Origin of the sequence: Streptomyces sp. NBC_00876, assembly GCF_045207435.1 — a bacterium.
In the GTDB taxonomy this organism is placed as follows: Bacteria; Actinomycetota; Actinomycetes; order Streptomycetales; family Streptomycetaceae; genus Streptomyces.
In genome coordinates this window covers 3,561,966-3,677,308 of record NZ_CP108800.1, presented here as the reverse complement: position 1 = coordinate 3,677,308, position 115,343 = coordinate 3,561,966, and the positions used below count along the sequence as shown (strand labels likewise).

Here is a 115,343-nt window from a genome sequence, read left to right as displayed (position 1 = left end):
GGCGCGGGGAGGCCGACCACCCGGCGAGGTCGACTCCGGGGGTGGAGCTACCTCCACCCCGAGGACTCCCTCTCGCTGTGATGTGCCGCGGGAGCGGCGCCGGTTGAGTGGTGTCCATGAATCAAGCAGCTGTCCGGCTCCGTTCGGTCACCCGGTCCTACGGCAGGAACGCCGGCGCGGTCACCGCGCTGGACGGGGTCAGCCTGGACATCCCGCGAGGTACGTTCACCGCCGTCATGGGCCCGTCCGGCTCCGGCAAGTCGACCTTGCTCCAGTGCACCGCCGGCCTCGACCGGCCCACCGGCGGCCAGGTGTTCCTCGGTGACACCGAACTGACCCGGCTCAGTGAGCGGAAGCTGACCCTGCTGCGCCGTACCCGTATCGGATTCGTCTTCCAGGCGTTCAACCTGCTTCCCTCGCTCACCGCCGAGCAGAACGTCGCCCTGCCGCTCCGGCTGGCGGGCCGGCGCCCGAAGAGGGCCGAGGTCCTCGGCGTACTGGAGAGGGTGGGGCTGCGGGAACGCGCCGGCCACCGGCCCAGTGAGCTGTCCGGCGGCCAGCAGCAGCGCGTGGCCCTGGCCCGCGCCCTGGTCACCCGGCCCGATGTGCTGTTCGGCGACGAACCCACCGGCGCACTGGACTCCACCACCGGAAGGGAGGTGCTGACGCTGCTGCGCACCATGGTCGACGACGGCCAGACGGTGATCATGGTGACGCACGACCCGGTCGCCGCCGCCTGCGCGGACCGGGTGCTGTTCCTGGCCGACGGCCGGGTCCGGGACGAGCTGTCGTCCCCCTCCGCCGAGCAGGTCGCCGCGCGCATGACGCGGATGGCGGCGGTCCCGTGCTGAATCTCGTACTCCAGGGCATCCGGACCCGCTGGGTCACCTTCGTCGGCTCCTTCCTCGCGCTCGCCCTCGGCGTGGGCATCGTCGCCGCCACCGGGCTGGCCCTCGCGGCCACGTTCGACGCTCCCCGCCAGGGGCCCGAGCGGTTCGCCGCCGCCCCGGTCGTGGTCAGGGGCGCGGACCTGCTGCGGGTGAAGACTCCGATCGGCGTCCGGACGCGGGAGCTGACCGCGCCCCGGCCCGTCCCGGCGGCCCTCGTGGCCTCCCTGGCCCGGCTCGGCCGGACGGTCGAGGACCGCACGTTCCCCGTCTCCGCCGGGAACACGCACCTCGGCGGGGCCGCCGTCGGGCATCCGTGGCCGGTCGCCGCCGCGGCCCCCTACCGGCTGACCTCCGGCAGGGCCCCCGCAGCCGCCGGAGAGGTGGTCGTGACCGAGGGTGCGGGCTCCGGCGTGGGTACGGGGGACCGGATCACGCTCACCACCCCGTCGGGGACCGGGACCAGGACCGTCGTCGGTACGGTGCGCCCCGCGGGCGTCGAGACGGCCGGCTTCGAGACCGCCGTGTTCTTCACCGCCGCCGAGGCCGCCAGGATCTCCCCCGCCGTCGACGCCGTGGTGGTGCACGCTGACCCGGCGGCGGTGCACACGGTCGTGGACGAGGAGGACCGCATGGCGGTCCTCACCGGCGACGAGCGCCGCCGCGCCGACCCCGACCCGGACCGCGACGCCGAGGCCCTGGTCTCCGTGAACGCCCTGCTGGGCACCGCCGCGGGCATCACCGCCTTCGTCTCAGTCTTCGTGGTCGCCTCGACCTTCTCCTTCGCCGTCGCCCAGCGCCGCCGCGAGTTCGGTCTGCTGCGCACGGCGGGTGCGACCCCCGGCCAGGTGCGGCTGATGGTGTACGCCGAAGCGGTCGTCATCGGCGTACTGGCGTCGGCGGCGGGCTGCCGGCTGGGCGTCACCGGCGCACCCCGGCTGGCCTCCTGGATGGTGGGTGAGTCCATCGCGCCCCGCTGGTTCACCATCGGTGAGCAGGCCTGGCCGCTGCACGCCGCCTTCTGGACCGGACTGGCCGTGGCGCTGGCCGGAGCGGTCGCCGCCTCGCACCGGGCCGGAAAGGTGCGGCCGGCCGAGGCGCTGCGCGAATCCGCGGTCGACAGCGGGTCGATGCCGCTGAGCCGGGTGCTGCTGGGCGCGGCCGTACTGCTGACCGGGACCGTGCTCGTGGTCCTCGCCCTCGTCCAGGACCCCGGCAGTCTCCTCAAGCGCAAGACGTACATCACCCAGCCGATGCTCTTGATCGTCGGGTTCGCCCTCTTCGCGCCCGTACTCGTACGGCCCGTCACGCGCCTCATCGCCTGGCTTCCCGCTCAACTGCCCGGTGCCACGGGCGTCCTGGCGCGCGAGAACGCCTGCGCCGGGCTGCGCAGGACGGCCGCCGTCGCCGCTCCCGTGATCGTCACCGTCGCCCTGGCCGCGTCGCTGATGGGCACGACGGCGACCATCGAGGAGGCCAGGGCGTCCGAGGCGCGCAGCCGGACGGCCGCGGACTTCGTGGTCACGGCGGACGGCACGGGCGCCGCGCTCCCCCCGCAGTTCGTCGAGCGGGCCCGGCGCATCCCGGGGGCCACGGTCAGCGCCTCGCGGTCCACCTCCGTGACCGTGCTCGAGGAGGGCACGGCGCTGGTCGGTTCCGAGGCACGGGCCGTGGACCCGGCCGACGCCGCTGCCGTGTCCCGACTGCCGGTGGTGGCGGGCCGGTTCGCCGACCTCGACGACGGCTCCATCGTCGTCAACGAGGAGTGGATGACCACGACGATCGGCGAACGCGTCGGTGTCTGGCTGGCCGACGGCCGAAAGGTCACCCTGCGGGTGGTGGCGGTGATGGGCGTCGGCACCGGGAACAACGGCGTCTATCTCACCGCGCGCAACGCCGCCGGTGGCGGGACCGACCGGGTCGACGTCAAGGTCCGTGACGGCGCCGACCGTTCGGCCGTCGCGGCGAAGCTGTACGCGGCCGGACGGGCGACGGGCGCCGAGGTGGCGACCAGGGCCGGCCTGCTGGCGGAGGACCAGCGGCGGACCGGGCGCAACACCCGTACCGGACTGCTGATGATCCTGCTCATCGCCCTGGTGTACACGGGAATCGCCCTGGCCAACACACAGGTGATGGCCACCTCCGACCGGGTGCGCGACCTGGCGGTGATCAGGCTCGCCGGGGCGACGAAGGCGCAGGTGCTGCGGCTGGTCGGGGCGGAGGCGCTGCTCGTGGTCGCGGTGGGCGCGGTGCTCGGCGGGGCGGTGGCCGCGCTGAACCTGCTCGGCGTACGGACCGCCCTCGGGCTCCTCGACGTCCGTCCCGCGGTCGTGGTCCCGTGGGGAGCGCTCGGCCTCGTGGTGGCGGTGAGTTCCGTACTGGCCGTGGTCTTCGCCGTGCTTCCCGCCATGCTGGCCCTGCGCACCCGGCCGGTCGAACTCGCGGGCACGCGGGCGTAGTCATGGTGCCGCCCTGCCGGTGAGGGGCGGGACCCGCCTCAGCGGGAGAGTGCGGTGACCAGGGCCGACGCCTCGCCGATGCGCGCCACCTCGGCCGGGCTCATCGTCGGGTTGACGGCACGGCGGGCGGCCGCGTCGGCGAGATGGCGGGCGGGGATGCCGTCGTCCGCGGCGAGACGCGGCGCCAGGGCGGCCAGCAGTACCCGGGCGCCCTCCGCCGCCGGGATGTCCGGATCGACCGCCACCTGGGCCAGGATCAGGGCCGACATGGCCCGGTCCAGGGCCGGCGGGCCCTCCTCGGTGTTGCTCCAGTCGATCACCACGGGGCCGTCGGCCGTCAGCATCACATTGTCCGGATGCAGGTCGAGATGGAGGATCCGGTCCTCGGGATCCTGCGAGAGCCTGGACGGGATGGCGTGCAGATCGGCGAGCAGGCCGGCCAGCAACGCGGATCCCTCGTCCTCGTCGATCGTGCCGGCGACCAGGCACTCCAGCATCGTCGGACCGGTCAGGCGCTGGAGGACCAGGTCGCCGGGGCCGGCCGACGGCGGCTGCGGGCCGAGCCGGGGGACCGGATAGCCCGAGGCCGACAGATAGGACATGACGGGCAGTTCGTGGGTGGCGTCCATCCCGTCGCGATAGCGCCGCAGGACCCATGAATCGTCCAGTTCGTATACGTCGGCGTCGCGTCCGCTGCCCAGCAGTTGGCCTATTCGCATGGGTGGAACCTACTCGTGACATCAGCGCACGGGGAGATCGTTCGCGCGTGTCTCCGCGCGCCGCCGCCGGTCGAAGAGGCCCCATAACGTGATGCGATGGGGCGGACGGGATCTCCTGGAGCCGGCGTGCACGCGGTTACGTTGTCGTCAGTTCCCCCGAAGCCAAGGAGAGTTCCGTGGAGAGATCCAGGCTCCGCAGACGCGCACTCGCCGCGTGCACCGCCACCGTCGCCGTCGGTGTGCTCGCGCTCGCCGGGCTGACCGACTCCGCGTCCGCCGCCCCCTCGCCCCGCCTCCCGGCCCCCGCCGCGGGGACGGCGCAGGCCCTGTAGCGCCGACGGACCCGGTCGAGCCCCTCAGCGTCCCCCGGAGTCCGGGGAACGGGGGCCGGGCGCCGGGCGCCGAGCCCCGACCTCGGCCCCGCCCCCACGCACCCGGCCCCGCACCCCGGCCCCGCACCCGCACCCCGGCCCCGCACCCGCACCCCACGCACCCGGCCCCTCACATGCACCCGGCCCCGCACACGCACACGCACACGCACACGCACCCGGCCCCGCACCCGCCCGCACGCGCCCTCCGCCCCACCCGAGGAGTGAGCCATGACCCCCGACCCGACCGACCGTTTCTCCGCCGACCGGCCGATCAGCCGCAAGTCCCTCCTGAAAGCAGCCCTGGTGGCCACCGCCGTGCCGCTGTTCGCGGGTGGCGGGGTCGCCCTGGCGCGCGACGCGGGCTCCACCGGCCGGCCGCTCGCCCCGACCCCGGACTGCGACGACGGCGACGGCCCGACCCACGACCAGATCGAGGGCCCGTACTTCAAGCCCGACTCCCCGCTCCGCACCAGCCTGGTGACCGCGGGCACCCCCGGGGTCCGGCTGACGGTGAGCGGCTATGTCTTCGGGCGGGCGTGCAAGCCCGTCCCCGGGGTGCTGCTCGACTTCTGGCAGGCCGACGCCGACGGCGCGTACGACATGAGCGGATTCGCCTTCCGCGGCCACCAGTTCACCGATCAGTCCGGCGCCTTCACCCTCACCACGGTCGTGGCGGGGCTGTATCCCGGGCGTACCCGGCACATCCATGTGAAGGCCCAGGCGCCCGGCTCGGGGATCCTCACCACTCAGCTGTACTTCCCGAACGAACCGCGCAACAGCACCGACTCCCTCTACGACCCGGCGCTCCTGATGAACGTCCGGGACGCCGGTTCCGCGAAGGAGGGGACCTTCGACTTCGTCCTCGACCTCGCGCAGGATCCGACGGACCCGACCGATCAGCCGACCGGCCCGACCGAACAGGGCGGCAGCTGGGCGGCCGGAACGCTCTACAACGCGGGAGACCGCGTCACCTACGGCGGGGGCGGGTACCGCTGTCTGCAGGCTCACACCGCCCTGACCGGCTGGGAGCCGCCGAACGTCCCCGCGTTGTGGGAACGCGGGTAGACGGGCAGACCGGCGGGCCGCCACCGCCGCGCGCGTGCCCCGGGCTCTCTCCCCGGGGCACGCGCCGCACCCCCGGACCCGGTCGCGGGCCCCTCACTTCGCGTCCGAGTAACGCTCCACCACCGCCGTGGTGAACGGGAAGCGCACCGGCGTCTCACCGAAGGCGGTCCGCCCGGCCAGTTCACCGGCCGCCCGGATCGCCTCCACGACGGTCCCGGCCTCCTCCCGGGGGCAGTGCACGATCACCTCGTCGTGCTGGAAGAAGACCAGTTCGGCCCGGAGCCCGGCCGCGGCGATCGACTGGCGCAGCGCGGCCAGGAGCAGCAGCGCCCAGTCGGCGGCGCTGCCCTGCACCACGAAGTTACGGGTGAAGCGGCCGCGGGCACGGGCGTTTGACGAGGCGTAACCGGGCGTGAAGCCGCCGCCGTCGCCGGTCTCGGAGCCGTCCGCCGGCGACTCGTCGCCCTCCTGCGGGATTCCGGCCTCCCCGTCGTCCCCGCTGCCGGCCGCGGGCGGGCTGGTCCGGCCCAGCCAGGTCCGTACGAGACGGCCTTCCTCGCCCGCCTTCGCGGCATCGTCGACATAGGCCACCGCGCGCGGGAACCTCCGGCGCAGGGCGGCGAGATTCTTCAGACCGTCCCCCGAGGTCTGGCCGTAGACCGCGCCGAGCAGAGCGATCTTGGCGTGGTCGCGGTCGCCGTGGAAGGCGCGGTCGGACAGCGCCGTATAGAGGTCGCCGTCATGACCGGCCACCTCCATGAGGCCCGGATCGCGGGAGATCGCGGCGAGCACCCTCGGCTCCATCTGGTCGGCGTCCGCGACGACCAGCCGCCAGCCCTCGTCGGCGACGACGGCCCGCCGGATCACCTTGGGGATCTGGAGCGCCCCGCCGCCGTTGGTCGTCCAGCGGCCGCTGACCGAGCCGCCCGGCTGGTACCCGGGGCGGAACCGGCCGTCGCGGACCCAGTCCTGGAGCCAGCCCCAGCCGTGTGCCGTCCAGATCCGGTAGAGCTTCTTGTACTGGATGAGCGGCCGCACCGCCGGATGGTCCAGCTCCTCCAGCTCCCAGCGGCGGGTCGAGCGCACCTTGATGCCGGCCTGCGCGAAGGCCTTCACCACATCGGCGGGCAGGTCCGGGCGGACCCGGCGGCCGAAGGCGGCGGACACCTCGTCCGCGAGCTCGGCCAGCTTGCGGGGCTCGCCGCCGCCCGCGTACCGCTCGCCCAGGAGCTCGTGCAGCACCTCCCGGTGGACATCGGCCCGCCAGGGCAGGCCCGAGCGGTCCATCTCGGCGGCGACCAGCATGCCCGCGGACTCGGCGGCCGTCAGCAGACGCATCGGGCCCGGCCGGTCCGTGGTGTCGTGGCGGGCGAGCTGATCCGCGTACACCGCGAGCAGCGCGTCGAACGCGAGCTCCGTCCCCGACTGCGGTTCGAACAGGGAGGACTGGGAGCCGGGCACCGCCGAACGCGGCGGCGGGTCGGGCGGTACCGGGCCGCCCAGCAGCCGGGCGTGGGCGGCCGCGGCGGAACGGGGCTCGCCGTGCCGTCCCTCGTGCCCCAGCAGGAGGGACTCGGCCACCTCGATGTCGTAGCAGCGTGCGACCGGAATTCCGGCGGCGAGCAGCCGTGGGTAGATCTCGGCGGTCGAACGCCACACCCAGCGGGTGACGGCGGGCCGGGACCGGACCGCCTCGGCCAGGTCCGGTTCGGTCACGACCGGGGCGGTGGGCAGGCCGGTGCGGTCCAGCGGGGCGAGGTGCGCGCCACCGCTCTCCGTGACGGCCAGCGCCCAGCGTTCGGTCATGTGGCCGAGTCTGGCACCCGGCACTGACATCGGCCGGGGTCCGCGGGTCCCGGTGGCCCGGCTCCGGTTCAGCGAGGCGCCGGGCGCGTGGCGGCGCGGGCTGAAAGGATCGGAACCGGCTCATTCCACCGAGGAGGCAGACGACACGATGGAAGCGATCGTTTTCGAGGAGTTCGGCGGACCCGAGGTGCTGCACCCGGCCCGCGTGGAGGACCCGCATCCCGGTCCCGGGCAGGTCCGGGTGAAGGTCAGGGCCGCCGCGGTCAACCCGATGGACTACAAGATCCGGCGCGGCTGGATGGAGGACGTCTTCCCGACCTCGCTCCCGGCCGTCCCCGGTGTCGAGTTCGCCGGGGTGGTCGACGTGACCGGCGCGGGGGTCACCGATGTCGCGGTGGGCGACGAGGTGCTGGGCTGGAGCGCCACCGGGTCCTACGCCGAGTACGTCCTGGCCGACGCGACCCTCGTCGCTCCGAAGCCCGAGGGCCTGAGCTGGCCCGACGCGGCAGCCCTGACCATCGCGTCGAACACCGCCCAGCGCGTTCTCGACGAGCTCGCCGTGGGCGAGGGGGACACCCTGCTGCTGCACGGGGCGGCCGGAGCGGTCGGATCGGCCGCGGTCCAGCTGGCGGCGGCCCGCGGCGCGACCGTGATCGGCACGGCCTCGCCCGGCAACCACGACTATCTGCGGGTGATCGGCGCGACCCCGGTGGCGTACGGGAAGGGGCTGGTCGGCCGGGTGCGCGAGCTCGCTCCACAGGGTGTGGACGCGGTCTTCGACGCGGCGGGGCGCGGCGCCCTGCCGGACTCCATCGAGCTGCGCGGCGGCACCACCGACCGGATCGTCACCATCGCCGACCCCGACGCGGCCAAGCACGGCGTGGCCTTCTCCGGCGGCGGCGCCCGGTCCAGGGAGAAGCTGGCCGAGCACGCCCGGCTCGCAGCCGACGGCGGGCTGCGGGTGCCCGTCGCCGAGACCCTTCCGCTCACCGAGGCGGCCAGGGCGCAGGAACTGAGCGAGGCGGGGCACGTACGCGGCAAGCTCGTCCTCCTGCCGTGACCGGATGACGGTCGCGCGTCCCGGCCCGGCCGGATGACGGTCGCGCGCCCCGGCCCGGCCGGGTGACGGTCGCGCGTCCCGGCCGGGCGTCCGATATCCACAGGGTGTGGATGAACTCGGCGCACCCCGCCACGCCTACCCTGACCTCATGGAACCGGTGATCGACCAGGCGTTCGCGGCAGCCCTCTACTCGGAGGGCGATGCCGGCCTCGACACCGGCGCCTCCCTCCTGGCGGCCGACCCGGCGGCCGACGCGGAGCTGCTGCGCCGGGGCGAGGAATTCGTCCGGCGGGCCTGGGACCGGGGCTGGCAGCCCGCCGATCTCGTACGGATCGTCCGCCGCGAACTCGACGAGCACGGGGCCGCCCTGGCCGCCGGACTCATCGGCTCGGAGGTCCGCCGGTACGCGCGGCTGCCGCCCCGCTGGCAGTCCCAGCTGGACGAGCTCCCCGCGCCGCCGCCGCCGGGCCGGCCCGACCGGTTCTCGTACGCCTCGGCGCTTCTGGCGCTCTACCGGGTGCTGCTCCGGCTCCCCTCCATCGAACCCGTCGGCCCGCCGCCGGGCGCGGGGCCGGCCGCCCTGCACCTGCCGCCGGTGCACGGCGAGCCCCGCATGCTGACCCGGATCCGCGCGCTGCTGGCGAAGGCGGAGGCGACCGGGTTCCCCGAGGAGGCGGAGGCGCTCACCACCAAGGCGCAGGAGCTGATGGCCCGGCACAGCATCGACGAGGCCCTCCTCGCCGCCCGTACGCACAGCAGCCGCACGCCGGGCGCCTGCCGGATCGGCGTGGACGCCCCGTACGAGACGGCGAAGGCGATCCTGCTGGACGCCGTCGCCTCCGCGAACCGCTGCCGTGCCGTGTGGAACAGCGACCTCGGCTTCACGACCGTCGTGGGATTCGAAGCGGACCTGGAGGCCGTGGAACTGCTCCACACCTCGCTGCTGGTGCAGGGCACCGCGGCGATGACCCGGGCCGAGGCGGGCCAGCGAGCCGGCGGGCGCAAGCGGACCAAGACCTTCCGGCAGTCCTTCCTGATGGCGTACGCCCAGCGGCTGGGCAGCCGGCTGGCCGACGGCACCGCGCGGGCCACCGCGGAGGCCGGAGCCGATGCGGCCGCCGCCGGTCCGGCCGGCGCCGCGGACCCCGGCCTGCTGCCGGTGCTGGCGGCCCGGGACATGGCGGTCACGGACACCGCCGAGAAGATGTTCCCCCGGACCACGACCACCCGGGTCCGGGGCGCGACGGACCTGGACGGCTGGACCCACGGGACGCAGGCCGCGGACCGGGCCAGGATGGGCGGGGCCGCGCCGGAGATCCCCGGCTGAGATCCCCGGCCCAGGCCTGCGGCGGTCCCGGTTCCGCGGGCGCCTCGGGGTCCCGGGCGGTCCAGGGTTTCGCGCGAGCTTCCGGGTCCCGGGCGGTCCCGGGTTCCGCGGGCGCCTCCGGGTCCCCGGGCGGTCTCCTGGTTCCTGCGCGGCTTCGGGTCCCCGGGCGCCTCCTGGTCCCCCGGGCGGTCCCGGGTTCCGCGGGCGCTTCCCGGTCCCCGGCACCCTCCCGCCGAGGGCGCACCCCACGGCCCGACAAGTCGGGCATATCGGTAAATCCGGTTAGGCTCTGGGCATGAGCTGGCTCCGGGCGCTGAAGGAGACCGCCCGCTCGGGGCTCTCGATCGAGCGGCGGCGCCTCGAACCGCTGATCGCCCTGCGCGGCGCGGCCGGTCTGGCCCTGGTGATCGGGGTGAGCCTCGCGCTCTTCGGGCCGGTGGTCGCCGCCAGCTCGGCGTTCGGTGCCTTCCAGGCGGCGATCGCCACCTTCCAGCGCAGCTGGCGCCCCCGGCCCGTGCTCGCCCTGGTCTCCGGTGTGAGCCTCGGCGTCTCCACGTTCCTCGGCTATGTGGCGGGACCGCACCTCCCGCTGTTCCTGGCCCTGCTGGTGCTCTGGACCTTCGTGGCCGGCATGGCCTGGGCGGCGGGCCCGACGGGCGGCATCATCGCCGCGTCCAACGTCGCGATCATGCTGGTGACGATCACGCTGCCCACCTCCGTCGCGCAGGCCGCCCTGCACGGCGTGATGATCACGTTCGGCGGAGTGGTCCAGGCGGCGCTGATCGTGCTCCTCCCGGTCCGCAGATGGGGGGTCCAGCGCGACGCCCTCGCCGACGCGCTGGCCGCCGAGGCCGACTACGCCCGCCGGCTGCGGCACGACCCGGTCGCCCACTTCGACCCTGTGCCGCTGATGGAGGCCCGCGACGCCGCCGCCGTCACCCCGCGCCAGGCCCGGCGCCGCCCGGCCGAGCTGCACGGCTCGCGCGGCGTCGCCGAACGGATCAGGCCGGTGCTCGCCTCGCTCGCCGACCCGGCGATGGGCGTGCCGTCAGAGGGCCCGGAGCGCGACCGGGTCCGTGAGCTGCTCGGCGCCGCCGGATTGCTGCTCGACGCGGCCGCGCGGGCGATCCGCCAAGGCGATCCGGTGCGGCTCCCCGCCCCCGCCGTCGCCGTGCTGAAGACCCCCGACACCGGCGCGCTGCTCACCGGCCCGCCGCTGCGCGCCGCCGACCGGCTGGCGGCCCTGCTCTCCGATGTCATCGAGGCGGCCGAGGGCGAGGGCACGAAGGACGAGCGGGCCGGGGCCGAGGAAGCCGTCGACGCGATCAAGGCCGGCCGGGGCCGGCGGATGCCCGCGGAGCACCACAGGCGCCCCACCCTGCTGCGGCTGGTTCCCGTCGTGCTCGGGTCGATGCGCCGCGAGCTGCACCACGGTTCCCCGATCCTGCGCCACGCCGTCCGGATCTCCGTCGTCGCCGCGCTCGGCTACCTCCTGGGCCTGGAGCTGCCGTACGGACACGGCTACTGGGTGCCGATGGCGGCCGTGATGGTGATGCGGCCGGAGTTCTCCCAGACGTACGAACGCTCCGTGGCCCGCTTCGGCGGCACCGTCGTCGGGGTCTTCCTCGCCGGTGTGATCGTCCAGGTCGCCCACCCGGGCACGGGTCCGTCCGCCGTGCTCTCCGTGGTCTGCGCCCTGCTGATGTATCTGCTGATGCGCACCGGCTACGCGGTCAGCCAGGCCTGCGTCGCCGCCTATGTGGTCTTCCTGCTCGGCATGGCCGGCGACGACTGGTCCCAGACCGTGCTCGAACGGGTCGTCCTCACCCTGCTCGGCGGGCTGCTCGCGATGGTCTCGTACGCCGTCTACCCGGCCTGGGAGACCCCGCGGCTGCGCAGCAGGCTCGGCGACTGGCTGAAGGAGGACGGCCGCTACGCCGCCGCGGTCGTCGACCAGTACGCCGATCCGGCCGACCGCGGCCACGACGACGTCCGCGAGGCGCTGCTCGCCACCCGCCGGGCCCGCGTCGCGTGGCAGGAGGCGGTCGCCACCGCCGAGCACGAGCCGGTGCGCCACCGCGGTCTCTCGCACGCCGCCGCCGACGACACCCAGCACGCGCTCGCGCAGCTCGGCCGGGTCGCGATGCTGATGGAGGCGCACCTTCCGGAGGGCGGGGCCACCCCCGTACCGGAGGCCGCCCCGCTCGCCGAGGCGCTGCGCCGGGCCACCGAGCAGGGTGCCAAGGCGGTGCGGGAGCGGCGCGAACCGGACTGGACGCCGGTACGGGAGGCGCTGGACCGGTGGGCCGAGGAGGAGCGGACGCGCGAGGCGGGAACGGACCCGGTCGTACGCAACGGGGCCGGCCTCCTCCTGGAGGCCCTGGAGGACTTCTCCCGGGGCCTGGACGACGGCCCGCGCTCCAAGCCGTCCGACACGGATTAGGAGCTGTTCCGGGTACGGGTCACGGGGTCGGCAGCGGCAGGTCGGGCAGCCCCTCGAGCGAATCGGCATCGGTCTTGGCGAGGGTGTCCTCGGCGCCGCCGTCCCAGGAGACGACGAGCTTCTTGCCGTCGTTGGACTCGACGGCCCCCATGGTCCGTGCGGTGTCGCCGTCGGCGCACTTGAGATCCAGCATCGGCTTGCCGCCCATGTCCTTGGCCGTGCCCGAGCAGACATGCGAGTCGGCGACGACCACGGCCTTCCCGGATGCGACGGACAGCACCACCGCCTTGCCGCCGGTCTGCCCGGCCCAGGCGCCCTCGAGCGCCTTCAGGCCGCCCGCTGAGCCGTCGTCGCCGCCCGATCCGGAGCCCGAGGGGCTGCTGGTGCCGGCCGAAGGGGCCGCGGAGGAGCCGGAGTCCTTGTCCGTACCGCCCTTGTCGCCGTCGCTGCCGCACCCGGTGAGTGCGAGCGCGGTCAGCAGGCCGGTGGCGACGACTGCACCGGTACGTGCGATTTTGTACATGTGGATTTCCCCCTGGAAGACGAATGACCGTCCAAGCTACCAGTGGGTCTCAACCGGGCCGGGACGGTCAACTCCGTGAAACGGGAGCCGGACCGGCCTTTCGTCCGTCTCTCTCCGGAGAAGCTGTAATCGTAGGAACACCCCGCGTGCACGTGCATCTGCCCATGCATCCGCTCATGCACTAGAAATTGAACACAGCTATGATCCGAGACAGTTGACACTTGCACCTTGCAACTCGGGGAGCGTCCTGTGCACCACGTGTACAACGGCATGGCGGCCACAGAGCTTCGCGGAGTCGCCTGGCAGAAGAGCAGACACAGCAACTCCCAGGGATCCTGCGTGGAGTTCGCGAAGCTGCCGGACGGGGATGTGGCGATGCGTAATTCGCGCCATCCCGACGGGCCGGCGCTCGTCTACACGCCGGCCGAGATAGAGGCGTTGCTTCTCGGCGTGAAGGACGGGGAGTTCGACCATCTCATAGCCGAGGACTGACCGCCGCCGCAGCCTCCTGCCACCGCCGCGTCACACCGGGCCGGGAATGCCGGCGGTGCGCCACGCCGGGCCGGACGGCCGCCCGCGCGTCACGCCGGGCCGGAGATCCGGCGAAGCGGTCGAGCCGGGCCGGAGATCCGACGAGGCGTCACGCCGTGTCGGACAGCCGGAAGAGCGCCCAGACGACCTTGCCGCGCGGAGCCGCCGCCGGCGACGTGCTCTCCGTACCCAGTACGGGTGAAGGGTGCCAGCCCCAGCAGTCGCTGAAGGACTCCACCAGGAACAGGCCCCGGCCCGACTCCGCGGAGTCCGCCGCCGCCGACGCGACCGGGCTCGCGTGGCTGGGGTCGCGCACCGCGCACACCAGCCGTGAGGTCCACTGCATCAGGTGCAGCCGTACGGGCGGGTCCTGGGGTTCGCGCGGGATGTCGCAGGGCAGCGCGTGCCGCAGTGCGTTGGTGACCAGTTCGGAGACGACCAGTGCGACGTCGTCGAAGCGCTCGCTCAGACCCCAGCCGCTCAGGGTCGCCCGGGTGAACTGCCGTGCTCCGCGGACCGCTTCGTAGCGGGCGGGCAGTGTGCAGGTGGCTGATCCGGAGACGGCGGAAGGATCGATGGGGGGAAGCCCCTGCCGTAACGGCTCGAGCATCGTCGATCCATTCGTCCCCATGCGAGGCACTCCCGGGATTCGCGGCTGTATCGGTACTGCGGGTACACGGGTACAGCGGCACAACACGAACGAGCACGCAGGTGCGCGAGCTCCATGGTTCCGAATGCGCAGGGCAGATGCAAGGGCAGATGCACGTGCACGCGCCTGACCTGTCCGACCCCGTGCCGGTTCTTGCTCATTTCTTCCTGCCGGTAGTTTTGCGGTCTTCCGGAAGTCTTCTCATTTCCGTAATCGAATGAGTACGGGCTGAAGCGTTTTGGTGGCAGAATCCGGCTCTTGGGGTTCAGGGGGAGCCCCGATGACCGGGAAGCGATGGGGAGGGTTGGACCAGTGGCGGCAGGCGAATCGAGTGGATCCGTGGTGCGGCGCATCCTGCTGGGCTCACAGCTCAGACGACTGCGCGACTCACGCGGGATCACCCGTGAGGCGGCCGGCTACTCCATCCGGGCCTCCGAATCGAAGATCAGCCGCATGGAGTTGGGACGGGTGAGCTTCAAGGCCAGGGACGTCGAGGATCTGCTCACGCTCTACGGAGTCACGGACGAGGCGGAGCGCGACTCCCTGCTCGGCCTGGCCCGTGAGGCCAACGTGGCGGGCTGGTGGCACAGTTACGGAGACGTGCTGCCCGGCTGGTTCCAGACGTACATCGGTCTGGAAGGAGCGGCCTCGCTCATCAGGATCTACGAAGTCCAGTTCGTCCACGGTCTGTTGCAGACCGAGGAATACGCCCATGCGGTCGTCTCCCGGGGCATGCGCGGCGCCCCCGCCGCCGAGATCGACCGCCGGGTCGCGCTGCGGCTGGAGCGGCAGAAGGCCCTCGTGTCCGAACGGGCGCCCCGCCTCCACGCCGTCCTGGACGAGGCGGCGCTGCGCCGCCCGTACGGCGGACGCGAAGTGATGCGCACACAATTGCGGCATCTGATCGAAATGTCGGAACAGCCGAACATCACGCTTCAGGTGATGCCCTTCAGTTTTGGCGGGCATGCGGGCGAGAGCGGCTCCTTTACGATGCTGCGATTCCCGGAATCCGATCTGTCGGACATTGTCTATTTGGAGCAGCTGACAAGTGCGCTCTATCTGGACAAGACCGAAGAAGTGGCTCAGTACGAAAAGGCGATGACGCGGCTCCACGAGGACAGTCCGGGCCCGGAGGAGAGCCGTGACCTGCTTCGCGGACTTCTCCAACTCTCCTGATATTTCAGTACGATGACACTCCTACAGGAGTCTGCACCTGCAGTAAGGGATCGCATGTCCTTCTTCCACGAGCTGGCCGGCCAGTACATCGACGGTGAATGGCGGACGGGTACCGGCTCCTGGGACATCATCGATTTCAATCCCTACAACGGCGAGAAGCTCGCCGCGATCACCATCGCCACCGTCGACGAGGTCGACAGCGCCTACCGCGCCGCCGCGCGCGCCCAGGGGGACTGGGCCACCACGAGTCCGTACGAGCGCCGCCGTGTTCTGGAGCGGGCGCTGCGGATCACCGAGGAGCTGTCGCAGGACATCGTCGAGGCGATCATCGACGAACTGGGCGGCACCTGGGCCAAGGCGCGGTACGAAATGGCCGCCGCCCAGGCCTTCCTGCGCGAGGCCGCACATCAGGCGCTGCACCCCGAGGGCCGGATCCTGCCCGCGGCGGTGGACGGCAAGGAGAACCGCCTCTACCGGCTGCCCGTCGGTGTCATCGGCGTCATCAGCCCCTTCAACTTCCCGTTCCTGGTGACGATGAAGGCGGTCGCACCGGCCCTGGCGCTCGGCAACGCGGTCGTCATCAAGCCCAATCAGAGCGCCCCGGTGGTCGGCGGCGGACTGATCGCCAGGATCTTCGAGGAGGCCGGACTGCCGGCCGGGCTGCTCAACGTGGTCGTCACCGACATCGCCGAGATAGGGGACGCGTTCATCGAGCACCCCGTCCCCAAGGTGATCTCCTTCGCCGGATCGGACCGGGTGGGCCGCCATGTCGCCGCGACGGCGGGCGGGCTCTTCAAGCGCACCATTCTCGAACTCAGCGGCAACAGCGCCCTGGTGGTCCTCAAGGACGCGGACATCGACTACGCGGTCGACGCCGCGGTCTTCAGCCGCTTCGTCTACCAGGGGCAGGTCTGCATGGCCGCCAACCGGATCCTGGTGGACCGCGCCGTGGCCGCGGAGTTCACCGAGAAGTTCACCGCGCGGGTGGCCGCGCTCAGGGCCGGTGACCCGCGCGACCCGGCGACCCAGATCGGCCCGGTCATCAGCGCCTTCCAGGCCGAGGCGCTGACCGCACTGGTCGACCAGGCGCTCGCCGAGGGGGCCACCGCGCTGGTCCGGGGCCGTACCCGCGGCAATGTCGTCGAGCCCACCGTGCTCACCGGGCTCCCCGACACCTCCCCGCTGCTCACCCAGGAGATCTTCGGCCCGGTGGCGCTGCTGATCACGTTCGACGGCGAGGAGGAGGCCGTACGGATGGTCAACGACAGCCCGTACGGACTCAGCGGCGCCGTGCACACCGCCGACGCCGAGCGCGGGGTGCGGTTCGCCCACCGGATCGACAGCGGGATGTTCCATGTGAACGACGCCACCGTCCAGGACGATCCGCTGGCCGCCTTCGGCGGCGAGAAGAACTCCGGGAACGGCCGGCTGAACGGCGAGGCGACGGTGGAGGCGTTCACCACGCAGAAGTGGATATCGGTCCAGTACGGACGGAGCGTCTTCCCGCTCTGAAACACCCACCGCTACTCTAATCAAAGTTGATTAGAAAGGTGGGTGGTATGTCCGCGATCCGGTTGCTGGTCCTCTGCGCCGTGCGGCAGCACGGCCGGGCGCACGGCTATCAGATCCGCAACGACCTGGAGTACTGGGGCGCCCACGAGTGGTCCAACGCCAAGCCCGGGTCGATCTACCACGCACTGAAGCAGATGGCGAAGCAGGGCGTGCTGCTCGCCCATGAGGTCGCCCCGAGCACGGCGGGCGGCCCGCCGCGTACCGAGTACGAGATCACCGCGCAGGGCGACGAGGAGTACTTCACCCTGCTGCGCGCGGCGCTGACCTCGTACGACCAGAAACTGGACGTGCTCTCGGCGGGCCTGGGCGGCATCGTCGACCTGGAGCGGTCCGAGGCGGTGGCGCTGCTCAGGGAACGGGTGGCGGGGCTGGCCCGGTGGCGCACCTCGGTCACCGAGTACTACACGCCCGAGGCGGGCCCCGAGTCCATCGGCCATATCGGCGAGATCATGAACATGTGGGTCCACTCGGCGGATGCCGGGGCCGAGTGGACGCGCGGGCTGATCGCCCGCATCGAGGGCGGGGCGTACACCTTCGCGGGCGAGGGCGCACCGTTCGTCGGCGTGCTCGGTGAGGGCGAGCGGAACCCGTACGCGAGCGACGCCGACGACGACGCCGGCTGACCTGCGGGAGCCCTCAGTGGTGGAACGAGGTCGCCGGGGCGTGTTCGCTGCTCAGCGGGTGCGCCTGGCTGCGCAGTTCGGGCAGGAGCAGCCGCAGGTCCTCCAGCAGCAGTTCCGCCAGGTCCGAGGAGAAGCCGTTGCGGCACACGATCCGGAGCACCGACAGGTCCTCCCGGTCGGCGGGGAAGGTGTACGCGGGGACCAGCCAGCCCCGTTCGCGCAGCCGCCGCGACACGTCGAAGACGTCGTACGCCGTCACCTCCGGCTTGGTCGTCACCGCGAAGACGGGCAGCTGGTCGCCCAGGGTGAGCAGGCGGAAGTCGCCCAGCTCCTCGATCCTCTTCGCCAGCCCCATGGCGATGTCCCGGGAGGCCTGCTGCACGGCCCGGTAGCCCTCGCGGCCCAGTCGCAGGAAGGTGTAGTACTGCGCCACGACCTGCGCGCCGGGCCGGGAGAAGTTCAGCGCGAAGGTCGGCATGTCGCCGCCCAGGTAGTTGACCCGGAAGACCAGCTCCTCGGGCAGCTCGGCCGGTGAGCGCCACAGCGCCCAGCCGACGCCCGGGTAGACCAGGCCGTACTTGTGCCCGGACGTGTTGATCGAGGAGACCCGGGGGAGCCGGAAGTCCCACACCAGGTCCTCGTCCAGGAACGGCGCCACCATCGCGCCTGAGGCGCCGTCCACATGGACGGGGATGTCGAGGCCGGTGCGCTCCTGGAGGGCGTCGAGGGCCGCGCAGAGCTCCGCGATGGGCTCGTAGCTGCCGTCGAAGGTGGAGCCGAGGATGCCGACGACGCCGATGGTGTTCTCGTCGCAGAGGTCGGCGGCGGCCTGCGGGTCGAGGTGGAAGCGGTCACCCTCCATCGGGACGAGACGCGGCTCGACCTCCCAGAACGTGCAGAACTTGTCCCAGCAGACCTGCACATTGACGCCCATGACCAGATTGGGCCGGGCCGTCGCCGGATAGCGGTCGGCGTTCCTGGCCGCCCAGCGGCGCTTGAGCGCCATCGCGGCCAGCATGCAGGCCTCGCTGGACCCGGTCGTCGAACAGCCCACGGCCGTGGCGGGATCGGGGGCGTTCCACAGGTCGGCGAGCATCGCCACGCAGCGGCGTTCCAGTTCGGCGGTGCGCGGGTACTCGTCCTTGTCGATCATGTTCTTGTCGCGGCACTCAGCCATCAGCACACCGGCCTGGGGCTCCATCCAGGTGGTGACGAAGGTGGCGAGGTTGAGCCGCGAGTTCCCGTCGAGCATCAGCTCGTCATGGACCAGGCCGTACGCGGTGGCGGGCGGCAGCGGCCCGTCCGGCAGCCGGTGCCGGGGCGGCGCCGACTCCATTCCGGCGGTCGGATTGGCCTCACCGAAGAACGGGTTGAGCGCGAGCCTGCGCCGCTCGTCGGACGGTTCGGTGCTGTGCGAGGAGCCCTTGTGGAGCGGCATCGCGGACCTGCCCTTCTCGGCACTCGGTGGCGAGGCCGGACGAATCCGACCATACGGACAGTACGGGCGTCCGGCGCGTCGGACCGCTGCCCGCCGCGCGCCGTCCGGGCCGGCGCGGACGCGTGCCGGCCCGGTTCAGCGCAGCGGCGTACCGTCCTCGCGCAGCTGCATCTGCGGCCGTCCCGTCACCAGCAGCCAGGCGGGCAGCGTGGCGACGCACAGCACCGGCAGCAGCGCCATGTCGGAGGCCATCACCGCCGCGGTGAACAGGCTCAGCCAGCCCTGCCGGGTGATGGCCAGCAGGACGCCGAGCACCCCGCACGTCACGGCGAGTGCGATCGGTACGCCGTCGACCAGGGCGTGGGCGCACAGGCCGAGCGCGACGCCGGCGAACACGGCGGGGAAGATCCGGCCGCCCCGGAAGCCGCAGGACGCGGCGACGAGCAGGGCCGCGGTCTTCACCACCGCCATGACCGCGAATTCACCGGCCGACCAGCCGTCCGGGTCGGCGGCGAGCTCCTTCACCTCCTCCAGCCCCTTGAACAGGGTCAGGTGCCCGCCCAGGGCGCCGAGCAGGCCGAGCAGCAGTCCGCCGAGGGTCAGGGCGAGAACCGGGTGCCGAAGGGCGCGGAAGGCGCGGTGCACGTGGGGGAAGGCGTACACCGCCGCCAGCCCGAGCACCGCCGCCGCCGAGGCGATCACGGATGCGGAGAGCAGGTCGCCCCAGTGGGCGTGGGTGTAGTCCGGCAGCGACAGGTCGAAGCTGGGGTGGGCGGTCAGCGTCATGGTGAGCGCCCCCGCGGCCCCTGCCGCGAGCGGGCCGAAGAGCCGGTCCCACAGCGCCCCCGGTTCGGCCCGCGAGGCGAAGGTCTCGGAGAGGATCAGTGCGGCGGCGACCGGTGTGCCGAAGAGCGCGCCGATGGTGCCCGCCGCGGCGAGGGAGACCCACAGCGCGGCCGGGGCGCCGGGCGCGAACCGGCGGCCCGCCCAGTAGGCCAGCGCGATGTTGGCCGCGGTGATCGGGTTCTCCGGGCCCAGGCTGACCCCGCCCGCCAGGGCCAGGACGGTCACCAGCAGCAGCCCCGGTACGACGCCCGGCGGCAGCGGCGGATCGACCAGCCCCATGGTGGCCGGATCGGGTCCGGCGCGGCCGGGCACCGCGCGGATGGCCAGACCGGTCACCAGCCCCGTCGCGGTGAGCATCACGATCATCCACAGTGACGAGTAGCGGCCGATCGACAGTGCGTCGGGCAGCGTCTGCCACAGCACGTCCTGGAGGCGGTCGGCGAGCAGGCTGACGCCGAGCAGGACGAGGGCCGATGCCACGCCGACGGCCAGGGCGGGCACGATGAGCGGCAGCAGCCGGCGCGCGGGGGACGGTTCGGCGGATACAGCGGAATCGATGGCCATCGGCTCACCATAGCGATCCAAAAGGCCTATAACCGCTCAAATGGGGCAGTGCTCGCGGAATTTCGGACGTGTACCTCACGCCGCGTCAGGGCGGGCCCTGACGCGTACCCGCCGGGAACATGCGGGACGGACGGGGCCGGGCGGGACAGGCGGGACGGGCGGTCACGGGGGCGGGCGACCCGTCCCCGTGACGCCGCACTCAGCTCCGGCTGATCACCGCGGCCGTTCCGTACGCACAGACCTCCGTGCCCACGTCGGCGGCCTCGGTCACATCGAAGCGCATCATCAGCACCGCGTTGGCGCCGCGCGCCTTCGCCTGCTCGACCAGCCGTTCCATGGCCTGGTTGCGGGTCTCGACGAGCGTCTTGGTCAGCCCCTTCAGCTCGCCGCCGATCATGGACTTCAGCCCGGCGCCGATCTGGCTGCCCAGATGGCGGGAGCGGACGGTGAGGCCGAACACCTCACCGATGATCTGGGTCACCTGGTGGCCCGGTACGTCATTGGTGGTCACGACCAGCACATCGGACTGTGCCGTCTGGCCGCCGCCGTAATCGTCAATGCCCATGGGGTGGCACCTCCTGGTGTCGAGTTTTGCCCCGGTTCACCCCGTGTGCATCTCCACGGGGGCCGGTGGAACCCGGAGGCGCTTCACGGCGTTGATAGCTTTGGGCGGCCACGCAGCCCGCCATCGACCACATCCTGGAGCCCGGACCCTTGAATACGCTTGCGCTCGGACCGAGCTGGCTGGACCCGGACCACCTCATCGGGCAGTTCGGCCTGATCGGCGTGCTGGTCATCGTCTTCGCCGAGTCCGGGCTGCTGATCGGGTTCTTCCTGCCCGGTGACTCCCTGCTGTTCACCACGGGTCTGCTGGTGACGACGGGCAAGCTGGACACCCCGCTGTGGCTGGTCTGCGTGCTGGTCGCGCTGGCGGCGATCATCGGCGACCAGGTGGGCTATCTCTTCGGCCGCAAGGTCGGCCCCTCGCTCTTCAGCCGCCCCGACTCCCGCCTCTTCAAGCAGGAGAACGTCGAGAAGGCCCACGAGTTCTTCGAGAAGTACGGCCCGAAGTCGCTGATCCTGGCCCGCTTCGTGCCCGTCGTGCGGACGTTCACGCCGATCATCGCCGGTGTGAGCCGGATGAACTACCGCTCGTTCATCACGTTCAACATCATCGGCGGGGTCCTCTGGGGCGTCGGTGTGACGCTCCTGGGAGCGGTCCTGGGCAAGATCGAGTTCGTGCACAAGAACATCGAGGCGATGCTCATCCTGATCGTGCTGATCTCGGTCGTGCCGATCGCCATCGAGTTCCTGCGCGCCCGCAGCAAGTCGAAGAAGGAAGCGGCCGCCGGCGGCGGCGAAGCCGCCCAGGACCAGGCCGCCGGCCGCCGCGGCCGGCACGCCAAGCGCTGACACCGTCGCCGGTCGCCGGTCGCGGGCCGTCGGCCCCGCAGACCGCGGGCTGTCGCGTCAGAAGCCGCGCGTCCGCTTGGCCGCGCGGCGGTTCGCGCCGCCGACCGCGCCCGGCACCCGCATGAACAGCCGGGAGATCTCGCTCCCCAGGTTCACCCCGATGGCGATGGCTCCGGCCGTCGCCACCGCGGTCGACAGCGAGGCCAGCCCCCGGTCCAGCTCGTTCTGCGCGATGCCCAGCAGACCGAAGTACGTGGCGGAGCCGGGCAGCAGCGGGCCGATCGCGGCCGTGATGAACGGGAGCGAGGAGGTGTACCGGTACCGCGAGAGCAACTGCCCGAACAGCCCCACAAGACCGGCCGCCACCGCCGTGGCCGCCACCGGCGAGATGCCGCCGGTCCGGGCCATCGCCCCGTAGATCACCCAGGCCACACCGCCGTTGAGGGTCACCGCCAGCACCGTGGACCGTTCCTGCTGGAGCAGGATCGCGAAGGCCAGGCACAGCGCCATCGACGCCAGGATCTGGATCACCGGCCGGTCGTGCGAGACGAAGCGGGCCTCCGGGTTCAGCTCGGCCCCCAGCTGAAGGCCTCCGTACAGCACCAGCAGGACACCGGCGACGATCGCGATGAAGAAGTACATGACTTCGAGCAGCCGCGCCGACGCGGTGATGTAGTAGCCGGTCAGACCGTCCTGCACCCCCGCGACCAGGGCCCGCCCCGGCAGCAGGGCGAACAGCCCACCGGTGATGACCGCCGACGGCCGCACATCACCCCAGTGCGTGAGCGTGAGCGCCACCCCCATCGCGGCGGGCGGCATCGCCGCGGCGACGAACTGGTAGAACTCCGGAAGCCCGCGCCCGGCGCACAGCCAGGCGAGCCGGTCCCCGAGCATCGCGCCGATCGCCGCCACGACGAACACCAGCGGACCACCGCCGACCAGCACCGACGCCGCCCCCGCGAGCCCGCCGCCGGCCAGCGTGAGCACCCAGCCGGGATACGGATGCCGGTTGCGCCGGATCTCCGCGAGGCGCCGGTAGGCCTCCTCCAGCGAGACCTCGGCCTCCTCGGTGGTGATGTCGTCGATGAGCCGGAAGACCGCGGCCAGCCGGGTGTAGTCGGTGCCGCGGCGGCGTACGGTACGGCTCGCCGTCACCGGGTCCTCGACCAGCGACGGCTGGTGGGAGATGGACAGCAGCGTGAAGGTGACGGTCGGTTCGCAGCGGTCGAGCCCGTAGCTGCGGGTCACCGCGAACATCGCCGCCTCGACGTCCTCGGCGCCCTCACCGCCGGCCAGCAGCAGCTCCCCGATACGCAGGGTCAGGTCGAGCACACGCGGTACCGCGGGCCCCGCGTCGTCGGGTTTCTGGACCGGCTCCGGAGCGGGCCGGTCGGCGACCGGCATCCGCAGCATCGTGCGCATCCGGTCCTGCCAGGGGGCTTCCTTGGTCAGCCGGATCATCGGGATGCCGTGCGCGGGCGTGAAGGCGGGCGGGGAGCTGCGGGCGTCGTAGGTGCGCGGCGGGGCGAAGGCGGATCCGAGCGTGTCCGAGCCGGAAGCGGAACCCGTTCCCTGGCCGGACCCGGAACCCTGCGGCTCGGGCGTCAGACCGGACGGCAGAGCGAACTCCGACGTCGGGTGGTCCTCCTCGGACGGCGGCGTCGGCCTGTCCACCCCGGCGGGCTGGGAGAAGGCGCTGTGCGCCTCGTCGGACTGGGGCTTCTGGTCATCGGGACCGCCCGGTTCCGCCACCACTCGACCTCGTTCCTCCTCGGCTGCGCGTCCTCGGCTGCGCTCCTGCCCAGTATGGCCACGGACATGGGAGCTCATGCGAAACGGGCGGCACACCGGTGAAGGTGTACCGCCCGATCCGTCCGCCACAACCGCAAGCGGAACGTCAGTGAGAGCCGCCCTGCGCCTCAAGGCGCTTGTAGGAGTTCTCGATCTCGGCCTCGGCCTCGACACGGCCGACCCAGTCGGCGCCCTCGACGGACTTGCCGGGCTCCAGGTCCTTGTAGACCTCGAAGAAGTGCTGGATCTCCAGGCGGTCGAACTCCGACACGTGGTGGATGTCGCGCAGGTGCTCGACCCGGGGGTCGGACGCCGGCACGCACAGCAGCTTGTCGTCGCCGCCGGCCTCGTCGGTCATCCGGAACATGCCGATCGCGCGGCACTTGATGAGGCAGCCGGGGAAGGTCGGCTCCTCCAGGATGACCAGCGCGTCCAGCGGGTCGCCGTCCTCGCCGAGGGTGTTCTCGACGAAACCGTAGTCCGCCGGGTAGCTGGTCGAGGTGAAGAGTCGACGGTCCAGGCGGATCCGACCGGTCTCGTGGTCCACCTCGTACTTGTTCCGCGAACCCTTCGGGATCTCGATAACGACGTCGAACTCCACGGGTGGCTCCTCCATGATCAACACATACGACTGATGGTTAAGTGTCCCTCACGGAGATGTGTGCTCGCGAAAGGGGCTGGTCAACGGTGGCCGAGCCGGTGAAAAGACCATCGATCAAGCCGTTCGGCAAGCTGAGCAGGACAACCCTCGCGGGCCGCCTGGACATGCGCAACGGACTGAGCAACTGGCAGTTCACGGCCGTTTCCGCCGCCGCAGGCCTGGCGCTCGCAGCCGGCGCCGTCCTTGCCGCCGGTCCCTGGGACTCGGGTCAGCGTAAGGCCGAGCAGGACTGGGCGGCCGCCGGGGACCGTACAGGTGGCGTACATCACGAGCCCGCCGCACCCGACGGACCGGCCCCCGCGCCCAGCGCCCCCGCCGTGCTCGCCGCGCTGGGCACCACCGCCGGCAAGGCGGCACCGGCCGACCCCGGCGCCCCGGACGGCGCGGCGGCCCGGCTCCGTTCCGTCCTGGGCCCGCTGCTGAAGGACCCCGCGCTCGGTACCCGGCGCAGCGCCGTCGTCGTCGACACCGCCACCGGCAAGCGGCTGTACGGGCTGGGCGCCGACACCCCGATGACACCCGCCTCCACGGTCAAGATCGCCACCACGGTCGCGGCCCTGACCGCGCTCGGCCCCGGCCACCGCATCCCCACGACCGTCCGGGCCTCGGCCGACCTGCGCACGGTGACCCTGGTCGGCGGCGGCGACCCCACCCTCGACCGGGCGGCCCTGCGCACGCTGGCCGCCGACACCGCACGTGCCCTGAAGGACGGCAGGACCGGCTCGGTCCGTCTGCGCTACGACACCTCCGGCTACTCAGGACCCGCACTCCACCCGATCGGCCCCAACGAGAACATCGCCCCCGTCAGCGCCCTGATGCTCGACGAGGGAAGGCTCGACGACACCTCCAGCGGGCCCGCCCCGCGCAGCGGCGACCCGGCGCGCGACGCCGCCGACGCCTTCGCCGAACTGCTGGACGAGGCCGGGATCAGCACGGAGTCCGGTCCCGCGCCCGGCCGGGCGGCCGCGAAGTCCCGGCCCGTCGCCAAGCACCTCTCCGCACCCCTGTCCGCGCTCGTCGAGCGGACGCTGACCAACAGCGACAACGACATCGCCGAGGCGCTCGCCCGTCAGACCGCGCTGGCCGCCGGTGAACCGGCCGACTTCAAGGGCTCCCGACGGGCCGTCACCGCCCAGCTGAAGAAGCTCGGCCTGCCCCTCAAGGGCGTGATCACCGCCGACGGCAGCGGGCTGAACCGCCAGGACAAGGTCAGCGCCGCCCTGCTCGCCGGTCTCCTCGCCCGCGCGGCCGACCCGGACCACCCCGAACTGCGCCCCGTCCTCACCGGACTGCCGGTGGCCGGCTTCAGCGGCACGCTCAGAGGCCGCTACACCACCGAATCCGGCGGCACCGGCCTGATCCGCGCCAAGACCGGCACCCTCACCGGCGTCAACACCCTCTCCGGCACGGTCGTCGACGTACACGGACGGCTGCTCGCGTTCGCCTTCATGGCATCGGGCACCTCCTCCCCGTCCGAGGCCCAGTCGGCCCTCGACAAGCTCGCCACCGCACTCGCGGACGGCAAGCGATGAGCCGGTCGACGCCGCCCGCCATTTGCCGGTCGGTCCGGGGGCCGAGCACGTACGGTTGACGCATGACGAGCGTCGGTGGTGCCGGGATGGTCGACTGGAATCTCGCGGTCGCGACCGCGACCCGGCTTGTGCGTCCGGGTCCCGAGATCAGCCGTGAGGAGGCCCGCGAGGTCGTCGCGGAGCTGCGCAGGCATGCCAAGGCCGCGGAGGAGCACGTCCGTTCCTTCACCCGGATGATCCCGGAGGGGACCGAACCGGAGGACACCCCGGTCCTGGTCGTCGACCGGGCGGGCTGGATCAAGGCGAACGTCGCGGGCTTCCGCGAGCTGCTGCGCCCCCTCCTGGACAAGATGCAGGACCGGCGCGGCGGCGGAGCGGGCGGCGCCGTGCTCGGCGCGGTGGGCTCCAAGGTGACCGGGGTGGAGGTGGGGATGCTGCTGTCGTTCCTGGCCTCCCGGGTCCTCGGCCAGTACGAGACGTTCGCCCCCGCCACCCGTGAACTCCCCGCCTCGGCCCAGGGCGGCGGCAGGCTCCTGCTGGTCGCCCCGAACATCGTCCACGTCGAGCGGGAGCTCGAGGTCGACCCGCACGACTTCCGTCTCTGGGTCGCCCTCCACGAGGAGACCCACCGCACCCAGTTCACCGCGGTGCCCTGGCTCCGCGACCATCTGCAGAGCGAGATCCAGTCATTCCTCGACGAGACCGACGTCGACCCGATGACCGTGCTGGAACGGCTCCGCGAGGCCGCCCAGTCGCTGGCCGGCGGCCGGCCCGAGGGCGAGGAGGGCGAGGACGGCGGACGCAGCCTCGTCGAGATCGTCCAGACACCCGCCCAGCGCGAGATCCTGGGCCGGCTCACCGCCGTGATGTCCCTCCTGGAAGGGCACGCCGACTACGTGATGGACGGTGTCGGCCCCGAGGTGGTCTCCTCCGTCGGCGAGATCAGGGAGAAGTTCCAGCAGCGCAGGGCGCGCGGCGCGAGCCGCCTCGACCAGGCGCTGCGCAAGCTCCTGGGGCTCGACGCCAAGCTGCGCCAGTACAAGGACGGCGAGCGGTTCGTGAGCGCCGTGGTCGACGAGGTCGGCATGGACGGCTTCAACCGGGTCTGGACCTCGCCCAACACCCTCCCGACGAAGGCGGAGATCGCCCGGCCGGAGGACTGGATCGCGAGGGTGCACCGTAAGGCAGAGTCATGATCACGGCCCCCGGGAAGGCCCGGGACCCGAAGGCAACGGGCCGGTAATCACCCATCCGAGGGACCGTAGGGGCATGGGAAGGCGTGCAATGCTCGATGAACGGCTTTGCTCTGTCACCATCGACGCACTCTGAGTGACGGCACTCTTTCCGGTTCCGGCACTCCGAGGCACCTCTCCAGAACTTCACGAAGGGCACCGGACATGGGTCCCCATCCTGCGGTCGCGGCGATACGCCTGGCGGTCCGCCGCGTACTCCACGACGTCATCGACGAATTCTCCGAACAGACCGAACGCACCGGCCGCGTCCCGCATCCCGAACTCGCCGAAGCCGGCGCGGGCAGGCGGCGCGCCACACTTCCCGAACGCCCCGATACCCCACTGGTACTCGTGGCATGCTCCGGCGGCGCCGATTCCATGGCGCTCGCCTCGGCCCTCGCCTTCGAGGCCCGCAAACTCGCCGTCCGGGCCGGCGGCATCACCGTCGACCACGGCCTCCAGGACGGCTCCGACACCCGCGCCGCCGAGGTCGCCGCCCGCCTCACCGCCATGGACCTCGGCCCGGTCGAGGCCGTCGCGGTGCGGGTCGGGCACAGCGGCGGCCCCGAGGCCGCCGCCCGCGACGCCCGCTACGCGGCCCTGGACGCCGCCGCCGAACGCCATGGCGCCGCCGCCGTCCTGCTCGGCCACACCCGTGACGACCAGGCGGAGACGGTGCTGCTGGGCCTCGCCCGCGGCTCCGGCATCCGCTCCCTGTCCGGCATGGCCGCCGCGTCCGGCCCGGCCGGCCGCTACCGCCGCCCCTTCCTCCAGCTCGACCGGCAGACCGCCCGCACGGCCTGCCTGGCCCAGTCCCTGCCCGTCTGGGACGACCCGCACAACGTCGACCCCGCCTACACCCGCTCCCGGCTGCGCCACGAAGGGCTGCCCGCCCTGGAGAAGGCGCTCGGCAAAGGAGTGGTCGAGGCCCTGGCCCGTACGGCGCAGCTCTCCCGCGACGACGCCGACGCACTGGACACCTGGGCCGCCGAGGCGGGGCGTGACGTTCGCGACGACGCGGGCCGGCTGGAGTGCGCCAAGCTGCACGCGCTGCCGTCCGCCGTCCGCCGCCGCGTACTGCGCCGGGCGGCCATAGAGGCGGGCTCCCCGGCCGGTTCCCTGTTCGCCCGGCACATCGAGGAAGTGGACCGCCTCATCACCGGCTGGCGCGGTCAGCAGGCCATCAACCTCCCCGGCCGCGTCGAAGCCCGGCGCCAGGGTGGCAGACTGGTCATTCGGCAGAGCTGACGCACAAGCGGCTGACATGCAGGCGAGCGGCCGCGCAGGTCCGGGACACCACCCCGGACCCGGCAGGCAAAGAAAGAGACGCGGGTGAACGAGAAGGACATGGGCACCGACCTTCAGTCGGTGCTCCTCACCAAGGAAGAGATCGACGCGAAGCTCGTCGAACTGGCCGCGAAGATCGACGCGGAGTACGCGGGCAAGGACCTGCTCCTCGTCGGAGTCCTCAAGGGCGCGGTGATGGTCATGGCGGACCTGGCGCGCGCGCTGTCCACCCCCGTCACGATGGACTGGATGGCCGTCTCGTCGTACGGCGCGGGCACCCAGTCCTCCGGTGTCGTCCGGATCCTCAAGGACCTGGACACCGACATCAAGGGCAAGCACGTCCTGATCGTCGAGGACATCATCGACTCGGGTCTGACCCTGTCCTGGCTGATGTCGAACCTGGGCTCGCGCGAGCCCGCCTCGCTGGAGATCTGCACCCTGCTGCGCAAGCCGGACGCGGCGAAGGTCGCGCTCGACTGCAAGTGGGTCGGCTTCGACATCCCCAACGAGTTCGTCGTCGGCTACGGGCTGGACTACGCGGAGAAGTACCGCAACCTGCCCTTCGTCGGCACCCTCGCCCCGCACGTCTACGGCGGCTGACCGCCGCGGGCCGGCCGGGCCGCACCCGCGGCGCACAGCCCGGAGCGAACGCGGCCCAACCCGCACGGAGTCCGGGGAACCCTCACCGATTTCCCGCCGTTGAGCCTTCGAAGGCGGGTTTGACAGACGTCCCCGACGCTCGTCGGTGACAATGCTGAGGTACCGTCCGAAGAACAGTCTTAACTCACAGCAGCATTTACCTACGGGCAGGAGGGACGGGGCGACTTCGCTCCGTATGGATGGACGTGAAGCGATACTTCCGTGGGCCGGTCATGTGGATCGTGCTGGCCGTCCTCGCCGTGGTCGTGTTGATGCAGGTCGTCGGCTCGTCCGGCGGCTACAAGACGGTGGACACCGGCAAGGTGATCCAGGCGATCAGCAAGAACCAGGTGGAGCAGGCCAAGCTGACCACCGGTGACGATCAAATCCTCAAGATTGAGCTGAAGGACGGCCAGAAACTCTCCGGCGAGTCCGGCAGCAAGTTCCAGGCGAGCTACATCGGCAACCAGGGCGTCGAGCTGGCCGACACGCTGCAGAAGAAGTTCGAGAGCGGTGACATCGAGAAGGGTTACACCGTCTCGCCGTCGAAGCAGTCCCCGTTCGTCTCGATCCTCTTCTCGCTGCTGCCCTTCGTCCTCATCGTGGTCGTCTTCCTGTTTCTGATGAACCAGATGCAGGGTGGCGGCTCCAAGGTCATGCAGTTCGGCAAGTCCAAGGCCAAGCTGATCACCAAGGACACCCCCAAGACGACGTTCGCCGACGTGGCGGGCTCGGACGAGGCGGTCGAGGAGCTCCACGAGATCAAGGAGTTCCTCCAGGAGCCGGCGAAGTTCCAGGCCGTCGGCGCCAAGATCCCCAAGGGTGTCCTGCTGTACGGGCCTCCCGGTACGGGCAAGACGCTGCTCGCACGCGCCGTCGCCGGCGAGGCGGGCGTCCCGTTCTACTCGATCTCCGGATCCGACTTCGTCGAGATGTTCGTCGGTGTCGGTGCCTCCCGTGTCCGTGACCTCTTCGAGCAGGCCAAGGCGAACGCCCCGGCGATCGTCTTCGTCGACGAGATCGACGCAGTCGGCCGGCACCGCGGTGCCGGTATGGGCGGCGGGCACGACGAGCGCGAGCAGACCCTCAACCAGCTGCTCGTGGAGATGGACGGCTTCGACGTGAAGGGTGGCGTCATTCTGATCGCCGCCACGAACCGGCCCGACATCCTCGACCCGGCGCTCCTGCGCCCGGGCCGTTTCGACCGGCAGATCGCGGTCGACCGGCCGGACATGCTGGGCCGTCTGGAGATCCTCAAGGTCCACCAGAAGGGCAAGCCGGTCGCACCGGACGTCGATCTCGGCGCCGTCGCCCGTCGTACGCCCGGCTTCACCGGTGCCGACCTGTCGAACGTGCTGAACGAAGCGGCGCTCCTCACGGCGCGCGGCAATCTGAAGCTCATCGACAACAACATGCTCGACGAGGCCATCGACCGCGTCGTGGCGGGTCCGCAGAAGCGGACCCGGATCATGTCCGAGAAGGAGAAGAAGATCACCGCGTACCACGAGGGCGGACACGCCCTGGTCGCGGCGGCCTCACCTCAGTCGGACCCGGTCCACAAGATCACGATCCTCTCCCGCGGCCGCGCCCTCGGTTACACGATGGTGCTCCCGGAGGAGGACAAGTACTCCACGACGCGCAACGAGATGCTCGACCAGCTGGCTTACATGCTGGGCGGGCGCGCGGCCGAGGAGCTGGTCTTCCACGACCCGACCACCGGCGCTGCGAACGACATCGAGAAGGCCACGGCAACGGCCCGCGCGATGGTCACGCAGTACGGCATGACCGAGCGGCTCGGCGCCATCAAGTTCGGTGGCGACAACACCGAGCCCTTCGTGGGCCGCGAGATGGGCCACCAGCGCGACTACTCGGAAGAGGTCGCCGCGCTGGTCGACGAAGAGGTCAAGAAGCTCATCGAGACCGCGCACAACGACGCGTGGGAGATCCTCGTCGAGAACCGCGACGTTCTGGACGCCCTGGTTCTCCAGCTCCTTGAGAAGGAGACCCTCGGCAAGGCGGAGATCGCCGAGATCTTCGCTCCGATCGTCAAGCGTCCGGCCCGTCCGGCGTGGACCGGCTCCGCCCGGCGCACGCCGTCCACCCGGCCGCCGGTGCTCTCCCCGAAGGAGCTCGCCCTCACCAACGGCGCCACCACGGCGAACGGCTCGGTCACGGACATCGTCCCGGCAACCGAGACGATCCCCGAGGAGCGTCCCGAGAGCTAGTCACCGATTCGGATGTGGCCCCTGTCACGGGGGCTGCAACCGGTCCGGAATGGAAGCCGCGCCCCCCAGGTTTTAGCCTGTGGGGGCGCGGCTTTCGTATATCTGCGCGAATGTCCACGCAACTGACAGTTGAAGGAACGAGGCACAGATGACCGACCCGGTGACGCTGGACGGCCAGGGACCGATCGGCGAGTTCGACGAGAAGCGGGCCGAGGCGGCCGTACGCGAGCTCCTCCTCGCCGTCGGGGAGAACCCGGACCGGGAAGGGCTGCGGGAGACGCCGGGGCGGGTGGCGCGGGCGTACAAGGAGATCTTCGCGGGCCTGTACCAGGCGCCGGAGGACGTCCTGACGACCACGTTCGACCTGGGTCACGACGAGATGGTGCTGGTCAAGGACATCGAGGTGTTCAGTACGTGTGAACACCATCTGGTGCCGTTCCACGGGGTGGCGCACGTGGGGTACATCCCGGCGACCAGCGGCAAGATCACCGGGCTGTCGAAGCTGGCCCGGCTGGTGGACGTCTACGCCCGCCGTCCGCAGGTCCAGGAGCGGCTCACCACGCAGATCGCCGAGTCCCTGATGGAGATCCTGGAGCCGCGCGGCGTCGTCGTCGTCGTGGAGTGCGAGCACATGTGCATGTCGATGCGGGGAATCCGCAAGCCCGGAGCGAAGACGCTGACCTCGGCGGTCCGCGGACAGCTCCGCGACCCCGCGACGCGCGCCGAGGCCATGAGCCTGATCATGGCGCGCTGACGCCCCGGCAGGGACGGGAACGGGCGGCCCTCCGGCGGGACGGCTCCTACGCCGCTGCCGCGTTCTTGTTGTCGTCCTCGTCGTCCGGGAGCTTGCAGACGTGCTCCAGGAACAGGGCCGCCGCGATCACCGCGATGCCGGCCAGGACCGCGAAGCCGGCGTAGATGGCCTGATCGCGGCGGGCCGGCATGTCGAGGGAGCCGAGCAGGAACACGCCCGTGCCGCCGTACATCCCGGAGACCAGGGCGACGACGAGAGCGCTGGCCTGGCCGAAGACCACGGCGCGGGCCGCCATCAGCGGTTCGACGCCCTTGGCTCCCGGCCGGCGCTCCCGCTGGGCGCGCAGCCGGGAACGGATGGACAGCGCCGTGGCCAGCAGGACCACGGCGATGACCGCGAGCACGATGGGTGCGGCCAGCGGCACGCCCGGCAGGGTGCCGAGGGAGTCCCAGAGGCGGGCGCCGCCCCAGGACAGCACCCCGGCGGCGGCGAAGAGGCCGGCCAGTACTCCGAGCCGTAGTTGCTTCACCGCGTGAGCCGCCCTTCGCCGCCTGTGGACTGTCCGTCTGTCTGTCTCTGTGAGCCTAACGACTACTCGGGCAGCCGGAGTTCCAGGTCGGCCCGCGGCAGTACGCCTCCGCTGCCGACACCGGCCAGCAGATCGGCGACCGGGCCGATACCGGGCAGCTGGGCCTCGGGATCCACGTCGTGCCACGGGACCAGGACGAACGCCCGCTCACTGGCCCGGGGGTGAGGGAGGGTGAGCACCGGGTCGTCGGAGACCACATCGGCGTACGCCACGATGTCGACGTCGATGGTGCGCGGACCCCAGCGCTCCTCGCGGACCCGGTCGAAGGCCTCCTCGATGGCCTGGCCGCGCTCCAGCAGGGAGGACGGGGGCAGCGTCGTCTTCACGACGATGACCGCGTTGAAGTACGAGGGCTGGGAACCGGGGTCGACGCCCCAGGGCTCCGTCTCGTACACCGGGGAGACCGCCTTGACCCGGAGGCCCGGGGTGTCCTCCAGGGCGTCGATGGCGCCCTGGAGGGTCTCCAGACGGTTTCCGAGGTTGGAGCCCAGGGAGATCACGGCTCGTTTGGGGTTGGAGAGGGTGATGTCCGCGGCGTCCACCTGCTCGACCACGGAGGCGGGCACCGGCTGTACGGTCGGGTCGCTCTGCCCCTCGGTAGAAAATGCAGTCATGCTCGGCTCCGGGTGATGGTGATGGTGACGTCGTCGAACGGGACGGTGATGGGCGCGTCGGGTTTGTGCACCACGACCTCCACCTCCTGGACGCCTTCGTGCTTGAGGCACTGCTGGGCGATGCGCTCCGCGAGCGTCTCGATCAGATCGACCGGTTCGCCCTGGACGACATCGACGACCTCTTCGGCGACCACGCCGTAGTGCACGGTCTTCGCCAGGTCGTCGGCGGCTGCCGCGGGGCGGGTGTCCAGGCCGAGCACCAGGTCCACGATGAACGTCTGTCCCTCTTCCCGTTCCCGGGGAAAGACGCCATGGTGCCCACGGGCCTTGAGGCCGCGCAGCGCGACACGATCCACGCGAATCACTCCTGCTGTTGTTGTCGTAGGGGCACACAACCGCGTGCGGGCGGCCGCCTGCCCGTTTTTGAATCTACCTGCGAGCACCGACAGTCCTCCCCCGCGGGGGCTATGGACACGGCAGCACGGGACTGGTAGCCGCTGATACCCCGATGTGCCCGGTTCCAACCCCACCGGGCTGTCTTTCGGGCCTCTACGGGCCTTGTACCCCCTCAGGCGGAGGAGTCTTCGTCCTCGTCCTCACCGGTTTCGGACAGTACGGGAGAGCCGTGGTGGGACCAGAGCTTCCAGCCGTCCGGAGTGCGGCGGAACACATTGGTCGCGACGACGAGCTGGCCGACGAGCGGCCCCAGCGAGCTGCCCTCCTCGGCCGGGCCGCCGCTGAGGATGTTCTCGGTGCAGGTCACCAGAGCGGTGTCGCCCGTCATGGAGACCCCGACATCCGTCAGGAAGAACTGGATGTACTCGGTGTTCGCCATGATCAGGGCGTAACTGCGCAGCACCTCGCCGCGTCCGCTGAGCACCGGCCAGCCGGGGTGGACGCAGGAGATGGTGAGGTCGTCGCCGGGCAGCCAGATCGCGGTCAGCGCGTCGAGGTCCCCGCGTTCCATCGCTTCGTAGAAGGCGGTGTTGGCCTGCTCGACCGCCTCGATGTCCGCGGCCGCGGCCGCGTGCTCGTCCTGCGGCTCGTTCACGCGGCTCCTTCGATGGCGCGGGCGACCCGTACGGCGTCGGCGGTGGCCCGGACCTCGTGGACCCGGACGGCCCAGGCGCCGGCGCGGGCGGAGAGGGCGGAGACCGCGGCGGTGGCCGCGTCGCGCTCGCGGGCGGGCGGCGGGGCGGCGCCCTCACCGGCCAGCACATGGCCCAGGAACCGCTTGCGGGAGGCCGCGACCAGCAGTGGGCGCCCGAGGGCGTGCAGCGCGTCCAGGCGGGCGATGAGCGACAGGTCGTGGGCGGCGTCCTTGGCGAAGCCCAGGCCCGGGTCGATCACGATCCGTTCGGGGGCGACACCCCCCGCCACCACGGCGTCCATCCGGGTCCGGAGCTCGTCGACGACCTCGGCGACGACGTCCCCGTAGACCGCCCGGCTGTTCATGGACTCGCTGAACCCCCGCCAGTGCATGACGACGAAGGGCACCGCGGCGGCGGCGACGACCGGGACCATGTCCGGGTCGGCCAGCCCGCCGCTCACGTCGTTGACCAGGACCGCGCCCGCGGCGACGGCCTGCTCGGCGACCCGGGCCCGCATGGTGTCCACGGAGACCGTGACCCCTTCCGCGACCAGTCCGCGGACCACCGGGACCACGCGCCGCAGCTCCTCGGACTCGTCCACCCGGCTCGCGCCGGGGCGGGTCGACTCACCGCCGACATCGACCAGGTCGGCGCCCTCGCCGACCAGATCGAGACCGTGCTTGACGGCCGTGGTGGTGTCGAACCAGCGGCCCCCGTCGGAGAAGGAGTCGGGGGTCACGTTGACGACACCCATGACCGCACAGCGGTCCCACTCCGGCAGGCCCTGGACCGTGCCTCGTCCATGCAACGTACTCATACGACCAGCGTAGGCCCGTACGGGGCGGGGTCACGCCGGGTGGGCGCTGTGCTCCCCCGCAGCGGTCCGCACATGGGGACAGGGCCGCCGGCCGCCCCCCGGCAGCCGGCGGGCCAGGGGACGGGGGAGCGCGAAGCTGACGAAGCCCTCGGCCTGCATGGCGGCCAGCGAGATCCGGGGCAGGTCGCGGGCGGTGCGGTAGACCACGAACCGTGGCTCCCAGCGGGGCCGGAACTTGGCGTTGAACTTGTACAGCGACTCGATCTGGAACCAGCGCGAGAGGAAGATCAGCAGACCGCGCCAGACCCGCAGCACCGGTCCGGCGCCCAGTTTCTCGCCGCGGGCCAGGGCGGAGCGGAACATCGCGAAGTTCAGCGAGACCCGGGTGATGCCGAGCCGGGGCGCGGCCTGGAGGGAGGCGACGATCAGGAGTTCGTTCATCCCGGGGTCGGCGGCCCGGTCACGGCGCATGAGGTCGAGGGACATGCCGTCGGTGCCCCAGGGGACGAAGTGGAGCACGGCCTTCAGATCGCCGTACGGGGAATCGTCGCTCCGGTCGTCGGCCTTGTGGGCGGTGGCGACGAAGCAGTCCCCGTCGGCGCCGTCGCCGATCCGGCCGAGCGCCATGGAGAACCCGCGCTCGTTGTCGGTGCCGCGCCAGTCGGCGGCGGCCCGCCGGATGCGGGCCAGCTCCGCCTCGCCGATGTCGGCCACGCGCCGGACCCGGGTCTCGTAGCCGCCGCGCTCAATGCGCTTCACCATCTGGCGTACGTTGCGCATCGCGCGTCCGGCGAGCGAGAAATCCGCGGCATCCACCACCGCCTCGTCGCCGAGCTCCAGGGCGTCGAGGCCGGTCTCACGGGTCCAGACCTCGCCGCCGGTCTCGCTGCAGCCCATCACGGCCGGGGTCCAGGAGTGCGCCCTGGCCTCGTCCATGAAGCGTTCGATGGCGCCGGGCCAGGCCTCCACGTCGCCGATCGGGTCGCCGCTGGCCAGCATCACCCCGGACACCACCCGGTAGCAGACCGCAGCCTTGCCGCTGGGCGAGAAGACCACGCCCTTGTCGCGGCGGAGCGCGAAGTGGCCCAGCGAGTCGCGGCTGCCGTGCCGCTCGAGCAGTGCGCGCAGCCGGGCCTCGTCGTCCTCGGTGAGGCGGGCGGCCGGGTGCTCGGGGCGGAACGCCAGGTAGATGGTGGTGACCGCGGTCAGCAGGCCGAGCGCGCCCAGCGAGTAGGCCACGGTCCAGGAGGTGTCACCGGCGTATTCGACCGGGCCCTCGAAGCCGAACAGCCCGTACAGCACGTGCTGGAGCCGGTCGGCGATGCTGGGGTTCCCGACCAGGCGGCCGGGGTGGACGCTGACGATGACCAGACCGAGGCCGAGCGAACCCGCGCCGAGGAGGACGAAGTTGGCCAGGGCCCTCCAACGGCTGCGTGGGTCGGGAAGCGCGTCGAATTCACTCCGGTGGCGTACCAGGAGATAACACAGCGTCAGCGAGACGATGGTGCCCAGGACCGAGTGCCGGTAGACGAACTGGGCCAGCGCCCCGGCCGGGAGAAGGACGACGGAGGCCCGCCAGGCCCTTCGTTTGTGCCGTTTGAGACCATGGGCCAGGAGCAGCAGCAGGACGCCGGCGCTCAGCGAGAGCGCTGCGGCGAACGGGCCGAGGGCTCCTGGGAGCACCTCGGCGAGGGTGTGCATCCGGCTGTGCCGGAAGCGCGGGAAGACCCCGGCGGCGACGTCGACCAGGCCGACGGCCGCGCAGGCGCTGCCGACGAGCGCCGGCACGGATTCGGGCCGCGGTCCGCGCACGAAAGCGCGTGCGCCAACCGGAACCGATCCCGATTTATCCCCATCTAGCGTGACAGACATCGCTTCCCGTGGTTCCGCGAGAGATTCTTGGAGTCCGTCGGCCGGAGCCCTGCGGACGATGTGCGACCTCTAGGACGAGGCTTCCGGTGCGCGGGTTCACCCAGGGACCGGAAATTTCCTGACAAGAAAGTTCACCCGTCATGGGCCTTACCGGTAACGCCGTGCTGATCCTGGCGATCGCGCTGGCCGTCGTGCTGTTCGCCGTCACGGTCTGGTGGTGGCCCAGGCTGGCCCGGCGCAGTGTCTCCGCCGTGTTCGGCAGGGTGGGACTGTTGCTGTCGACCCAGGTGGCGGTCTTCGTCTCCGTCGGGCTGATGGCCAACAACTCGTTCCTGTTCTACGGCTCCTGGGCCGATCTGTTCGGCCGTAAACAGGAGCTGGGCGTGGTCACCGACCATGCCGCGGGCACGCTGGCCGCGAAGAACATCGTCCGGGTGGGAACGCAGCGCCCGGACGTGCCGGGCGGTTCGCGGCCCGCTGTGGGCGGCCGGATCGACAAGGTCGTCATCGCGGGGCGGCATTCGGGGATCGAGAGTTCGGCGTACGTGTACCTGCCGCCGGAGTACTTCCAGCCGGCGTACGCCCGGCGGAAATTCCCGGCGCTCGTGGTGCTCACCGGCTATCCGGGCACCTCGGAGAACCTCATCAAGGGGCTGCAGTACCCGCAGACGGCACTCGAGCGGGTGAGGGCGGGCCGGGCGCAGCCCATGATCCTGGTGATGATGCGCCCGACGCTGGCGCCGCCCCGCGACACCGAGTGCGTGGACATACAGGGTGGTCCGAAGACCGAGACGTTCTTCGCGGACGATCTGCCCCGGACGGTCTCGGCGGCCTACCGGATCGGCCGGCACTCCCGTAACTGGGGGATCATCGGCAATTCGACCGGCGGCTACTGCGCGCTGAAGATCGGGCTGCACCATCCCTCCCGGTTCACCGCGAGCGCGGGGCTGTCCGCGTACTACAAGGCGGCCGAGGACCCGACGACCGGCGACCTCTTCCACGGCGACGAGGCGGCGCGCAACCGCGCCGACCTGCTGTGGACGCTGGACCACGGGCCGCAGCCGGACTCGTCCTTCCTGGTGACGACCTCCCGCCACGGTGAGGCGAACTACCTGGCCACGCGGCAGTTCGTGGCCAAGGTGCACCGGCCCGCCCAGGTCTCGTCGATCGTGCTCGACAGCGGCGGGCACAACTTCAACACCTGGCGCCGGGAGATCCCCGCGGCCCTGGAGTGGATGAGCAGCCGGCTCAGCGAGAACTGACCGGCGGACGGCGGCCGGGGCCTGTCCGGGGTGGCGCCGCCTCGGCCCCGGCGGGCTGCGGCCGGGCTGTCCGGGTTGGCGCCCGCGTAGGCCGCGGGCGGCGGGCGGCCTCGCCGGGGGCGGCGCCGTCTCGGCACCCGGGGGCCGGGTCCGTCCGTCCGGACGGGGACCCGTCAGCGGCCCGCGGTCTTCGCGACGCCCGCCACGCTCTCGACGGCCACCTCGGCGCGCGGCACGGCCCGGTCGTCCGCGTTGACCGAGCGGCGCAGCGCCTCGTGGAGCCGGGCCGGGGTGAGCACGCCGAGGAACCGGCCCGCGCTCTCCTCGTCGATGACCGCGATCCAGCCGGCGTCGTGCTGGAGCATGGTGGCGAACGCCTGCTTGAGCGGGGCGCCGACGGGCAGCCAGGCCTCCATCCGGCGGGCGTGCTCCCGGACCGTGCCCGTGGCCCCGGTGAGCGTGTCATCGGCCGGGATCCAGCCGTGCAGATGGTCGTCGCCGTCCAGCACCACGGCCCACCGGGCCCCCTCCGCGCGCAGCCGCTTCGTCGCCGCGGCCAGCGGGTCGTCGAGGTGGACGACCGGCGGGCGGTCGAGGTCGCTCTCCTCGATGGGCGTGACCGAGAGGCGCTTGAGCCCGCGGTCCGCACCGACGAAATCCGCGACATATCCGGTGGCGGGGGCGCCGAGCACGGTGGCGGGCGAGTCGAACTGCTCGATCGAGCCCTGCCCGTAGACGGCGATCCGGTCGCCGAGGCGGACGGCTTCCTCGATGTCGTGCGTGACGAAGAGGACGGTTTTGCGGACCTGCTCCTGGAGCTTCAGGAATTCGTTCTGAAGCCGTTCCCTGACCACCGGGTCGACCGCGCCGAAAGGCTCGTCCATCAGCAGGACCGGCGGGTCGGCCGCCAGTGCCCGTGCCACGCCCACGCGTTGGCGCTGACCGCCGGAGAGCTGTTCCGGATACCGGTCGCCATAAACGGAAGGATCAAGTCCGACCAGGTCGAGGAGTTCCGCGGCGCGGGCCCGGCCCTTTCCGCGTTTCCAGCCCAGGAGATGGGGGACGGTCGCGGTGTTCTCCAGAACCGTACGGTGCGGGAACAGGCCCACCTGCTGGATCACATAGCCGATACGGCGGCGCAGCCGGACGGGGTCGATGGCGGATATGTCGTCCCCGTCGAGGAATATCCGGCCCTCGGTCGGCTCGATCAGCCGGTTCACCATCTTCATGGTGGTCGTCTTGCCACAGCCCGACGGTCCGACGAGCGTGACCAGTTCACCCTCGGCGACCTCGAAGGAAAGGTCGTCGACGGCGGTGGTGCCGTCCGCATACCGCTTGGTGACGTGCTCGAAACGGATCATGGTTCCCCATTGTGGCGCGTGTTCTGTGAAGGACATGTTGCTGGAATACAACGGCCTCGGCGATTGTCAGTGGTCGAGGATAGGCTCGCCGGACATCAGTACGAGAAGGTGACCGGGAGGTGGGGGACGGATGGCCGCGCAGAACTGCCTGGTGACGAACGACTGGATCTGCGGGGAGTATCTCCGTTCCCGCAGCCAGGAGTTGACCGATGCGACGGTCCAGCACATCTGGATCACCGCGGTCTCGGTGGCGATCGGTGTCGCCGTGGCATTTCCGCTGGCGCTGCTCGCCCGCCGCGGCCGGCGCTTCGCGGGACCGGTCCTGGGGCTGACGACGGTGCTCTACACGGTGCCTTCGCTCGCGATGTTCTCGCTGCTGCTTCCGCTGTTCGGTCTCTCCGCGGCCCTCGTCGTCACCGGGCTCGTGCTGTATTCGCTGACCATCCTCGTGCGGAACATCCTGGCGGGGCTTCAAGCGGTGCCGCAGGAGGCGAAGGAGGCCGCGCGCGGCATGGGCTACGGGCCGGTCCGCCTGCTGTGGGAGGTCGAACTTCCCCTGGCGATGCCCGCGTTGATGGCCGGCGTCCGGATCGCCACGGTGTCCACGGTCGCGCTGACGACAGTCGGCTCGATCGTCGGACGGGGCGGCCTGGGCAACCTCATCGACGACGCCCTGCCGAGCTTCTTCAAGGCCCAGGTGCTGGCCGCATCGGTGCTCTGTGTGCTGCTCGCGGTGGTCGCCGATCTGCTGCTGCTCGGGGTCCAGCGGCTGCTGACCCCCTGGACCCGGATATCCGGCGCCCGCGACGCCGCGGGCACGGCCGGCACGGTGAAGGCGGTCTGATTCATGGGAGTTCTCGGCGAGGCCTGGACCTGGCTCACCACCGGCGCCAACTGGTCGGGGGAGAGCGGGGTGGCCCACCGGCTCGGCGAGCATCTGTACGTCAGCGGGGTGGCGCTCGCCCTGTCCTGCGCCATCGCGCTGCCCATCGCCCTGTACCTGGGACACATCGGGAAGGGGGGTGCGCTGGCCGTCAACATCTCCAACGTGGGGCGGGCCGTCCCGGTCTTCGCGGTGCTGGCCCTCTTCATGGTCTCGCCGCTGCGCAACGCGGGATATGTGCCGACGATCATCGCCCTGGTGCTGTTCGCCGTGCCGCCGCTGCTGACCAACGCCTACGTCGGGATGACGGAGGTGGACCGTTCGGTGGCGGAGGCCGCGCGCGGGATGGGCATGTCGGGCGGCCAGCTCTTCGTACGCGTAGAGCTCCCGCTGGCCTACCCGATGATCATGACCGGGCTGCGGTCGGCCGCGGTCCAGGTCGTGGCCACGGCGACGATCGCCGCGATGGTCGGCCAGGGCGGCCTCGGCCGGATCATCACCGCCGGATTCAACACGTACAACACCCCGCAGGTGGTGGCGGGGGCACTGCTGGTCGCCGTGCTCGCCCTGCTGGTGGAGGCGGCCCTGGCCGGCCTCGACCGGATCCTGTCGCCGCTGCGCCGGCGCCGGACGGCATGACGCCCGGCCGGCTCACGTAACCGATAACGCTGAACGCATATGGCCTCGTTGCCGTGGACGGAGAACAACATGAGCAGGACCTCGCGCATAGCCGGCGCGGTCATCGGCATCGTCGCGCTCGCGGGCTCGCTCGCCGCCTGCGGCGGCGACAGCCTGGAGAAGGACAAGGGCGGAGCCGCCGGGGACACCGACTCGGGGAAGAAGGGGTCGCTCGTCGTCGGCGCCGCCGCCTTCACCGAGTCCAAGGTGCTCGCCGAGCTGTACGCCCAGATTCTCGGCGACGCCGGATACAGCACCTCGATCACCACGGTGAAGAACCGTGAACTCTACGAACCGTCGCTGGAGAAGGGCGAGATCGACGTCGTACCCGAATACGCGGCGACGATCGCCGAATTCCTCAACGCCAAGGTGAACGGCGCGAAGGCGGCCGAGTCGAAGCCGGTCGCCTCGGGCGACACCGCGGCCACGGTCGCCGCTCTGGAGAAGCTCGCCACTCCGCGCGGGCTGAAGGTGCTGCCGGCCGGCCGGGCGGTCGACCAGAACGCCTTCGCGGTCACGAAGGAATTCGCCGACAAGAACAAGCTCAAGACCCTTTCGGATCTCGGCGCTTCCAAGATCAAGGTGAAGATCGCGGCCGGCGACGAATGCGAGGTGCGGCCCTTCTGCGCACCCGGGCTGAAGAAGACGTACGGCATCGACGTCACCGGCATCGACCCGAAGGGCGTCGGCACCCCGCAGTCCAAGCAGGCGGTCAAGGACGGCAAGGACCAGCTGGTCCTCACCACCACCACGGACGCGGTGCTGGACAGCTTCGGCCTGGTCTTCCTGGACGACGACAAGAAGCTCCAGAACGCGGACAACGTACTGCCCGTCGTCAATGCCGAGGACGCCGGCGCCCAGGACATCGCCGACGCGCTCGGCAAGCTCACCGCCGCACTCACCACACAGGATCTCGCGGAGCTGAACCGCAAGGTCGACGCCGAGCGTGCCAAACCCGCCGATGTGGCCAAGGAATACCTTCGGTCGAAGGATCTGATCAAGAAGTAGAGCAGGACCGGAATGGGTGGTTCGGGGGCCGTCAGGTAACTGGCGGGGAACAGATTGCCGGGCGGCCTCCCAAGCACCCCGTACGCACGGTAAATTTCGGGCCATGCCACGTGGACGCCATCGCCATTCCCCACCTCTGCACAGAATCCTTCCGCCCTCGGCCGTCGCCGGGGCCTCGGTCGTCTGTGCCGCGGGAGCCTGGCTGCTCGCCGAGCCGCTGGTCCTGCGCGGACTGGTCGCCGCCGCGGCGGCCGCCGCCGTCACCGGCGCGTTCCTGATGCGCAGCTGGGACCGCGAGGCGGGCCGTCGCGTCGCGGAGCTGACCCGCGCCCGCGCCAGTGACGAATGGCGCGCCGAGGAGCGCGTGGCGGAGCTGGAAACCGATCTGGAGGAGTCGCGCGAGCTGCGCGCCCGTCTGGAGACCAAGCTGCGCCGCAAGCGGGTCGAGCTCGCGGGCCTGCGCGGTGAGCATGCCGCACTGCTGCGCCGGTACGCCAACGCCGAGACCGAGCGCGCCAGCGTGCTGGAGAGCCGCCGGCAGCTCGCGCTGGAGGCGGCGGCGCCCCGCGAACTGCCCGCCGCACGCAGCACGCCCACGCTGTCCGCGTATCTGCGGGCCGCCCAGGCTCTCGACGACCTCACGCGCAACGGGGCGCTCCAGCAGGCCCGGCGCACCGCCGAGGAGGCCAGGAAGCGCGATCTCGCGGAGCGGGCCCGAGAGCCCGAGGAAGCGCAGGGCAGGCACGCGGCGGCCGGCGGCTCCGGGAAGGGCGCCGAGCAGCACCGCCGTCCGGCGGCCGCCCTGCCCGCGACGCGGCCCGCCCCGGCACTGCCCGCCCCGCGTCCGGTGCCCGCCGCCAGCGCGGTCGTTCCCTACGCCGCGTCCCGTCGCCACCTGGTGCCGCAGGGCAGCTTCGACTTCTTCGGTACGCAGAAGGCGCACGCCGCCATCGAGTCCGTACAGAACGAGGACCTCGCCGACGTGGTGGGCGAGGAGGCGCTGGCCGCGCACCGCACGGGCACGGCCGAGAACCGGGCCGTCGGCAAGGTCATCGACCTGACCGCACACGACGAGACCGAGCAGCTGGACGTGGCGGAGTTGCGCAGCGCGATCTCGTAGGACGGAACAGGCGGCAGCCGGCTACTTGTCGATGTCGCCCACGACGAAGAACAGCGAACCCAGGATCGCCACCATGTCGGCGACGAGCGTGCCCGGCAGCAGTTCGGTGAGTGCCTGGATGTTGTTGAACGACGCGGAGCGGAGCTTCAGCCGGTACGGGGTCTTCTCGCCCTTGGACACCAGGTAGTAGCCGTTGACCCCGAGCGGATTCTCGGTCCAGGCGTAGGTGTGGCCCTCGGGGGCCTTGAGGACCTTGGGCAGCCGCTGGTTGATCGGACCGGGGGCCAGGTCCGCCATCCGGTCCAGGCAGGCGTCCGCCAGGTCCAGGGCGTTGTGCGTCTGGTCCAGCAGGCACTCGAACCGGGCCAGGCAGTCGCCCTCGGTGCGGGTGACGACCTTCAGGGTGTCCTGGAGTTCCCCGTACGCGAGATACGGCTCGTCGCGCCGCAGGTCGAAGTCGACGCCCGAGGCGCGGGCGATCGGCCCGGACACCCCGTAGGCGTGTACGGCCTCGGCCGACAGCACCCCCACTCCGCGGGTACGGCCCCGGAAGATCTCGTTGCCGAGCACCAGCTTGTCGTAGACGTCCATCCGGGACCGGACCGAGGCGACGGCGTCCCGGGCACGGCCGAGCCAGCCCGCCGGCAGGTCCTCCTTCAGCCCGCCGACCCGGTTGAACATGTAGTGCATCCGGCCGCCGGAGACCTCCTCCATCACGGCCTGGAGCTCCTCGCGCTCCCGGAACGCGTAGAACACCGGGGTGATCCCGCCGAGTTCCAGCGGGTACGAACCGAGGAACATCAGATGGTTCAGGACCCGGTTCAGCTCGGCGAGCAGGGTGCGGGTCCAGACCGCGCGCTCCGGGACCTCCATGCCGAGCATGCGCTCGACGGCCATCACGACGCCCAGCTCGTTGGAGAACGCCGAGAGCCAGTCGTGGCGGTTGGCGAGCATCACGATCTGCCGGTAGTCGCGGGCCTCGAAGAGCTTCTCCGCGCCGCGGTGCATATAGCCGATGACCGGTTCGGCCTGCTGGATGCGTTCGCCGTCCAGGACGATCCGCAGACGGAGCACGCCGTGCGTGGAGGGGTGCTGCGGGCCGATGTTGAGCACCATGTCGGTGCTCTCCGCCGCGCCGCCGATGCCGACTGTCGTCTCCGTCATGGGGGACAGTATTGCCTGCGGGCGCGATTGCGGGGGCGCTGCCCCCGGACCCCCGCTCCTCAATCGCCCCAGGGGCTGAGAGGGCCCACTCGTTGCGTCAGCCAGCCGAAGTCGCCCAGGCCGCCGCGGGCGGTCAGCTCCGCCGCTTCGCCCGCGCCGGCCAGTGCCCGCAGGTATCCGGACGGGTCGCTCGACGCCAGGGACAGCGGCGGCCGTTCCCCGTCGACGCCCAGCTCCCGCAGCGCCTCGCGCTGGGTGCTGATCCGCGCGGCCGGGCCGCCCGCCGCCGCGCACGCGTCCAGCGCCACGTGCGAGGTGAGGTCGCAGCTGCCGTCCGGTACCGGCCGCACCTCGCGCCCCGCACGGAAACCGGTCAGCGTGCCGAACGGCGGCCGCTCCTCCCGTACGTGGCAGTAGTCCACCGCCACCGCCAGCCCGCCGGCCAGCGTGGACACCGCACGCGCCCACGCCTCGTCGCGCGGGCGGCCGATCTCCGCCCGGCTGCCCGGCCCCGCCGACGGCCACCAGCGGCGCAGCCACCGCGCGTCCGCCCCGCTCACCGGACCGCCCAGCCGCTCCGCCCCGTCGGCCGTCCGCACCTGGACGTACCGCTCGACGCCGTCCGGGTCCGTCTCGGCGACCGGCACCGGCACATTGTCCAGCCACTCATTGGCGAACAGCAGCCCGCGCACGCCGTGCGGCGGCTCCGCGCACCACTCCACCCGTGGGTCCAGGCCGGGCGGGCGTGCGGCGAGCTCCACGGCGTACGCCCGTACCGCGAGGCCGCCGCCGCCCTCGGCCGGCAGCGCCGCGAGCACCCCCGCCGACAGCTCTCCGCGCCCCGCCCCCAGATCCACCAGGTCCACGGACGAGGTCCCGAGCTCGCCGGCCGTCCTGACCAGCAGCCGGGCGACGGCCGCGGCGAACAGCCCGGAAGCGTGCACGGAGGTACGGAAATGGCCCGCGGGCCCCTCGGGACGCCGGTAGAAACCCCTGTCTCCGTACAAAGCGGTCTCGGCCGCCTCCTGCCACCCACGCCACTCATCCGTCACGTATCCAAGTCTCCACCTTGGGGAGTACGGTCTCCGAAACCGGATCGGCCCTTCGGCTGACCCCGGCACCCCTTGGCTGTCCCTACGCTGGGTTACGTGCAGCTCCTCTACGACTTCATCCGCAGACACCCGACGGGCGTCGACTGCTTCTGGGCGGTCTTCCTCCTCGGGCTCTCCGGCATGACGATCGTGGTGGGCGATGCCGGCCGCGGCGGCGGCGCCGGTGAGCGCATCGCCATCGTGCCGGTCGTCATCGGCCTCTGCGCCGTCGTCGCACTGCGCCGGCGCGCACCCGAGAAGATGCTGCTGCTCGCCATCGCGATGGGCGTCGTCCAGCTGGTGTTCGGGGTCAGACCGACCGTCGCGAACTTCGCCATGCTGGTGATCACCTTCACCGTGGCCACCGTCGGGGAGCGCTGGGCGTCCCGGCTCGCCCTGGTCTGCAGTCTGTGCGCGGCCACGATCTCCCAGCTCCGCTGGCCGGAGACGGAGCAGCCGCGCAGCTGGGCGCAGACGGTGTTCCTCGTCGTCGTGTTGACGGTGCCGTTCGTGCTGGCCTGGGTGCTCGGCGACTCGATGCGGACCCGGCGGGCCTACTTCGACCAGCTGGAGGAGCGCGCCGCCCGGCTGGAGCGGGAGCGCGAGGCCCAGTCGAAGGTCGCGGTGGCCGCCGAGCGGGCCCGTATCGCCCGCGAACTCCACGATGTCGTCGCGCACAACGTCTCGGTGATGGTGGTGCAGGCCGACGGTGCCGCCTATGTCATGGACGCGGCTCCCGATCAGGCCCGGCAGGCGCTGGAGACCATCTCCAGCACCGGCAGGCAGGCGCTCGCGGAGATGCGGCGGCTGCTCGGCGTGCTGCGCACGGGCGACACCCGGGAGAGCGGGGAGTACGTTCCGCAGCCCGACGTGGAGCAGATCGAGGACCTGATCGACCAGGTCAGAACCTCCGGGCTGGCCGTCGACTTCAAGGTCGAGGGCACCCCGCGCCCGCTGCCCAGCGGCGTCGAGCTGACCGCGTACCGCATCGTGCAGGAGGCCCTGACCAACACGCGCAAGCACGGCGGTCCGAACGCCGGGGCCAGCGTGCGGCTGGTCTACTTCGACGACGGGCTCGGCCTGCTGGTGGAGGACGACGGCCGGGGCGCGGCGCACGAGCTGTACGAGGACGGCGGCGCCGACGGCGCGGGCCACGGCATGATCGGAATGCGCGAACGGGTCGGCATGGTCGGTGGCACGCTGGACGCGGGACCGCGGCCCGGCGGCGGATTCCGGATCAGCGCGCTGCTGCCGCTCAAGGCCGCCTGACCGGGAATGTCCGACGTCCGACCGACCGCAGAACGAACAGGAGACAGGGACCCATGGCGATCCGCGTGATGCTCGTCGACGACCAGGTGCTGCTGCGCACCGGCTTCCGGATGGTGCTCGCCGCGCAGCCCGACATGGAGGTCGTCGCCGAGGCGGGCGACGGTGCGGAGGCGATCGAGAATCTCCGCGCCACCGCCGTGGACGTGGTGCTGATGGACGTACGCATGCCCCGGCTGGACGGCGTCGAGGCCACCCGCCGCATCTGTGCGCAGCCCGATGCCCCCAAGGTGCTCATCCTGACGACGTTCGACCTCGACGAGTACGCCTTCTCCGGGCTGAAGGCCGGGGCCAGCGGCTTCATGCTCAAGGATGTGCCGCCGGGCGAACTGCTCGCCGCGATCCGCTCCGTGCACAGCGGCGACGCCGTCGTCGCCCCGTCCACCACCCGCCGGCTCCTGGACCGCTTCTCGCCGTTGCTGCCCAGCGGCACGGCCGAGCCTCAGCACAAGGACGTCGCCAAGCTCACCGAGCGGGAACGCGAGGTGATGCTGCTGGTCGCCCAGGGCCTGTCGAACGGCGAGATCGCGGGGCGCCTGGTGCTCTCCGAGGCGACCGTGAAGACGCATGTCGGCCGCATCCTGACCAAGCTGGGCCTGCGTGACCGGGTGCAGGTCGTCGTCCTCGCGTACGAGACCGGGCTGGTGCGCGCCGGCGGCGGGGCTGGCTGAACGATGGGCGCCCTGGTGTGGGTCAACGGCCCGTTCGGCGGCGGCAAGACCCAGACGGCGTACGAGCTGCAGCGGCGGCTGCCCGGCAGCGTGGTGTGCGACCCGGAGCGCGTCGGCTTCGGGCTGCACCGGATGCTGCCGCCCGCGCTGCGCGGCGACTTCCAGGACCTGCCGGCCTGGCGGCAGGGGGTACGCGACATGCTGGACCTCGCGCTGCGCGAGCATCCGGGCACGGTGATCGCCCCGATGACCCTGGTCGACGCCGGCTACTTCGACGAGGTCGTCGGACGGCTGCGGGAGGACGGGCACCCGGTGCACCACTTCGCCCTGCTCGCCGAGCGCGCCACGGTGCTGCGCCGGCTGAGCGAGCGGGGGCTCGGGCGCGGGCTGAAGCGCGAGAGCTTCGCCGTCGCGAAACTGGACCACTGCCTGGAGCGGCTCGAGTCCCCGGAGTTCGCCGAGCACATCCGTACCGACCGGCTGACGGTCCCGCAGGTCGCCGACCGGATCGCCGGATCGGTGGGTCTTACCCTGCTGCCGGACACCGACAGCGCACTGCGGCACCGGGTGCGGCGGGCCTGGACGGGGATCCGGCACATCCGGTTCGACTGACCCGCCGGCCGCACCGCCCCGGCCTCAGCGCAGGATCCCCTCCAGGAAGTCGCTGCCGAGCCGCGCCACCGCGGTCAGGTCCAGCTGGTGCAGGACGTACCGGCCGCGGCGCCGGGTCGTGACCAGGCCGGCCTTCTTGAGCACGGCGAGATGGCGGGAGACCTCGGGGGCCGTGATCCCGTTCGTGTCGGCTAGCTCCCCTGTCGTGTACGGCGAGCGGCCGATGTTGCGGCACAGCCGCATCCGCATCGGATGGGCCAGCGCCTCCATCCGCAGCCGGAGCAGCTCGACGGAGGCGGGGGAGGGGAGTTCGGGCCGGTGCACCGGGTAGTGGATCACCGGTCGCCAGCCCGGGGCGTGCAGCACCATCAGATGCGGCCAGCCGAAGCTCGTCGGGATGAGCGTGAGCCCGGGGCCGACGGCGGGATCGGTGGCGTCCGTCGCGCCCTCGCTCAGCTTGTCGACGCTGATCCGCTTCCCGCCCTCGTCGACCGAGAGCGCGGCGGACACCGCGCTCAGCGCCTCGTCGAGCCCCTTGTGACGCAGCAGATCCGTCTTGTGCCGCGCGTCGGCGACCAGCTGGACGCGCACCCGCCGCCAGGTGTCCGCGAAGAACGCCTGGTCGCAGTCCTCGAACAGGCGCCGGATCCAGCGGCGTACGGGTGCGGGGTCGGCCAGCAGCCGCTGGGTGAACTCGACCTGCTGCGGGCCGCGTGCCGCCGCCATGTCCAGGGCCCGGGCCCGCATGCCCGCGTCGCGCAGGGGAGAGGCCGCACCGGTCCCGTACAGGTTGGCGCAGGTGAACTCCAGAGCCGCGGAGACGAACCGTTCGTCGTCCAGCCGGTCGAGGATGTCCAGCTCCTCGGCGAGGTCGGCGCCCGTCCTGCCGTCACCGCCGCGGACCCCGGCGAACGGCATGAAGATGTCCGAGAAGGTGTTCCGCCACAGGAACTCGGCCTCGTGCAACCGGTCGGCCAGATCGGGTTCGAGGGCCGTGGTGGTGGCGGTCGTCCAGCCGTGCAGCCCCGGGTGGTGCCCCGGCTCGGACAGGGCGTGCAGAGCCACCCCCAGCTCGACGAGGGGGGAGGTCTCGAAGACGATGTGCCGGGGGTCGAGTCCCGCGATGTCGATGCTCACGCTCACCCCTCCATGGTGAGGGGTCCCCGGTCCGGCCGGGTCGCCGATTGACGGACGGCGTCAATCGGCGACCTGCCGGACACGGCTCACTCCGGCTGAGTCACCCGCTTCAGGAACTCGCCCACCGCGCTGCGCACGTCCGCCGCCGTCCACTCCAGCCCCGCCTCGGAGACCGTGACCTCCGTGAACGACGTCCCGGGCGGGCCGCCGGACGCCGGATGCCACTTACGGAAGAGCGCCACGCCCGTCTCCTCCGCCTGCCGCACCGACGCCTCGGTCAGGACGTCCGCCGCGTACGGCAGCCACACCTGGAACTGGTGAGTGTGCGGCGGCTCCGGATGCACCCGGAACCAGCCCGCACCGGCCTGCGTGAACCCCTCGGCCAGCGCCGCGGCCACCACCTTCGCGTGATCGACGTACGAGGCGAGCTTCGGCAGCTCCCGGTCCAGGCCGATCAGCGCGGAGAGCGCCGCCGGGAACTGCTGGAAGAGCTGACCGCCGTACCGGTGGCGCCAGGTGCGGGCCTCCTCGATCAGCGAGGCGGATCCGGCGAGCGCCGCCCCGGAGATGCCGCCGACGGTCTTGTAGAACGACACATAGACACTGTCCGCGAGCGCCGCGATCTCCGGCAGCCCGCGCCCGAAGCGGGACGCGCACTCCCACAGCCGGGCCCCGTCGAAGTGGACCACCGCGTCGCGTTCGCGGGCGGCCGCCACCACCGCCTCCAGCTCCTGCCACGTGGGCAGTACGAAGCCCGCGTCGCGCAGGGGCAGCTCGAGCATCAGGGTGCCGAACGGCTCCGGGAAGTCGCGGATCTCGTCCGCCGTGGGCAGCCGCGGCTCGGACGTCGGATGGACGGTGCGCAGCCCGCTCACCGAGGACAGCGCACCGCGCTCGTGCATCTCGGGGTGGGCGAGCGGATGCAGTGCCACCGCCGGGTTGCCGGTGCGCCCCGCCCAGCACCGCAGCGCGACCTGCTGCGCCATCGTCCCGGTCGGGAAGAACGCGGCGGCCTCGGTGCCCAGCAGCCCGGCGACCCGCTCCTCCAGCTCGGCGACGACGCCGTCGCCGTAGATGTCCGCGGGCTGTGTGAGACCGGTGACCGTGGCCGCGCCCGCGGTCAGGGAGGCCAGCTGCTCGCCGAGCGTGCGGTCCGTGGGCATCCGGGACAGGATCCGCTCGGCCTGCCGCCAGGCGGTGAGGCGGCGCAGCCGCTCGGGATCGTCGGCCCCGCTCCCGTATCCGCCGGGGTTCTGCGCGCCGCCCGTGGCCTCGTGCGCCACCTGCTCGTCTCTGTCTTCCATGGGACGATCATCACGCAGAACGGAGCCCCTGCCCACACGGTTTCGGTGCCCCGCGCACCCCCCGGGCCGCCGCGGCCCGGAGTTTCCCACAGGCTGTGGACAGCCGGGGGCTCGAGTGAACCGCTGGCGTAGCATGCAGAGATATCGTCCGGTACCCCCCGCGGACTGGAACGGAAGGCCACCGCAGCGTGAATGCAACAGCTCCCCATGAGCCCCTCGACGCAAGGGACCGCCCCGCCCGGCTCACCGTCGGTGTCGTGGGCGCGGGCCGCGTAGGCCCCGCCCTGGCCGCGTCCCTGGCACTCGCCGGGCACCGCCCGGTCGCCGTCTCCGGCGTCTCCGACGCCTCGGTGCGCCGCGCCGCGGCCCTGCTCCCCGACGTCCCCCTCGTGCCGCCCGCCGAGGTCCTCGCACGCGCCGAGCTGGTCCTGCTGACCGTGCCCGACGACGCCCTGCCGGGGCTCGTCGAGGGCCTCGCCGAGACCGGCGCGGTCCGCCCGGGACAGCTCATCGTCCACACCTCGGGGCGGTACGGCACGAAGGTGCTGGACCCCGCGCTGCGGGCCGGCGCCCTGCCGCTCGCGCTGCACCCGGCGATGACGTTCACCGGCACATCCGTGGACGTCCAGCGGCTGGCCGGCTGCTCCTTCGGGGTCACCGCCCCCGAGCAGCTCAGGCTTGCCGCCGAGGCGCTGGTCATCGAGATGGGCGGCGAGCCCGAGTGGATCGCCGAGGAGTCCCGTCCGCTCTACCACGCGGCTCTCGCCCTCGGCGCGAACCACCTGGTCACCCTGGTCGCCCAGTCCATGGAGCTGCTGCGCACGGCGGGGGTCGCCGCCCCCGACCGGATGCTGGGCCCCCTGCTCGGCGCCGCCCTGGACAACGCCCTGCGCTCCGGTGACGCCGCGCTGACCGGCCCCGTCGCCCGCGGCGACGCGGGCACGGTCGCCGCCCACATCGGCGAGCTGCGCACCCACGCCCCGCGGGCCGTGGCCGGATACGTCGCGATGGCCCGCGCCACCGCCGACCGTGCGCTGGCCCACGGCATGCTCAAGCCGGAGCTCGCCGAGGACCTCCTCGGCGTCCTGGCCGACGGCTCGGGAGCCGCGGGCGCCGACGGCAGTACCGGTACCGGACCGGAGGAGTCCCGATGACCGAAACCGCCGCCACCCTGCTGCGCACCGCGGCCGAGCTGGACGCGTACACCCCGGCAGAAGGCCGGGCGGAGCGTGCCGTCGTGATGACGATGGGCGCCCTGCACGAAGGCCACGCCTCCCTGATCCGTACCGCACGCGACCTGGCGGGCCCGGCCGGACAGGTCGTGGTCACGGTCTTCGTCAACCCGCTCCAGTTCGGGGAGGCCGCGGACCTCGACCGCTACCCCCGCACCCTCGACGCCGACCTCGCGGTCGCGGGCGCGGCCGGTGCCGACGTGGTCTTCGCGCCGTCCGTGGACGAGGTCTACCCGGGCGGTGAACCGCAGGTCCGGATCTCCGCGGGCCCCATGGGCGAACGCCTCGAGGGCGCCTCACGACCCGGGCACTTCGACGGCATGCTCACCGTCGTCGCCAAGCTGCTGCACCTCACCCGCCCCGGTCTGGCGTTCTTCGGGCAGAAGGACGCCCAGCAGCTGGCGCTGATCCGCCGCATGGTGCGCGATCTGAACTTCCCCGTGGAGATCGTGGGCGTGGAGACGGCCAGGGAGCCCGACGGCCTCGCGCTCTCCAGCCGCAACCGCTTCCTCGACCCGCACGAGCGCCACACCGCGCTGGCCCTGTCCCGGGCCCTGTTCGCGGCCCGCGACCGGCTCGCCGCCCAGCAGGCACTGCACGCCCGCGCGCAGAGTGCCGGGGCCACGGAGGGCCGGGCCGCCGGACTCACCCGGCTCGGCGAGGCCAGACTGGCCGCCGACGCCCAGGCGGTCGCCCGCGCCCGGCCGGACGCAGGACCCGCCACCGTGCGCGCCGCCGCCCGCGCGGTCCTGGACGACGCGGCGGCCGAACAGCCCCCGCTCGCCCTCGACTACCTGGCGCTCGTGGACCCGGCCGACTTCACCGAGATCCCCGACGACCGCACCGCAGGCGAGGCGGTCCTCGCCGTCGCCGCCCGGGTGGGCGCCACCCGCCTCATCGACAACATCCCGCTGACCTTCGGAGCCCCCGCGTGACCGGAATACGGCTGACCGCCCCCGCCCCCGGCTGGTCCATCGACGCCGATGTCGTGGTGGTCGGCTCCGGCGTGGCCGGACTCACCGCTGCGCTGCGCTGCGCCGCCGCGGGCCTCGCCACCGTCGTCGTCACCAAGGCCCGCCTCGACGACGGCTCGACCCGCTGGGCCCAAGGCGGTGTCGCGGCCGCGCTCGGCGAGGGCGACACCCCCGAACAGCACCTGGACGACACCCTGGTCGCGGGCGCCGGCCTCTGCGACGAGGCGGCGGTCCGGACCCTGGTCACCGAGGGCCCCGACGCCGTACGCCGGCTGATCGGCACCGGCGCCCACTTCGACACCGCGGACGACGGCACCATCGCGCTGGGCCGCGAGGGCGGCCACCACCGCCGCCGCATCGCCCACGCGGGCGGCGACGCGACGGGTGCGGAGATCTCCCGCGCCCTGGTCGAAGCGGTCCGTGAAGCCGCCCTGCACACCGTCGAGAACGCCCTCGTGCTCGACCTGCTCACCGACGCCGAAGGCCGTACCGCGGGCGTCACCCTGCACGTCATGGGCGAGGGCCAGCACGACGGGGTCGGCGCGGTCAACGCGCCCGCGGTCATCCTCGCCACCGGCGGCATCGGCCAGGTCTTCTCCGCCACCACCAACCCGGCGGTCGCCACCGGCGACGGCGTGGCACTCGCGCTGCGGGCCGGCGCGGAGGTCTCGGACCTCGAGTTCGTCCAGTTCCACCCCACGGTCCTCTTCCTCGGTTCCGGTGCCGAGGGCCAGCAGCCGCTCGTCTCGGAAGCGGTACGGGGCGAGGGCGCCCATCTCGTCGACGCGTCCGGTACGCGTTTCATGCTCGGGCAGCACGAGCTGGCGGAGCTGGCCCCGCGCGACATCGTCGCCAAGGCCATCACCCGCCAGATGCAGCTGCACGGCACCGAGCACATGTACCTGGACGCCCGTCACTTCGGCGCCGAGATGTGGGAGCAGCGCTTCCCGACCATCCTGGCGGCCTGCCGCGCCCATGGCATCGACCCGGTCACCGAGCCGGTCCCGATCGCTCCGGCCGCGCACCACGCCTCCGGCGGCATCCGCACCGACCTGCGGGGACGTACGACCGTGCCCGGCCTGTACGCCTGCGGCGAGGTCGCCTGCACCGGGGTGCACGGCGCGAACCGGCTGGCGTCCAACTCGCTCCTCGAAGGCCTCGTCTTCGCCGAGCGCATCGCGGCCGACATCGTCGCCGGCCGGCCCGCGGCCGGCATCGGCACGGGCACCGCAGCCGGAGGCCCCGCGCCCTCCCCGCTGCTGCCCCCCGAGGCCCGGTCCACGATCCAGCGCATCATGACCCGCGGAGCCGGCGTCCTGCGTTCCGCCGACGGCCTCGCCAGGGCCGCCGAGGAACTGGAGGACCTGCACCGCAGCGCGTTCCTGAAGGCAGGGGCGGACGAGCCCAAGGACGCGGTGCCCGGCGTCGACGCCTGGGAGGTCACCAATCTGCTCCTGGTCTCCCGGGCCCTGGTCGCCGCCGCCCGGCAGCGCGAGGAGACCCGCGGCTGCCACTGGCGCGAGGACCGGCCCGACCGCGACGACGAGAACTGGCGCCGCCACCTCGTCGTCCGGCTCACCCCGGACCGGCAGCTCGTCCTCCGTCGGACGGATACCGAGGCATTCGGGCCCGTACGAGCGGCCGGGGCAGCAGACTGCGCAGCAACAGGCACCACCCACCCCACTCCCGAGGAGCCGTAACCGTGAGCACGCCCGAAGAGAATCCGCGCCCCACTCCTGTGGACGTACCGCTGATCCAGATCGGGGCGCCCGCACCTGCCGCGGGCGGCTGCGGGGACGGCTGCGGCTGCGGCGGGGAGGACGGCTACGACCCGGACGCCCTGGAGTGCGGCCTGGACCCCGCGCTCGCCCAGCTCCTCGCCGACGCGGGCCTGGACCCGGTCACCGTCGAGGACGTCGCGCACGTGGCCATCGAGGAGGACCTCGACGGGGGAGCGGACGTCACGACCGTGGCCACCGTCCCCGAGGACGCCGTGACCACCGGTGACTTCACCGCCCGCGAGGCCGGCGTCGTGGCCGGTCTGCGCGTCGCGGAGGCCGTCCTGTCCATCGTCTGTACGGACGAGTTCGAGGTCGAGCGGCACGTCGAGGACGGCGACCGCGTCGCCCCCGGGCAGAAGCTGCTGACCGTCACCACCCGTACCCGCGACCTCCTCACCGGCGAGCGCAGCGCGCTCAACCTGCTCTGCAGGCTCTCCGGCATCGCCACCGCCACCCGCGCCTGGGCCGATGTGCTGGAGGGTACGAAGGCCAGGGTCCGCGACACCCGCAAGACCACTCCGGGCCTGCGCGCCCTGGAGAAGTACGCGGTGCGCTGCGGCGGCGGCGTCAACCACCGGATGTCGCTGTCCGACGCCGCGCTCGTCAAGGACAACCACGTGATCGCCGCGGGCGGGGTGGCCGAGGCGTTCAAGCGGGTCAGGGACGCGTTCCCGGACCTGGCGATCGAGGTCGAGGTCGACACGATGCAGCAGGTCGCCGAGGTCCTGGACGCCGGCGCCGACCTGATCCTGCTGGACAACTTCACGCCGTCGCAGACGGCCGAGGCGGTCGAGCTCGTCGGCGGCCGCGCGGTCCTGGAGTCCTCCGGCCGGCTGACCCTCGACTCCGCCCGCGCCTACGCCGACGCCGGCGTGGACTACCTGGCCGTCGGCGCGCTCACCCACTCCTCCCCGATCCTCGACATCGGCCTGGACTTCCGTGAGACCGACGGGGCCGGTTTCTGATGCTGCTCACCATCGACGTCGGAAACACCCACACCGTCCTCGGCCTGTTCGACGGCGAGGAGATCGTCGAGCACTGGCGGATCTCCACCGACGCCCGCCGCACCGCGGACGAGCTGGCGGTACTGCTCCAGGGCCTGATGGGCATGCACCCGCTGCTGGGCATGGAGCTGGGCGACGGCATCGAGGGCATCGCGATCTGCTCCACCGTCCCGGCCGTCCTGCACGAGCTGCGCGAGGTCACCCGCCGCTACTACGGCGACGTGCCCGCCGTCCTCGTCGAGCCGGGCATCAAGACCGGTGTGCCGATCCTGATGGACAACCCGAAGGAGGTCGGCGCGGACCGCATCATCAACGCGGTCGCCGCCGTGGACCTGTACGGCGGTCCGGCGATCGTCGTCGACTTCGGCACGGCGACCACCTTCGACGCGGTCTCCGCCCGGGGCGAGTACACCGGCGGCGTCATCGCGCCCGGCATCGAGATCTCGGTCGAGGCGCTCGGCGTCAAGGGCGCGCAGCTGCGCAAGATCGAGCTGGCCCGGCCGCGCAGCGTGATCGGCAAGAACACCGTCGAGGCCATGCAGGCGGGCATCATCTACGGCTTCGCCGGCCAGGTCGACGGTGTCGTGGGCCGGATGAAGAAGGAACTGGCGGCCGACCCCGACGACGTCACGGTCATCGCGACGGGCGGCCTCGCCCCGATGGTGCTGGGCGAGTCCTCCGTCATCGACGAGCACGAGCCCTGGCTCACGCTCATCGGACTGCGCCTCGTGTACGAGCGCAATGTGTCGCGCCTGTAGGCGTACGCGGCTCTGACGGCGGCCGGCGGCGCGGCGGCTCTCCGCAACCGCCGCGCCGCCGACGGCCAGTTAAACGGATTGTGTCCATTTAGCGCGTATTGTCGCGTTATGCCCACGCCCTACGGATCACGCGGCGGTATGGCGTTCAGCGCGGACGAGCTGCGAGTGCTCCGACGTGCCCTCGCCATCGCCCTCCACCCCGCGCCCCTGCCCGACGAGGACGTCCAGGACTGCCTGCGGCTAGCGGGCTCCGTCGACGAGGCGGTCGGTGAGGCCGGACGGCTGCGCGCCTTTCTCCTCGCCGACCTCGTCCGCTACCGAAACGCCCTCCCCGGCTCCCTCAGCGGCTATCTGGAGCTCCTCCAGGACGCCCTGGCCGCCGGATACGACCCCCGCCCCGAGGATCTGGCCGCGCTGCGCGCCCTGCGTGGCGGAGCGGTCGCCGCGGCACTCCTGGAGCGCTGCCAGGTGCTCGCCGAACGTTCGGTGCGGGCCCGTCTCGCCGGGCGCGCCGTGCCCGCGACGGCCCCCGCGCCCCGCAGCCGGCTGCTCGCACTGCCCGGCGGCCGGGCGGCGGAACCCGAGAAGCCGGAGACCCCGGTGGCCCCGGCCCGTCCCGCCCAGCCGTCCGGGCGCCCGGCGCCGAAGCCCTCGGAGGTCTTCCCGCCCCGTCGCCGCCCGGTCCCGCCGCCGCAGCAGCGCGCCGCGGGGTAGGGCCTTTCACCGGGCCCTGACGGGCTCGCTACTCTGGACGCCATGGACTACGTATCCGCGCTTGTGCCCCCCGTGGTGATGGCCGCCTTCTTCATCGGCCTGGTCGTGACGATCGTCAAGAGCCAGGGCGGGCCGAACAAGGCCAAGGAGGACGCGGCCGTGGACGCCGCGATCAGCCGCGCGGAATCGGCCCGCCAGGCGCCGCGCACCGACGGGGTCTGACCTCCCGGTCCCGCGCGCAGCGCGCACCACACGTACGAAGGGCGTACGGCTCCCGAGGGCCGTGCGCCCTTTTGCTGTGTAAATAACCAGGCATTTCAGACATCTGGCACTAAGGTGGCGCCGTGCCCCGCCAATTGGGAGAGCTGGAAGACGCCGTGATGACACGGGTCTGGCAATGGAACCGACCGGTAACCGTGCGGGAAGTCCTCGAGGACCTTCAGCAGGAGCGGTCCATCGCCTACACCACCGTCATGACGGTAATGGACAATCTCCATCAGAAGGGCTGGGTGCGCCGGGAAGTGGACGGGCGCGCATATCGATATACGGCGGTCTCCACCCGCGCCGCATACTCGGCCGCCCTGATGAACGAAGCCTGGTCACTGAGTGACAACCCCGCTGCCGCACTGGTCGCCTTCTTCGGCATGATGTCGGCCGAGCAGCGCGAGGCTCTCCAGGGCGCCATGCGGATCGTTCTGCCCACGCTTCCCGGGGGTGCCGTGCCCGAGGCCGGTGAAGAGGCCGGTGAAGCCGTCGGCGAAGCCGTCGATGAAGGTACCGAAGCAGCCGATGAAGCGGAGCCGGAGACCGGGCGATAGCGTCTGCGTATGTCCTCAGAGCTTCCGCAAACGGATTTCCAGACCGAACCGTCGGTTATAAACGTGGCCATCACCGTCCGGCGTGCGAGGACGAGCGATGTGGCCTCCGTCAGGCGGCTCCTCGACGGCTACGTTCAGGAAGGCATCCTGCTCGACAAAGCGACGGTGACTCTTTACGAGGACATCCAGGAGTTCTGGATCGCCGAACGCGACGAGGACGCCCGGGTCATCGGCTGCGGCGCACTGCATGTGATGTGGGAAGACCTCGCCGAAGTCCGTACTCTCGCGGTCGATCACAGCATCAAGGGCGCCGGAGTCGGCCATCAAGTGCTGGACAAGTTGTTGCAGACCGCCCGCTGGCTCGGCGTCCGGCGGGTTTTCTGTCTCACCTTCGAAGTCGACTTCTTCGCGAGACACGGCTTCGTGGAGATCGGTGAGACGCCGGTCGACGGAGATGTCTACAGTGAGCTGCTGCGTTCCTATGACGAGGGTGTCGCGGAGTTCCTCGGTCTCGAACGAGTGAAGCCGAACACCTTGGGTAACAGCCGGATGCTTCTGCACCTGTGACCGCCTGAAGAAGAGCGATCCCTATGTCCGAATCGCGCATGTTTCCCGTGTTCTTGTGCTCCTGAACCTCTCCCGGGGGTTTGTGTTTTCCGGGGAAAAGCGGTTTCCTTTCCGCGTACTCCATTTTCGATGAAAGGAAATCCGGTGGCACAGAAGGTTCAGGTCCTTCTTGTTGACGACCTCGACGGTGGCGAGGCGGACGAGACGGTGACGTTCGCGCTGGATGGCAAGACGTACGAGATTGACCTCACCACCAGCAACGCGGACAAGCTCCGTACGCTTCTTGAGCCCTACGCCAAGAGCGGCCGGCGTACCGGTGGCCGTGCGGCTTCCGGGCGCGGCAAGGGCCGTGCCGTTCCCGGCGGCAACAAGGACACCGCCGAGATCCGTAAGTGGGCGCGCGAGAACGGCCACAATGTGAATGACCGCGGCCGCGTTCCCGCCGAGATCCGTGAGGCTTACGAGAAGGCCAACGGCTGAGCAGTTGAGTCATCGGGGGACAGCCCCGTCCGGGCGCGCATCAGCCGGGCCCGGTGGCATTCCGTCGCCACGGCATCCACGAGCCGGATGAGATCGGGAGTATCCCCACCCCTGCTCCCGAAGCCGGAGAATGCCGGGAACGCCGGCTCTCCGTCCCGCTCACGCAGTGGGCAGGGGGGCCGCAGCCACTTGGCGGCCCCCGGCGGGCCCGCCCGGCCCGGTGACGGCGGTGCGGTGATCCGGCCGCCCGTGCCGAGACCGGTCAGCGCGAGGGCGACCCCGCCCCACTCCAGCCAGTCGAGCAGCCCCGGCAGCTCGTCCGCGCTGCCCGGCGCGACCAGCAGACTCATCCGCCCGCCCAGCAGTGCCACCGGACCTGTCCGGCCCACTCGCCGCAACGCCGCGTGACCGGCGGCAGCGGGAACGACGAGCGCGTCGAACCGCAGCCCGGTCAGCAGCCGTACCGGTGAACCACCGGCCGTCGCCCAGCCGAGCTCCCGCTCGTACCACCGGGCGCACTCGTTCCACGGCTCGTCGCCGGCACCACTGTCCCGCTCGACGGGAAGCGGGGTGCGGGGAGGCGGGACGGGAAGGGCCATGCCGGAAGAACTCCCGATCCGCCCCCCGGGTTACGCACGGTCCCTGACCGAACGCATAGTGTGTCCGGGTTGAGGGCGTACGGGCGCTTTCAGGAGTACGAAGATGTTCGCCCGTAGCGGAGGGAACCCGCGTACCCGGCATGGACTGTCTGTAATTACGGGTAAGACATCCCTAGTGGGGAGGGGCGACACGCGAGCCACCGGACGTCTCACGTTCGCCATCGGCGTACTGGCGATAGGGGTATCTGCCTGGCCTGCGGGAACATCGTCTCGCACCATCGGGTTGGAGCAGTTGTCGGCGTTCGGGGCAGGAGATCCCCCGGGAAGCAGGGCCGGGTGTCGGCAGTTGAAATGAGCGGTCCCCGCTTGCGGGACTAAGCTGCGGAAGGACAGGGAGGGGACCGACCCCTTACTGCCTGACCGCTCTGAGGAGCGATTAACGATGTTCGAGAGGTTCACCGACCGCGCGCGGCGGGTTGTCGTCCTGGCTCAGGAAGAAGCCCGGATGCTCAACCACAACTACATCGGCACCGAGCACATCCTCCTGGGCCTGATCCACGAGGGTGAGGGTGTCGCCGCTAAGGCCCTGGAGAGCCTCGGGATTTCGCTCGAGGCGGTCCGCCAGCAGGTGGAGGAGATCATCGGTCAGGGCCAGCAGGCCCCGTCCGGCCACATCCCCTTCACTCCCCGAGCCAAGAAGGTCCTGGAGCTGTCGCTCCGCGAGGCCCTTCAGCTCGGCCACAACTACATCGGCACCGAGCACATCCTGCTCGGTCTGATCCGCGAGGGCGAGGGCGTCGCAGCCCAGGTCCTCGTGAAGCTGGGCGCCGACCTTAACCGGGTGCGCCAGCAGGTCATCCAGCTGCTCTCCGGATACTCGGGCGGCAAGGAGGCGGCCACCGCGGGCGGCCCCGCGGAGGGCACGCCCTCCACCTCCCTGGTGCTCGACCAGTTCGGCCGGAACCTCACCCAGGCCGCCCGTGAATCCAAGCTCGACCCGGTCATCGGGCGCGAGAAGGAGATCGAGCGGGTCATGCAGGTGCTGTCCCGCCGTACGAAGAACAACCCGGTCCTCATCGGCGAGCCCGGCGTCGGCAAGACGGCGGTCGTCGAGGGCCTGGCGCAGGCCATCGTCAAGGGCGAGGTGCCCGAGACCCTCAAGGACAAGCACCTCTACACCCTCGACCTCGGTGCGCTGGTCGCCGGCTCCCGCTACCGCGGTGACTTCGAGGAGCGCCTCAAGAAGGTGCTCAAGGAGATCCGCACCCGCGGCGACATCATCCTGTTCATCGACGAGCTCCACACCCTGGTGGGTGCGGGTGCCGCCGAGGGCGCGATCGACGCGGCGAGCATCCTCAAGCCCATGCTGGCGCGAGGCGAGCTGCAGACCATCGGTGCCACCACGCTCGACGAGTACCGCAAGCACCTGGAGAAGGACGCCGCTCTCGAGCGCCGCTTCCAGCCCATCCAGGTCGCGGAGCCGTCGCTGCCGCACACCATCGAGATCCTCAAGGGTCTGCGCGACCGCTACGAGGCCCACCACCGCGTGTCCATCACGGACGAGGCGCTGGTCCAGGCCGCGACGCTGGCCGACCGCTACATCTCGGACCGCTTCCTGCCGGACAAGGCGATCGACCTGATCGACGAGGCCGGTTCCCGGATGCGCATCCGCCGGATGACCGCGCCGCCGGACCTCCGTGAGTTCGACGAGAAGATCGCGGGCGTCCGCCGCGACAAGGAGTCGGCCATCGACTCCCAGGACTTCGAGAAGGCGGCCTCTCTCCGCGACAAGGAGAAGCAGCTGCTGGCGGCGAAGGCCAAGCGCGAGAAGGAGTGGAAGGCCGGCGACATGGACGTCGTGGCCGAGGTCGACGGCGAGCTCATCGCCGAGGTCCTCGCCACCGCCACCGGCATCCCGGTCTTCAAGCTGACGGAGGAGGAGTCCTCCCGTCTGCTGCGCATGGAGGACGAGCTCCACAAGCGCGTCATCGGCCAGAAGGACGCCATCAAGGCCCTCTCGCAGGCGATCCGCCGTACGCGAGCCGGTCTGAAGGACCCGAAGCGCCCCGGTGGCTCGTTCATCTTCGCCGGTCCGTCCGGTGTCGGTAAGACCGAGCTCTCCAAGACGCTCGCCGAGTTCCTCTTCGGCGACGAGGACGCGCTGATCGCCCTCGACATGTCGGAGTTCAGCGAGAAGCACACGGTCTCGCGTCTCTTCGGTTCTCCCCCCGGCTACGTGGGATACGAGGAGGGCGGCCAGCTCACCGAGAAGGTGCGCCGCAAGCCGTTCTCCGTCGTCCTCTTCGACGAGGTCGAGAAGGCCCACCCCGACATCTTCAACTCCCTGCTCCAGATCCTGGAGGACGGTCGCCTGACCGACTCCCAGGGCCGGGTCGTGGACTTCAAGAACACGGTCATCATCATGACGACCAACCTCGGGACCCGGGACATCTCCAAGGGCTTCAACCTGGGCTTCGCCGCCCAGGGCGATGTGAAGACGAACTACGAGCGGATGAAGGTCAAGGTCAACGAAGAGCTCAAGCAGCACTTCCGGCCCGAGTTCCTCAACCGTGTCGATGACACCGTCGTCTTCCACCAGCTCACCGAGGAAGACATCATCCAGATCGTCGACCTCATGCTCGCCAAGGTGGACGAGCGGCTGAAGGACCGCGACATGGGCATCGAGCTCAGCGCGGAAGCGAAGTCGCTCCTGGCGAAGAAGGGCTACGACCCCGTGATGGGCGCCCGGCCGCTGCGCCGGACGATCCAGCGCGAGATCGAGGACATCCTCTCCGAGAAGATCCTCTTCGGTGAGCTGCGCCCCGGTCACATCGTGGTCGTCGGTACCGAGGGCGAGGGTGACGAGAAGAAGTTCACCTTCCGCGGCGAGGAGAAGTCGGCTCTGCCCGACGTCCCCCCGATCGAGCAGGCGGCAGGCGGCGCCGGCCCGAACATGACGAAGGAAGCGTGACAGGCGCCTAGCGCCCGAGCGTACGAGGGGCTGCCCCGGACCGGTTTCGACCGTCCGGGGCAGCCCCTTTCGCATGCGCGGGTGAGGGTTCCGGGGGGACGTGCGTGCGTTCCCGGCCCTGCTCCCCGGTGCTTTCCGGGCCCGCGAGCCGTCCGGGAACGCGTGACGACGTGAACGGTGACAGGCGCGTCACAAGGATGTCCCCGTCCCGTCCTGGCCGCTCAGTGGCCGAAATCCGCTGGCTAGTCTGGCCCGGCTCCGGGGCGACCGGTCCGGAGCCCGGACGGACCGAGGGAACGGGGCAGACGATGGGTGCAGGCGCTGTGTCACGCAGACGGGCCATGACGCTGGCGGGGGCCGGGCTGGTGCTGCTGGGAGCCGGGGCCGCGGGCTGCGGTCCCGAGGACGACTCGCTCGGTGGTGGCGGCGCGCAGAGCCCGGGGGCCGGCACGGGGACGGGCAAGCCCGGCGGGGGAAGCAAGGCGCCCGCTCCGGGCGGCAAGCCCCGGGCCGCCTGGCAGGCCGCCTCGCTCAATGACGGACTGACCCCGATCTCCCCGCTCGCCGTGGTCGGCAACGTGGTGGTCGTGACGGGCGACCCGCTGGTGGGGCGCGACATATCCACCGGCAAGGAGCTGTGGTCCCGCAAGGACGTCACCACCCCCGGCGCCAACATGCTCATCGGCGGCAACGGGACGCTCTATCTCGCGAGCGCCGAGTACGACGGAAACGTCGTCGGCCTGAATCCCGCGACGGGCCGGGAGACCTGGCGGAGCCGGCTGGGGGACAAGTACTCCCTGCCCCGGGTCGTCGCCGCGGACGCCGACCACGTCTATGTCGTCGCCGGGGTCCTGGACAAGGAGTTCAGGACGCCGGACAACGTGATCGCGGCGATCGACACCACCTCGGGCAAGGTCGTCTGGCGCGAACAGCGGGACCACGGCACGGAGGAGAACGGCATCACCGCGGTGGTGTCCGGCAACCGGCTCGTCTACACCGACTTCCGGGAGAACCTCACGGTGCGTGACACCGCGACCGGGCGTCAGACCTGGACGAAGAAGATCGGCCGGTCCAACAACCTCGGGTTCGTGGTCCACGAAGGCCTCGTCATCCTCGCCAACGGGGAGCGGATGCGCGCCTACGACCTGGCCGACGGCAAGGAGCGCTGGTCCTTCGGGACCGAGAAGTTCTACCGGTTCAACGACCCGGCGGTCCTGGACGGCGTTCTCTACGTCTCCGACAGCGCCCACGGCCTCTGGGCGGCCGATCCCGTGACCGGGAAGAAGATCTGGCACCAGAAGGACCTCCTGGACATCGCCGTCCCGTGGCAGTTCGCCAAGGTGGGCGGCGTCCTCTACGGGGCGACGGAGTTCGACGAGCACGGCGGCATCCACGCCTTCGACGCCGGCAGCGGGAAGCTGCGCTGGACCTACAACGACGGCAGCGGCGACATCCAGCGCTGGTACCTGGCGGCAGGGGGCAAGCAGCTCGTGGCCCTGCACGCGAAGAAGGTGACCGGCCTGCCCGCCGCCTGACAGCTGTCCCGTGCGCGAGGTCCGGGGGCGGCGATCGGTTGCGGGCCGAAGGTCCCGAAACGGACGGCCCTTGGTCCCACGGCCGGTGACAAGGCGCACAGCCCTTTCGAGGCCTACTAGGCGGCTTAGGAGGAAGGGGCCCGCCCGCGGGAGGGCCCTTCGGCCCTGCGTCCGGCGGGCCCGTGGGGGATGTGGGGTGAAGTGCCCGGATAGCGGGCTCATGTCCGATTGGTTCGGTTTGGAACTGGGGTTAAACCTGTCCGGCCGAAGACTTTCGGCAGGCCGCGCGAGGGGTGCTGCGGGACCTGTGGCGGCGAATTCCCGAGGCTCCGGCTACGGCTTTTGTTCGTAGATGGGGGGTTTGAGTACCGGCGGGGGTGCGGGTTACCAAGGAATGGCCAGCCCGGTCCGAGTGCCCGGGTCCAGTCATCCCCGGAGGTTTTCCGCTTATGTCGAAGCGCGTTACGTTCCAGTCCCGCCGCCCGTCCGCTTCCCGTGTCCGTGGCGCCGTGGTGGCAGCCGGCCTGGGGACGTCGATGGTTCTCGGTGCGGGCGCTGCGTTCGCGGCCGGCACGACGGGCACCACCAATGCCGCGAGCCTGGCGAGTGCGACCACCGCCGACTCGGTCGCCCAGCAGGCGGCCGCGCAGGGCAAGGCGGCCAAGGCCGCCGAGCACGCCGCGGCGAAGAAGGCCGAGGTCGAGAAGAAGGCCGCGAAGAAGGCCGAGGCCAAGAAGAAGGCCGCGAAGAAGGCCGCCGCCAAGAAGGCCGCCAAGCGCGCCTGGGAGACCCCGGTCGACCACTACCAGCTGAGCGCGAGCTTCGGCAACGACGGCAGCCGCTGGGCGCACAAGCACTCCGGCCAGGACTTCGCCGTGCCGATCGGCACCAAGGTCGAGGCCGCGCACAACGGCACCATCGTGAAGGCCGGCCCCAACGGCGGCGGCGACGGTCCCGCGTACGGCAACGCCATTGTGATCAAGCACAGCAACGGCACGTACTCGCAGTACGCGCACCTCTCGAAGATCGACGTGCACATCGGCGAGCACGTGAAGAAGGGCGAGAAGATCGCCCTGTCCGGCAACACCGGCAACTCCAGCGGCCCGCACCTGCACTTCGAGATCCGGACCACGCCGAACTACGGTTCCGCGGTGAACCCGGTCAACTACCTGCACAAGGAGGGCGTCTCGGTCTGATCCGGCCGGGACACCACCCCGCTACTGGGCGGAATCCGGGCCGTGGGCCCGGGTGACCAGTTCGACGGCGACTTCGAGGGCGGCCTTCCGCTTGTCCTCGGGGTCGCCGTCGACGTCTTTCAGCGCGAGCATGCCGGCGTGCAGGGTGAAGAGCGCGCTGAAGCACCTCACCTGGTCGGTGAGCGGTGCGTCGGGATCCTTGATCAGGGCCACGAGTGCCAGGACCCGGTCCTTGATCGTCACGCCGATGCTCAGGTCGCGCACTGTCGCCTGGTTCTCCTGCATGAAGCGGAAGAGCGGGGCGGCGCCCGTCAGTGCCTCGCTGTAGCGGCTGAGGATCTCCTTCTTCGTCTCCAGCGTGCGCGGCTGCGTCCCACCCCAGGTGATCAGCTCCTCGACGGGCCGGTTGAGGTCCTCGAAGATGCTGACCAGGATGTCTTCCTTGGTCTTGAAGTGGTAGTACAGCGCGGCCTTGGTGACATCGAGGTGCTCGGCGATCTCGCGCAGTGAGGTCTTCTCGTAGCCCTGCTCGGCGAAGAGGTTCAGGGCGACGTCCTGAATGCGCTGGCGGGTGTTGCCCCGGCGCGGCTGCGGCGTGCTGCCCATCGTGCTCTCCCAAGAACTTACTTGACGCCCGGCTAGTTACGGGGCTACTTTCCCCTAGTGTAGTCAACTAGCCGGGCGGCAAGTAAGTGTCCGGTGGGCAGCGGTACAGGGGATCAGGGGAGTTGGGGAACATGCCGGACTTGAAGAAGGCGACGGACAGGAAGGCGGACGTCCGTCCGTCCGGGCGGGTGCCGAAACCCGAGCCGCAGCAGCGCAGCGTCCGGGTGGTGGTGCTCGCCCTGATGATCGCCATGCTGCTGGCCATGCTCGACAACCTGATCGTCGGCACCGCGATGCCGACCATCGTCGGTGACCTCGGAGGGCTCGAGCACCTGTCCTGGGTCGTCACCGCCTACACCCTGGTCACCGCGGCCTCGACCCCCATCTGGGGCAAGCTCGGCGACATGTACGGGCGCAAGGGCATCTTCCTCACGTCCATCGTGATCTTCCTGATCGGCTCGGTCCTCAGCGGAATGGCCCAGGACATGGGCCAGCTGATCGGCTTCCGGGCGGTCCAGGGGCTGGGCGCAGGCGGTCTGATGGTCGGCGTCATGGCGATCATCGGTGATCTCGTGCCGCCCCGTGAGCGCGGCAAGTACCAGGGCATGATGGCCGGCGTGATGGCGATCGCGATGATCGGCGGACCGCTCGTCGGCGGCACCATCACCGACCACCTCGGCTGGCGCTGGAGCTTCTACATCAACCTGCCGCTGGGCGCCGTCGCCCTGGCCATGATCACCATCGTGCTGCACCTGCCCAAGCGGGAACGCACCAAGGCCAAGGTCGACTACCTGGGCGCCGGACTCCTGACGGTCGGCATCACCGCGATCGTGCTGGTGACCACCTGGGGCGGTTCGGAGTACGACTGGAACTCCGCCGTCATCATGGAGCTCATCGCCATCGGCGTCGCCTCACTGGCCGGGTTCCTCTTCGTCGAGACCAAGGCCGCCGAGCCGATCATCCCGCTGCACATCTTCCGCAACGCCAACTTCACGCTGATGTCCGTGGTCGGCTTCATGGCGGGCTTCGTGATGTTCGGCGCGGTGCTCTACCTGCCGCTGTTCCAGCAGTCCGTCCAGGGCGCGTCCGCGACCAACTCCGGGCTGCTGCTCCTGCCGATGCTCCTGGCGATGATGATCGTCTCGCTGGTCGCCGGGCGGATCACCACCAGCAGCGGCCGGTACAAGATCTTCCCGATCGTGGGATCGATCCTGATGGTCACCGGACTCTTCCTGCTCTCGACGATGGACACGGACACCACCCGGTTCACCTCCGGCGTCTACATGGCGGTGCTCGGCGCGGGCATGGGCTTCCTGATGCAGATCACGATGCTCGTCGCGCAGAACAGCGTCGAGATGAAGGACATGGGCGTCGCCTCGTCCTCCACCACCCTCTTCCGTACGCTCGGCAGCTCCTTCGGTGTCGCCATCATGGGCGCGCTGTTCACCGGACGGGTGAGCGACGAGATGGCCGCCCGCGGTGGTGCGGGCGCCACCATGCACGGCGCCCAGCTGGACGCGGCGAGCCTGACGAAGCTCCCGGCCCCGGTGCGCGAGGCGTACGAGTACGCGGTGGCGTCCGGCACGCACATCGCCTTCCTGGTCGGCGCATCGGTCGCGCTGATCGCCCTGGTGGCGGCGCTGTTCGTCAAGGAGGTGCCGCTGCGGGGAGCCGGGCCGGAGGCGGCCACGGTCACCACGGACGCCTGACAACCGCGACGGCGGACACGAGGAGGCCCCGGGGTGCGCGCACCCCGGGGCCTCCTCGCTGCCGTGTCCGGCGGCTCAGCCGTCCGGCCGCTCGCCGCGCCGGACGGCGCCGCTGCCGGCGGCCCGCCTGCCGCCCGGTTCCGGGCCGCGCTGTTCGGCGAGCTGGAGCATGGGGAAGCTGCCGGTGTCGGTCGGGGCGTGTTCGGGCAGCCACAGCACGGCGATCGCCCCGCCGGCGCCCTCGGCCGCACCCTCGGGCGCGGCGTTGCGGAACGTCAGCCGGGCGCCGAGCACCCGTGCCTGGCCGGCCGCGATCGTCAGCCCCAGCCCGTGCCCGTGCCCGGCCCGGTCCGAGCTTCCGGTACGGAACCGGCTCGGCCCCTCACGCAGCAGCGCGGCCGGGAACCCCGGACCGTGGTCGCGGATCCGCACCACCCGGCCCTCGACCGTGACCTCCACGGGCGTGGAGCCGTGCTTGGCGGCATTGCCCAGCAGATTGCCCAGGATGCGCTCCAGCCGGCGCGGATCGGTACTGACCCACGACTCGTGGACCACCTGCACCCGCACCTCGGGGTCCAGCAGCGCCACCCGGCGGCTGACGAACTCGCCCAGCGCGACCTCCTGGAGCTCGGCCCGCTCGGAAGCGCTGTCCAGCCGGGCCACCTCCAGCACGTCCTCGACCAGTGTGCGCAACGCCTGGGCCCGGTCCCGTACGAGTTCCGTGGGACGGCCGGGCGGCAGCAGTTCGGCCGCGGTCAGCAGCCCGGTCACCGGGGTGCGCAGCTCGTGCGCGATGTCCGCGGTGACCCGGCGTTCGGCCTCGATCCGCTCGTTCAGCGCGTCCGTCAGGGCGTCCACCGCACCGGCCAGCTCATCGGTCTCGTCCTGGACGACGCCACCGACGGCGTCCCTGACCCGTACCTCCGTATTGCCCTGGGCGACCCGCCCGGCCGCGGCCGCCGCCTTGCGCAGCCGGCGCGAGAGCTGGCCGCCGATCAGCACACCCAGCGCGGAGCCGCCCAGCACCACGGAGACCGAACCGATGATCAGGGCCCGGTCCAGATCGCCCATGATCGTGGTGGAGCGGTCGGCGAAGCGGGTGTGCAGCGAGAGCACGTCGCCGTTGCCCAGCGGCACGGCCGCCCAGACGTCGGGCACTCCGCCGCCGTCCTCGACGTGCGTGGCGCGCCGGTTGCGCCGGGTCTCCTGGCGCAGGCTCTGCGGCATCGTCGGATCGTTGAGCTTCGCGCCGAAGCGCGGGTCGGCCTTCTTGGTCTTCGTCGCCTCGTAGAGCAGCTGCGCGTAGGTCAGCCGCTCCAGCTGGACCTCGCGCGCGTTCTCCAGCATCGAGACCCTGGCCGCGTTGTGCACGACCAGGCTCAGCGCGACCGCGATCAGGGCGCCGACCGCCGCGATCGCGATGCTGATCTTCCAGCGGACGCCCGTCCGCAGGGCCGGGCGCCTCATGCCCTCAGCTTGTAGCCGAAGCCGCGCACCGTCTCGATGCGGTCCTGGCCGATCTTCGTACGCAGCCGCTGCACATGGACGTCCACGACCCGGGTGTCGCCGCCCCAGCCGTAGTCCCAGACCCGCTCCAGCAGTTTGTCGCGGGAGAGCACGGTGCCGGGCGCGGAGGAGAACTCCAGCAGCAGCCGCATCTCGGTCGGGGTCAGGCCCACCTGCTCGCCGGCCTTGCGCACCTCCATGCCCTCGGTGTCGATCTCCAGGTCACCGAAGACCAGTACGCCGCCCTCTGCCTGCGCCCCCGTCTCCCCGCCGCCGGCCGCGCCGCCCGAGGCATGGCCGAAGCGGCGCAGCACGGCGCGGATCCTGGCGACCAGGACCGCGCCGTCGAAGGGCTTGGTGACGTAGTCGTCGGCCCCGGCCTCCAGGCCGAGCACCACATCGATCGAGTCGGCGCGTGCCGACAGCATGATCACGGGAACGGTCGACTCGTCCCGGATGCGCCGGCAGAGGCTCACCCCGTCCAGGCCGGGCACCATCACATCGAGCAGCGCGATGTCGGGCCGGTCGGCCCGGAACGCCTCGAGGCCCCGGAGGCCGTCGGGCATCGCGGTGACCACGAAGCCGTCCCGCTCCAGCGCCAGCTGGGTGGCCTCGCGGATGACGTCGTCGTCCTCGACGAACAGGACATGGGTCTCGGCCATCGGACTGCTCTCAGTTCTTCGTCGGTTCCGTGGGCTCGGGGAAGTCTCCTTCACCCGCGCCGACGGCTCTGTTGAAGTCGTTGTGCACCCGGTCCTGCTCGCTGAACCGGCTGGTCGCCCAGTGGTACGTGATCACTTCCTCGCCCGAGGGATAGGCGACCGCGTCCTTCTTCTCGTACACCTGGGTCGTCACCACCAGATCACCGCGATCGATGGTTCCGTACACGGCGGGCTGCTCGACGGTGAACACGTTCTCGTACGTGCCGTTGCTGCGGGGCCGGTACACATAGGTGCCCACGCCGACCGAGTCGCCGCAGGTCATCACGTTCACCACCACGTCGGCGGACGGGCCGTCGGTCAGCGTGCCGTACGAGGTGTCCACCGGGTACTCGTCACCGGTGCAGGGCTCCAGATCGGTCCGGACCCGCTCGCTCACCTTCGGGTCCGCCTTCAGCAGGGCCACGGCATCGACCCGGGGCGCGGGCTTCGCCGTGGACGGGGGCGTCGCGGTGGGCGTGACCTTCGCGACCGGCTGGGTGCCTGCCGGGCCCTCGTCGCGCGTGCCCGTGCCGCCGGTGGAGCAGCTGACGGCGAACAGGCCGAGGACGGCGAGCCCGGCCAGAGCCGTACTGCTCGCCGCCCAGCCGGTCAGCGGACGTCCCCTCCCGCCGCCGGCTCCGCCCCCCGCGGGTCCTTCGGTGACCGTGCCGCCGCTCCCGCCGCCGCCGTCACCGCTGCCTGTCAGGCCGCGCACCGCTCCCGCCCCCGCTCGTCATGACGCCTGTCCGCCGGCGCCCCTGCCTGTGTCCGCGGCCGCACCGCAGCCCCGGCCGGCGCGGCGTTCCCGGCGGGCCTGTGGTTCCGGTCCTCGCGGATCCTGGCCTCCCGGCTCGCCGCTTCCCTGCTCTCCAGCTCCTGGCGCAGCCGCGCCAGTGCCCGGTGCAGGGTGCTCTTCACCGTACCGGCCGACATGCCGAGCGCGGCGGCCGTCTCCTCCGTGCTCATCTGCTCCCAGTGTCGCAGGACGACGACGCTGCGCTGCTTGGGAGCCAGCACACCCAGGACGTCCATCAGCAGGGCGCGGTCGGCACGCTGTTCGGTGCCGTCCTCGACACTGGCGTCGGGGAGCTGCTCGGTGGGGACCTCGTCCAGCTTGCGGGCCCGCCACCACTCGGTCCGGGTGTTGATCATGACGCGGCGCAGATACGCGTCGGCGAGGGACTTGTCGGCGATGCCGTCCCAGCGGCCGTAGGTGCGGGCCAGTGCCGTCTGCAGCAGGTCCTGCGCGTCCACGGGGTCGGGGACCAGCCGGCGGGCACTGCGCAGCAGCGCCTCCTGCCGGGTACGCACGTACTCCTCGAATCCGAGCACCTCGCCCTGCGCCATCACAACCGCCTCCATCCCCGTGGAACCCCGTAGAACCGCCGCCGGCCCGTGGTCGTCGGGCTGACGTCGGTGACGCTACGGAGCGGTTGTCACGGGGCTGTGCGGAGCAGCCGTAGGGCGGCGCACGGCTGTCCATCGGTTGTGTAACAGCGCAGGAGGACCAGGGACAAAGGGGCCCGCCCGGACACGGAGCGGGCCCGTTCCCCGCCGGGGCGGGAGCACGGGCCCGGTCCGTCAGCTCAGCGGCAGCCGGTACTGACCGCCGGCCAGTGGTTCGACCAGCCCGTCGGCGACGAGCCCGTCCAGCGCACGGGCCCGCTGCACCGGCTCCTCCCACACCACGTCGAGCGCCGACTGCGGCACCGGGGTCACCGACTCGCGCAGCACGGCGAGCAGCCTGCCGCGCACCTGCCGGTCCGTACCGGCGTACGTCTGGCCCCGGCGCGGGGGCCCTTGGTGCGCGGGCTTCCCGGCCAGCCGCCAGGCGCACTGCTGCGCGATCGGGCAGCGCGTGCAGTCCTCGTTCTTCGCGGTGCAGACGAGGGCGCCGAGCTCCATCGTCGCGGCGGCCCACTGCGCCGCCTGCTCGTCCTCGTCAGGCAGCAGTGCGCGGGCGAGCTTGCGTTCGGCGGCGGTGGTCGCGTTCGGCGGGTACTGGATGCCGGTCGCGGCCCGGGCGAACACCCGGCGGACGTTCGTGTCGAGGACGGCGTGCCGCTGCCGGTAGGCGAACGAGGCCACGGCAGCCGCCGTGTACTCGCCGATCCCGGGCAGTGCGAGCAGCTGGGCGTGCTCGCTCGGTACGTCTCCGCCGTGGCGTTCCGTTATTGCCTGAGCGGCCCCGTGCAGGCGCAGGGCCCGCCGCGGGTAGCCGAGCCGGCCCCAGGCGCGGACCGCCTCGCCGGGCGGCTGTGCCGCGAGGTCGGCGGGGCGCGGCCAGCGGGTGAGCCACTGCTCGTACACCGGGAGGACCCGGTTGACGGGGGTCTGCTGCAGCATGAACTCGCTCACCATCACACCCCAGGCGCCCGCTTCGGGGCGGCGCCAGGGCAGATCGCGGGCGTGCTGGTCGAACCACCCGATGACGGGGGTGTGGAGGGAGGCGGGGGGCGTCTGTGTCGCAGTCGTGGCAGTCATCGCACCGCCGATCCTGACACGGAAGGGCAGAGGGAAGTCAGGGGAACGGGGGTGTCACCCCTCATAGGAGCCCTTGGAGTGATAACGCCACCCGTCTTTCCGCACTCCACCGTCCCTCGCGTCCGGCAAGTGGCCCCACGCCCCGCGAGCCGTTGCGGCAACTGGCCCCATGAGCCCGGCCGGCGGTCCGGCCCCATGAGCCCGGCCGGCGGGGAGACACGGGTACGGGCGCCGCGCCGGGACCGCTCACCGCAGCCGCGGCGACGGCCCGGACTCCTCGTCCGGCTGCCGCGTGCGGACCGTCCGCGCCGGACCGTTTCACGTGACACAGGGTAGGCATTCGGCCTTGGTGATCACGGTGGGCGACCGTTGCGGTGGCCGTCGTGCGGAGCGCGGGAACGAGAACAGGCCACCCCGGGATGATGATCCGCAAAACTTGGGGATCGGGGCGGCGGGTGGGGCGGGAGTTGGCGCTGATCTCTCGTACAGTTTGCGCCGTGGGATCTCTGCGTAATCCGATCGGGCCGCTTCCCTCCACCATTTACTGGCGACGGAGGGCCGTAGCGGCGACGCTGGTCGCGCTGCTCGCGTTGTTGGTCGTATGGGCCGTCACTTCCGGTGGCGGCAAGGGGAATCACGACGACTCACGTGCCCCGGGCTCCGGCCCCGTCGACTCGATCACGCCCGGTCCCTCCGGTTCCGGCCCGGCGATCAGTGAACAGCCGGGCGGACGCGACGAGTCGGACGGCTCCGGCGGCAGCGGCACGGCCGGCAGCGGAAGTTCCGGCGGAGCCGACGGCGGTGCGGGAGGCGGCCCGGACGACGGCAACGGCTCGGACCAGGAAGCCGGTTCGGGTTCGGGCGGCGGCCAGGGCGAGGCCCCCGGCACCGGCGGGAACACCGGACAGCGGCTCCCGGCCGGCTCCTCGGTCCCCGACTGCACGCCCGCCGCGCTGCAGTTGACCCTGAAGACCGAACTCGGCTACGGCCCCGGCGAGAAGCCGAAGTTCCGGCTGGTCGCCAAGAACACCTCGGCCACCGACTGCAAGGCCGATTTCGGCCCGAGGGGCACGGTGCTGACCATCACCGAGGCCGGCGGTGACGACGAAGAGGTGTGGTCGTCCAAGGACTGCCCGAGCGACCCCGCCGCCGTGCTGCTGAAGGTGCCGGCCGGCGGGACCGTGGTGCACACCGTGGAGTGGGACCGCGCGAAGAGCTCCGCGAAGTGCCCGACGCCGCCCGTGGGAAGCGCCGGCCCCGGTACCTACCTGGTCGAGGCCAAGGCGCCGGGTGAGCGCGTGCAGCGCGCGTCGTTCGTCCTCGAGAAGGACTGACGGGGCGGGTAAGCCGGACGCCGGACCGGCCGCGCCGAAGGGCGCGGCCGCGGCGGTGCTACACGTACCGTTCGAGAATCGACGACTCGGCCAGCCGGGACAGCCCCTCGCGCACGCTGCGCGCCCGCGCCTCGCCGACCCCGTCCACCGTCTGTAGATCGTCCACGCTCGCCGCGAGCAGCTTCTGCAGACCGCCGAAGTGCTCCACCAGCCGGTCGATGATCGCTCCGGGCAGCCGCGGCACCTTCGCCAGCAGCCGGAAGCCGCGCGGCGACACCGCCGAGTCGAGGGTCTCCGGGGAACCGCTGTACCCCAGCGCCCGTGCCACGACGGGGAGTTCGAGCAGCTCGGTGTGGGACAGCCCGTCCAGCTCGGTGAGCGCCTCCGCCACCGTGCGCGAGCGCTTCGCGGTCGGCTCCGGCACGTAGTCGCGCACGACCAGCTCGCGCTCCGGCTCCACGCCCGCGATCAACTCGTCCAGCTGGAGCGAGAGAAGCCGGCCGTCGGTCCCGAGCTCCACCACGTACTCGGCGATCTCGGTCGCGATCCGGCGGACCATCTCCAGACGCTGGGCGACCGCGGTCACGTCCCGGACCGTCACCAGGTCCTCGATCTCCAGCGCGGACAGGGTGCCCGCGACCTCGTCGAGACGCAGCTTGTAGCGCTCCAGGGTGGCCAGGGCCTGATTGGCGCGGGAGAGGATCGCCGCGGACTCCTCCAGGACCCGGCGCTCCCCGTCCACGTACAGCGCGATGAGGTGCATCGACTGCGAGACCGAGACGACCGGGAAATTGCACTGCTTGGAGACCCGGTCCGCCGTGCGGTGGCGGGTGCCCGTCTCCTCGGTGGGGATGGAGGCGTCCGGGACCAGCTGGACGCCGGCCCGCAGGATCTTGGTCATGTCCTTGTCGAGGATCAGCGCCCCGTCGAGCTTGGCCAGCTCACGCAGCCGGGTCGCGGTGAATTCCACGTCCAGCACGAAGCCGCCGGTGCACATCGACTCGACGGTCCTGTCCATGCCGAGCACGATCAGACCCCCGGTGTTGCCACGGAGGATGCGCTCCAGGCCGTCCCGCAGGGCCATTCCGGGCGCGACGGCGGTCAACGAGGCGCGCATCAGCGCCTCGATACCGGTGCCTTGGCCGGACTTTCCGGGCGATGCTGCCCGGTCGCTGGCTGCCACTGCACTCCTCCGGTCACAGGTTTGGGTGCCCTCAGGGGCCCTCGTCCGGATCAGGCCTGATCCAGACGAAAGACCCTACGTCCCTCATACCGTTCGTACGGACGGGCGAGACCAGGGCAAAGTCTACCGGCGTGCGCTGTCCTCCTGGGGGGCCTGTGTACGAGACCGGCGCGGGAGCACCCTCAGGGCGTCGCCCATGTTGGCCACTTCCGTGACCTTCATACCGGCCGGAACCTTCCCCGGATCGGTCGGAACCAGCGCGTGGGTGAAGCCCAGGCGGTGCGCCTCGGCCAGCCGGCGCTGAACGCCCGTGACCCTTCTGACCTCGCCCGCGAGCCCCACCTCGCCGATCGCCACCAGGTTCTTGGGCAGCGGTGTGTCGCTCGCCGCGCTGGCCAGCGCCAGTGCGATCGCGAGGTCCGCGGCCGGTTCGGAGAGCTTCACGCCGCCGACCGTGGCGCTGTAGATGTCCCGCTTGCCGAGCGAGCTGATCCGGCCGCGCTGTTCCAGGACGGCCAGCATCATCGACACCCGGGACGTCTCGAGCCCCGAGGTGGTGCGCCGGGGCGAGGGGATCTGGGAGTCGACCGTGAGCGCCTGCACCTCGGCGACCAGCGGGCGCTTGCCCTCCAGGGTGACGGTCAGACAGGTGCCGGGCACGGGTTCGTCGCGGCGGGTGAGGAAGAGTCCGGACGGATCGGCGAGGCCGGTGATGCCCTCGTCGTGGAGCTCGAAGCAGCCGACCTCGTCGGTCGCCCCGTACCGGTTCTTGACGCCGCGCACGAGCCGCAGCCGGGCATGGCGGTCGCCCTCGAAGGAGAGCACCACATCGACGAGGTGCTCCAGCAGCCGCGGCCCGGCGATCGCCCCGTCCTTGGTGACGTGGCCGACCAGCAGGGTCGCCATGCCGCGCTCCTTGGAGGCGCGGATGAGCGCTCCCGCGACCTCGCGGACCTGCGCCATGCCGCCGGGCGCGCCCTCGATCTCGGGGGAGGCCACGGTCTGCACGGAGTCCAGGACGAGCAGCGACGGCTTGACCGCGTCCAGATGGCCCAGGACCGCGGACAGGTCGGTCTCGGCGGCCAGGTACAGATGGTCGTTGATCGCCCGGATCCGGTCGGCGCGCATGCGGACCTGGCTGGCGGACTCCTCGGCGGTGACGTAGAGCGTGCGGTGCTCCTCGCTCGCGGCCTTGGCCGCCACGTCCAGCAGCAGGGTGGACTTCCCGACGCCCGGCTCGCCCGCGAGCAGCACGACGGCGCCGGGCACCAGTCCGCCGCCCAGCACCCGGTCCAGCTCGCCCACGCCCGTCGAGCGGGCGGTGGCCTGCCGGCTGTCGACCTGGCCGATGGGGAGCGCGGCGGTGGAGACCCGGCCGGCCGCCGTGGTCCGTACGGCAGGGGCGCCGCCGAACTCGTCGACCGTCCCCCACGCCTGGCACTCGGGGCAGCGGCCGAGCCACTTGGCGGTCGTCCAGCCGCATTCGGTGCAGCGGTAGGACGGCCGGTCCTTCGCGGATTTCGTACGGGCAGCCATGGCGCCACCGTATAGGTGAGGTCGGACAGCGGAGTCCGGCGCGGGCCTGCGGGGGCGCGGGCGGCGCGTCCTGCGGAGGAATCAGGGGTCCCTGTCCCATATCGAGCGATACGTTCACCCGTAAGGGTTAAAACTGCTCAAGGGGCGCGAGGGGTACGCCCTGCCCTGCCTACGGTCGCAAGGTGACGAGCAGCAGGCTGGACACCCCCACGAGCACTCCCGGCGCACACCGGGCGCAGCACCGCGCGCCCCACCTCTCGCCGAAGCAGCCGCCCGCCCGTTACGAGCCGCATCTCGACGGCCTGTTCACGTACTGCCTCTCCGTGCTCTGCGACCACGACGCCGCCACCGAGGCGCTCGGCGGCGTCCTCGCGCTGGCGGAGCGGCAGGGCGGGCGGTGCCCCACGGGCGAGGAGGAACGCAGAACCTGGCTGTACGCCCTGGCCAGGTGGACCTGTCTGCGCAGGCTCGCCCAGCAGAAGCAGGGCCGCCAGGCGCACCGTCTGCACGACGCGCAGCGCTCGCGCAGGCAGCCGGCCGAGGAGGACCGCCGCGGCCCGGCCGGGCAGGCGGCGCGCGCCGGACGGCGTACGCCCCCCACGGCCGCCCACGCGCCGAAGGCCGCCGCCCCCTCGCCCGCCGCGGCGGCGCTGGAGGCCGCCGCAGCCACCGAGGCGCACCGCCGCGAGCTGGCGCGGCTGGCCTGGCCCGAAGCGGCGGGCACCACCCCCGAGCAGCGGGAAGCGCTGGAACTGGCGGTACGGCACGGGCTCGCTCCGGGCGCGGTCGCCGCCGTCCTCGGGCTGGAGCCCGCCACCGCCCGCGAGCTCCTGGCCGCGGCCGCCTGCGAGGTGGAACGGACCCGGGCCGCCCTGGCCGTCGTCGAGTCGGGCAACTGCCCCACGGTCGGCAGGCTCACCGGCGATCACCGCATGCTGCTCTCCGCCACCCTGCGCCGCGAGCTCGTACGGCATGTGGACGACTGCCCGCGCTGCCGCCGCGCCGCCGAGCGGGCCGGCGCCCAGGGACCCTGGCCGGGGGGAGCCGTCACCCCCGCCGCCGTGCTGGCCGTGGTCGAGGCGCCGCGCCCCACCGCCTATGTGGCCATGATCCAGGCCCAGAAGCATCAGAAGAATCGGTCCGCCACCCCGCGTTTCGACCGCACGGGCTTCCCGATGGACCCGAAGGACCACGCCGCCCGCCGGGACCGGCTGCGGTCGAGGGTCATGACGACCACGGTGGTCGCCACGGTCGTCGCCGCCCCGGTGATCGCCCTGTGGTCCGCCTACCGGGGTGCGCCGCTCACCGGCGAGGGGCACGACGGTTCCGGGGTCACCGCGACCGGGACGGACACCGGCGCGGCCGACGACCCCTACGACCACTACGAGAACGCCGGCAACGCCCGCCCGGAGTCCGGCCCCCGCTTCACGGACGGCGCCGGTCTCCCGGACGTCTCGGCCGAGGTCATCGGCTCGGACACGGGCCCGGGTGCCGACAAGGGACGGCGCGGTGCGGGCAGGCTCACGGTCGAGGCCCGTTCGTCCGGCTCCACGACGCTGATCACACTGACCGCGTCGAAGAAGGGCCCCGTCTCCTGGTCGGCAGCCACGGGGCAGGCCTGGCTGCGCCTCAGCAGCTCGTCCGGGAAGCTCGCCGCGGGCGCGAGCGTCACGATCCGGGTCCTGGTGGACCATGCGCGCGCACCGTTCGGACACTGGACGGCCCGCGTCACCATCGCCCCGTCGGGGTCGGTCGTGGCGATGCGGGGGTACGGGGGGAAAGCGCCGTCGTCGGGTGCCTCGCCGCGCCCCTCGCAGCCGCACGGTTCGCTCCATCCGCGCCCGCCCGTCCCGGCGGAGCCGTCGGAGCCCTCCCCCTCCCCGGATCCCACGGAGCCCTCGCCCACCCCGACGGAACCCACCCCGACACCGTCGGACACAGCCGGTCCGAACCCGTCCCCGGACCCGTCCGGTTCCTCGGCCCCGGCCGACCCGGGCAAGGGCCCGAGCACCCCGCCGCAGGCCGGCTGACGGACCCGGCCACCGGCGATGGCGCCCCGCGGCTACGTAGGGGGCGGGGCCGGATCCGCCGAGCCGAGCCGACCGGACGGCCTGCCTACGCCCGACGGGCCCGGTCCACGCCGACGGCGCCGGCCTACGCCGACGGGGCCGGGTCCGCCGGATGCGGCGCCATCGGCAGCAGCGAGGAGAGCCGCTCCTCGCACAGCTCGACCAGCCGGGCGTACGCCTCCTTGCCCATCAGCTCGGTGAGCTCGGGCCGGTAGGACTCGTACACCGGCTTCCCGGCACCGTGCGCGGACGTGGCCGATGTGCACCACCAGTGCAGGTCGTGGCCGCCGGGACCCCAGCCCCGCCGGTCGTACTCGCCGATCGACACCTGGAGCACCCGCGTGTCGTCGGGCCGGTCGATCCAGTCGTACGTACGCCGGACCGGCAGCTGCCAGCACACGTCCGGCTTCGTCTCGAGGGGCTCCTTGCCCTCCCGCAGCGCCAGGATGTGCAGCGAGCAGCCGGCCCCGGCGGCGAAACCGGGCCGGTTCTGGAAGATGCAGGAGCCCTCCCAGCGCCGGGTCTGGCGCTCCCCGTCGTCGTCGGTCTGCACCCAGCCCGACTCCGAGCCCACGTCGTGGAACTGCCACAGCTCCGGGGTGAGCCGGGCGACATGGCCGGCCACCCTCTTCTCGTCGTCCTCGTCCGAGAAATGGGCGCCCAGCGTGCAGCACCCGTCGTCCGCACGGCCGGCCTGGATGCCCTGGCAGCCACTGCCGAAGATGCAGGTCCACCTGGACGTCAGCCAGGTCAGATCGCAGCGGAAGACCTGCTCGTCGTCGGCGGGGTCCGGGAACTCCACCCAGGCGCGCGCGAAGTCGATCCCCGTCTCGTCGGACCCGTTCGGTCCCTTTGTTTCCGGCTGCTGCATCTCCTGCTTCGTTTTCTGCTTCTTCGTGACTTTGCCCGGCTTCGCCTTTTTCGTCTTTGGCACGCGCCAAGAGTAAGACCGACCGGCGCATGAGCGGGGACCGTGCGCCGGTCCGTCCCCGCCCGAAGCCGCAGTAGCGTTCTGCATATGAGACTCGGAGTCCTCGACGTGGGGTCGAACACGGTTCATCTGCTGGTGGTGGACGCGCACCCCGGCGCCCGCCCGCTGCCCGCGCACTCGCACAAGGCGGAACTGCGCCTGGCCGAACTCCTCGACGAGGACGGGGCGATCGGCCCGCTCGGCGTGGACCGGCTGGTGACGACGATCGCCGACGCGCTCCAGGCCGCCGAGGACAAGGGCTGCGAGGACGTGCTCGCGTTCGCCACCTCGGCGGTACGGGAGGCGAGCAACGCGGACAAGGTGCTGGCCCGGGTGCGGGACGAGACGGGGGTCGACCTCGCCGTCCTCAGCGGCGCGGAGGAGGCCCGCCTCACCTTCCTCGCCGCCCGCCGCTGGTTCGGCTGGTCGGCGGGCAAGCTGCTGGTCCTGGACATCGGCGGCGGTTCGCTGGAGATCGCGTACGGCATCGACGAGGAACCGGACGCCGCCGTGTCGCTGCCGCTGGGCGCCGGACGCCTCACGGCCGGCTGGCTGCCGGGCGATCCGCCGGACCCGGCCGAGGTGAAGGCGCTGCGCCGGCACGTACGGGCGCGGATCGCCCGCAGCGTCGGCGAGTTCACCCGTATCGGCCGCCCCGACCACGTCGTGGCCACCTCCAAGACCTTCAAGCAGCTCGCCAGGATCGCGGGCGCCGCGCGTTCCACCGAGGGGCAGTACGTGCAGCGCACCCTCAGCCGCAAGGCCCTGGAGGAGTGGGTGCCGAAGCTGGCCGCGATGACGGCCGAGGAGCGCGGGAACCTGCCCGGCGTCTCCGAGGGGCGGTCCGCCCAGCTGCTGGCCGGGGCGCTGGTCGCGGAGGGGGCGATGGACCTGCTGGGCATCGAGGAACTGGAGATCTGCCCCTGGGCGCTGCGCGAGGGAGTGATCCTGCGCCGCCTGGACCACCTGACGTCCCGGGAGGACGTGGCCCTGAACTGACAGCCCCCGCAAGCGGCGGAGAAGGTCCATGGCCCTTCTCACTTTCCGCCGGGCTCCCTCGGCGGGGCGCAGCGCTGCCCGTACGCTGTCTGCGTGGCAGAACCAGTGGTGCGCATCCCGGATGCGAAGGTCGCCCTGTCGACGGCCTCGGTCTATCCGGAGTCGACGGCGACGGCCTTCGAGATCGCCGCGCGCCTGGGGTACGACGGTGTCGAGGTCATGGTCTGGACCGACCCCGTCAGCCAGGACATCGAGGCCCTGCGCCGGCTCTCGGACTACCACCAGGTGCCGATACTGGCCGTCCACGCCCCCTGCCTGCTGATCACCCAGCGCGTCTGGTCCACCGATCCGTGGGTCAAGCTCCAGCGGGCGCGCGCCGCCGCCGAGAAGCTCGGCGCCTCGACCGTCGTCGTGCACCCGCCGTTTCGCTGGCAGCGCCAGTACGCGCGCGATTTCGTCACCGGGATCTGGCGGATGGCGGACGAGACCGATGTGCGGTTCGCCGTCGAGAACATGTACCCGTGGCGCTACCGGGACCGCGAGATGCTCGCGTACGCCCCCGACTGGGACGTCACCAACGACGACTACCGGCACTTCACGGTGGACCTGTCGCACACCGCGACCGCGCGTACGGACGGCATGGCCATGGTCGACCGGATGGGCGACCGGCTGGCCCACGTCCACCTGGCCGACGGCAAGGGATCCAACAAGGACGAGCACCTGGTGCCCGGCCGGGGCGACCAGCCCTGCGCCGAGCTGCTGGAGCGGCTGGCCCGTACCGGCTTCGACGGCCATGTCGTCATCGAGGTCAACACCCGCCGGGCGATGTCCACCGCCGAACGAGAGGCCGACCTCGCCGAGGCGCTCGCCTTCACCCGGCTGCACCTCGCCTGGTCCGCGCAGGTGCCGGGCTCATGACCGCGGACGCGGAGGGCCCGCGCCCCAGGCGCCGCGGCCGTCCCGCCCGCACCACGGAACCGGCCGGCCCCGACGCCCGCGCCCGCATCCTGGAGGCGGCCCGCACCGAGTTCGCCGAGCGTGGCTACGACAAGGCGTCGGTCCGCGGCATCGCGAGGGCGGCCGGCGTGGACGCCGCGCTCGTCCACCACTACTTCGGTACGAAGGAAGAGGTCTTCGCCGCCGCGGTCGAGATCTCCTTCGAGCCCGCCCTGGTGGTCCCGGCCATCCTGGGCGACGGCGCTGACGGTGTGGGGGAGCGGCTGGCCCGCTACTTCATCTCCGTATGGGAGAGCCCGGCGTCCAGGGCCCCGCTGCTCGCGATCCTGCGGTCGGCCCTGAACCACGAGGCGGCGGCGAAGGTGCTGCGCGGCTTCGTCCTGCGCCGGCTGCTGGAGCGGATCGCGGAACGGCTGGACGTACCCGACGCCACGTTCCGTGCGGAACTGGCCGCCTCGCACATGGTGGGGATCGCCATGCTGCGCTACGTGATCCGGGCGGAACCCCTGGCGTCGGCGGACCCGGAGAAGATCATCGAACTGGTGGCCCCGACCCTCCAGCGCTACTTGACGGACAACCCAAGCCCCTCCGCCGACCCGGACCGGCCCGGCATTTCAAGCCCTTCCGCCGATCCGGACCGGCCCGGCATTTCAAGCCCTTCCGCCGATCCGGACCGGCCCGGCATTTCAAGCCCTTCCGCCGACCCGGACCGGCCCGGCATTTCAAGCCCTTCCGCCGATCCGGACCGCCCCGGCATTTCAAGCCCCTCCGCCGACCCGGACCGGCCCGGCATTTCAAGCCCCTCCGGCGATTGAGGAGCGGGGCCCGGGGCAGAGCCCCGAACCCCCCACCTCCCGCAGCCACCCCCACACCCGCACGCACCCCACCCCACCCCACCCCACCCCCGCCCACCCCCTGAGCACCCAATCCCGCATTACGGACACCCCGTCCAGATCCTGGCACCGGAGGCGTACGCTCGGAACCAGTCTTTTCTGTCGAAGGAGCGAGAGACGATGCCCCAGCTGAGGTCCCGCACTGTCACCCACGGCCGCAACATGGCGGGCGCGCGCGCCCTTATGCGCGCCTCGGGCGTAGCGAGCGAGGACATCGGCAAGCCGATCATCGCGGTCGCCAACTCGTTCACCGAGTTCGTCCCCGGCCACACCCACCTCGCCCCGGTCGGCCGGATCGTCTCCGAGGCGATCAAGGCGGCGGGCGCGGTGCCCCGCGAGTTCAACACCATCGCGGTGGACGACGGCATCGCGATGGGCCACGCGGGGATGCTCTACAGCCTGCCCTCTCGCGACCTCATCGCCGACAGCGTCGAGTACATGGTCGAGGCGCACTGCGCCGACGCCCTGATCTGCATCTCGAACTGCGACAAGATCACCCCGGGCATGCTGATGGCCGCGATGCGCCTCAACATCCCCACGGTCTTCGTCTCCGGCGGTCCGATGGAGGCCGGCAAGGCCACCCTCGTCGACGGCACGGTCCGCAAGCTCGACCTGGTCAACGCCATCAGCGACGCGGTCGACGAGAGCATCTCCGACGAGGACATCCTCCGCATCGAGGAGAACGCCTGCCCCACCTGTGGCAGCTGTTCCGGCATGTTCACCGCCAACTCGATGAACTGCCTGACCGAGGTCCTCGGCCTCTCCCTCCCCGGCAACGGCTCGGTCCTGGCCACGCACACCGCCCGCAAGGCGCTGTACGAGGACGCCGGCCGCACGGTCGTCGAGATCACCAAGCGCTACTACGAGCAGGACGACGAGACGGTCCTGCCGCGCGCCATCGGCAGCCGCGCCGCGTTCGACAACGCCATGGCGCTGGACATCGCCATGGGCGGTTCGACCAACACGATCCTGCACCTGCTGGCCGCCGCCCAGGAGGCCGAGCTGGCGTACGACCTCGACGACATCAACGAGGTCTCGCGCCGGGTCCCCTGCCTGTCGAAGGTCGCCCCGAACGTGGCCCCCGGCGGCACGTACTACATGGAGGACGTCCACCGGGCCGGTGGCATCCCCGCCCTCCTCGGTGAGCTCCACCGCGGCGGTCTGCTCAACGAGGACGTGCACTCGGTGCACTCGGACACGCTCGCCGAGTGGCTGAAGAACTGGGACATCCGCGGCGGCTCGCCGTCCCCGGAGGCCGTCGAGCTCTGGCACGCCGCCCCCGGCTGCGTCCGTTCCGCGACCGCCTTCTCGCAGTCCGAGCGCTGGGAGACCCTCGACCTGGACGCGGCGGGCGGCTGCATCCGCGACATGGAGCACGCGTACTCCAAGGACGGCGGCCTCGCGGTCCTCAAGGGCAACATCGCCGTGGACGGCTGCGTCGTGAAGACGGCCGGTGTGGACGAGTCGATCTGGACCTTCGAGGGCCCGGCTGTCGTCTGCGAGTCGCAGGACGAGGCCGTCGACAAGATCCTCCGCAAGGAGATCACGCACGGCGACGTCGTCGTCATCCGCTACGAGGGCCCGCGCGGCGGCCCCGGCATGCAGGAGATGCTCTACCCCACCTCCTTCCTCAAGGGCCGGGGCCTCGGCAAGACCTGCGCGCTCGTCACCGACGGCCGCTTCTCCGGCGGTACGTCGGGCCTGTCCATCGGCCACGCCTCGCCCGAGGCGGCGTCGGGCGGCACGATCGCGCTCGTCGAGGACGGCGACCGGATCCGGATCGACATCCCGAACCGCTCGATCGAGCTCCTGGTCCCCGACGCCGAGCTGGCCACCCGCCGCGAGGCGCTGAACGGCGTGTACGCGCCGAAGAACCGCGAGCGCAAGGTCTCGGCGGCGCTGCGCGCCTACGCGGCCATGGCGACGAGCGCGGACCGCGGCGCCGTCCGCGACGTCTCCAAGCTGGGCTGAGCCAACCCCGTCCGCGGCCCCTCTCCGGAGGGGCCGCACGGCGTTGCCCCGGGCTACGCCGCACCCCTGGGATAATCGGCCTTGTGAGCGAGAACAGCGACACCACCGACGGCACGGCTCCCGGCGCCACCGAGTCCGCCGCGGCGGGCACCGATACCCCCGCGACCGCCCCGGGCCCACAGCCCGAGCCCATCCGCTTCTTCGGCACCACGTGGGTCGCCCACGACGGCAACTACGCGCTCCGCCGCGCCGGAGCCTCCCTCGGCTCGCTCGCCGCCGCGGTCGCCTCCTGCTTCGTGCTGCGGTTCGCCTACCAGGGCCTGGAGATCGCCGATGTCGGCAGCTTCGTCGGCATGCTGGTCGTCCTGATGTTCGCCATCTGCAGCGCCATCGCCTTCCGCAAGACCTGGGAGGGCTTCAGCCGCCGTCCGGCCGACCCGGACCGCGAGGACACGCTGCGCGGACTGAAGACCATCGGCTTCATCGGCTCGCTGGTCGCGTACTTCTTCCGTACGTTCACCGAGGCGCCGGGCGAGAAGCTCCGGCGCACGGAGTACGAGGCGGCCCAGGTCCGGTACGCCAAGCGCCGCTCGGCCCGGACGGGGAACCCGGCGGCCCGCAAGACGGCCAAGGCGAAGAAGGCCCGCCGCAAGTAGGCGGGACCCGCCGCCGGGAACGGTTCGCGAGGGTGACGGCAACCGCCTCCCCCCGGCCGCCACCGCCCCGCGCTTCCTCGCCGAGGAACGTCCGCTGAACGGCTCCGTGCGTGCGCGGTCCCTTGACGGTGGCGTAGGGCCGGGAACAAAATTCATCACATGATGAATTCTTCGGGCTTCGCCGTCGAGGCCCGTGGCCTCACCGTCGTACGAGGCAGCCGTACCGTCCTGAAGGGCCTCGACTTCACCGTCGGACCCGGCAGGATCACCGGCCTCCTCGGCCCCTCCGGCTGCGGCAAATCCACCCTCATGCGGGCCGTCGTCGGCACCCAGGCCAAGGTCACCGGGACCCTCGAAGTCCTGGGCAGCCCTGCGGGCCACCCCGCCCTGCGCCCCCGCATCGGATACGTCACCCAGGCCCCGTCCGTCTACACCGACCTCACCGTCCGGCAGAACCTCGGCTACTTCGCCGCGATCCTCCAGCCGGGCCGCCGGCACCGGGACGCCCGCCGTGACGCCGTGTCCCGCGCCATCACCGAAGTCGACCTGACCAGCCACGCCGACGCCCTCGCCGGCACCCTGTCCGGCGGCCAGCTGGCCCGCGTCTCCCTCGCCGTGGCGCTGCTCGGCACCCCCGACCTGCTCGTCCTCGACGAACCCACCGTCGGCCTGGACCCGGTGCTCCGGCGCGACCTCTGGAACCTCTTCCACCGCCTCGCAGCCGACCGCGGCACCACGCTCCTCGTCTCCTCCCACGTCATGGACGAGGCGGAGCGCTGCCACCGGCTCCTGCTCATGCGCGGGGGCGAGATCCTCGCCGACGGCACACCCGAGGCCCTGCGTACCGCTTCCGGCACCGACACCGTCGAAGAGGCCTTCCTCCACCTGGTCGACGCCGCCGCCACCCGTCAGGAGAACGCCCGATGAGCACCCAGGCAACCGCACCGAAAGCACCGGGCACATCCCCGCTGACCGCGGCCCGCACCCTCGCCACCGCCGCCCGCGTCCTGCGCCAGCTGACCCACGACCGCCGCACCATCGCGCTGCTCCTGCTGATCCCGGTCGTGCTGATCACGCTCCTGCGGTACGTCTTCGACGGCAGTCCGCAGACCTTCGACTCCATCGGCGCCTCGCTCCTCGGCATCTTCCCGCTGATCACGATGTTCCTGGTGACCTCGATCGCCACGCTGCGCGAACGCACCTCGGGCACCCTGGAACGGCTCCTCGCCATGCCGCTCGGCAAGGGCGACCTGATCGCCGGCTACGCCCTCGCCTTCGGCGCCGTCGCCATCGTCCAGTCGCTCCTGGCCACGGGCCTCTCGGTCTGGGCCCTCGGCCTGGACGTCACCGGATCGCCGTGGCTGCTGCTCCTGGTCGCCCTGCTCGACGCACTCCTCGGCACGGCGCTCGGCCTGTTCGTCTCGGCCTTCGCGGCCTCCGAGTTCCAGGCCGTCCAGTTCATGCCGGCGGTGATCTTCCCGCAGCTCCTGCTCTGCGGACTCTTCATCGCCCGCGACCGGATGGCACCCGTCCTCGAAGCGATCTCGAACGTCCTGCCCATGTCGTACGCCGTCGACGGCATGAACGAGGTCCGCCACCACGCCGCGATCACCGGCGACTTCGTCCGCGACATCGCGATCGTGGCCGGCTGCGCCCTCCTCGTCCTCGGCCTCGGCGCGGCCACCCTCCGCCGCCGCACCGCCTGACGGGCCGGTGCGAGGATGACGGGTACGAGTACTGAGCACCGCGCACAGCGAGCACCGCCCGGAGGGTGAACCGCATGACCCAGACAGTTGCAGTCCTCGGCACCGGCAAGATCGGCGAGGCCCTCCTCAGCGGGATGATCCGGGCCGGCTGGCGCCCGGGGAACCTGCTGGTCACCACCCGCCGCTCCGAGCGCGCCGCGGAGCTCCACGACCGCTACGGCGTCGACGCGGTCACCAACGCCGAGGCCGCCAAGCGTGCCGACATCCTGATCCTGGCGGTCAAGCCCCAGGACATGGGCCGCCTCCTGGACGAACTCTCCGCGCACATCACCGCCGACCGCCTGGTCATCAGCGCCGCGGCCGGCATCACGACCGCGTTCATCGAGGAGCGCCTGACCACGGGCACCCCGGTGGTCCGGGTCATGCCGAACACCCCCGTCCTGGTCGACGAGGGCATGTCCGTCATCTCCGCGGGCAGCCACGCCACCACCGACCACCTCGCCACCACCGAGACGATCTTCGGGGGCGTCGGCAAGACCCTGCGCGTCCCCGAGTCCCAGCAGGACGCGGCCACCGCCCTCTCCGGCTCGGGCCCCGCGTACTTCTACTTCCTCGTCGAGGCGATGACGGACGCCGGCATCCTGCTCGGCCTGCCCCGCGCCCAGGCCCACGACCTCATCGTGCAGGCCGCCATCGGCGCCGCCGTGATGCTCCGCGACAGCGGTGAGCACCCGGTCAAGCTCCGCGAAGCCGTCACCAGCCCGGCCGGCACCACCATCAGCGCCATCCGCGAACTGGAGAACCACGGCGTACGCGCCGCCCTCATCGCCGCCCTGGAGGCCGCCCGCGACCGCAGCCGCGAGCTCGCCTCCGGCAACGGCTGACCTACTCCGCGGCGGCAGCGATCAGCTCCGCGCTGCGCACCACCTTCGCGAACCCACCGCCGTGCAGCGACACGGCGGTGGCCCGCGCCAGCTCCTCCGCGCCCAGCGTCCACCCCCACGGCCCCGCCCCGTCGAAGGTGTACGTCGCATCGAGCGCGAAGAACACCTCGTAACCCAGGTTCCCCGCCATCCGCGCCGTCGTCTCCGCGCACATATTGGTCTGGATCCCGGCCACCACGATCTGCCCGATCCCAGCGGCACCCAGCCACGCCCCCAGATCCGGCGTCCCGTAGAACGCCGAGTTCACGCTCTTCGTCACCAACAGCTCGGGCCCCCCGCCCTTCCCCCGCCGTTCCTCCACGTACGCCTTGAAGTCGTTCCCCGGATATCCCACCCGCAACGGCGAATCCGGCTTGGGCGAGTCATGCCGTACGAAGACGACCGGCCGCCCGCTCGCCTGCCAGGCGTCGATGAGCCCGGCGATGTTCCCGTCCGCCGCGGGATTGTTCCGAGGCCCCCAGTACGCCTCCTCCTCGAATCCCGCCTGTACGTCCACCACGACCAGCGCCGCGTTCTGCGTAATCTCCATGACCACGATCCTGCCGCCGCGAATCCCGCCCGCCCAGAGGTCGGAAAGCCATCGACCGATGCTTTACTGCCACCATGTCCACGCCCCAGACACCTCACCGCACCCCCGCCCGGATCGCCCTCGTGGCCTTCCCCGGCATCCGGGCGTTCGATGTCTCGGTCATCACGGAGGTCTGGGGTGTGGACCGCACGGACCGCGGCGTCCCGCCCTTCGTCCTGCGCCGCACGGCGGCCACCCCCGCCCCCATTCCCTTGCGCGGCGGACTCTCCCTGACCCCCGACCGCACGCTGAACTGGCTGGCCCGAGCCGACCTGATCGTCGTCCCGGGCCTCGACGACCATGTGACCCCGGCCCCGGGACCCGTCCTCGAGGCCCTGCGCCGCGCCCACGCCCGCGCCACGCCGATCGCCGCCCTCTGCGGAGGCGCCTTCACGCTCGCCCAGGCAGGCCTCCTCGACGGCCGCCGGGCCGTCACCCACTGGAACCTCACCGACCTCCTGCGCACCCGCCACCCCGCGGTGACCGTCGTCCCCGATGCCTTGTTCGTCCACGACGACAACCTCTGGACATCCGCCGGCACGGCAGCCGGCATCGACCTCTGCCTCCATCTCGTACGGACGGCCCAGGGCGCCGAGGCCGCGGCGACGATCGCCCGCTCGATGGTCACGGCCCCCTTCCGCACCGGCACACAGGCCCAGTTCATCGAGCACCCCGTCCCGCACACGGACCGCGACGCCGACACGCTCGCTGCCGTACGGGCCTTCGCACTGACCCATCTGGCGCAACCGCACACGGTGGCGGATCTCGCGGCCCGGGCCGGGATGTCCGCGCGTTCCTTCGCCCGCCACTTCCAGGCGACCACCGGGACCACTCCGGTGCGCTGGCTGATCACCCAGCGCATCGCCGCAGCTCAGAAGCTCCTGGAGCGCACCGACCTCGCCCTGCCCGAGGTGGCCCGCCGCACGGGCTTCGGCAGCGAGATCACCATGCGGCAGCACTTCGCCACCCACCTGGGCACCAGCCCCCGCGACTACCGCCTCGCCTTCCACCGCTCCCCGGCAGGGACCAGGGTTGACACACCCCGTCCACATCCGTAGTGTGCTCCGAGTTGTCCGACGTGAGCGCCGACCCCGGTCGGTCCCCGGACAGCCATTCCGCAGTAACCACATCGAGCGAGCGACAGCTGTCGCCTGCCTCTCTGTGCGCATTTGCGTAATGAGGAATCCGCGCTCGAAGGAGCGTGACCCCGATTAGCGTCGAGGCCCTGGATTCCGCTAATGTCTCACTCGTCGGAACGGCCCAACAGCCGGGAAGACAAGCCCCACTGACTGGGAATCAGGCCCGAAAGGATCTGATAGAGTCGGACTCGCCGGAAAGGGAAACGCGAAAGCGAAGAACTGGAAAGCGAAACCCGCTTCGACCGGGAATCGGACATGAAAGAGTCTGATAGAGTCGGAAACGCAAGACCGAAGGGAAGCGCCCGGAGGAAAGCCCGCGAGGGTGAGTACAAAGGAAGCGTCCGTTCCTTGAGAACTCAACAGCGTGCCAAAAGTCAACGCCAGATACGTTGATACCCCGACCTGCTTCGGCAGGTTCGAGGTTCCTTTGAAAGTCCTACGAGGCCACTGGCCTGGTAGGCAATGCACACAGCGAGGATTCAGTGGACGACCGGTCATATTCCGACATGGTCGTTCCGCTCTCGTGGTGTCTACCCGATTACGGGAAAACATTCACGGAGAGTTTGATCCTGGCTCAGGACGAACGCTGGCGGCGTGCTTAACACATGCAAGTCGAACGATGAAGCCCTTCGGGGTGGATTAGTGGCGAACGGGTGAGTAACACGTGGGCAATCTGCCCTTCACTCTGGGACAAGCCCTGGAAACGGGGTCTAATACCGGATAACACTTTCCCTCTCATGGGGGATGGTTAAAAGCTCCGGCGGTGAAGGATGAGCCCGCGGCCTATCAGCTAGTTGGTGGGGTAATGGCCTACCAAGGCGACGACGGGTAGCCGGCCTGAGAGGGCGACCGGCCACACTGGGACTGAGACACGGCCCAGACTCCTACGGGAGGCAGCAGTGGGGAATATTGCACAATGGGCGAAAGCCTGATGCAGCGACGCCGCGTGAGGGATGACGGCCTTCGGGTTGTAAACCTCTTTCAGCAGGGAAGAAGCGAAAGTGACGGTACCTGCAGAAGAAGCGCCGGCTAACTACGTGCCAGCAGCCGCGGTAATACGTAGGGCGCAAGCGTTGTCCGGAATTATTGGGCGTAAAGAGCTCGTAGGCGGCTTGTTGCGTCGGTTGTGAAAGCCCGGGGCTTAACCCCGGGTCTGCAGTCGATACGGGCAGGCTAGAGTGTGGTAGGGGAGATCGGAATTCCTGGTGTAGCGGTGAAATGCGCAGATATCAGGAGGAACACCGGTGGCGAAGGCGGATCTCTGGGCCATTACTGACGCTGAGGAGCGAAAGCGTGGGGAGCGAACAGGATTAGATACCCTGGTAGTCCACGCCGTAAACGTTGGGAACTAGGTGTTGGCGACATTCCACGTCGTCGGTGCCGCAGCTAACGCATTAAGTTCCCCGCCTGGGGAGTACGGCCGCAAGGCTAAAACTCAAAGGAATTGACGGGGGCCCGCACAAGCAGCGGAGCATGTGGCTTAATTCGACGCAACGCGAAGAACCTTACCAAGGCTTGACATATACCGGAAAGCATCAGAGATGGTGCCCCCCTTGTGGTCGGTATACAGGTGGTGCATGGCTGTCGTCAGCTCGTGTCGTGAGATGTTGGGTTAAGTCCCGCAACGAGCGCAACCCTTGTTCTGTGTTGCCAGCATGCCCTTCGGGGTGATGGGGACTCACAGGAGACTGCCGGGGTCAACTCGGAGGAAGGTGGGGACGACGTCAAGTCATCATGCCCCTTATGTCTTGGGCTGCACACGTGCTACAATGGCCGGTACAATGAGCTGCGATGCCGCGAGGCGGAGCGAATCTCAAAAAGCCGGTCTCAGTTCGGATTGGGGTCTGCAACTCGACCCCATGAAGTCGGAGTTGCTAGTAATCGCAGATCAGCATTGCTGCGGTGAATACGTTCCCGGGCCTTGTACACACCGCCCGTCACGTCACGAAAGTCGGTAACACCCGAAGCCGGTGGCCCAACCCCTTGTGGGAGGGAGCTGTCGAAGGTGGGACTGGCGATTGGGACGAAGTCGTAACAAGGTAGCCGTACCGGAAGGTGCGGCTGGATCACCTCCTTTCTAAGGAGCATCTAGATTCCGCAAGGAATCCAGAGCCACTACGCCGGCAAATGTTCGGCGGTGGTTAGCTCATGGGTGGAACGTTGACTATTCGGCACGGTTGGCTGGTTTTCGTAAGTACTGCTTCGGCGTGGAAAGCGTAAACGGGTTGATTGTGTCGGGCACGCTGTTGGGTATCTGAAGGTACGGCCGTAAAGGTCGTCCTTCGGTTGCCGGCCCCAGTGCACTCGTTCTTCGGAACGGGGTGATGGGTGGCTGGTCGTTGTTTGAGAACTGCACAGTGGACGCGAGCATCTGTGGCCAAGTTTTTAAGGGCGCACGGTGGATGCCTTGGCACTAGGAACCGATGAAGGACGTGGGAGGCCACGATAGTCCCCGGGGAGCTGTCAACCAAGCTTTGATCCGGGGGTTTCCGAATGGGGAAACCCGGCAGTCGTCATGGGCTGTCACCCGCTGCTGAACACATAGGCAGTGTGGAGGGAACGAGGGGAAGTGAAACATCTCAGTACCCTCAGGAAGAGAAAACAACCGTGATTCCGGGAGTAGTGGCGAGCGAAACTGGATCAGGCCAAACCGTATGCGTGTGATACCCGGCAGGGGTTGCGCATGCGGGGTTGTGGGATCTCTTTTTCATGGTCTGCCGGCCATGAGACGAGTCAGAAACCGTTGATGTAGGCGAAGGACATGCGAAAGGTCCGGCGTAGAGGGTAAGACCCCCGTAGCTGAAACATCAACGGCTCGTTTAAGAGACACCCAAGTAGCACGGGGCCCGAGAAATCCCGTGTGAATCTGGCGGGACCACCCGTTAAGCCTAAATATTCCCTAGTGACCGATAGCGGATAGTACCGTGAGGGAATGGTGAAAAGTACCGCGGGAGCGGAGTGAAATAGTACCTGAAACCGTGTGCCTACAAGCCGTGGGAGCGTCGCGCATCGAGTTTACTCGGTGCGTCGTGACTGCGTGCCTTTTGAAGAATGAGCCTGCGAGTTTGCGGTGTGTTGCGAGGTTAACCCGTGTGGGGAAGCCGTAGCGAAAGCGAGTCCGAATAGGGCGATTTAGTAGCGCGCTCAAGACCCGAAGCGGAGTGATCTAGCCATGGGCAGGTTGAAGCGGAGGTAAGACTTCGTGGAGGACCGAACCCACCAGGGTTGAAAACCTGGGGGATGACCTGTGGTTAGGGGTGAAAGGCCAATCAAACTCCGTGATAGCTGGTTCTCCCCGAAATGCATTTAGGTGCAGCGTCGTGTGTTTCTTGCCGGAGGTAGAGCACTGGATAGGCGATGGGCCCTACCGGGTTACTGACCTTAGCCAAACTCCGAATGCCGGTAAGTGAGAGCACGGCAGTGAGACTGTGGGGGATAAGCTCCATGGTCGAGAGGGAAACAGCCCAGAGCATCGACTAAGGCCCCTAAGCGTACGCTAAGTGGGAAAGGATGTGGAGTCGCAGAGACAACCAGGAGGTTGGCTTAGAAGCAGCCACCCTTGAAAGAGTGCGTAATAGCTCACTGGTCAAGTGATTCCGCGCCGACAATGTAGCGGGGCTCAAGCGTACCGCCGAAGTCGTGTCATTCCAGCATGTACCCCCAACGGGGGCTGGGATGGGTAGGGGAGCGTCGTGTGCCGGGTGAAGCAGCCGCGGAAGCGAGTTGTGGACGGTTCACGAGTGAGAATGCAGGCATGAGTAGCGATACACACGTGAGAAACGTGTGCGCCGATTGACTAAGGGTTCCTGGGTCAAGCTGATCTGCCCAGGGTAAGTCGGGACCTAAGGCGAGGCCGACAGGCGTAGTCGATGGACAACCGGTTGATATTCCGGTACCCGCTTTGAAACGCCCAGTACTGAATCAGGCGATGCTAAGTCCGTGAAGCCGGCCCGATCTCTTCGGAGTTGAGGGTAGTGGTGGAGCCGATGAACCAGACTTGTAGTAGGTAAGCGATGGGGTGACGCAGGAAGGTAGTCCAGCCCGGGCGGTGGTAGTCCCGGGGTAAGGGTGTAGGCCGTGTGGTAGGTAAATCCGTCACACATTAAGGCTGAGACCTGATGCCGAGCCGATTGTGGTGAAGTGGATGATCCTATGCTGTCGAGAAAAGCCTCTAGCGAGTTTCATGGCGGCCCGTACCCTAAACCGACTCAGGTGGTCAGGTAGAGAATACCGAGGCGTTCGGGTGAACTATGGTTAAGGAACTCGGCAAAATGCCCCCGTAACTTCGGGAGAAGGGGGGCCATCACTGGTGATCCGATTTACTCGGTGAGCTGGGGGTGGCCGCAGAGACCAGCGAGAAGCGACTGTTTACTAAAAACACAGGTCCGTGCGAAGCCGTAAGGCGATGTATACGGACTGACGCCTGCCCGGTGCTGGAACGTTAAGGGGACCGGTTAGCTGACTTTCGGGTCGGCGAAGCTGAGAACTTAAGCGCCAGTAAACGGCGGTGGTAACTATAACCATCCTAAGGTAGCGAAATTCCTTGTCGGGTAAGTTCCGACCTGCACGAATGGCGTAACGACTTCTCGACTGTCTCAACCATAGGCCCGGTGAAATTGCACTACGAGTAAAGATGCTCGTTTCGCGCAGCAGGACGGAAAGACCCCGGGACCTTTACTATAGTTTGATATTGGTGTTCGGTTCGGCTTGTGTAGGATAGGTGGGAGACTTTGAAGCGGCCACGCCAGTGGTTGTGGAGTCGTCGTTGAAATACCACTCTGGTCGTGCTGGATGTCTAACCTGGGTCCGTGATCCGGATCAGGGACAGTGTCTGATGGGTAGTTTAACTGGGGCGGTTGCCTCCTAAAGAGTAACGGAGGCGCCCAAAGGTTCCCTCAGCCTGGTTGGCAATCAGGTGTTGAGTGTAAGTGCACAAGGGAGCTTGACTGTGAGACCGACGGGTCGAGCAGGGACGAAAGTCGGGACTAGTGATCCGGCAGTGGCTTGTGGAAGCGCTGTCGCTCAACGGATAAAAGGTACCCCGGGGATAACAGGCTGATCTTCCCCAAGAGTCCATATCGACGGGATGGTTTGGCACCTCGATGTCGGCTCGTCGCATCCTGGGGCTGGAGTCGGTCCCAAGGGTTGGGCTGTTCGCCCATTAAAGCGGTACGCGAGCTGGGTTTAGAACGTCGTGAGACAGTTCGGTCCCTATCCGCTGTGCGCGTAGGAATATTGAGAAGGGCTGTCCCTAGTACGAGAGGACCGGGACGGACGAACCTCTGGTGTGCCAGTTGTCCTGCCAAGGGCATGGCTGGTTGGCTACGTTCGGAAAGGATAACCGCTGAAAGCATCTAAGCGGGAAGCCTGCTTCGAGATGAGTATTCCCACCCTCTTGAGGGGTTAAGGCTCCCAGTAGACGACTGGGTTGATAGGCCAGATGTGGAAGCCCGGTAACGGGTGGAGCTGACTGGTACTAATAGGCCGAGGGCTTGTCCTCAGTTGCTCGCGTCCACTGTGTTAGTTCTGAAATAACGAACGGCCGTGTTTTTATCCGGTGTTGGTTAATTTCATAGTGTTTCGGTGGTCATTGCGTTAGGGAAACGCCCGGTTACATTCCGAACCCGGAAGCTAAGCCTTTCAGCGCCGATGGTACTGCAGGGGGGACCCTGTGGGAGAGTAGGACGCCGCCGAACAATCATTGTGGAAAAGCCCCGTGCCCTTGTGGCACGGGGCTTTTCTGCGTTCTGACGGTTTAAGGTCGTTCCATGCGCTACGACCTTGTCATCTTCGACAACGACGGTGTGCTCGTGGACAGCGAGCCGATCTCCAACACCATCCTGGCCGGCTACCTCACCGAGCTCGGACACCCCACCTCGTACGAGGAGTCCGTCCGCGACTACATGGGGGCCGCCGTGCACCGGGTGCACGATCTCGTCGAGGAGAGGGGCGGGGAGAAGCTGCCCGCGGACTTCGACGACACGCTCCACTCACGGATCTTCGCCGCTTTCCAGCAGGAGCTGGAACCCGTCCCCGGTGTCGAGGACGTGCTGGGGAAGCTCGTCGCCGACGGGATCCCGTACTGCGTCGCGTCCTCCGGCAGCCACGAGCGGATCCGGGTCGGGCACCGCAGGACCGGGCTCGACCAGTGGTTCGAGGAGGAGTGGATCTTCAGCGCGGAGGATGTCGGCCGGGGGAAGCCCGCGCCCGACCTGTTCCTGCACGCCGCCGCGCAGATGGGCGTGGCACCCGAGCGGTGTGTCGTCATCGAGGACAGCCCGCTCGGAGTGGAGGCGGCCAGGGCCGCGGGCATGGATGTGTACGGGTTCACGTCGATGATGCCGGCGGACCGGCTGGCCGGGGTGACCGGGCATTTCTCCGACATGGGACAGCTGCGGGAATTGCTTGCCTGACACATCTACCCATGGGTAGAAACTGGCTCTACGCTCGCGCCCATGACAGATGCACGTTTGCGGCACGGCAGAGCCTCTCTTGCGTTGAGCTTCTTCGTGCAAGGCGTCACCTTCGCTCTCCTCGTGACGCGGATCCCCGCCATTCAGGACCGGTACGGGATATCCGACGGCCTGCTGCCCGTGTTCCTCGCCGCCGTGCCGATCCTGGCCGGTGTGGGCAGCGTGGTCACCGAGAAGGTGGTCGCCAGGGTGCGGCCGAGGGTGGTTCTGCGGTGGGCGCAGCCCGTCGTGCTGCTTGCCCTGCTCGGGGTCGGGGCCGGGAGCGAGCTGTGGCAGGCGGCCCTGGCGCTCGGCGTGTTCGGGCTGTCCGTCGGCGCGCTGGACGCCTCCATGAACATGATGGGGGTCAGCCTTCAGCGGGCGTACGGGCGTTCCATCATGCTCGGCTTCCATGCCGCGTACAGCCTGGGCGGGATCGCCGGGGCGTCGATGGCATGGGCCGGGGCGCACTGGGATCTTTCCCTGCTGGTCTCGTACCTGCCGGTGGTCGTGGTGCTGCTGCCCGCCGCGTTCGTCGCGAGCCGGTGGTACATCGAGGGAACGCAGGAGGAGGAGCAGGAGGGTGCGGCCGGGGGGAAGGCCGGCTCGGTCTCCTTCAAGCTGCTGATGCCCCTCTGTCTGGTGATGAGCTTCGCGTACATCGGGGACTCGACGGTCTCCAACTGGAGCGCGAAGTATCTGCAGGACGTGCTGGGGAGCTCGGAGCAGCTCTCCACCGTTCCGTACAACGTCTACATGGTGACGACGCTGCTGGGGCGGGCCGTCGGGGACTTCGGGGTGCGGCGGTTCGGGGCGGTGGCCGTGGTGCGGTCCGGGAGTGTGCTGGCCGCTGCCGGGTTCGCTGTGGTGGCTGTCGCGGGCGGGGCCTGGGTGGGGATGCTCGGGTTCACCATGCTGGGGCTCGGGCTGTGTGTGATCGTGCCGCAGACGTTCGCGGCGGCGGGGCGGATGTTCCCCGGGGCGAGCGACACCGCGATCGCCCGGCTGAACATCTTCAACTATGTCGGCTTCCTCGTCGGCTCGCCCCTGGTGGGGGCGCTCGGGGACGCCTGGAGCTACCGGGGCGCGATGCTCGTACCGATGGTTCTGGTGCTCGTGATCCTTGTGTACGCCAAGTCGTTCGGCGCGGAACCTGCCCGATACGGTGGCGGGCATGAGCGGCCGCGCACAGTTGATGTGGGATGACGCAGTAACGGGATACGACTTCGGGGACAGCCATCCCATGGACCCGGTCAGACTTGCCCTGACGATGGGGCTGGTGCGGGCGTTCGGTCTCGACCGGGCGGTGGACGTGGTGTCCGCCAAGCCCGCCGGGGAATCCACGCTGCGGCTCGTGCACCGCCCGGACTACGTGGCGGCGGTGCGCGCGGCCTCCGCCGATCCGCGGAGCGCCGATCAGAAGTACGGAATCGGGACGGTCGACGATCCGGCGTTCGCCGGGATGCACGAGGTGTCGGCGCTGATCGCCGGGCAGTCGGTGGCGGCGGCCGAGGCGGTGTGGCGGGGCGAGACCGGGCATGCGGTGAACTTCGCCGGCGGACTGCATCACGCCATGCCCGGCGGGGCCGCGGGTTTCTGCATCTACAACGACCCGGCGCTCGCCATCGCGCGGTTGCTGGAGCTGGGTGCGGAGCGGGTCGCGTACGTCGATGTGGACGTGCACCACGGCGACGGGGTGCAGGCGGCCTTCTGGGAGGACCCGCGGGTTCTGACCATCTCGCTGCACGAGCACCCGCGGACGCTGTTCCCGCAGACCGGCTGGCCGGAGGAGACCGGTGCCGGGGCGGGTGAGGGCGGTGCGGTGAATGTGGCGCTGCCGGCCGGTACGGGGGACGCGGGGTGGCTGCGGGCGTTCCACGCGGTGGTGCCGGAGCTGCTGGCGGACTTCCGGCCGCAGGTGCTGGTGACGCAGCACGGGGCCGATACGCATTTCGAGGACCCGCTGGCCCATCTCGCGGTGTCGCTGGACGCGCAGCGGGCCGTGATGGCGGCCTGCCACGATCTGGCGCATGAGTACGCGGACGATGGGCGCTGGGTGGCGCTCGGCGGGGGCGGTTACGCGGTGGTGGACGTGGTGCCGCGGTCCTGGACGCATCTGGTGGGGATCGCCGCGCACGCGCCGGTGGACCCCGAGTCGGTGATTCCCCCGTCGTGGCGGGACGAGGTCTATGCGCGGACCCGGCAGCTCGGGCCGGCCCGGATGACGGACGGGCGTACCCCCTCGTGGAAGTCGTGGGAGGACGGGTACGACCCGGCGGACCGGCTGGACCAGGCGGTGCTGGCGACCCGGCGGGCGGCGTTCCCGCTGCGGGGGCTGCTGACCTGAGTCCGGCGTGGGGCTCCCGCTGAGTACGGGTTACGCCAACTGTGGGGCGTATTCCGGGTTTTGGTCCCGGGGCGGCGCCGGTGGGGGAGCATCACGAAGGTGTTGAGCACCGGAGCGCTGCGTGCGCATCTGCTGGCGGCCCGGCTGGCCGGGCCCGTGGCCACCTCGAGGGAAGTGAGTCTGCGGAGTTATCGGCTCTTCGCGGCCAGGGACCCGCGGGTGACGCTCGGCCTCGATCCCGGACGGGGCTGGGGGGAGCGGGATCTGCTGCGTCTGATGGCCGACAAGTGCGGGGTCTCGGGCGATCCCGCGCATGTGTCGGGTCCCGATGTGATCGACCCGGAGCGGACGCTGGCGGGGCTGGACGCGTTCGCCGGCCGGCTGTCGGCCGTGGCGGTCCGGCGGGCACCGGTGCTGTTCGGGACGGGGCATCCGCACCGGCTCCTCGGTTTCTACGCAGCGCTGGCAGACGCGTTGTCGTCGGTGGGGTGCACCGTACTCACTCCCGCGCAGGGGCGATGTATCGACATAACGACCCGGTTCGGGGTACGCACGTACAACCTCGACTACGTACGGGGAGTCGCGCTGGTGCGCGAACCCGGCGTGCGGGCGCCCGGTGGTGGCACCGGCGCACACACCCATTCGCCGCTCCCGGTCAGGGTCGCCCTGGAGGCCGCGGCGGGGGGCCGGGGGCCGTTGCCGGAACTCGTCGTCGGGGACCACGGCTGGGTCTGCGGGGCAGGTCAGCTGGGCATTGAGGCGATCGGCCTGGCCGATACGGACGATCCGGCGCTGTTCGTCGGTGAGGCGGAGGGGCGGGTGTCGGTCGCGGTGCCGCTCGACGACGCCGTGCGGTCCGCCTACTACCTGCCGCTCACGCGCTATGTACTCAATCGGGCGTGTCTGTCACAGTAGGCGGCCGATCGTCTCTCCTCTTCCCCACTCGCATCACCCGCCCCTAATCTGGGGAGTGAGCGCACAACGACGAAGAGTCACCGGAGGGGAAGCCGGTGCGCGTCTCGTGCGGAAGGTACAGGTGGGTCATGGCTGCTGACAGCGAGAGGCCTCTCAACGAGGTCAAGTTTCTGACCGTGGCGGAAGTAGCCTCGGTCATGCGAGTGTCGAAGATGACCGTGTACCGCTTGGTGCACAGCGGTCATCTGCCGGCGATCCGGGTGGGAAGGTCCTTCCGGGTGCCGGAGCAAGCGGTTCACGAGTATCTCCGCGAGTCCTTCGTGGGGGTGGGGACGGCCTGACATTCCCCTCGGATTACGTCCCTCACCCGGTGGCGGGTAGGCTAGGCCGACGTAGGTCGTGTGGGCCCAGACGCCCCGCACCAGTGAAGAAGAAGTGAGCGAGGGTAGTCGTGGGCTCTGTTATCAAGAAGCGGCGTAAGCGGATGGCCAAGAAGAAGCACCGCAAGCTGCTCAAGCGCACGCGCGTTCAGCGTCGCAACAAGAAGTAAGCGAACGCAGTTCGTGAAATCCGCAGCCCTTTCGCCGATGAGGCGGGAGGGCTGCGGTGCTGTGCGGGGGGTACACGTACGGCCGTGCAACATTCGGGCCAAGACGCGGAACAAGGCCGCCGCGCAGTCATCACAGGGCAACATCCACCCGCTACGGTGACGACCTGAGCAGTTCCCCTCCGCGGGGGGCTCGCCCACTCACTTCACGGGAGACCGACGGAAGGCGCTGATCTTGGGGCAGGTCGTGCTCGTCACGGGAGCGGCCCGGCAGCTGGGCGGCCGTTTCGTGCGGCGCATCCAGCGTGATCCGGGCGTGGACCGGGTGATCGCGGTCGACGCGGTCGCGCCGGGGCACCAGCTGGGCGACGCCGTCTTCGTGCGCGCGGACATCCGCCAGCCCGCCATCGCCAGAGTCCTCGCCGAGCACGCGGTCGACACCGTCGTCCATCTGGACGTCAGCGGCAAGGCGCTGGGGGCCCAGGGCCGTACCGCGGTCAAGGAGACCAACGTCATCGGCACCATGCAGCTGCTCGGCGCCTGTCAGAAGGCCCCGGCCGTTCAGCGGATGGTGATCAAGTCCAGTACGGGGGTGTACGGCTCCGCGCCCCGCGATCCGGCGGTCTTCCATGAGACGACCTCGCCCAAGTCGCTGCCGGGCGCGGGCTTCGCCAAGGACGCGGTGGAGGTCGAGGGGTACGTACGGGGCTTCGCGCGCCGCAGGCCGGATGTGGCCGTGTGCGTGCTCAGGTTCGCGAACATCCTGGGCCCCGAAGCGGATTCGCCGCTCGCGGACTATCTGTCGCTGCCGGTGCTGCCGACGGTGTTCGGGTACGACCCGAGGCTGCAGTTCGTCCATGAGGACGACGTCATCGACGTCCTGGGCATCGCGGCGCGCGAGCCGCGGCGCGGGACCCTGAACAGCGGCACGTTCAACATCGCGGGGGACGGGGTGCTGTTGCTCTCCCAGTGTGCGCGGCGGCTGGGGCGGCCGACGATGCCGCTGCTGCTGCCCGCGGTCACCTGGGTCGGGCAGGCGCTGAGTGCGGTCGGCATGACGGACTTCTCGCCGGAACAGATCCGGCTGCTCACCCATGGCAGGGTGGTCTCCACGGTCCAGATGCGCGAGACCCTGGGCTTTCGTCCCCGGTTCACCACGGCGGAGACCTTCGCGGAGTTCGCGCACAGCCGGGGGCCGGGGCTGCTGCCGCCCGAGGCGGTGGGCCGGGCCGTCGACAGAGTCGCCGCGATGCCCTTCGCCGGCGGGACCGGCGGGGCCCCGGAGGTCACCGGGGCAGGCGGCGACGCACAACCGACTCCGAGCGCCAGGTAGAGGAGCGCACCGACGATGGCGGATGCCAAGGTCATTCCGTTCGACGACGACCGTTCGCGGTCGGGGGGCGTGGCGCGCGCGGCGCGACGGCGGTCCCCGGGACGCGGCAACGGGTCCGTGAGCGCCCTGCCGGGGCAGCTGGACGCCTCGCTGCCGCCGGAGGAGCCCGAGGAGGCTGTGGTGGCCCCCGAGGGCGCGGGACGGGGTGGCTGGGACCGGCGGATCGCGGGCGGGCTCGCGTTCCTGCGGCGGCGGGTCACGGGCGATTACGACGTCGACGAGTTCGGCTACGACAAGGAACTCACCGACCAGGTGCTGATGTCGGTGCTCCGGCCGGTGTACGAGAAGTACTTCCGGGTCGAGGTGAAGGGCATCGAGAACATTCCGTCGGACGGCGGGGCGCTCATCGTGTCCAACCACTCGGGGACCCTGCCGCTGGACGGGCTGATGCTTCAGGTCGCGGTGCACGACAACCATCCGGCGGGGCGGCATCTGCGGCTGCTCGCCGCGGACCTCGTGTTCATGCTGCCGGTCGTCAACGAGCTCGCCCGCAAGGCCGGGCACACGCTGGCCTGCGCCGAGGACGCGGAGCGGCTGCTGCGGCAGGGCGAGGTCGTCGGGGTGATGCCGGAGGGCTTCAAGGGCATCGGGAAGCCGTTCGGCGAGCGGTACAAGCTCCAGCGCTTCGGGCGGGGTGGCTTCGTGTCGACGGCGCTGCGGGCCGGGGTGCCGATCGTGCCGTGCTCGATCGTGGGCGCGGAGGAGATCTACCCGATGATCGGCAACTCCAGGACGCTGGCGCGGCTGCTGGGGACGCCGTACTTCCCGATCACGCCGACGTTTCCCTGGCTGGGGCCGTTGGGTGCGGTGCCGTTGCCGACGAAGTGGACGATCCAGTTCGGCGAGCCGATTCCCACGGACGGGTACCCGGTGGAGGCGGCGGAGGATCCGATGCTGATGTTCAACCTGACGGATCAGGTGCGTGAGCAGATTCAGCACACGCTGTACAAGCTGCTGGTGAAGCGGCGGTCGGTGTTCTTCTGAGGGCCGGCCGGGGGTGCTTTGTCCTCGATCGCCGGACGGGCTGACGCGTGCGCCGGGCGGGACTGATCGTTTCCGCCCGGCGCACGCGTGTCAGTTCTTGTCGTCCTCGGCGTCGATCCCCAGACCGCCGATCAGGCCCGGGATGAGCGGCGGCAGCGTGATGTCCGGCGAGGGGGTCGTGCTCGGTGCTTCGTTCGCCGGGGCGCTGGTGCCCGGTGAGGGCGGGTCGAAGAGACCGTCGGTGCTGCCTCCGATCAGGCCGTCGGCCGGGCTGCTGCCCGAGTCCGACGGGTCGGGGGAGGTGCTGGTGCCCGTACCGCTGTCGTGCGGGGCGGAGGATGATGCGGGCGAGGGTGCGTGCGAACGCGCGGACGGGTCCGTGCTGTTGCCGGTGGAGCCGCTCTGCTGGGATCCGCCGCTCTCCTCCGGGGTACGGGGGAGCAGCGACTGCAGGGGTGCCACTTCTTCCTCTATGGCGGCGAAGACCGAGCTGACCTGGTCGCCGACGTCGGTCAGCTGCAGGGGAAGGCGGTCGCGGAGGCTGCTCCAGCTGTCGCGGTGCGATCGGGAGAAGGAGTCCAGGGTCTGGATCGGGCCGATGGCGCCGTCCCGTTCGTAGGCCGCGTGGAGGAGCCGGTGGCCCTCGGTGGCGTCGTGGGTCATGCCGTTGAGCGTGCGCCGGATCTCGCCGAGCTGTTCATGGTCCAGGTCGCCGGAGCGGGCGCGCTCCATCAGCCTGCGTGCTTCGCCGAGCCGGGTCGAGGCCTGGTCCAGGTAGACCTCGCCGCGGTCCGTGTCGCTGTCGGTGAGGCCGAGGTGGATGTCCTCCATGCCGCGCTTCAGCCCGTAGAGCGAGTCACCCGGCAGGGCGTCGGAACTGGCGGCCGCCACACCGCCGAAGGCTCCCGCGGCCACACCGACGGTGAGCCCGCCGGCTGCGAGGCCCTTCGTCCAGCGCGATCTCGGGCGCAGTTTCCGGAGCGGGGAGGCCCGGTGGGCCCCCTTGCCCCGTTGTTCGGGCACCGTAGGGTCCGCGGATGCGCCGCCCGCGGCGAACATGGCCTCCATGGCGGCGACGAGCTGGGCTCGCTGCACCACTTTGACCTCGGGATCCATTTCCGGCTTCGGTAGCTCACCGAGGCCGTTCGCCAGGGCCAACAGCGGTCCGGGGCCGGCCTGTTCGGCCGGGTCCTCGGGCTGTACGGCCGCCGCACCGCGGAGCGACTGCTCCTCCAGGGCCTGGGCGAAGGCGTTCGCCCGCCGGTGTGCCGAAACGTTTGCGATCACTGGCGGCACCTCCTCTCGTCATGACGGTCGACTCCCCTGGGGGTCCGGAAGGTTGCACACCTTGAGCGCTTCCACACGAAAGAGTGAGCGTCTGCGGACATGGTGTGACGACAGGGGGCCTGCAACCGGCACAACGAGTGGCGCGGCACTTGGGTTACGCACGAAAGATGATCGGACCAGTGCGTGATGAACATATCGCCGAGAGTGATTCGGCCCGGATGGGGTCAGCGGGCATCGTCCGGAAGGAGCCGGGCAAGAGTGCGGACGGCGCGGTACTGCAGGGTCTTGATCGCGCCCTCGTTCTTGCCCATCACCCGGGCGGTCTCGGCGACCGAGAGGCCCTGCAGGAAGCGCAGGGTCACGCACTCCTGCTGCTGGGGGTTGAGTCGGCGCACGGCTTGGAGCAGTGCGGCATTGGAGAGGGACTCCAGGACGGAGTCCTCGGGGCTGCGCTCGACCTCGTTGGCGTCGAGCATTTCACCGGTGGTCACTTCCAGCCGGAATCGACTGGATTTGAAATGGTCGGCGACCAGGTTGCGAGCGATCGTGACCAGCCAGGCGCCGAAGTCGCGGCCCTGCCAGGTGAACGTGGAGATGCGCCGCAGGGCGCGCAGGAAGGTCTCGCTCGTGAGGTCCTCCGCCGTCGCCTTGCCTCCCACGCGGTAGTAGATGTAGCGGTACACGGTGTCGCTGTACTGGTCGTAGAGACGGCCGAAGGCGTCAGCCTCACCGGCCTGTGCGCGCTCGACGAGATCCATCATGCGCGCGCTGTCGCTGTCGGCGGTCGGCCGACGAACGGTGGACGTGGTCGTTGCGCCGCGGTTGCTGCGTCTTCCGACCGCCGCACCGCGTTCGGCCAGGGCGTAGCAAGGGCCGGCAGGTGCAGGGGTGGCAAAGGCGGGTACGGCGTACGCGGTGGGGACGAAGCCGCGCAAGCGGTCGGCGACCGTTGCGCGCAGCGTAGCCAGGCCCGAGGCGTCAACCCCGACGTGTGGGTACACGGGACTCCCAGAGGCAGAGCTTCCATCACGTGCAGTGCGGAACCGTCACTCGTCGTAGTGAGTGGTGGGTTCCGGAATGCGTCTGAGGAGAATAACGCTTCGTACAGGCAGTGCTACACCCAGTTGCGTAAATCATCGATCACGTCGCTTCTGTGGCGACTACACGACGCATCAAGTAGCACATCGTGACCGGTTATTGATCGAATTGCTTCGGGATCTGCTTGCGGCCGCGACGGGTTGTGGTCGAGTGCGGGTAACCCGACTGGCGGGAGAGGCCGCCGGCGCCGGGTCCCGATCGACGGCAGGGGCCGGGCGTGGCCCGGCCCCTGTGGATCACCCGCGGCGTGGGGTCAGCGGCGGCGGCGGTGCAGTGCGACGGCCGCCGCGGTGCCGCCGGCGAGGGCGCCGACGCCGGCGGCGGCCGGGATGCCGACCTTGGCTGCCTTGCGGCCGGTCCGGTAGTCGCGCAGCCGCCAGTCCAGGGCGCGGGCGTGCTTGCGGAGCTTGGCGTCCGGGTTGATCGCGTACGGGTGCCCGACCAGGGACAGCATCGGGATGTCGTTGTGCGAGTCGCTGTACGCGGCACAGCGGGCCAGGTCCAGGCCTTCGGCCGCGGCCAGGGCGCGTACCGCCTCCGCCTTCGCGGGGCCGTGCAGCGGTTCGCCGACGAGGCGCCCGGTGTAGACGCCGTCGACGGATTCGGCGACGGTGCCGAGTGCGCCGGTCAGGCCGAGGCGGCGGGCGATGATCGTGGCGGTCTCCACCGGGGCGGCGGTGACCAGCCAGACCTTCTGGCCGGCGTCGAGGTGGGCCTGGGCCAGTGCGCGGGTGCCGGGCCAGATGCGGTCCGCCATGTACTCGTCGTAGATCTCCTCGCCGATCGACATCAGCTCGGAGACGCGGTGGCCCTTGACGATGGACAGGGCGCTGTCGCGGGCGTCCTGCATGTGTTCGGGGTCCTCGACGCCGGCCAGCCTGAACCAGGCCTGCTGCCAGGCGAACCGGGTGAGCTCGCGGCGCTCGAAGAACTTCCGTTTGTACAGCCCGCGGCCGAAGTGGAAGATCGCCGCGCCCTGCATGACGGTGTTGTCGAGGTCGAAGAAGGCGGCGGCCCGGTCGTCGCCGACGACGGGGAACTCGGGTTCCCCGTCCTGCGCGGCGCCGTCCTCGGTGCCGGCGGACTGCTCGGCGGCGAGCGACGACTTCCGCGCCGCCTCCGCCGCTGCCTCGCCTGCCAGCACGCTCCGTGCTGTCGCGGAACGCCTACGGGGTGTGAGCCATCCAAGAGCGGCCATGCCGTGAGCATAGCCAGTCGGCCCGGTTCTTCCCGCCCTGCCGGGATGCGGGGGCGTGAACTCTCGGGGACCGATTTGTTAAACGGGCGATTCCGGTCGTACCGGAAGAAGTGCGGCACCGGCCCGGCGGCGGCGCAGAATGAAGGGCATGAGTGCCCTGTTGCGTCGTAGGAAGAAGAATCCCGCCGACCGTGTGGTGACCCTTGTCGGGAAACCCGGGTGCCACCTCTGTGACGATGCCAGGGTGGTGGTGCGGGCGGTCTGCGAGGAGACCGGCGCTTCGTGGGAGGAGAAGGACATCACCCGGGACGAGGAGCTGCACCGGGAGTACTGGGAGCAGATTCCCGTGGTCCTCATTGATAACGAACAGCACACGTTCTGGCGGGTGGACCCGGCAAGACTGCGCAGTGCGCTGCTTTCCTGAGTGAAACCCGGTTACCATCGTGGGCGTTTTGAGTGGTCTCGGGGGCGTGGCTGTGAGGAGTGTGTACCGCTTTGCCCCCTTCGGGCCTGCAACGGGCTGATGCGATCCATGGTTCCTGGATCGCGCGGCGAATGCGCGTGACCCCGGTCACTTTGACCGGACAAAACGGACACTATCTTTGTGCACGCGTTCACAAAGACATAGCCTGCATTCGACGGGGCGGTCCTGGGACATACGGCCGCCTGCAGCCCCGCTCATCCCGCAGGAGCACCGTGGCAACTGGCCGAAATCACCGACCGGCGACCCGTAGCCGAGGAATTCCCGAGGCCACCGTCGCCCGACTTCCGCTGTATCTCCGCGCACTGACCGCGCTCTCCGAGCGTTCGGTCCCCACGGTCTCCTCCGAGGAGCTCGCCGCGGCGGCAGGGGTCAATTCCGCGAAGCTGCGCAAGGACTTCAGCTATCTCGGCTCGTACGGGACGCGCGGCGTCGGCTACGACGTCGAGTATCTCGTCTACCAGATCTCCCGTGAGCTCGGCCTCACCCAGGACTGGCCGGTCGCCATCATCGGTATCGGCAACCTCGGTGCCGCACTCGCCAACTACGGCGGCTTCGCCTCCCGCGGCTTCCGGGTCGCCGCGCTGATCGACGCCGACCCCGCGATGGCCGGAACGCCCGTCGCCGGGATCCCCGTCCAGCACGCCGACGACCTGGACCGCATCATCAGCGAGAACGGCGTGTCGATCGGTGTGATCACCACCCCGCCCGGCGCGGCCCAGCAGGTCTGCGACCGGCTCGTCGCCGCGGGCGTCACCTCGATCCTGAACTTCGCCCCGACCGTGCTCTCGGTGCCCGAGGGCGTCGACGTGCGCAAGGTCGACCTCTCCATCGAGCTGCAGATCCTCGCCTTCCACGAGCAGCGCAAGGCCGGCGAGGAAGCCGCCGCGGACAACGGCCCCGACCCTGCCGCGCCGCCCGTGCGCGCCACGACCGGCAGCCGGAAGGGACCCGACGGGGACATGCCCGCCGTGATGCCGGCATGAGTCTCCTTCTCGTCGGGCTGAGCCACCGCAGCGCCCCCGTCTCCGTACTGGAGCGGGCCTCGCTGTCGGCCGACACGCAGGCCAAGCTGCTGCAGGACGCCCTCGCGGCCGAGCCCGCGGCCGAGGCCGCCGTCCTCGCCACCTGCAACCGCATCGAGCTGTACGCCGACGTGGACAAGTTCCACGCGGGCGTCGCCGAGCTGTCCACCCTGCTCGCCCAGCACAGCGGCGTCGGTCTGGACGAGCTCACTCCGTACCTCTATGTGCACTACGAGGACCGGGCCGTCCACCACCTCTTCTCGGTGGCCTGCGGACTGGACTCGATGGTCGTGGGCGAGGGCCAGATCCTCGGCCAGATCAAGGACGCGCTGGCGCTGGGGCAGGAGCTCCACACCGCCGGCCGGCTGCTGAACGACCTCTTCCAGCAGGCCCTGCGGGTCGGCAAGCGCGCCCACAGCGAGACCGGGATCGACCGGGCCGGGCAGTCGCTCGTCACCTTCGGCCTGGAGCAGCTCGCCGACGGGCGCGACCCCGGCGACTGGGCGAAGGGCAAGCGCGCCCTGGTGATCGGCGCGGGCTCGATGTCCTCGCTGGCCGCCGCGACCCTGGCCCGTACCGGAGTCGCCGAGATCGTCGTCGCCAACCGCACCCGGGCCCGCGCCGACCGGCTGGTGGAGATCCTCAACCAGGCCGACGGTACGGGCGTGGCCGCCCATGCCGTGGAGATGGCCGCGGTCTCCGACGAACTGACACGTGCCGATGTCGTCGTCTCCTGCACCGGTGCCACCGGTCTCGTGCTGAGCGCCGAGGCCGTCGCCGGGGCGCTCGGACTGGACTTCGACGCCGCGCGGCCGGCGTCCGCCGCGCCCGTGTCCGCGCCGCCCGCCGAGCCGGATCAGCACGCCGCGTGGGTGGAGAACGGTTTTTCCACCGCGACCGCGCAGGAGCGCGCCGTACGCCGACGGGGCACCGTGCCCGCCCAGTCCACCGGCCCCGTCCGGCTCGCCCTGCTGGACCTCGCGATGCCGCGTGACATCGACGGGGGCACGGCCCGCCTCGACGGTGTGCGCCTCGTCGACATCGAGTCGCTCGCCGAGGCGTCCGCGGACGCCCCGATGGCCGCCGATGTGGACCAGGTGCGCACCATCGTCGCCGACGAGGTCGCCGCCTTCGGTGCCGCCCAGCGCGCCGCCCACGTCGCTCCCACCGTCGTCGCCCTGCGCACGATGGCCGCCGGAGTGGTCGCGGGCGAGATCGCGCGGCTGGACGGACGCCTCCCCGACCTGGACGAGAAGCAGCGCGCCGAGATCTCGCAGACCGTGCGCCGCGTCGTCGACAAGCTCCTGCACGCGCCCACCGTGCGGGTCAAGCAGCTCGCCAGCGAGCCCGGCGGCGCCGGGTACGCCGATGCGCTGCGAGAACTCTTCGACCTCGACCCGCAGACGGTCGCCGCCGTCTCCCGGGCAGACCTGAACGACCCGAATCGAGGGCGGTCATGACCGACAACTCACCCCTGGGCGCGGGGGCCACCAAGCCGCTGCGGCTGGGGACCCGGCGCAGCAAGCTCGCCATGGCGCAGTCCGGCCTCGTCGCCGACGCGGTCAGCGAGGTGACCGGGCGCGCCGTCGAACTCGTCGAGATCACCACGTACGGGGACACCTCCAAGGAGCACCTCGCGCAGATCGGCGGGACCGGTGTGTTCGTCGCCGCGCTGCGCGAAGCGCTGCTGCGCGGCGAGGTGGACTTCGCCGTCCACTCGCTCAAGGACCTGCCGACCACGCCGCACGAGGGCCTCGTACTGGCCGCCGTGCCGGTGCGCGAGGACCCGCGCGACGCGCTGGTGGCGCGCGACGGGCTGACCTTCGAGCAGCTGCCGTCCGGCGCCCGCATCGGCACCGGATCGCCGCGCCGCATGGCGCAGCTCAACGCGTACGCCCGCGGCCACGGCCTCGACATCGAGACCGTGCCGATCCGCGGCAACGTCGATACGCGTATCGGATTTGTACGAAGCGGTGAACTCGACGCGGTGGTACTCGCCGCGGCCGGGCTCAGCCGCCTCGGACGGAGCGGTGAGGTGACCGACTTCCTGTCGGTCGACACCGTTCTGCCCGCTCCCGGCCAGGGAGCACTGGCGATCGAGTGCGCTGCCGCCAGCGCCGACCTCGCCGCCGCGCTCGCCGAGCTCGACGACCCGTACACCCGGGCCGCCGTGACCGCCGAGCGTGCCCTGCTCGCCGCCCTGGAGGCCGGCTGCTCCGCACCTGTGGGTGCGCTGGCCGACCTCCTGGCCGACGGTCAGGCTGTCAACGAACTGCGCCTGCGCGGTGTCGTCGGTTCCACCGACGGTTCCTCGCTGGTGCAGCTGTCCACCACCGGTCCCGTCCCCACGTCGCACGACGACGCGGCGGCCCTCGGTCGCGAACTCGCGGCCGAGATGCTTGCCAAGGGTGCGGCCGGTCTTATGGGGGAGCGAGCACTTTGAGCCCCAACGGCCCCGCCGCATCCGATTTCCCGGTCCTGTCCGCAGGGCACGTCACCTTCCTCGGCGCCGGTCCCGGCGACCCGGGACTGCTGACTCTGCGCGCCGTCGAGGCGCTTGCGAGCGCGGACGTTCTTGTCGCCGAGCCGGACGTTCTCGGCGTCGTCCGCTGTCATGCGCGGGCAGGCGTAAGCACGCCTGAACTGACGGTTGTTGACGCGCAGTCAACAGCCGCCGGGGTACCCGTTCTCAGGGATGCGGCCAATCTTGTCATGGAGGCCGCGAAGGGCGGCAGGCGGGTCGTCCGTGCCGTCTCCGGTGATCCCGGACTGGACGGCAACGCGGGCGGCGAGATGCTGGCCTGCGCCGCCGCCGGCATTCCCTTCGAGGTCGTTCCCGGCGTCGCCAACGTCGTGGGGGTGCCCGCGTACGCCGGGGTGCCGCTGCGTGACGCCCAGGGCGCGGACGTCCGGTTCATCGACGCCCGTACCGCGTCCGACCGCTGCTGGAGCGAGGTCGGCGCGAGCGACGCCACCTGCGTCATCTCGACGTCGCTCGACTCGGTGGCCGCGGCCGCCGGCGAGCTGGTCTCGGCGGGCCGCAAGCCCGACACCCCGCTGACGGTGACCGCCGCCGGTACGACGACGCGCCAGCGCACCTGGACGGCGACGCTCGGCACGATCGCCCAGGTCTTCAAGCAGGGCAAGATCCTGCCCTCGCCGGACGGGCACCAGCCCGTCATAGCCGTGGTCGGGGAGCGAAGCTCTGCCGCCCAGCGCGACCAGCTGGCGTGGTTCGAGTCCAAGCCGATGTTCGGCTGGAAGGTGCTCGTACCGCGGACGAAGGAGCAGTCCGCTTCTCTCTCCGACCAGCTGCGTTCGTACGGCGCGGTGCCGCACGAGGTCCCGACGATCGCCGTCGAGCCGCCGCGTACGCCCCAGCAGATGGAGCGCGCGGTCAAGGGCCTGGTCACGGGCCGCTACGAGTGGATCGCCTTCACCAGCGTCAACGCCGTGAAGGCCGTCCGGGAGAAGTTCGAGGAGTACGGGCTCGACGCCCGTGCCTTCGCCGGGATCAAGGTCGCGGCCGTCGGCGAGCAGACCGCCGCCGCGCTCGTCGACTTCGGTGTGAAGCCGGACCTGGTGCCGTCCGGTGAGCAGTCCGCCGCCGGTCTGCTGGAGGACTGGCCGCCGTACGACCCGGTCTTCGATCCGATCGACCGTGTCTTCCTGCCGCGTGCCGACATCGCCACCGAGACGCTGGTGGCCGGGCTCATCGAGCTCGGCTGGGAGGTCGACGACGTCACCGCGTACCGCACGGTCCGCGCCTCGCCGCCGCCCGCCGACACGCGTGAGGCGATCAAGGGCGGCGGTTTCGACGCGGTGCTCTTCACCTCGTCCTCGACCGTGCGCAACCTCGTCGGCATCGCCGGCAAGCCGCACAACGTGACGATCATCGCGTGTATCGGCCCGGCCACGGCGAAGACCGCCGAGGAGCACGGTCTGCGCGTGGACGTCCTGTCCCCGGAGCCCTCGGTGCACAAGCTGGCCGAGGCCCTCGCCGAGTTCGGTGCGCAGCGCCGGGACGCGGCGAAGGAGGCCGGTGACCCGGTGACGCGGCCCAGCGAGCGCCGTCCGGGTGCGCGGCGGCGTCGTACGACGACCTGATCCGGCGTGCTGTGTGCGGGGCCCGGCCGCTTCTTCGTGAAGCGGCCGGGCCCCGTCCGTTCTCCCGGCCCTCTTTTTCCGGCAGAGGTGTCGGTAAGAGCGTGATGTGTACGGGTCTAGTCTCGAAGGATGACTGTGTACGGAAACTTCCCCGGCTCACGCCCCCGGCGGCTGCGGACGACTCCTGTGATGCGGCGGATGGTCGCCGAGACACGGCTCGACCCGGCGAATCTGATCCTGCCCGCCTTCGTGCGCGAGGGCATCGACGCGCCGGTCCCCATCTCGGCCATGCCCGGCGTGCAGCAGCACACCCTGGACACCCTGCGGAAGGCCGCGGTGGACGCGGTCTCGGCGGGCGTCTCCGGGATCATGCTGTTCGGTGTGCCGCTGGAGGAGAAGAAGGACGCCCGCGGCACGGCGGGCACCGACCCGGACGGCATCCTCCAGCTCGGTCTGCGGGCGGTGCGCGAGGAGGTCGGTGACGATCTCGTCGTCATGTCCGACCTCTGTCTGGACGAGACCACCGACCACGGCCACTGCGGTGTGCTGACCGAGGACGGCCGGGTCGACAACGACGCGACGCTGGAGCGGTACGCGGAGATGGCCCAGGTCCAGGCCGACGCGGGCGCCCATGTGGTGGGCCCCAGCGGCATGATGGACGGCCAGGTCGGCGTGATCCGTGACGCGCTGGACCAGACCGGGTACGAGGACGTGTCGATCCTCGCGTACACGGCGAAGTACTCCTCCGCGTTCTACGGCCCGTTCCGCGAGGCCGTCGGCTCCTCGCTCAAGGGCGACCGCAAGACGTACCAGCAGGACCCGGCCAACCTCCGTGAGTCGATGCGCGAGCTGGCGCTCGACCTTGCCGAGGGTGCGGACATGGTCATGGTCAAGCCGGCCGGACCCTACCTCGACGTCCTGGCGAAGGTCGCGGACTCGGTGGACGTGCCGGTCGCCGCGTACCAGATCAGTGGCGAGTACTCGATGATCGAGGCCGCCGCGGAGAAGGGCTGGATCGACCGGGACGTGGCGATTCTGGAGAGCCTGACGGGCATCCGGCGGGCCGGGGCGCAGATGATCCTGACGTACTGGGCGACGGAGGTCGCGCAGCGGCTGGGCCGCCGTTAGGGCTCCTGCCCGGCCCTGGGTACGGGGATGGCGCGCGGCCGGCCGCGCTCAGGGCCAGTCGATCAGGGCGGCGAACGCCACGTAGGCGACGACCACCGTGGCAGGTGCGAGCACGGCGGCCGGGACGGCGGCCGGCGGTCGGCGGATGCTGAGTACCCAGCTCGCGACCACCAGCAGCAGTGACAGCACGAGGCCGCAGGAGAGCACCGGCGAGGCGATGTCGAAGCTTGCGTCGAAGCGGTCGGACTGGGCGTCCGAGCAGGAGTCGCATGCCATCGGCGAGAGCGCGCTGAAGAAGAGGGCGACGAGCGCGAGCGGCAGCGTCACCAGTGTGGAGATCAGTGCGGCGATCCACGTGCGCGGACGCCGGGGAGTCAGGGTTTCCTCGGGCATGCGTACGATTCAACTCGGTCCGGGCGGACGCCACATGAGTTGTCGTACTCAGTCCGGCCGCAACGGCCGGGCATGGTGGCTGAGTGCCCCCCGGGCAGTCACCTGGCGGACGGCACGCACGTGAAGTGCGTGAAGTCCCGCCCGGCCCGTGACGTACTCCGGGCGCGGGGCGGGACTTCTGCGTAACCGGCTACTTTCCGGTGGCGTAGGACGTCCAGATGCGGAGCGGGAGGGCGTTGCCGCGCTCCGTGTCGTCGCCGCCCACGCCCTGCATTCCCAGCAGTTGAGGGGTGCCCGGCTTGTTGCGGAACACCGTCACGGCCGTGGTCAGTCCCTCGGCGTGGCCGACGAACCAGGCCGACCTCATCCGGTCGTCCGCATCGGTCGCGCCGGCCGAGAGGTCGTCGAGGACGCTGGAACCGGAGAGCGCGTCGAACTGCCTGTCGCGCGCCAGCGACGTCCAGGCCGCGATCCCCAGGGTGTTCCTCACATCGTTCGCCACCGAGGCGTCCATCGCGCGCTGCGGCTCGGGCTTCCCGAAGCCCTCGACCGTCTCGCCGTCCCGCGTCATCCCGGTCACCGAGTAGGGATCGGCCCTGAGACCTTCGTTGTTGAAGGCGCCGTACGCGTCGGCCATCCTGACCGCGCTCGGTGTGGACGTGCCGAGGGGGAAGGACTTGTCCAGGCGGGCCAGGCTCTCCTCGTGCAGCCCGGCCGCGACCGCCAGCTCCTTCACCTTCTTCAGCCCGATCTGCTTGCCGAGCCGTACGAAGGTGACGCTGGCCGACCTGATCAGCGCGTCGCGCAGGGTCGTCTCCACCGTGACCTGCACCGGGGCGGGATGGGCGCCCGGCCGGTCCGTGGGCGTCAGCACGGGCGGGCGGCTCCTGACCAGACGCCCGGTGCTGTCATAGCCGCTGTCCAGGGTGATTCCGTCGCCGTTCTGAAGGGCCGCGGCCAGCACGAAGGGCTTGAAGGCCGAGCCGACGGGGACGCCCGCGGTGTCGGCGTTGTTGGCGAAGCGGGTGGTCGCGTCCGCTCCGCCGTACACCGCGACCACGGCCCCGTCAGTGGGCCGCACGGATGCGGCGCCGACCTCGACGTACTTGTCGGCGGAGCGCTTCTCGGGGGCGAGGTCGCGCTTGCGTATGCTCCGCACGGCCCGCTCCAGCTGCCGCACCCTGTCCTTCTCGAAGGTGGTGTGCACCCGGTAGCCGCCCCGGGCGAGGTCCTTGGCCGTGAGACCCGAGCGCTTCTTGATGTACTTGTTGGCGATGTCGACGAGGTAACCCGTCTGGCCGCCGAGGCTGGTCGGCTTGACGGCCTTCAGCGGCTCGGGGAACTTCGTGTAGGTGTCCCGTTCGGCCTGCGTCATCATGCCGATCGCGACCTGCCGGTCCAGGACCCACTTCCAGCGGTCGACGGCGCGCTCGTGGTTGCCCTTGCCGCCGGCGGGATCGTACTCCTCCGCACCCTTGAGCAGCGACGCGAGCACCGCCGTCCGGCTGGGGTCGAGCCGCTTCGCGGGGATGCCGTAGTACGTGACCGCCGCTGCCTGGATGCCGTAGGCGCCGCGGCCGAACCAGCTGGTGTTCAGATATCCCTGGAGGATCTTCTCCTTGCTCTGCTGGTTGCTCAGCTTGATGGAGATGAAGAACTCCTTGAACTTCCGGGACGCCGACTGCTCCTGGCTGAGGTAGGTGTTCTTCACGTACTGCTGGGTGATGGTGGAACCGCCCTGCGTTTCACCGCCCTTGACCATACTGACGGCCGCGCGGGCGATGCCCGTCAGCGATACCCCCTGGTCGGAGTAGAAGGTCTCGTTCTCGGCGGCGATGACCGCGTGCTCCATCGAGTCGGGTATGTCGTCGAGCGTGACGTTCTGCCGGTTGACCGCGCCCACGCTCACCAACTGGCTGCCGTCCGCCCAGTAGTAGACGGTGCCCTGCCGGCGCGCCTCGGAGTTCTCGTCGGGTATGTCGACCGACACGTACACCGCGGCGAACAGCCCGGCCAGCGCACCGGCTCCGAGCAGGACCCCGCTCAGCATCTGTCGCCACGAAGGGACCCAGCGACGCCAGTTGGTTCTCCCCCGGCGGGGATAGTCGACTCGGCGCCCTTGCGGGCGTTTCGGGCGGATGGTGCGGATGGGGCGTCGGGGCATGCTTCAGCTCCTGGTTCACCGTCCGCGGCGGGGGCGCGGACTTGTGAGAGGAGATGTTCCGGATCACGAGCAGGTTGTCTGGAGCCCGACGGGAATTCGACAGCTCAGGCCGCCGGTTGGGGCCCCGGGCCGCGAGGATGCGGGCCGCTCCCTCGCCCCGGTGTCCGTGACCACGGAGGAGCGCTGTCCCCGGTGGTGCGCCTCAGTCCCACCAGAACGACCAGGTCTCCCGGCCCAGCAGCGCTTCGGCCGCGTACTTCTCCAGGCTGTCCAGCGCGGACTGCTCGACGTTGTCCGGGCAGAACGCGAAGTGCTCGGCGGCCAGGGCCAGCGCCTCCGCTTCCGTGGTGGGCGGGCGCGCCACGCTGACGGTCAGGGTGTCGAAGCCGAGCGCCAGGACCCGTATGCCGAAGCGGTCCTCCCAGGAGCGGAGCACCGCGCAGAGCCGGGCCACGTCGTTCTCGTGGTTGAGCGGCCCGCTCCAGCCGATCGCCGCCGGGATGTCCGCACTGCGCCTCGCCGGAACGAGCGCCGGCCGGGCACCGGCCTGCCCCATGCCGTCGTCGGTGAGCATGTCCGCCATCTCGGCCGCCAGCTCCTCCGGGCTGTCCGGGCCCTCGGCCAGGGGTACGGGCGCCAGCCCGGGCCAGGCGTTCTCGGTGTCGAGCTCGTCCTGCGCGTACGCGTCCCAGACCTCGCTCAGGACGTCCTCGGCGTCATGGTCGCCGGGGTACGAGGTGCCGGCCGGATCGAGGTCCCACGCCTCGGGTCCCTGGTCGCGCCTGCCGCGGTCGATGAGCACGGGCAGCAGCCCGAGGCCCCGCCCCGCATCGCGCAACGAGGCCCAACTGCCGGGGGTCGCGGGCCCGTCCGCGTACCAGAGCAGCGGTTCGTGCCACGGCCCGTCGGTCGTGGCGTCCACGAGTGCGCCGGGCGGGAGTTCAAGCCCTGACGTGGCCAGGGACGGGAGCGGGTTCGGAAGCGTCGCCATGTCGAGGAGCGTACGGGCGGCCACTGACAACGGGTCGCCCAGCAACCGATGTGCGCGGCGAAGACCGTCCAGGCGGCGGG

General features: G+C 70.7%; 101 protein-coding genes, 3 rRNA genes and 1 pseudogene. 68 read left to right on the top strand and 37 right to left on the bottom strand.

Annotation, left to right across the window (positions count from 1 at the left end):
* The first annotated feature begins 116 nt into the window (after positions 1-116).
* On the top strand, positions 117-851 hold the full coding sequence (locus OG782_RS16115) for an ABC transporter ATP-binding protein (RefSeq protein ID WP_406451513.1): 735 nt from the start codon (positions 117-119) through the stop codon (positions 849-851).
* Positions 845-3,346, top strand: a complete 2,502-nt coding sequence (locus tag OG782_RS16110; protein WP_406451511.1) for an FtsX-like permease family protein — start codon at positions 845-847, stop codon at positions 3,344-3,346. The genes OG782_RS16115 and OG782_RS16110 overlap by 7 nt, the downstream gene beginning before the upstream one ends.
* Before the next feature lie 38 nt (positions 3,347-3,384).
* Here the strand turns inward: OG782_RS16110 and OG782_RS16105 are convergent, their stop codons facing one another.
* Positions 3,385-4,065 carry a phosphotransferase gene (locus OG782_RS16105; RefSeq protein WP_406451509.1) on the bottom strand — a complete coding sequence of 227 codons (681 nt, stop codon included), beginning with the start codon at positions 4,063-4,065 and terminating at the stop codon, positions 3,385-3,387.
* Between the two features lie 176 nt (positions 4,066-4,241).
* Here OG782_RS16105 and OG782_RS16100 point away from each other — a divergent pair, with 176 nt between their 5' ends.
* Complete coding sequence (locus tag OG782_RS16100) at positions 4,242-4,397, top strand: hypothetical protein (RefSeq protein ID WP_406451507.1); 156 nt, start codon at positions 4,242-4,244, stop codon at positions 4,395-4,397.
* A 267-nt stretch (positions 4,398-4,664) separates the two neighbouring features.
* On the top strand, positions 4,665-5,501 hold the full coding sequence (locus OG782_RS16095; RefSeq protein WP_406451505.1) for a carbohydrate-binding protein: 837 nt from the start codon (positions 4,665-4,667) through the stop codon (positions 5,499-5,501).
* Between the two features lie 93 nt (positions 5,502-5,594).
* On the opposite strand, the gene OG782_RS16090 is transcribed toward OG782_RS16095, so the two are convergent.
* Positions 5,595-7,307: a bifunctional 3'-5' exonuclease/DNA polymerase gene (locus tag OG782_RS16090; protein ID WP_406451503.1), complete on the bottom strand. Its 1,713-nt coding sequence runs from the start codon at positions 7,305-7,307 to the stop codon at positions 5,595-5,597.
* Between the two features lie 148 nt (positions 7,308-7,455).
* On the opposite strand from OG782_RS16090, the gene OG782_RS16085 reads away from it, so the two are divergent.
* The 3 genes from OG782_RS16085 (at position 7,456) to OG782_RS16075 (ending at position 12,137) form a co-directional block, all read left to right on the top strand.
* Positions 7,456-8,367 (top strand): NADP-dependent oxidoreductase, encoded by a 912-nt coding sequence (locus OG782_RS16085; protein WP_406451501.1) that lies wholly within the window; start codon positions 7,456-7,458, stop codon positions 8,365-8,367.
* 148 nt (positions 8,368-8,515) lie between these two features.
* Positions 8,516-9,694, top strand: a complete 1,179-nt coding sequence (locus OG782_RS16080) for a DUF2786 domain-containing protein (RefSeq protein ID WP_406451499.1) — start codon at positions 8,516-8,518, stop codon at positions 9,692-9,694.
* A 295-nt stretch (positions 9,695-9,989) separates the two neighbouring features.
* A complete protein-coding gene (locus OG782_RS16075; RefSeq protein WP_406451497.1) occupies positions 9,990-12,137 on the top strand; it encodes an FUSC family protein in 2,148 nt (715 codons plus the stop codon).
* A 19-nt stretch (positions 12,138-12,156) separates the two neighbouring features.
* On the opposite strand, the gene OG782_RS16070 is transcribed toward OG782_RS16075, so the two are convergent.
* On the bottom strand, positions 12,157-12,660 hold the full coding sequence (locus OG782_RS16070; RefSeq protein WP_406451495.1) for a hypothetical protein: 504 nt from the start codon (positions 12,658-12,660) through the stop codon (positions 12,157-12,159).
* 249 nt (positions 12,661-12,909) lie between these two features.
* On the opposite strand from OG782_RS16070, the gene OG782_RS16065 reads away from it, so the two are divergent.
* Positions 12,910-13,152 (top strand): DUF397 domain-containing protein, encoded by a 243-nt coding sequence (locus tag OG782_RS16065; protein WP_406451493.1) that lies wholly within the window; start codon positions 12,910-12,912, stop codon positions 13,150-13,152.
* A gap of 148 nt (positions 13,153-13,300) precedes the next feature.
* On the opposite strand, the gene OG782_RS16060 is transcribed toward OG782_RS16065, so the two are convergent.
* Positions 13,301-13,822: an ATP-binding protein gene (locus OG782_RS16060; protein ID WP_406451491.1), complete on the bottom strand. Its 522-nt coding sequence runs from the start codon at positions 13,820-13,822 to the stop codon at positions 13,301-13,303.
* Between the two features lie 312 nt (positions 13,823-14,134).
* On the opposite strand from OG782_RS16060, the gene OG782_RS16055 reads away from it, so the two are divergent.
* From OG782_RS16055 to OG782_RS16045, 3 genes are read left to right on the top strand one after another with little or no spacing between them, the layout of a single operon-like run.
* Complete coding sequence (locus OG782_RS16055) at positions 14,135-15,016, top strand: helix-turn-helix domain-containing protein (RefSeq protein ID WP_406451489.1); 882 nt, start codon at positions 14,135-14,137, stop codon at positions 15,014-15,016.
* Between the two features lie 54 nt (positions 15,017-15,070).
* Positions 15,071-16,528, top strand: coding sequence for an aldehyde dehydrogenase family protein (locus OG782_RS16050; protein WP_406451487.1), 1,458 nt, complete (start codon positions 15,071-15,073; stop codon positions 16,526-16,528).
* 47 nt (positions 16,529-16,575) lie between these two features.
* Positions 16,576-17,211: a PadR family transcriptional regulator gene (locus tag OG782_RS16045; protein WP_406451485.1), complete on the top strand. Its 636-nt coding sequence runs from the start codon at positions 16,576-16,578 to the stop codon at positions 17,209-17,211.
* A gap of 13 nt (positions 17,212-17,224) precedes the next feature.
* Here OG782_RS16045 and OG782_RS16040 read toward each other — a convergent pair whose 3' ends face one another.
* The 3 genes from OG782_RS16040 to OG782_RS16030 form a co-directional block, all read right to left on the bottom strand.
* Entirely contained in the window at positions 17,225-18,649 is a 1,425-nt protein-coding gene (locus tag OG782_RS16040; RefSeq protein WP_406451483.1) for a glutamate decarboxylase, read from the bottom strand.
* A gap of 135 nt (positions 18,650-18,784) precedes the next feature.
* Complete coding sequence (locus OG782_RS16035) at positions 18,785-20,059, bottom strand: ion channel protein (protein ID WP_406451481.1); 1,275 nt, start codon at positions 20,057-20,059, stop codon at positions 18,785-18,787.
* A 199-nt stretch (positions 20,060-20,258) separates the two neighbouring features.
* On the bottom strand, positions 20,259-20,624 hold the full coding sequence (locus OG782_RS16030; RefSeq protein ID WP_406451479.1) for a YbjQ family protein: 366 nt from the start codon (positions 20,622-20,624) through the stop codon (positions 20,259-20,261).
* 149 nt (positions 20,625-20,773) lie between these two features.
* Here OG782_RS16030 and OG782_RS16025 point away from each other — a divergent pair, with 149 nt between their 5' ends.
* A complete protein-coding gene (locus OG782_RS16025) occupies positions 20,774-21,472 on the top strand; it encodes a DedA family protein (protein ID WP_406451477.1) in 699 nt (232 codons plus the stop codon).
* 57 nt (positions 21,473-21,529) lie between these two features.
* Here OG782_RS16025 and OG782_RS16020 read toward each other — a convergent pair whose 3' ends face one another.
* Together OG782_RS16020 and OG782_RS16015 are read right to left on the bottom strand one after the other, a co-directional pair.
* Positions 21,530-23,227 (bottom strand): threonine/serine exporter ThrE family protein, encoded by a 1,698-nt coding sequence (locus OG782_RS16020; protein ID WP_406451475.1) that lies wholly within the window; start codon positions 23,225-23,227, stop codon positions 21,530-21,532.
* Positions 23,228-23,369: 142 nt separating this feature from the next.
* A complete protein-coding gene (locus OG782_RS16015; protein ID WP_406459103.1) occupies positions 23,370-23,864 on the bottom strand; it encodes an inorganic diphosphatase in 495 nt (164 codons plus the stop codon).
* 86 nt (positions 23,865-23,950) lie between these two features.
* On the opposite strand from OG782_RS16015, the gene dacB reads away from it, so the two are divergent.
* The 6 genes from dacB (at position 23,951) to folE (ending at position 31,593) form a co-directional block, all read left to right on the top strand.
* Positions 23,951-25,456 (top strand): D-alanyl-D-alanine carboxypeptidase/D-alanyl-D-alanine-endopeptidase, encoded by a 1,506-nt coding sequence (dacB, locus tag OG782_RS16010; RefSeq protein ID WP_406451473.1) that lies wholly within the window; start codon positions 23,951-23,953, stop codon positions 25,454-25,456.
* A 62-nt stretch (positions 25,457-25,518) separates the two neighbouring features.
* Positions 25,519-26,652, top strand: a complete 1,134-nt coding sequence (locus tag OG782_RS16005) for a zinc-dependent metalloprotease (RefSeq protein ID WP_406451471.1) — start codon at positions 25,519-25,521, stop codon at positions 26,650-26,652.
* 201 nt (positions 26,653-26,853) lie between these two features.
* Complete coding sequence (gene tilS, locus OG782_RS16000) at positions 26,854-27,936, top strand: tRNA lysidine(34) synthetase TilS (protein WP_406451469.1); 1,083 nt, start codon at positions 26,854-26,856, stop codon at positions 27,934-27,936.
* Between the two features lie 99 nt (positions 27,937-28,035).
* Positions 28,036-28,575, top strand: a complete 540-nt coding sequence (gene hpt / locus OG782_RS15995) for a hypoxanthine phosphoribosyltransferase (protein ID WP_037777945.1) — start codon at positions 28,036-28,038, stop codon at positions 28,573-28,575.
* 239 nt (positions 28,576-28,814) lie between these two features.
* Positions 28,815-30,839: an ATP-dependent zinc metalloprotease FtsH gene (gene ftsH / locus OG782_RS15990; RefSeq protein WP_406451467.1), complete on the top strand. Its 2,025-nt coding sequence runs from the start codon at positions 28,815-28,817 to the stop codon at positions 30,837-30,839.
* 148 nt (positions 30,840-30,987) lie between these two features.
* Positions 30,988-31,593 carry a GTP cyclohydrolase I FolE gene (gene folE, locus OG782_RS15985; protein WP_406451465.1) on the top strand — a complete coding sequence of 202 codons (606 nt, stop codon included), beginning with the start codon at positions 30,988-30,990 and terminating at the stop codon, positions 31,591-31,593.
* 46 nt (positions 31,594-31,639) lie between these two features.
* Here folE and OG782_RS15980 read toward each other — a convergent pair whose 3' ends face one another.
* The 6 genes from OG782_RS15980 to OG782_RS15955 form a co-directional block, all read right to left on the bottom strand.
* Positions 31,640-32,122: a DUF3180 domain-containing protein gene (locus OG782_RS15980; protein WP_406451463.1), complete on the bottom strand. Its 483-nt coding sequence runs from the start codon at positions 32,120-32,122 to the stop codon at positions 31,640-31,642.
* Positions 32,123-32,184: 62 nt separating this feature from the next.
* On the bottom strand, positions 32,185-32,796 hold the full coding sequence (folK, locus tag OG782_RS15975; RefSeq protein ID WP_406451461.1) for a 2-amino-4-hydroxy-6-hydroxymethyldihydropteridine diphosphokinase: 612 nt from the start codon (positions 32,794-32,796) through the stop codon (positions 32,185-32,187).
* The gene (folB, locus tag OG782_RS15970) at positions 32,793-33,152 is read right to left on the bottom strand and encodes a dihydroneopterin aldolase (protein ID WP_406451459.1); all 360 of its coding nucleotides are present in this window, start codon (positions 33,150-33,152) and stop codon (positions 32,793-32,795) included. The genes folK and folB overlap by 4 nt, the downstream gene beginning before the upstream one ends.
* A 212-nt stretch (positions 33,153-33,364) precedes the next feature.
* Positions 33,365-33,847 (bottom strand): nuclear transport factor 2 family protein, encoded by a 483-nt coding sequence (locus tag OG782_RS15965; RefSeq protein WP_406451457.1) that lies wholly within the window; start codon positions 33,845-33,847, stop codon positions 33,365-33,367.
* Positions 33,844-34,641 carry a dihydropteroate synthase gene (gene folP, locus OG782_RS15960; protein ID WP_406459101.1) on the bottom strand — a complete coding sequence of 266 codons (798 nt, stop codon included), beginning with the start codon at positions 34,639-34,641 and terminating at the stop codon, positions 33,844-33,846. Before folP ends, OG782_RS15965 begins: the two co-directional genes overlap by 4 nt.
* 93 nt (positions 34,642-34,734) lie before the next feature.
* Positions 34,735-36,576, bottom strand: a complete 1,842-nt coding sequence (locus OG782_RS15955) for a phosphatidylglycerol lysyltransferase domain-containing protein (protein WP_406451455.1) — start codon at positions 36,574-36,576, stop codon at positions 34,735-34,737.
* Between the two features lie 140 nt (positions 36,577-36,716).
* On the opposite strand from OG782_RS15955, the gene OG782_RS15950 reads away from it, so the two are divergent.
* Positions 36,717-37,838, top strand: a complete 1,122-nt coding sequence (locus OG782_RS15950) for an alpha/beta hydrolase (protein ID WP_406451453.1) — start codon at positions 36,717-36,719, stop codon at positions 37,836-37,838.
* 173 nt (positions 37,839-38,011) lie between these two features.
* Here OG782_RS15950 and OG782_RS15945 read toward each other — a convergent pair whose 3' ends face one another.
* The gene (locus tag OG782_RS15945; protein WP_406451451.1) at positions 38,012-39,199 is read right to left on the bottom strand and encodes a betaine/proline/choline family ABC transporter ATP-binding protein; all 1,188 of its coding nucleotides are present in this window, start codon (positions 39,197-39,199) and stop codon (positions 38,012-38,014) included.
* 130 nt (positions 39,200-39,329) lie between these two features.
* Here OG782_RS15945 and OG782_RS15940 point away from each other — a divergent pair, with 130 nt between their 5' ends.
* From OG782_RS15940 to OG782_RS15925, 4 genes are all read left to right on the top strand, one after another.
* Complete coding sequence (locus tag OG782_RS15940) at positions 39,330-40,043, top strand: ABC transporter permease (protein WP_406451449.1); 714 nt, start codon at positions 39,330-39,332, stop codon at positions 40,041-40,043.
* Positions 40,044-40,046: 3 nt separating this feature from the next.
* Positions 40,047-40,721: an ABC transporter permease gene (locus tag OG782_RS15935; protein WP_406451447.1), complete on the top strand. Its 675-nt coding sequence runs from the start codon at positions 40,047-40,049 to the stop codon at positions 40,719-40,721.
* 69 nt (positions 40,722-40,790) lie between these two features.
* On the top strand, positions 40,791-41,768 hold the full coding sequence (locus OG782_RS15930) for an ABC transporter substrate-binding protein (protein ID WP_406451445.1): 978 nt from the start codon (positions 40,791-40,793) through the stop codon (positions 41,766-41,768).
* A 103-nt stretch (positions 41,769-41,871) separates the two neighbouring features.
* Positions 41,872-42,888 carry a hypothetical protein gene (locus tag OG782_RS15925; protein ID WP_406451443.1) on the top strand — a complete coding sequence of 339 codons (1,017 nt, stop codon included), beginning with the start codon at positions 41,872-41,874 and terminating at the stop codon, positions 42,886-42,888.
* A gap of 21 nt (positions 42,889-42,909) precedes the next feature.
* Here OG782_RS15925 and OG782_RS15920 read toward each other — a convergent pair whose 3' ends face one another.
* Complete coding sequence (locus OG782_RS15920) at positions 42,910-44,052, bottom strand: NADH-quinone oxidoreductase subunit D (protein WP_406451441.1); 1,143 nt, start codon at positions 44,050-44,052, stop codon at positions 42,910-42,912.
* 59 nt (positions 44,053-44,111) lie between these two features.
* Positions 44,112-45,104 carry an SAM-dependent methyltransferase gene (locus OG782_RS15915; RefSeq protein ID WP_406451439.1) on the bottom strand — a complete coding sequence of 331 codons (993 nt, stop codon included), beginning with the start codon at positions 45,102-45,104 and terminating at the stop codon, positions 44,112-44,114.
* A 96-nt stretch (positions 45,105-45,200) separates the two neighbouring features.
* On the opposite strand from OG782_RS15915, the gene OG782_RS15910 reads away from it, so the two are divergent.
* From OG782_RS15910 to OG782_RS15900, 3 genes are read left to right on the top strand one after another with little or no spacing between them, the layout of a single operon-like run.
* Positions 45,201-46,412, top strand: coding sequence for a sensor histidine kinase (locus OG782_RS15910; RefSeq protein ID WP_406451437.1), 1,212 nt, complete (start codon positions 45,201-45,203; stop codon positions 46,410-46,412).
* A gap of 53 nt (positions 46,413-46,465) precedes the next feature.
* Positions 46,466-47,140, top strand: coding sequence for a response regulator (locus OG782_RS15905; protein ID WP_406451435.1), 675 nt, complete (start codon positions 46,466-46,468; stop codon positions 47,138-47,140).
* A 3-nt stretch (positions 47,141-47,143) separates the two neighbouring features.
* The gene (locus tag OG782_RS15900; RefSeq protein WP_406451433.1) at positions 47,144-47,752 is read left to right on the top strand and encodes an AAA family ATPase; all 609 of its coding nucleotides are present in this window, start codon (positions 47,144-47,146) and stop codon (positions 47,750-47,752) included.
* A gap of 24 nt (positions 47,753-47,776) precedes the next feature.
* Here the strand turns inward: OG782_RS15900 and OG782_RS15895 are convergent, their stop codons facing one another.
* Both OG782_RS15895 and OG782_RS15890 read right to left on the bottom strand, forming a co-directional pair.
* The gene (locus OG782_RS15895) at positions 47,777-48,889 is read right to left on the bottom strand and encodes a DUF5937 family protein (RefSeq protein ID WP_406451431.1); all 1,113 of its coding nucleotides are present in this window, start codon (positions 48,887-48,889) and stop codon (positions 47,777-47,779) included.
* A gap of 86 nt (positions 48,890-48,975) precedes the next feature.
* Positions 48,976-50,193, bottom strand: a complete 1,218-nt coding sequence (locus OG782_RS15890) for a threonine aldolase family protein (RefSeq protein ID WP_406451429.1) — start codon at positions 50,191-50,193, stop codon at positions 48,976-48,978.
* A 188-nt stretch (positions 50,194-50,381) separates the two neighbouring features.
* Between OG782_RS15890 and OG782_RS15885 the strand changes: the two genes are divergently transcribed.
* The 10 genes from OG782_RS15885 to OG782_RS15840 all read left to right on the top strand — a co-directional run bounded on the left by OG782_RS15885 (position 50,382) and on the right by OG782_RS15840 (position 58,521).
* On the top strand, positions 50,382-51,347 hold the full coding sequence (locus tag OG782_RS15885; RefSeq protein WP_406451427.1) for a Rossmann-like and DUF2520 domain-containing protein: 966 nt from the start codon (positions 50,382-50,384) through the stop codon (positions 51,345-51,347).
* Positions 51,344-52,360 carry a pantoate--beta-alanine ligase gene (gene panC / locus OG782_RS15880; RefSeq protein ID WP_406451425.1) on the top strand — a complete coding sequence of 339 codons (1,017 nt, stop codon included), beginning with the start codon at positions 51,344-51,346 and terminating at the stop codon, positions 52,358-52,360. The genes OG782_RS15885 and panC overlap by 4 nt, the downstream gene beginning before the upstream one ends.
* On the top strand, positions 52,357-54,099 hold the full coding sequence (locus tag OG782_RS15875; RefSeq protein ID WP_406451423.1) for an L-aspartate oxidase: 1,743 nt from the start codon (positions 52,357-52,359) through the stop codon (positions 54,097-54,099). The genes panC and OG782_RS15875 overlap by 4 nt, the downstream gene beginning before the upstream one ends.
* A gap of 2 nt (positions 54,100-54,101) precedes the next feature.
* Entirely contained in the window at positions 54,102-55,145 is a 1,044-nt protein-coding gene (gene nadC, locus OG782_RS15870; protein ID WP_406451421.1) for a carboxylating nicotinate-nucleotide diphosphorylase, read from the top strand.
* Positions 55,145-55,942 carry a type III pantothenate kinase gene (locus tag OG782_RS15865; protein WP_024493731.1) on the top strand — a complete coding sequence of 266 codons (798 nt, stop codon included), beginning with the start codon at positions 55,145-55,147 and terminating at the stop codon, positions 55,940-55,942. The genes nadC and OG782_RS15865 overlap by 1 nt, the downstream gene beginning before the upstream one ends.
* A gap of 138 nt (positions 55,943-56,080) precedes the next feature.
* The gene (locus OG782_RS15860; protein WP_406459099.1) at positions 56,081-56,656 is read left to right on the top strand and encodes a hypothetical protein; all 576 of its coding nucleotides are present in this window, start codon (positions 56,081-56,083) and stop codon (positions 56,654-56,656) included.
* A 42-nt stretch (positions 56,657-56,698) separates the two neighbouring features.
* Positions 56,699-56,878, top strand: coding sequence for a hypothetical protein (locus tag OG782_RS15855; RefSeq protein ID WP_136326450.1), 180 nt, complete (start codon positions 56,699-56,701; stop codon positions 56,876-56,878).
* A 122-nt stretch (positions 56,879-57,000) separates the two neighbouring features.
* Positions 57,001-57,474 carry a BlaI/MecI/CopY family transcriptional regulator gene (locus OG782_RS15850; protein ID WP_406451419.1) on the top strand — a complete coding sequence of 158 codons (474 nt, stop codon included), beginning with the start codon at positions 57,001-57,003 and terminating at the stop codon, positions 57,472-57,474.
* A 9-nt stretch (positions 57,475-57,483) separates the two neighbouring features.
* Positions 57,484-58,041 carry an amino-acid N-acetyltransferase gene (locus OG782_RS15845; RefSeq protein ID WP_406451417.1) on the top strand — a complete coding sequence of 186 codons (558 nt, stop codon included), beginning with the start codon at positions 57,484-57,486 and terminating at the stop codon, positions 58,039-58,041.
* Positions 58,042-58,185: 144 nt separating this feature from the next.
* Complete coding sequence (locus OG782_RS15840; protein WP_356319408.1) at positions 58,186-58,521, top strand: Lsr2 family protein; 336 nt, start codon at positions 58,186-58,188, stop codon at positions 58,519-58,521.
* Here OG782_RS15840 and OG782_RS15835 read toward each other — a convergent pair.
* Positions 58,500-59,120, bottom strand: coding sequence for an SCO3374 family protein (locus OG782_RS15835; protein WP_406451415.1), 621 nt, complete (start codon positions 59,118-59,120; stop codon positions 58,500-58,502). The genes OG782_RS15840 and OG782_RS15835 overlap by 22 nt on opposite strands.
* 442 nt (positions 59,121-59,562) lie before the next feature.
* Here OG782_RS15835 and OG782_RS15830 point away from each other — a divergent pair, with 442 nt between their 5' ends.
* The 3 genes from OG782_RS15830 (at position 59,563) to OG782_RS15820 (ending at position 64,822) form a co-directional block, all read left to right on the top strand.
* On the top strand, positions 59,563-62,091 hold the full coding sequence (locus OG782_RS15830) for an ATP-dependent Clp protease ATP-binding subunit (protein ID WP_406451413.1): 2,529 nt from the start codon (positions 59,563-59,565) through the stop codon (positions 62,089-62,091).
* A 308-nt stretch (positions 62,092-62,399) separates the two neighbouring features.
* Positions 62,400-63,626, top strand: a complete 1,227-nt coding sequence (locus OG782_RS15825) for a PQQ-binding-like beta-propeller repeat protein (RefSeq protein WP_406451411.1) — start codon at positions 62,400-62,402, stop codon at positions 63,624-63,626.
* Positions 63,627-64,075: 449 nt separating this feature from the next.
* The gene (locus tag OG782_RS15820) at positions 64,076-64,822 is read left to right on the top strand and encodes a M23 family metallopeptidase (RefSeq protein WP_406451410.1); all 747 of its coding nucleotides are present in this window, start codon (positions 64,076-64,078) and stop codon (positions 64,820-64,822) included.
* A 21-nt stretch (positions 64,823-64,843) separates the two neighbouring features.
* Here the strand turns inward: OG782_RS15820 and OG782_RS15815 are convergent, their stop codons facing one another.
* Positions 64,844-65,428 (bottom strand): TetR/AcrR family transcriptional regulator, encoded by a 585-nt coding sequence (locus OG782_RS15815; protein WP_406451408.1) that lies wholly within the window; start codon positions 65,426-65,428, stop codon positions 64,844-64,846.
* A gap of 131 nt (positions 65,429-65,559) precedes the next feature.
* On the opposite strand from OG782_RS15815, the gene OG782_RS15810 reads away from it, so the two are divergent.
* The gene (locus tag OG782_RS15810; RefSeq protein ID WP_406451406.1) at positions 65,560-67,137 is read left to right on the top strand and encodes an MDR family MFS transporter; all 1,578 of its coding nucleotides are present in this window, start codon (positions 65,560-65,562) and stop codon (positions 67,135-67,137) included.
* Between the two features lie 75 nt (positions 67,138-67,212).
* Here the strand turns inward: OG782_RS15810 and cseC are convergent, their stop codons facing one another.
* The 5 genes from cseC to OG782_RS15785 all read right to left on the bottom strand — a co-directional run bounded on the left by cseC (position 67,213) and on the right by OG782_RS15785 (position 71,828).
* Complete coding sequence (gene cseC, locus OG782_RS15805) at positions 67,213-68,604, bottom strand: two-component system sensor histidine kinase CseC (RefSeq protein ID WP_406451404.1); 1,392 nt, start codon at positions 68,602-68,604, stop codon at positions 67,213-67,215.
* The gene (gene cseB / locus OG782_RS15800; protein WP_406451402.1) at positions 68,601-69,305 is read right to left on the bottom strand and encodes a two-component system response regulator CseB; all 705 of its coding nucleotides are present in this window, start codon (positions 69,303-69,305) and stop codon (positions 68,601-68,603) included. The genes cseC and cseB overlap by 4 nt, the downstream gene beginning before the upstream one ends.
* Positions 69,306-69,315: 10 nt before the next feature.
* A complete protein-coding gene (locus tag OG782_RS15795; protein WP_406451400.1) occupies positions 69,316-70,059 on the bottom strand; it encodes a hypothetical protein in 744 nt (247 codons plus the stop codon).
* On the bottom strand, positions 70,047-70,691 hold the full coding sequence (locus tag OG782_RS15790) for a SigE family RNA polymerase sigma factor (protein ID WP_406451398.1): 645 nt from the start codon (positions 70,689-70,691) through the stop codon (positions 70,047-70,049). Before OG782_RS15790 ends, OG782_RS15795 begins: the two co-directional genes overlap by 13 nt.
* Before the next feature lie 234 nt (positions 70,692-70,925).
* Entirely contained in the window at positions 70,926-71,828 is a 903-nt protein-coding gene (locus tag OG782_RS15785) for an A/G-specific adenine glycosylase (protein WP_406451396.1), read from the bottom strand.
* Positions 71,829-72,325: 497 nt separating this feature from the next.
* On the opposite strand from OG782_RS15785, the gene OG782_RS15780 reads away from it, so the two are divergent.
* Entirely contained in the window at positions 72,326-73,162 is an 837-nt protein-coding gene (locus tag OG782_RS15780; RefSeq protein ID WP_406451394.1) for a hypothetical protein, read from the top strand.
* A 58-nt stretch (positions 73,163-73,220) separates the two neighbouring features.
* On the opposite strand, the gene disA is transcribed toward OG782_RS15780, so the two are convergent.
* Together disA and radA are read right to left on the bottom strand one after the other, a co-directional pair.
* Complete coding sequence (disA, locus tag OG782_RS15775) at positions 73,221-74,345, bottom strand: DNA integrity scanning diadenylate cyclase DisA (RefSeq protein WP_406451392.1); 1,125 nt, start codon at positions 74,343-74,345, stop codon at positions 73,221-73,223.
* Between the two features lie 123 nt (positions 74,346-74,468).
* Complete coding sequence (radA, locus tag OG782_RS15770; RefSeq protein ID WP_406451390.1) at positions 74,469-75,881, bottom strand: DNA repair protein RadA; 1,413 nt, start codon at positions 75,879-75,881, stop codon at positions 74,469-74,471.
* A gap of 182 nt (positions 75,882-76,063) precedes the next feature.
* Between radA and OG782_RS15765 the strand changes: the two genes are divergently transcribed.
* Positions 76,064-77,911 (top strand): hypothetical protein, encoded by a 1,848-nt coding sequence (locus OG782_RS15765; protein ID WP_406451388.1) that lies wholly within the window; start codon positions 76,064-76,066, stop codon positions 77,909-77,911.
* Between the two features lie 124 nt (positions 77,912-78,035).
* Here the strand turns inward: OG782_RS15765 and OG782_RS15760 are convergent, their stop codons facing one another.
* Positions 78,036-78,884 carry a hypothetical protein gene (locus OG782_RS15760; RefSeq protein ID WP_406451386.1) on the bottom strand — a complete coding sequence of 283 codons (849 nt, stop codon included), beginning with the start codon at positions 78,882-78,884 and terminating at the stop codon, positions 78,036-78,038.
* Positions 78,885-78,968: 84 nt separating this feature from the next.
* Here OG782_RS15760 and OG782_RS15755 point away from each other — a divergent pair, with 84 nt between their 5' ends.
* The 8 genes and pseudogenes from OG782_RS15755 (at position 78,969) to proC (ending at position 86,986) form a co-directional block, all read left to right on the top strand.
* Entirely contained in the window at positions 78,969-79,919 is a 951-nt protein-coding gene (locus tag OG782_RS15755; RefSeq protein WP_406451384.1) for a Ppx/GppA family phosphatase, read from the top strand.
* A gap of 93 nt (positions 79,920-80,012) precedes the next feature.
* Entirely contained in the window at positions 80,013-80,837 is an 825-nt protein-coding gene (locus tag OG782_RS15750; protein WP_406451382.1) for a sugar phosphate isomerase/epimerase family protein, read from the top strand.
* A pseudogene (locus OG782_RS15745) lies at positions 80,834-81,451 on the top strand (TetR family transcriptional regulator); the annotation flags it as partial. The gene OG782_RS15750 and the pseudogene OG782_RS15745, both read left to right, overlap by 4 nt.
* A gap of 438 nt (positions 81,452-81,889) precedes the next feature.
* Positions 81,890-83,740: a dihydroxy-acid dehydratase gene (ilvD, locus tag OG782_RS15740; RefSeq protein WP_406451380.1), complete on the top strand. Its 1,851-nt coding sequence runs from the start codon at positions 81,890-81,892 to the stop codon at positions 83,738-83,740.
* Between the two features lie 83 nt (positions 83,741-83,823).
* Positions 83,824-84,396, top strand: coding sequence for a hypothetical protein (locus tag OG782_RS15735; RefSeq protein WP_406451378.1), 573 nt, complete (start codon positions 83,824-83,826; stop codon positions 84,394-84,396).
* Positions 84,397-84,555: 159 nt separating this feature from the next.
* On the top strand, positions 84,556-85,323 hold the full coding sequence (locus OG782_RS15730) for an ABC transporter ATP-binding protein (protein WP_406451376.1): 768 nt from the start codon (positions 84,556-84,558) through the stop codon (positions 85,321-85,323).
* Positions 85,320-86,102 carry an ABC transporter permease gene (locus OG782_RS15725; RefSeq protein WP_406451374.1) on the top strand — a complete coding sequence of 261 codons (783 nt, stop codon included), beginning with the start codon at positions 85,320-85,322 and terminating at the stop codon, positions 86,100-86,102. Before OG782_RS15730 ends, OG782_RS15725 begins: the two co-directional genes overlap by 4 nt.
* Positions 86,103-86,176: 74 nt before the next feature.
* Positions 86,177-86,986, top strand: a complete 810-nt coding sequence (gene proC, locus OG782_RS15720; protein ID WP_406451372.1) for a pyrroline-5-carboxylate reductase — start codon at positions 86,177-86,179, stop codon at positions 86,984-86,986.
* A gap of 1 nt (position 86,987) precedes the next feature.
* Here the strand turns inward: proC and OG782_RS15715 are convergent, their stop codons facing one another.
* On the bottom strand, positions 86,988-87,575 hold the full coding sequence (locus OG782_RS15715; protein ID WP_406451370.1) for a cysteine hydrolase family protein: 588 nt from the start codon (positions 87,573-87,575) through the stop codon (positions 86,988-86,990).
* A 74-nt stretch (positions 87,576-87,649) separates the two neighbouring features.
* Here OG782_RS15715 and OG782_RS15710 point away from each other — a divergent pair, with 74 nt between their 5' ends.
* From OG782_RS15710 to OG782_RS15655, 12 genes are all read left to right on the top strand, one after another.
* A complete protein-coding gene (locus OG782_RS15710; protein WP_406451368.1) occupies positions 87,650-88,672 on the top strand; it encodes a GlxA family transcriptional regulator in 1,023 nt (340 codons plus the stop codon).
* Between the two features lie 632 nt (positions 88,673-89,304).
* Positions 89,305-90,830 (top strand): 16S ribosomal RNA (locus OG782_RS15705).
* A gap of 298 nt (positions 90,831-91,128) precedes the next feature.
* Positions 91,129-94,253 (top strand): 23S ribosomal RNA (locus OG782_RS15700).
* A gap of 79 nt (positions 94,254-94,332) precedes the next feature.
* Positions 94,333-94,449 (top strand): 5S ribosomal RNA (rrf, locus tag OG782_RS15695).
* Together the 16S, 23S and 5S rRNA genes form the textbook arrangement of a ribosomal RNA operon.
* A gap of 72 nt (positions 94,450-94,521) precedes the next feature.
* Positions 94,522-95,166 (top strand): HAD family hydrolase, encoded by a 645-nt coding sequence (locus tag OG782_RS15690; protein WP_406451366.1) that lies wholly within the window; start codon positions 94,522-94,524, stop codon positions 95,164-95,166.
* Positions 95,167-95,208: 42 nt separating this feature from the next.
* Positions 95,209-96,411, top strand: a complete 1,203-nt coding sequence (locus OG782_RS15685; RefSeq protein ID WP_406451364.1) for an MFS transporter — start codon at positions 95,209-95,211, stop codon at positions 96,409-96,411.
* Positions 96,380-97,552 (top strand): acetoin utilization protein AcuC, encoded by a 1,173-nt coding sequence (locus tag OG782_RS15680; RefSeq protein ID WP_406451362.1) that lies wholly within the window; start codon positions 96,380-96,382, stop codon positions 97,550-97,552. Before OG782_RS15685 ends, OG782_RS15680 begins: the two co-directional genes overlap by 32 nt.
* Positions 97,553-97,651: 99 nt before the next feature.
* Complete coding sequence (locus OG782_RS15675; RefSeq protein ID WP_406451360.1) at positions 97,652-98,467, top strand: phosphatase; 816 nt, start codon at positions 97,652-97,654, stop codon at positions 98,465-98,467.
* 128 nt (positions 98,468-98,595) lie between these two features.
* Positions 98,596-98,808, top strand: coding sequence for a helix-turn-helix domain-containing protein (locus tag OG782_RS15670; protein WP_123460011.1), 213 nt, complete (start codon positions 98,596-98,598; stop codon positions 98,806-98,808).
* Positions 98,809-98,918: 110 nt separating this feature from the next.
* Positions 98,919-99,017 carry a 30S ribosomal protein bS22 gene (locus OG782_RS15665; RefSeq protein WP_003948845.1) on the top strand — a complete coding sequence of 33 codons (99 nt, stop codon included), beginning with the start codon at positions 98,919-98,921 and terminating at the stop codon, positions 99,015-99,017.
* 232 nt (positions 99,018-99,249) lie between these two features.
* Positions 99,250-100,347 carry an NAD-dependent epimerase/dehydratase family protein gene (locus OG782_RS15660; RefSeq protein WP_406451358.1) on the top strand — a complete coding sequence of 366 codons (1,098 nt, stop codon included), beginning with the start codon at positions 99,250-99,252 and terminating at the stop codon, positions 100,345-100,347.
* Positions 100,348-100,362: 15 nt separating this feature from the next.
* Positions 100,363-101,391: a lysophospholipid acyltransferase family protein gene (locus OG782_RS15655; RefSeq protein WP_406451356.1), complete on the top strand. Its 1,029-nt coding sequence runs from the start codon at positions 100,363-100,365 to the stop codon at positions 101,389-101,391.
* 90 nt (positions 101,392-101,481) lie between these two features.
* Here OG782_RS15655 and OG782_RS15650 read toward each other — a convergent pair whose 3' ends face one another.
* The 3 genes from OG782_RS15650 to OG782_RS15640 form a co-directional block, all read right to left on the bottom strand.
* Positions 101,482-102,678: a DUF5667 domain-containing protein gene (locus OG782_RS15650; protein WP_406451354.1), complete on the bottom strand. Its 1,197-nt coding sequence runs from the start codon at positions 102,676-102,678 to the stop codon at positions 101,482-101,484.
* Between the two features lie 224 nt (positions 102,679-102,902).
* The gene (locus OG782_RS15645; protein ID WP_123460007.1) at positions 102,903-103,679 is read right to left on the bottom strand and encodes an ECF subfamily RNA polymerase sigma factor, BldN family; all 777 of its coding nucleotides are present in this window, start codon (positions 103,677-103,679) and stop codon (positions 102,903-102,905) included.
* Positions 103,680-104,029: 350 nt separating this feature from the next.
* Positions 104,030-104,974: an HAD family hydrolase gene (locus OG782_RS15640; RefSeq protein ID WP_406451351.1), complete on the bottom strand. Its 945-nt coding sequence runs from the start codon at positions 104,972-104,974 to the stop codon at positions 104,030-104,032.
* Between the two features lie 148 nt (positions 104,975-105,122).
* Between OG782_RS15640 and OG782_RS15635 the strand changes: the two genes are divergently transcribed.
* The 6 genes from OG782_RS15635 (at position 105,123) to hemB (ending at position 111,715) form a co-directional block, all read left to right on the top strand.
* Positions 105,123-105,398, top strand: coding sequence for a glutaredoxin family protein (locus OG782_RS15635; RefSeq protein ID WP_406451349.1), 276 nt, complete (start codon positions 105,123-105,125; stop codon positions 105,396-105,398).
* Positions 105,399-105,670: 272 nt separating this feature from the next.
* The gene (locus OG782_RS15630; RefSeq protein ID WP_406451347.1) at positions 105,671-106,441 is read left to right on the top strand and encodes a redox-sensing transcriptional repressor Rex; all 771 of its coding nucleotides are present in this window, start codon (positions 105,671-105,673) and stop codon (positions 106,439-106,441) included.
* Entirely contained in the window at positions 106,438-107,940 is a 1,503-nt protein-coding gene (locus OG782_RS15625; RefSeq protein ID WP_406451345.1) for a glutamyl-tRNA reductase, read from the top strand. The genes OG782_RS15630 and OG782_RS15625 overlap by 4 nt, the downstream gene beginning before the upstream one ends.
* Positions 107,937-108,923, top strand: coding sequence for a hydroxymethylbilane synthase (hemC, locus tag OG782_RS15620; protein ID WP_406451343.1), 987 nt, complete (start codon positions 107,937-107,939; stop codon positions 108,921-108,923). The genes OG782_RS15625 and hemC overlap by 4 nt, the downstream gene beginning before the upstream one ends.
* Complete coding sequence (locus OG782_RS15615) at positions 108,920-110,587, top strand: uroporphyrinogen-III synthase (protein WP_406451341.1); 1,668 nt, start codon at positions 108,920-108,922, stop codon at positions 110,585-110,587. Before hemC ends, OG782_RS15615 begins: the two co-directional genes overlap by 4 nt.
* Before the next feature lie 129 nt (positions 110,588-110,716).
* Entirely contained in the window at positions 110,717-111,715 is a 999-nt protein-coding gene (gene hemB / locus OG782_RS15610) for a porphobilinogen synthase (protein ID WP_406451339.1), read from the top strand.
* Positions 111,716-111,763: 48 nt separating this feature from the next.
* On the opposite strand, the gene OG782_RS15605 is transcribed toward hemB, so the two are convergent.
* The 3 genes from OG782_RS15605 to OG782_RS15595 all read right to left on the bottom strand — a co-directional run bounded on the left by OG782_RS15605 (position 111,764) and on the right by OG782_RS15595 (position 115,263).
* Positions 111,764-112,108, bottom strand: a complete 345-nt coding sequence (locus OG782_RS15605) for a hypothetical protein (protein WP_406451337.1) — start codon at positions 112,106-112,108, stop codon at positions 111,764-111,766.
* Between the two features lie 190 nt (positions 112,109-112,298).
* The gene (locus tag OG782_RS15600) at positions 112,299-114,158 is read right to left on the bottom strand and encodes a transglycosylase domain-containing protein (protein WP_406451335.1); all 1,860 of its coding nucleotides are present in this window, start codon (positions 114,156-114,158) and stop codon (positions 112,299-112,301) included.
* Between the two features lie 316 nt (positions 114,159-114,474).
* Positions 114,475-115,263: a DUF4253 domain-containing protein gene (locus OG782_RS15595; protein WP_406451333.1), complete on the bottom strand. Its 789-nt coding sequence runs from the start codon at positions 115,261-115,263 to the stop codon at positions 114,475-114,477.
* Positions 115,264-115,343 lie beyond the last annotated feature (80 nt).

Coding starts and splice junctions, on each gene's coding strand:
- OG782_RS15640 (WP_406451351.1), bottom strand. CDS start 104,974: ATGGCCGCTCTTGGATGGCTCACACCCCGTAGGCGTTCCGCGACAGCA.
- OG782_RS15725 (WP_406451374.1), top strand. CDS start 85,320: ATGAGCACCCAGGCAACCGCACCGAAAGCACCGGGCACATCCCCGCTG.
- OG782_RS15860 (WP_406459099.1), top strand. CDS start 56,081: ATGGCGTTCAGCGCGGACGAGCTGCGAGTGCTCCGACGTGCCCTCGCC.
- OG782_RS15710 (WP_406451368.1), top strand. CDS start 87,650: ATGTCCACGCCCCAGACACCTCACCGCACCCCCGCCCGGATCGCCCTC.
- OG782_RS15790 (WP_406451398.1), bottom strand. CDS start 70,691: ATGGCGCAGGGCGAGGTGCTCGGATTCGAGGAGTACGTGCGTACCCGG.
- OG782_RS15855 (WP_136326450.1), top strand. CDS start 56,699: ATGGACTACGTATCCGCGCTTGTGCCCCCCGTGGTGATGGCCGCCTTC.
- OG782_RS15715 (WP_406451370.1), bottom strand. CDS start 87,575: ATGGAGATTACGCAGAACGCGGCGCTGGTCGTGGTGGACGTACAGGCG.
- OG782_RS15685 (WP_406451364.1), top strand. CDS start 95,209: ATGACAGATGCACGTTTGCGGCACGGCAGAGCCTCTCTTGCGTTGAGC.
- OG782_RS15605 (WP_406451337.1), bottom strand. CDS start 112,108: ATGCCCGAGGAAACCCTGACTCCCCGGCGTCCGCGCACGTGGATCGCC.
- OG782_RS15690 (WP_406451366.1), top strand. CDS start 94,522: ATGCGCTACGACCTTGTCATCTTCGACAACGACGGTGTGCTCGTGGAC.
- OG782_RS15625 (WP_406451345.1), top strand. CDS start 106,438: ATGAGTCTCCTTCTCGTCGGGCTGAGCCACCGCAGCGCCCCCGTCTCC.
- panC (WP_406451425.1), top strand. CDS start 51,344: ATGACCGAAACCGCCGCCACCCTGCTGCGCACCGCGGCCGAGCTGGAC.
- OG782_RS16005 (WP_406451471.1), top strand. CDS start 25,519: ATGACGAGCGTCGGTGGTGCCGGGATGGTCGACTGGAATCTCGCGGTC.
- OG782_RS15730 (WP_406451376.1), top strand. CDS start 84,556: ATGATGAATTCTTCGGGCTTCGCCGTCGAGGCCCGTGGCCTCACCGTC.
- hemB (WP_406451339.1), top strand. CDS start 110,717: ATGACTGTGTACGGAAACTTCCCCGGCTCACGCCCCCGGCGGCTGCGG.
- OG782_RS16060 (WP_406451491.1), bottom strand. CDS start 13,822: ATGGGGACGAATGGATCGACGATGCTCGAGCCGTTACGGCAGGGGCTT.
- OG782_RS15595 (WP_406451333.1), bottom strand. CDS start 115,263: ATGGCGACGCTTCCGAACCCGCTCCCGTCCCTGGCCACGTCAGGGCTT.
- OG782_RS16030 (WP_406451479.1), bottom strand. CDS start 20,624: ATGGGCATTGACGATTACGGCGGCGGCCAGACGGCACAGTCCGATGTG.
- OG782_RS15670 (WP_123460011.1), top strand. CDS start 98,596: ATGGCTGCTGACAGCGAGAGGCCTCTCAACGAGGTCAAGTTTCTGACC.
- OG782_RS15905 (WP_406451435.1), top strand. CDS start 46,466: ATGGCGATCCGCGTGATGCTCGTCGACGACCAGGTGCTGCTGCGCACC.
- OG782_RS16035 (WP_406451481.1), bottom strand. CDS start 20,059: ATGGCCATCGATTCCGCTGTATCCGCCGAACCGTCCCCCGCGCGCCGG.
- OG782_RS15830 (WP_406451413.1), top strand. CDS start 59,563: ATGTTCGAGAGGTTCACCGACCGCGCGCGGCGGGTTGTCGTCCTGGCT.
- radA (WP_406451390.1), bottom strand. CDS start 75,881: ATGGCTGCCCGTACGAAATCCGCGAAGGACCGGCCGTCCTACCGCTGC.
- folE (WP_406451465.1), top strand. CDS start 30,988: ATGACCGACCCGGTGACGCTGGACGGCCAGGGACCGATCGGCGAGTTC.
- OG782_RS15635 (WP_406451349.1), top strand. CDS start 105,123: ATGAGTGCCCTGTTGCGTCGTAGGAAGAAGAATCCCGCCGACCGTGTG.
- OG782_RS15810 (WP_406451406.1), top strand. CDS start 65,560: ATGCCGGACTTGAAGAAGGCGACGGACAGGAAGGCGGACGTCCGTCCG.
- folK (WP_406451461.1), bottom strand. CDS start 32,796: ATGACTGCATTTTCTACCGAGGGGCAGAGCGACCCGACCGTACAGCCG.
- OG782_RS15600 (WP_406451335.1), bottom strand. CDS start 114,158: ATGCTGAGCGGGGTCCTGCTCGGAGCCGGTGCGCTGGCCGGGCTGTTC.
- OG782_RS15845 (WP_406451417.1), top strand. CDS start 57,484: ATGTCCTCAGAGCTTCCGCAAACGGATTTCCAGACCGAACCGTCGGTT.
- OG782_RS15835 (WP_406451415.1), bottom strand. CDS start 59,120: ATGGCCCTTCCCGTCCCGCCTCCCCGCACCCCGCTTCCCGTCGAGCGG.
- OG782_RS16090 (WP_406451503.1), bottom strand. CDS start 7,307: ATGACCGAACGCTGGGCGCTGGCCGTCACGGAGAGCGGTGGCGCGCAC.
- OG782_RS15935 (WP_406451447.1), top strand. CDS start 40,047: ATGGGAGTTCTCGGCGAGGCCTGGACCTGGCTCACCACCGGCGCCAAC.
- OG782_RS16050 (WP_406451487.1), top strand. CDS start 15,071: ATGTCCTTCTTCCACGAGCTGGCCGGCCAGTACATCGACGGTGAATGG.
- cseB (WP_406451402.1), bottom strand. CDS start 69,305: ATGGCCGAGACCCATGTCCTGTTCGTCGAGGACGACGACGTCATCCGC.
- OG782_RS15940 (WP_406451449.1), top strand. CDS start 39,330: ATGGCCGCGCAGAACTGCCTGGTGACGAACGACTGGATCTGCGGGGAG.
- OG782_RS15930 (WP_406451445.1), top strand. CDS start 40,791: ATGAGCAGGACCTCGCGCATAGCCGGCGCGGTCATCGGCATCGTCGCG.
- OG782_RS16040 (WP_406451483.1), bottom strand. CDS start 18,649: ATGCCGCTCCACAAGGGCTCCTCGCACAGCACCGAACCGTCCGACGAG.
- OG782_RS16105 (WP_406451509.1), bottom strand. CDS start 4,065: ATGCGAATAGGCCAACTGCTGGGCAGCGGACGCGACGCCGACGTATAC.
- OG782_RS15815 (WP_406451408.1), bottom strand. CDS start 65,428: ATGGGCAGCACGCCGCAGCCGCGCCGGGGCAACACCCGCCAGCGCATT.
- OG782_RS15950 (WP_406451453.1), top strand. CDS start 36,717: ATGGGCCTTACCGGTAACGCCGTGCTGATCCTGGCGATCGCGCTGGCC.
- folP (WP_406459101.1), bottom strand. CDS start 34,641: ATGGGTGTCGTCAACGTGACCCCCGACTCCTTCTCCGACGGGGGCCGC.
- OG782_RS16075 (WP_406451497.1), top strand. CDS start 9,990: ATGAGCTGGCTCCGGGCGCTGAAGGAGACCGCCCGCTCGGGGCTCTCG.
- OG782_RS16080 (WP_406451499.1), top strand. CDS start 8,516: ATGGAACCGGTGATCGACCAGGCGTTCGCGGCAGCCCTCTACTCGGAG.
- OG782_RS15820 (WP_406451410.1), top strand. CDS start 64,076: ATGTCGAAGCGCGTTACGTTCCAGTCCCGCCGCCCGTCCGCTTCCCGT.
- proC (WP_406451372.1), top strand. CDS start 86,177: ATGACCCAGACAGTTGCAGTCCTCGGCACCGGCAAGATCGGCGAGGCC.
- OG782_RS15890 (WP_406451429.1), bottom strand. CDS start 50,193: ATGGAAGACAGAGACGAGCAGGTGGCGCACGAGGCCACGGGCGGCGCG.
- OG782_RS15825 (WP_406451411.1), top strand. CDS start 62,400: ATGGGTGCAGGCGCTGTGTCACGCAGACGGGCCATGACGCTGGCGGGG.
- hemC (WP_406451343.1), top strand. CDS start 107,937: ATGACCGACAACTCACCCCTGGGCGCGGGGGCCACCAAGCCGCTGCGG.
- OG782_RS16070 (WP_406451495.1), bottom strand. CDS start 12,660: ATGTACAAAATCGCACGTACCGGTGCAGTCGTCGCCACCGGCCTGCTG.
- OG782_RS16055 (WP_406451489.1), top strand. CDS start 14,135: ATGGGGAGGGTTGGACCAGTGGCGGCAGGCGAATCGAGTGGATCCGTG.
- OG782_RS16085 (WP_406451501.1), top strand. CDS start 7,456: ATGGAAGCGATCGTTTTCGAGGAGTTCGGCGGACCCGAGGTGCTGCAC.
- OG782_RS15865 (WP_024493731.1), top strand. CDS start 55,145: ATGCTGCTCACCATCGACGTCGGAAACACCCACACCGTCCTCGGCCTG.
- OG782_RS15655 (WP_406451356.1), top strand. CDS start 100,363: ATGGCGGATGCCAAGGTCATTCCGTTCGACGACGACCGTTCGCGGTCG.
- OG782_RS16095 (WP_406451505.1), top strand. CDS start 4,665: ATGACCCCCGACCCGACCGACCGTTTCTCCGCCGACCGGCCGATCAGC.
- OG782_RS15680 (WP_406451362.1), top strand. CDS start 96,380: ATGAGCGGCCGCGCACAGTTGATGTGGGATGACGCAGTAACGGGATAC.
- OG782_RS15785 (WP_406451396.1), bottom strand. CDS start 71,828: ATGACTGCCACGACTGCGACACAGACGCCCCCCGCCTCCCTCCACACC.
- OG782_RS15945 (WP_406451451.1), bottom strand. CDS start 39,199: ATGATCCGTTTCGAGCACGTCACCAAGCGGTATGCGGACGGCACCACC.
- OG782_RS15955 (WP_406451455.1), bottom strand. CDS start 36,576: ATGTCTGTCACGCTAGATGGGGATAAATCGGGATCGGTTCCGGTTGGC.
- OG782_RS16045 (WP_406451485.1), top strand. CDS start 16,576: ATGTCCGCGATCCGGTTGCTGGTCCTCTGCGCCGTGCGGCAGCACGGC.
- OG782_RS15900 (WP_406451433.1), top strand. CDS start 47,144: ATGGGCGCCCTGGTGTGGGTCAACGGCCCGTTCGGCGGCGGCAAGACC.
- OG782_RS15920 (WP_406451441.1), bottom strand. CDS start 44,052: ATGACGGAGACGACAGTCGGCATCGGCGGCGCGGCGGAGAGCACCGAC.
- OG782_RS15925 (WP_406451443.1), top strand. CDS start 41,872: ATGCCACGTGGACGCCATCGCCATTCCCCACCTCTGCACAGAATCCTT.
- tilS (WP_406451469.1), top strand. CDS start 26,854: ATGGGTCCCCATCCTGCGGTCGCGGCGATACGCCTGGCGGTCCGCCGC.
- hpt (WP_037777945.1), top strand. CDS start 28,036: ATGGGCACCGACCTTCAGTCGGTGCTCCTCACCAAGGAAGAGATCGAC.
- ilvD (WP_406451380.1), top strand. CDS start 81,890: ATGCCCCAGCTGAGGTCCCGCACTGTCACCCACGGCCGCAACATGGCG.
- OG782_RS16115 (WP_406451513.1), top strand. CDS start 117: ATGAATCAAGCAGCTGTCCGGCTCCGTTCGGTCACCCGGTCCTACGGC.
- OG782_RS15755 (WP_406451384.1), top strand. CDS start 78,969: ATGAGACTCGGAGTCCTCGACGTGGGGTCGAACACGGTTCATCTGCTG.
- cseC (WP_406451404.1), bottom strand. CDS start 68,604: ATGAGGCGCCCGGCCCTGCGGACGGGCGTCCGCTGGAAGATCAGCATC.
- ftsH (WP_406451467.1), top strand. CDS start 28,815: ATGGACGTGAAGCGATACTTCCGTGGGCCGGTCATGTGGATCGTGCTG.